Annotated in this window: 102 protein-coding genes and 1 pseudogene (2 of these 103 cut by a window edge); 52 read left to right on the top strand and 51 right to left on the bottom strand. The window is 67.6% G+C overall.

Annotation, left to right across the window (positions count from 1 at the left end; genetic code table 11):
* On the bottom strand, positions 1-371 hold the 5' end (the start) of the coding sequence (locus BO996_RS11790) for a LysR family transcriptional regulator (protein WP_071954826.1). It extends 598 nt beyond the left edge of the window; only the first 371 of its 969 coding nucleotides appear in the window; it begins with the start codon at positions 369-371; the stop codon falls past the left edge of the window.
* Between the two features lie 126 nt (positions 372-497).
* Between BO996_RS11790 and BO996_RS11785 the strand changes: the two genes are divergently transcribed.
* Both BO996_RS11785 and BO996_RS11780 read left to right on the top strand, forming a co-directional pair.
* Positions 498-1,253, top strand: coding sequence for a sulfite exporter TauE/SafE family protein (locus tag BO996_RS11785; protein WP_232240517.1), 756 nt, complete (start codon positions 498-500; stop codon positions 1,251-1,253).
* A 123-nt stretch (positions 1,254-1,376) separates the two neighbouring features.
* Complete coding sequence (locus BO996_RS11780; protein ID WP_071954824.1) at positions 1,377-2,711, top strand: DUF2325 domain-containing protein; 1,335 nt, start codon at positions 1,377-1,379, stop codon at positions 2,709-2,711.
* A gap of 60 nt (positions 2,712-2,771) precedes the next feature.
* Here the strand turns inward: BO996_RS11780 and BO996_RS11775 are convergent, their stop codons facing one another.
* Positions 2,772-4,952, bottom strand: a complete 2,181-nt coding sequence (locus tag BO996_RS11775) for a c-type cytochrome (protein WP_071954823.1) — start codon at positions 4,950-4,952, stop codon at positions 2,772-2,774.
* Positions 4,953-5,275: 323 nt separating this feature from the next.
* The gene (gene mdeB / locus BO996_RS11770) at positions 5,276-7,906 is read right to left on the bottom strand and encodes an alpha-ketoglutarate dehydrogenase (RefSeq protein ID WP_071957080.1); all 2,631 of its coding nucleotides are present in this window, start codon (positions 7,904-7,906) and stop codon (positions 5,276-5,278) included.
* A gap of 104 nt (positions 7,907-8,010) precedes the next feature.
* On the opposite strand from mdeB, the gene BO996_RS11765 reads away from it, so the two are divergent.
* The gene (locus BO996_RS11765; protein WP_012204416.1) at positions 8,011-8,481 is read left to right on the top strand and encodes an Lrp/AsnC family transcriptional regulator; all 471 of its coding nucleotides are present in this window, start codon (positions 8,011-8,013) and stop codon (positions 8,479-8,481) included.
* A gap of 18 nt (positions 8,482-8,499) precedes the next feature.
* On the opposite strand, the gene BO996_RS11760 is transcribed toward BO996_RS11765, so the two are convergent.
* The 7 genes from BO996_RS11760 to BO996_RS11730 all read right to left on the bottom strand — a co-directional run bounded on the left by BO996_RS11760 (position 8,500) and on the right by BO996_RS11730 (position 13,623).
* Positions 8,500-9,420, bottom strand: coding sequence for a DUF3014 domain-containing protein (locus tag BO996_RS11760; protein WP_071954822.1), 921 nt, complete (start codon positions 9,418-9,420; stop codon positions 8,500-8,502).
* A gap of 191 nt (positions 9,421-9,611) precedes the next feature.
* Positions 9,612-10,277: an alpha/beta hydrolase gene (locus BO996_RS11755; RefSeq protein WP_013803384.1), complete on the bottom strand. Its 666-nt coding sequence runs from the start codon at positions 10,275-10,277 to the stop codon at positions 9,612-9,614.
* Positions 10,278-10,372: 95 nt separating this feature from the next.
* Positions 10,373-11,311 carry a DODA-type extradiol aromatic ring-opening family dioxygenase gene (locus BO996_RS11750; protein ID WP_071954821.1) on the bottom strand — a complete coding sequence of 313 codons (939 nt, stop codon included), beginning with the start codon at positions 11,309-11,311 and terminating at the stop codon, positions 10,373-10,375.
* A gap of 82 nt (positions 11,312-11,393) precedes the next feature.
* Positions 11,394-11,804 carry an alternative ribosome rescue aminoacyl-tRNA hydrolase ArfB gene (gene arfB / locus BO996_RS11745; protein WP_017405644.1) on the bottom strand — a complete coding sequence of 137 codons (411 nt, stop codon included), beginning with the start codon at positions 11,802-11,804 and terminating at the stop codon, positions 11,394-11,396.
* Positions 11,797-12,681 carry an alpha/beta fold hydrolase gene (locus BO996_RS11740; RefSeq protein WP_071957079.1) on the bottom strand — a complete coding sequence of 295 codons (885 nt, stop codon included), beginning with the start codon at positions 12,679-12,681 and terminating at the stop codon, positions 11,797-11,799. Before BO996_RS11740 ends, arfB begins: the two co-directional genes overlap by 8 nt.
* Entirely contained in the window at positions 12,678-13,121 is a 444-nt protein-coding gene (aroQ, locus tag BO996_RS11735; protein ID WP_012204410.1) for a type II 3-dehydroquinate dehydratase, read from the bottom strand. Before aroQ ends, BO996_RS11740 begins: the two co-directional genes overlap by 4 nt.
* Before the next feature lie 130 nt (positions 13,122-13,251).
* The gene (locus BO996_RS11730) at positions 13,252-13,623 is read right to left on the bottom strand and encodes a hypothetical protein (RefSeq protein ID WP_071954820.1); all 372 of its coding nucleotides are present in this window, start codon (positions 13,621-13,623) and stop codon (positions 13,252-13,254) included.
* A 230-nt stretch (positions 13,624-13,853) separates the two neighbouring features.
* Between BO996_RS11730 and BO996_RS11725 the strand changes: the two genes are divergently transcribed.
* The 5 genes from BO996_RS11725 (at position 13,854) to BO996_RS11705 (ending at position 20,353) form a co-directional block, all read left to right on the top strand.
* A complete protein-coding gene (locus BO996_RS11725) occupies positions 13,854-15,662 on the top strand; it encodes a glutamine--tRNA ligase/YqeY domain fusion protein (RefSeq protein ID WP_043823783.1) in 1,809 nt (602 codons plus the stop codon).
* Positions 15,663-15,791: 129 nt separating this feature from the next.
* Positions 15,792-16,508, top strand: coding sequence for a class I SAM-dependent methyltransferase (locus tag BO996_RS11720; RefSeq protein ID WP_071954819.1), 717 nt, complete (start codon positions 15,792-15,794; stop codon positions 16,506-16,508).
* A gap of 75 nt (positions 16,509-16,583) precedes the next feature.
* Positions 16,584-16,901: a DUF2322 family protein gene (locus tag BO996_RS11715; RefSeq protein ID WP_013803391.1), complete on the top strand. Its 318-nt coding sequence runs from the start codon at positions 16,584-16,586 to the stop codon at positions 16,899-16,901.
* A gap of 183 nt (positions 16,902-17,084) precedes the next feature.
* Complete coding sequence (locus BO996_RS11710; RefSeq protein WP_071954818.1) at positions 17,085-19,367, top strand: DUF3300 domain-containing protein; 2,283 nt, start codon at positions 17,085-17,087, stop codon at positions 19,365-19,367.
* A gap of 113 nt (positions 19,368-19,480) precedes the next feature.
* Positions 19,481-20,353: a peptidoglycan DD-metalloendopeptidase family protein gene (locus tag BO996_RS11705; protein ID WP_071954817.1), complete on the top strand. Its 873-nt coding sequence runs from the start codon at positions 19,481-19,483 to the stop codon at positions 20,351-20,353.
* Between the two features lie 22 nt (positions 20,354-20,375).
* Here the strand turns inward: BO996_RS11705 and BO996_RS11700 are convergent, their stop codons facing one another.
* Positions 20,376-20,954, bottom strand: coding sequence for a DUF2242 domain-containing protein (locus BO996_RS11700; protein ID WP_071954816.1), 579 nt, complete (start codon positions 20,952-20,954; stop codon positions 20,376-20,378).
* Between the two features lie 332 nt (positions 20,955-21,286).
* On the opposite strand from BO996_RS11700, the gene BO996_RS11695 reads away from it, so the two are divergent.
* Positions 21,287-22,129 (top strand): META and DUF4377 domain-containing protein, encoded by an 843-nt coding sequence (locus tag BO996_RS11695; protein ID WP_071954815.1) that lies wholly within the window; start codon positions 21,287-21,289, stop codon positions 22,127-22,129.
* Positions 22,130-22,190: 61 nt separating this feature from the next.
* On the opposite strand, the gene cls is transcribed toward BO996_RS11695, so the two are convergent.
* Both cls and BO996_RS11685 read right to left on the bottom strand, forming a co-directional pair.
* Positions 22,191-23,639 (bottom strand): cardiolipin synthase, encoded by a 1,449-nt coding sequence (gene cls, locus BO996_RS11690; protein ID WP_071954814.1) that lies wholly within the window; start codon positions 23,637-23,639, stop codon positions 22,191-22,193.
* Positions 23,640-24,005: 366 nt separating this feature from the next.
* A complete protein-coding gene (locus tag BO996_RS11685) occupies positions 24,006-24,353 on the bottom strand; it encodes a MoaF-related domain-containing protein (protein WP_012204400.1) in 348 nt (115 codons plus the stop codon).
* A 90-nt stretch (positions 24,354-24,443) separates the two neighbouring features.
* On the opposite strand from BO996_RS11685, the gene BO996_RS11680 reads away from it, so the two are divergent.
* Complete coding sequence (locus tag BO996_RS11680; protein ID WP_013803397.1) at positions 24,444-25,817, top strand: MFS transporter; 1,374 nt, start codon at positions 24,444-24,446, stop codon at positions 25,815-25,817.
* Here BO996_RS11680 and BO996_RS11675 read toward each other — a convergent pair.
* Entirely contained in the window at positions 25,814-26,812 is a 999-nt protein-coding gene (locus BO996_RS11675; protein WP_071954813.1) for a diaminopimelate dehydrogenase, read from the bottom strand. The genes BO996_RS11680 and BO996_RS11675 overlap by 4 nt on opposite strands.
* Before the next feature lie 194 nt (positions 26,813-27,006).
* Between BO996_RS11675 and BO996_RS11670 the strand changes: the two genes are divergently transcribed.
* A complete protein-coding gene (locus BO996_RS11670; RefSeq protein WP_071954812.1) occupies positions 27,007-27,876 on the top strand; it encodes a pseudouridine synthase in 870 nt (289 codons plus the stop codon).
* Here BO996_RS11670 and BO996_RS11665 read toward each other — a convergent pair.
* Positions 27,816-28,808 carry a DHH family phosphoesterase gene (locus BO996_RS11665; RefSeq protein ID WP_071954811.1) on the bottom strand — a complete coding sequence of 331 codons (993 nt, stop codon included), beginning with the start codon at positions 28,806-28,808 and terminating at the stop codon, positions 27,816-27,818. The genes BO996_RS11670 and BO996_RS11665 overlap by 61 nt on opposite strands.
* A gap of 244 nt (positions 28,809-29,052) precedes the next feature.
* On the opposite strand from BO996_RS11665, the gene BO996_RS11660 reads away from it, so the two are divergent.
* The gene (locus BO996_RS11660; RefSeq protein WP_071954810.1) at positions 29,053-30,249 is read left to right on the top strand and encodes a M20 aminoacylase family protein; all 1,197 of its coding nucleotides are present in this window, start codon (positions 29,053-29,055) and stop codon (positions 30,247-30,249) included.
* 84 nt (positions 30,250-30,333) lie between these two features.
* Here the strand turns inward: BO996_RS11660 and BO996_RS11655 are convergent, their stop codons facing one another.
* Positions 30,334-32,625, bottom strand: a complete 2,292-nt coding sequence (locus BO996_RS11655; protein WP_071954809.1) for a putative bifunctional diguanylate cyclase/phosphodiesterase — start codon at positions 32,623-32,625, stop codon at positions 30,334-30,336.
* 136 nt (positions 32,626-32,761) lie between these two features.
* On the bottom strand, positions 32,762-33,715 hold the full coding sequence (ylqF, locus tag BO996_RS11650; protein ID WP_012204393.1) for a ribosome biogenesis GTPase YlqF: 954 nt from the start codon (positions 33,713-33,715) through the stop codon (positions 32,762-32,764).
* 167 nt (positions 33,716-33,882) lie between these two features.
* Here ylqF and BO996_RS11645 point away from each other — a divergent pair, with 167 nt between their 5' ends.
* Positions 33,883-34,125 carry a hypothetical protein gene (locus tag BO996_RS11645; protein ID WP_043823769.1) on the top strand — a complete coding sequence of 81 codons (243 nt, stop codon included), beginning with the start codon at positions 33,883-33,885 and terminating at the stop codon, positions 34,123-34,125.
* Positions 34,126-34,127: 2 nt separating this feature from the next.
* The gene (locus BO996_RS11640) at positions 34,128-34,340 is read left to right on the top strand and encodes an oxidoreductase-like domain-containing protein (RefSeq protein WP_012204391.1); all 213 of its coding nucleotides are present in this window, start codon (positions 34,128-34,130) and stop codon (positions 34,338-34,340) included.
* A 7-nt stretch (positions 34,341-34,347) separates the two neighbouring features.
* Here the strand turns inward: BO996_RS11640 and gshA are convergent, their stop codons facing one another.
* The 3 genes from gshA to BO996_RS11625 form a co-directional block, all read right to left on the bottom strand.
* Entirely contained in the window at positions 34,348-35,877 is a 1,530-nt protein-coding gene (gene gshA, locus BO996_RS11635) for a glutamate--cysteine ligase (RefSeq protein WP_071954808.1), read from the bottom strand.
* A 270-nt stretch (positions 35,878-36,147) separates the two neighbouring features.
* Positions 36,148-37,056 (bottom strand): SDR family NAD(P)-dependent oxidoreductase, encoded by a 909-nt coding sequence (locus BO996_RS11630; RefSeq protein ID WP_013803405.1) that lies wholly within the window; start codon positions 37,054-37,056, stop codon positions 36,148-36,150.
* 575 nt (positions 37,057-37,631) lie between these two features.
* Entirely contained in the window at positions 37,632-38,057 is a 426-nt protein-coding gene (locus BO996_RS11625; RefSeq protein ID WP_043823767.1) for a hypothetical protein, read from the bottom strand.
* 152 nt (positions 38,058-38,209) lie between these two features.
* Here BO996_RS11625 and BO996_RS11620 point away from each other — a divergent pair, with 152 nt between their 5' ends.
* The 11 genes from BO996_RS11620 to prfH all read left to right on the top strand — a co-directional run bounded on the left by BO996_RS11620 (position 38,210) and on the right by prfH (position 47,139).
* Positions 38,210-38,524 carry a 2Fe-2S iron-sulfur cluster-binding protein gene (locus tag BO996_RS11620; protein WP_016450460.1) on the top strand — a complete coding sequence of 105 codons (315 nt, stop codon included), beginning with the start codon at positions 38,210-38,212 and terminating at the stop codon, positions 38,522-38,524.
* A gap of 212 nt (positions 38,525-38,736) precedes the next feature.
* Positions 38,737-39,858 (top strand): bifunctional 3,4-dihydroxy-2-butanone-4-phosphate synthase/GTP cyclohydrolase II, encoded by a 1,122-nt coding sequence (ribBA, locus tag BO996_RS11615; RefSeq protein ID WP_013803408.1) that lies wholly within the window; start codon positions 38,737-38,739, stop codon positions 39,856-39,858.
* 3 nt (positions 39,859-39,861) lie between these two features.
* Positions 39,862-40,332 carry a 6,7-dimethyl-8-ribityllumazine synthase gene (gene ribH / locus BO996_RS11610; RefSeq protein ID WP_012204386.1) on the top strand — a complete coding sequence of 157 codons (471 nt, stop codon included), beginning with the start codon at positions 39,862-39,864 and terminating at the stop codon, positions 40,330-40,332.
* Positions 40,329-40,967, top strand: coding sequence for a transcription antitermination factor NusB (nusB, locus tag BO996_RS11605; RefSeq protein WP_071954807.1), 639 nt, complete (start codon positions 40,329-40,331; stop codon positions 40,965-40,967). The genes ribH and nusB overlap by 4 nt, the downstream gene beginning before the upstream one ends.
* Before the next feature lie 104 nt (positions 40,968-41,071).
* Positions 41,072-42,256 carry a pyridoxal phosphate-dependent aminotransferase gene (locus BO996_RS11600; RefSeq protein ID WP_071954806.1) on the top strand — a complete coding sequence of 395 codons (1,185 nt, stop codon included), beginning with the start codon at positions 41,072-41,074 and terminating at the stop codon, positions 42,254-42,256.
* A gap of 12 nt (positions 42,257-42,268) precedes the next feature.
* Positions 42,269-42,685 (top strand): tol-pal system-associated acyl-CoA thioesterase, encoded by a 417-nt coding sequence (ybgC, locus tag BO996_RS11595; protein ID WP_016450455.1) that lies wholly within the window; start codon positions 42,269-42,271, stop codon positions 42,683-42,685.
* Positions 42,682-43,386 (top strand): protein TolQ, encoded by a 705-nt coding sequence (gene tolQ, locus BO996_RS11590; protein ID WP_071954805.1) that lies wholly within the window; start codon positions 42,682-42,684, stop codon positions 43,384-43,386. Before ybgC ends, tolQ begins: the two co-directional genes overlap by 4 nt.
* A gap of 30 nt (positions 43,387-43,416) precedes the next feature.
* Entirely contained in the window at positions 43,417-43,842 is a 426-nt protein-coding gene (locus BO996_RS11585) for an ExbD/TolR family protein (protein ID WP_012204381.1), read from the top strand.
* A gap of 24 nt (positions 43,843-43,866) precedes the next feature.
* Positions 43,867-44,994 (top strand): cell envelope integrity protein TolA, encoded by a 1,128-nt coding sequence (gene tolA, locus BO996_RS11580; protein WP_071954804.1) that lies wholly within the window; start codon positions 43,867-43,869, stop codon positions 44,992-44,994.
* Positions 44,995-45,394: 400 nt separating this feature from the next.
* Positions 45,395-46,549, top strand: coding sequence for an RNA ligase RtcB family protein (locus tag BO996_RS11575; protein WP_043825919.1), 1,155 nt, complete (start codon positions 45,395-45,397; stop codon positions 46,547-46,549).
* A complete protein-coding gene (gene prfH, locus BO996_RS11570) occupies positions 46,540-47,139 on the top strand; it encodes a peptide chain release factor H (protein WP_012204378.1) in 600 nt (199 codons plus the stop codon). Before BO996_RS11575 ends, prfH begins: the two co-directional genes overlap by 10 nt.
* 10 nt (positions 47,140-47,149) lie before the next feature.
* On the opposite strand, the gene BO996_RS11565 is transcribed toward prfH, so the two are convergent.
* On the bottom strand, positions 47,150-47,920 hold the full coding sequence (locus BO996_RS11565; protein WP_071957078.1) for a sulfite exporter TauE/SafE family protein: 771 nt from the start codon (positions 47,918-47,920) through the stop codon (positions 47,150-47,152).
* A 144-nt stretch (positions 47,921-48,064) separates the two neighbouring features.
* Here BO996_RS11565 and BO996_RS11560 point away from each other — a divergent pair, with 144 nt between their 5' ends.
* Complete coding sequence (locus tag BO996_RS11560) at positions 48,065-48,970, top strand: LysR family transcriptional regulator (protein WP_071954803.1); 906 nt, start codon at positions 48,065-48,067, stop codon at positions 48,968-48,970.
* A gap of 48 nt (positions 48,971-49,018) precedes the next feature.
* Here the strand turns inward: BO996_RS11560 and BO996_RS28965 are convergent, their stop codons facing one another.
* Positions 49,019-49,702, bottom strand: coding sequence for a hypothetical protein (locus BO996_RS28965; RefSeq protein ID WP_232240516.1), 684 nt, complete (start codon positions 49,700-49,702; stop codon positions 49,019-49,021).
* A 184-nt stretch (positions 49,703-49,886) separates the two neighbouring features.
* On the opposite strand from BO996_RS28965, the gene trhP reads away from it, so the two are divergent.
* From trhP to BO996_RS11540, 4 genes are all read left to right on the top strand, one after another.
* Positions 49,887-51,275, top strand: a complete 1,389-nt coding sequence (trhP, locus tag BO996_RS11555; protein ID WP_071954802.1) for a prephenate-dependent tRNA uridine(34) hydroxylase TrhP — start codon at positions 49,887-49,889, stop codon at positions 51,273-51,275.
* Positions 51,276-51,397: 122 nt separating this feature from the next.
* The gene (locus tag BO996_RS11550) at positions 51,398-52,267 is read left to right on the top strand and encodes a plasmid replication/partition related protein (RefSeq protein WP_071954801.1); all 870 of its coding nucleotides are present in this window, start codon (positions 51,398-51,400) and stop codon (positions 52,265-52,267) included.
* Positions 52,268-52,299: 32 nt separating this feature from the next.
* Positions 52,300-53,745, top strand: a complete 1,446-nt coding sequence (locus BO996_RS11545; RefSeq protein WP_071954800.1) for an aminotransferase-like domain-containing protein — start codon at positions 52,300-52,302, stop codon at positions 53,743-53,745.
* 249 nt (positions 53,746-53,994) lie between these two features.
* The gene (locus tag BO996_RS11540) at positions 53,995-56,157 is read left to right on the top strand and encodes a TonB-dependent receptor family protein (protein ID WP_012204372.1); all 2,163 of its coding nucleotides are present in this window, start codon (positions 53,995-53,997) and stop codon (positions 56,155-56,157) included.
* 382 nt (positions 56,158-56,539) lie between these two features.
* Here BO996_RS11540 and BO996_RS11535 read toward each other — a convergent pair whose 3' ends face one another.
* The 4 genes from BO996_RS11535 to BO996_RS11520 all read right to left on the bottom strand — a co-directional run bounded on the left by BO996_RS11535 (position 56,540) and on the right by BO996_RS11520 (position 61,852).
* Positions 56,540-57,532: a Bug family tripartite tricarboxylate transporter substrate binding protein gene (locus tag BO996_RS11535; protein ID WP_012204371.1), complete on the bottom strand. Its 993-nt coding sequence runs from the start codon at positions 57,530-57,532 to the stop codon at positions 56,540-56,542.
* An 81-nt stretch (positions 57,533-57,613) separates the two neighbouring features.
* On the bottom strand, positions 57,614-59,467 hold the full coding sequence (locus BO996_RS11530) for a dihydroxy-acid dehydratase (RefSeq protein ID WP_198041280.1): 1,854 nt from the start codon (positions 59,465-59,467) through the stop codon (positions 57,614-57,616).
* 245 nt (positions 59,468-59,712) lie between these two features.
* A complete protein-coding gene (gene ccoG / locus BO996_RS11525; RefSeq protein ID WP_051940588.1) occupies positions 59,713-61,182 on the bottom strand; it encodes a cytochrome c oxidase accessory protein CcoG in 1,470 nt (489 codons plus the stop codon).
* A 136-nt stretch (positions 61,183-61,318) separates the two neighbouring features.
* Positions 61,319-61,852: a hypothetical protein gene (locus tag BO996_RS11520; RefSeq protein WP_071954799.1), complete on the bottom strand. Its 534-nt coding sequence runs from the start codon at positions 61,850-61,852 to the stop codon at positions 61,319-61,321.
* Positions 61,853-62,105: 253 nt separating this feature from the next.
* Here BO996_RS11520 and BO996_RS11515 point away from each other — a divergent pair, with 253 nt between their 5' ends.
* Entirely contained in the window at positions 62,106-63,077 is a 972-nt protein-coding gene (locus BO996_RS11515) for a DUF2157 domain-containing protein (protein WP_071954798.1), read from the top strand.
* Positions 63,074-64,729: a GDYXXLXY domain-containing protein gene (locus BO996_RS11510; RefSeq protein ID WP_071954797.1), complete on the top strand. Its 1,656-nt coding sequence runs from the start codon at positions 63,074-63,076 to the stop codon at positions 64,727-64,729. Before BO996_RS11515 ends, BO996_RS11510 begins: the two co-directional genes overlap by 4 nt.
* Positions 64,730-64,743: 14 nt before the next feature.
* On the opposite strand, the gene BO996_RS11505 is transcribed toward BO996_RS11510, so the two are convergent.
* From BO996_RS11505 to BO996_RS11495, 3 genes are all read right to left on the bottom strand, one after another.
* Positions 64,744-65,859 (bottom strand): CaiB/BaiF CoA transferase family protein, encoded by a 1,116-nt coding sequence (locus BO996_RS11505; protein ID WP_071954796.1) that lies wholly within the window; start codon positions 65,857-65,859, stop codon positions 64,744-64,746.
* Positions 65,860-66,017: 158 nt separating this feature from the next.
* Positions 66,018-67,022 carry a Bug family tripartite tricarboxylate transporter substrate binding protein gene (locus tag BO996_RS11500; RefSeq protein ID WP_071954795.1) on the bottom strand — a complete coding sequence of 335 codons (1,005 nt, stop codon included), beginning with the start codon at positions 67,020-67,022 and terminating at the stop codon, positions 66,018-66,020.
* Between the two features lie 75 nt (positions 67,023-67,097).
* Positions 67,098-68,801: an acyl-CoA dehydrogenase family protein gene (locus tag BO996_RS11495; protein ID WP_071954794.1), complete on the bottom strand. Its 1,704-nt coding sequence runs from the start codon at positions 68,799-68,801 to the stop codon at positions 67,098-67,100.
* Between the two features lie 136 nt (positions 68,802-68,937).
* Here BO996_RS11495 and BO996_RS11490 point away from each other — a divergent pair, with 136 nt between their 5' ends.
* Positions 68,938-69,837 carry a LysR family transcriptional regulator gene (locus BO996_RS11490; protein ID WP_071954793.1) on the top strand — a complete coding sequence of 300 codons (900 nt, stop codon included), beginning with the start codon at positions 68,938-68,940 and terminating at the stop codon, positions 69,835-69,837.
* A 142-nt stretch (positions 69,838-69,979) separates the two neighbouring features.
* Here BO996_RS11490 and BO996_RS11485 read toward each other — a convergent pair.
* Both BO996_RS11485 and BO996_RS11480 read right to left on the bottom strand, forming a co-directional pair.
* A pseudogene (locus BO996_RS11485) lies at positions 69,980-72,855 on the bottom strand (aconitate hydratase).
* Between the two features lie 176 nt (positions 72,856-73,031).
* The gene (locus BO996_RS11480) at positions 73,032-73,451 is read right to left on the bottom strand and encodes a hypothetical protein (protein ID WP_071954792.1); all 420 of its coding nucleotides are present in this window, start codon (positions 73,449-73,451) and stop codon (positions 73,032-73,034) included.
* 454 nt (positions 73,452-73,905) lie between these two features.
* Between BO996_RS11480 and BO996_RS11475 the strand changes: the two genes are divergently transcribed.
* Both BO996_RS11475 and BO996_RS11470 read left to right on the top strand, forming a co-directional pair.
* Positions 73,906-74,178, top strand: a complete 273-nt coding sequence (locus BO996_RS11475) for a hypothetical protein (protein ID WP_043822610.1) — start codon at positions 73,906-73,908, stop codon at positions 74,176-74,178.
* A gap of 474 nt (positions 74,179-74,652) precedes the next feature.
* Entirely contained in the window at positions 74,653-74,943 is a 291-nt protein-coding gene (locus BO996_RS11470) for a hypothetical protein (protein ID WP_071954791.1), read from the top strand.
* Between the two features lie 343 nt (positions 74,944-75,286).
* On the opposite strand, the gene BO996_RS11465 is transcribed toward BO996_RS11470, so the two are convergent.
* Complete coding sequence (locus BO996_RS11465; RefSeq protein WP_071957076.1) at positions 75,287-75,709, bottom strand: hypothetical protein; 423 nt, start codon at positions 75,707-75,709, stop codon at positions 75,287-75,289.
* Between the two features lie 131 nt (positions 75,710-75,840).
* Here BO996_RS11465 and BO996_RS11460 point away from each other — a divergent pair, with 131 nt between their 5' ends.
* Entirely contained in the window at positions 75,841-76,659 is an 819-nt protein-coding gene (locus tag BO996_RS11460; RefSeq protein WP_047218608.1) for a helix-turn-helix domain-containing protein, read from the top strand.
* A gap of 76 nt (positions 76,660-76,735) precedes the next feature.
* Here the strand turns inward: BO996_RS11460 and acnB are convergent, their stop codons facing one another.
* The 5 genes from acnB to BO996_RS11435 all read right to left on the bottom strand — a co-directional run bounded on the left by acnB (position 76,736) and on the right by BO996_RS11435 (position 82,833).
* The gene (gene acnB / locus BO996_RS11455) at positions 76,736-79,327 is read right to left on the bottom strand and encodes a bifunctional aconitate hydratase 2/2-methylisocitrate dehydratase (protein ID WP_012204353.1); all 2,592 of its coding nucleotides are present in this window, start codon (positions 79,325-79,327) and stop codon (positions 76,736-76,738) included.
* 63 nt (positions 79,328-79,390) lie between these two features.
* Positions 79,391-79,978 carry a hypothetical protein gene (locus tag BO996_RS11450; RefSeq protein WP_013803433.1) on the bottom strand — a complete coding sequence of 196 codons (588 nt, stop codon included), beginning with the start codon at positions 79,976-79,978 and terminating at the stop codon, positions 79,391-79,393.
* 31 nt (positions 79,979-80,009) lie between these two features.
* A complete protein-coding gene (locus tag BO996_RS11445; RefSeq protein ID WP_012204351.1) occupies positions 80,010-81,029 on the bottom strand; it encodes an HpcH/HpaI aldolase/citrate lyase family protein in 1,020 nt (339 codons plus the stop codon).
* Positions 81,026-81,832 carry a trans-aconitate 2-methyltransferase gene (gene tam / locus BO996_RS11440; RefSeq protein ID WP_013803434.1) on the bottom strand — a complete coding sequence of 269 codons (807 nt, stop codon included), beginning with the start codon at positions 81,830-81,832 and terminating at the stop codon, positions 81,026-81,028. Before tam ends, BO996_RS11445 begins: the two co-directional genes overlap by 4 nt.
* A gap of 14 nt (positions 81,833-81,846) precedes the next feature.
* Positions 81,847-82,833, bottom strand: a complete 987-nt coding sequence (locus BO996_RS11435; protein ID WP_013803435.1) for a malate dehydrogenase — start codon at positions 82,831-82,833, stop codon at positions 81,847-81,849.
* Positions 82,834-83,051: 218 nt separating this feature from the next.
* Here BO996_RS11435 and BO996_RS11430 point away from each other — a divergent pair, with 218 nt between their 5' ends.
* The 10 genes from BO996_RS11430 to BO996_RS11385 all read left to right on the top strand — a co-directional run bounded on the left by BO996_RS11430 (position 83,052) and on the right by BO996_RS11385 (position 91,977).
* The gene (locus tag BO996_RS11430; protein WP_012204348.1) at positions 83,052-83,840 is read left to right on the top strand and encodes a GntR family transcriptional regulator; all 789 of its coding nucleotides are present in this window, start codon (positions 83,052-83,054) and stop codon (positions 83,838-83,840) included.
* Positions 83,841-83,974: 134 nt separating this feature from the next.
* The gene (gene sdhC / locus BO996_RS11425) at positions 83,975-84,397 is read left to right on the top strand and encodes a succinate dehydrogenase, cytochrome b556 subunit (protein ID WP_012204347.1); all 423 of its coding nucleotides are present in this window, start codon (positions 83,975-83,977) and stop codon (positions 84,395-84,397) included.
* Positions 84,398-84,433: 36 nt separating this feature from the next.
* A complete protein-coding gene (sdhD, locus tag BO996_RS11420; protein ID WP_012204346.1) occupies positions 84,434-84,799 on the top strand; it encodes a succinate dehydrogenase, hydrophobic membrane anchor protein in 366 nt (121 codons plus the stop codon).
* A 33-nt stretch (positions 84,800-84,832) separates the two neighbouring features.
* Positions 84,833-86,638, top strand: coding sequence for a succinate dehydrogenase flavoprotein subunit (gene sdhA / locus BO996_RS11415; RefSeq protein WP_012204345.1), 1,806 nt, complete (start codon positions 84,833-84,835; stop codon positions 86,636-86,638).
* Between the two features lie 27 nt (positions 86,639-86,665).
* Positions 86,666-87,370 (top strand): succinate dehydrogenase iron-sulfur subunit, encoded by a 705-nt coding sequence (locus BO996_RS11410; protein WP_012204344.1) that lies wholly within the window; start codon positions 86,666-86,668, stop codon positions 87,368-87,370.
* On the top strand, positions 87,370-87,669 hold the full coding sequence (locus tag BO996_RS11405) for an FAD assembly factor SdhE (RefSeq protein ID WP_012204343.1): 300 nt from the start codon (positions 87,370-87,372) through the stop codon (positions 87,667-87,669). The genes BO996_RS11410 and BO996_RS11405 overlap by 1 nt, the downstream gene beginning before the upstream one ends.
* A gap of 25 nt (positions 87,670-87,694) precedes the next feature.
* Positions 87,695-89,005 (top strand): citrate synthase, encoded by a 1,311-nt coding sequence (locus tag BO996_RS11400; RefSeq protein ID WP_012204342.1) that lies wholly within the window; start codon positions 87,695-87,697, stop codon positions 89,003-89,005.
* A 240-nt stretch (positions 89,006-89,245) separates the two neighbouring features.
* Positions 89,246-89,899, top strand: a complete 654-nt coding sequence (locus tag BO996_RS11395; RefSeq protein ID WP_232240515.1) for a peptidoglycan recognition protein family protein — start codon at positions 89,246-89,248, stop codon at positions 89,897-89,899.
* A complete protein-coding gene (locus BO996_RS11390; RefSeq protein WP_071954789.1) occupies positions 89,896-90,405 on the top strand; it encodes a hypothetical protein in 510 nt (169 codons plus the stop codon). Before BO996_RS11395 ends, BO996_RS11390 begins: the two co-directional genes overlap by 4 nt.
* 255 nt (positions 90,406-90,660) lie before the next feature.
* Entirely contained in the window at positions 90,661-91,977 is a 1,317-nt protein-coding gene (locus tag BO996_RS11385; RefSeq protein WP_071954788.1) for a DEAD/DEAH box helicase, read from the top strand.
* A gap of 11 nt (positions 91,978-91,988) precedes the next feature.
* On the opposite strand, the gene BO996_RS11380 is transcribed toward BO996_RS11385, so the two are convergent.
* Entirely contained in the window at positions 91,989-93,026 is a 1,038-nt protein-coding gene (locus BO996_RS11380) for a GlxA family transcriptional regulator (RefSeq protein ID WP_016450194.1), read from the bottom strand.
* 238 nt (positions 93,027-93,264) lie between these two features.
* On the opposite strand from BO996_RS11380, the gene BO996_RS11375 reads away from it, so the two are divergent.
* A complete protein-coding gene (locus BO996_RS11375) occupies positions 93,265-94,374 on the top strand; it encodes an S-(hydroxymethyl)glutathione dehydrogenase/class III alcohol dehydrogenase (protein ID WP_012204334.1) in 1,110 nt (369 codons plus the stop codon).
* Positions 94,375-94,516: 142 nt separating this feature from the next.
* The gene (gene fghA, locus BO996_RS11370) at positions 94,517-95,389 is read left to right on the top strand and encodes an S-formylglutathione hydrolase (protein WP_071957075.1); all 873 of its coding nucleotides are present in this window, start codon (positions 94,517-94,519) and stop codon (positions 95,387-95,389) included.
* Between the two features lie 127 nt (positions 95,390-95,516).
* Here the strand turns inward: fghA and phnX are convergent, their stop codons facing one another.
* From phnX to phnD, 5 genes are read right to left on the bottom strand one after another with little or no spacing between them, the layout of a single operon-like run.
* A complete protein-coding gene (gene phnX / locus BO996_RS11365; protein ID WP_071954787.1) occupies positions 95,517-96,362 on the bottom strand; it encodes a phosphonoacetaldehyde hydrolase in 846 nt (281 codons plus the stop codon).
* 54 nt (positions 96,363-96,416) lie between these two features.
* A complete protein-coding gene (gene psrA / locus BO996_RS11360; protein ID WP_071954786.1) occupies positions 96,417-97,505 on the bottom strand; it encodes an iron-containing alcohol dehydrogenase PsrA in 1,089 nt (362 codons plus the stop codon).
* Positions 97,506-97,552: 47 nt separating this feature from the next.
* Positions 97,553-98,398 carry a phosphonate ABC transporter, permease protein PhnE gene (phnE, locus tag BO996_RS11355; RefSeq protein ID WP_013803443.1) on the bottom strand — a complete coding sequence of 282 codons (846 nt, stop codon included), beginning with the start codon at positions 98,396-98,398 and terminating at the stop codon, positions 97,553-97,555.
* The gene (gene phnC, locus BO996_RS11350) at positions 98,398-99,288 is read right to left on the bottom strand and encodes a phosphonate ABC transporter ATP-binding protein (RefSeq protein WP_071954785.1); all 891 of its coding nucleotides are present in this window, start codon (positions 99,286-99,288) and stop codon (positions 98,398-98,400) included. The genes phnE and phnC overlap by 1 nt, the downstream gene beginning before the upstream one ends.
* The gene (gene phnD / locus BO996_RS11345) at positions 99,285-100,172 is read right to left on the bottom strand and encodes a phosphonate ABC transporter substrate-binding protein (RefSeq protein ID WP_071954784.1); all 888 of its coding nucleotides are present in this window, start codon (positions 100,170-100,172) and stop codon (positions 99,285-99,287) included. Before phnD ends, phnC begins: the two co-directional genes overlap by 4 nt.
* 181 nt (positions 100,173-100,353) lie before the next feature.
* Here phnD and BO996_RS11340 point away from each other — a divergent pair, with 181 nt between their 5' ends.
* Positions 100,354-101,205: a LysR substrate-binding domain-containing protein gene (locus tag BO996_RS11340; protein WP_013803446.1), complete on the top strand. Its 852-nt coding sequence runs from the start codon at positions 100,354-100,356 to the stop codon at positions 101,203-101,205.
* Between the two features lie 31 nt (positions 101,206-101,236).
* Here the strand turns inward: BO996_RS11340 and BO996_RS11335 are convergent, their stop codons facing one another.
* Positions 101,237-102,211, bottom strand: coding sequence for a Bug family tripartite tricarboxylate transporter substrate binding protein (locus tag BO996_RS11335; RefSeq protein WP_071954783.1), 975 nt, complete (start codon positions 102,209-102,211; stop codon positions 101,237-101,239).
* A gap of 35 nt (positions 102,212-102,246) precedes the next feature.
* A complete protein-coding gene (locus tag BO996_RS11330) occupies positions 102,247-103,371 on the bottom strand; it encodes a mandelate racemase/muconate lactonizing enzyme family protein (RefSeq protein ID WP_071954782.1) in 1,125 nt (374 codons plus the stop codon).
* A 106-nt stretch (positions 103,372-103,477) separates the two neighbouring features.
* On the opposite strand from BO996_RS11330, the gene BO996_RS11325 reads away from it, so the two are divergent.
* Positions 103,478-104,344: a LysR family transcriptional regulator gene (locus BO996_RS11325; protein WP_043823858.1), complete on the top strand. Its 867-nt coding sequence runs from the start codon at positions 103,478-103,480 to the stop codon at positions 104,342-104,344.
* 37 nt (positions 104,345-104,381) lie between these two features.
* On the opposite strand, the gene BO996_RS11320 is transcribed toward BO996_RS11325, so the two are convergent.
* Positions 104,382-105,524 (bottom strand): PA0069 family radical SAM protein, encoded by a 1,143-nt coding sequence (locus BO996_RS11320; protein ID WP_071954781.1) that lies wholly within the window; start codon positions 105,522-105,524, stop codon positions 104,382-104,384.
* 294 nt (positions 105,525-105,818) lie between these two features.
* On the opposite strand from BO996_RS11320, the gene rnk reads away from it, so the two are divergent.
* Positions 105,819-106,223 (top strand): nucleoside diphosphate kinase regulator, encoded by a 405-nt coding sequence (gene rnk / locus BO996_RS11315; protein WP_012204322.1) that lies wholly within the window; start codon positions 105,819-105,821, stop codon positions 106,221-106,223.
* 73 nt (positions 106,224-106,296) lie between these two features.
* On the opposite strand, the gene BO996_RS11310 is transcribed toward rnk, so the two are convergent.
* The gene (locus tag BO996_RS11310) at positions 106,297-107,454 is read right to left on the bottom strand and encodes an acyltransferase family protein (protein WP_071954780.1); all 1,158 of its coding nucleotides are present in this window, start codon (positions 107,452-107,454) and stop codon (positions 106,297-106,299) included.
* Between the two features lie 168 nt (positions 107,455-107,622).
* On the opposite strand from BO996_RS11310, the gene BO996_RS11305 reads away from it, so the two are divergent.
* Positions 107,623-108,219 (top strand): GbsR/MarR family transcriptional regulator, encoded by a 597-nt coding sequence (locus tag BO996_RS11305; protein ID WP_012204320.1) that lies wholly within the window; start codon positions 107,623-107,625, stop codon positions 108,217-108,219.
* Between the two features lie 199 nt (positions 108,220-108,418).
* Here BO996_RS11305 and cydX read toward each other — a convergent pair whose 3' ends face one another.
* The 4 genes in view from cydX to BO996_RS11285 are tightly spaced (at most 49 nt apart) and all read right to left on the bottom strand, a layout consistent with a single transcriptional unit that may run on beyond the window.
* Positions 108,419-108,544, bottom strand: a complete 126-nt coding sequence (cydX, locus tag BO996_RS11300) for a cytochrome bd-I oxidase subunit CydX (RefSeq protein ID WP_012204319.1) — start codon at positions 108,542-108,544, stop codon at positions 108,419-108,421.
* 49 nt (positions 108,545-108,593) lie between these two features.
* Positions 108,594-109,745 (bottom strand): cytochrome d ubiquinol oxidase subunit II, encoded by a 1,152-nt coding sequence (gene cydB / locus BO996_RS11295; protein WP_071954779.1) that lies wholly within the window; start codon positions 109,743-109,745, stop codon positions 108,594-108,596.
* A gap of 18 nt (positions 109,746-109,763) precedes the next feature.
* A complete protein-coding gene (locus tag BO996_RS11290) occupies positions 109,764-111,350 on the bottom strand; it encodes a cytochrome ubiquinol oxidase subunit I (protein ID WP_071954778.1) in 1,587 nt (528 codons plus the stop codon).
* Positions 111,351-111,392: 42 nt separating this feature from the next.
* Positions 111,393-112,863, bottom strand: partial view of an amino acid ABC transporter ATP-binding/permease protein gene (locus tag BO996_RS11285; RefSeq protein WP_071954777.1) — the 3' portion only. 215 nt of this gene lie beyond the right edge of the window; 1,471 of the gene's 1,686 nt are visible here — the last part of the coding sequence; its start codon lies beyond the right edge, outside the window; it ends in the stop codon at positions 111,393-111,395.

Raw genomic sequence — 112,863 nt, 5'->3', positions numbered from 1 at the left:
CGCGCCGGCAGGAAGGGGATGACACCCACCTGCAGGTGCGCCGCACGCTGCTGCCCCACGGCCTCGATGTCGTGGGCCCAATGGTCCAGATCGGCCAGCATGCCCCGGGCGCGCGCCAGCACCAGCGCACCCAGCTCCGTAGGCTCCATGCCGCGCGCAGAACGCAGGAACAGCGGCGCGCCGAACAATGACTCCAGCTCGGCCAGGGCCTGGGTCACGGCGGGCTGGCTGGTGGCCATGCGCTCGGCCACGCGGGTCAGCGTGCCCAGCTCGCTGATGGAGCGCAGCAGCAGCAAATGCTTCATCTTCAAACGCGTGGCCATGCGGTGGGCCAGTTGGGCAGTGGTCGATGCAGTGCGGTTTTGCGGCATGGGTTCAGGCGTGGCGCGTCATAAGCAAAACCATATTGAACAATAAAAACAAACGAATTTCTGCTTATGCATGCGTTCCAGAATTCCTGCGTCTTGCACACCCAAAACGAAAGGACCAGGCAGACCATGGATGGCATGTTTTTCATCATCGCGCTGGGCGCGGCGGCGGCCGGATTCGTGCAGGGCCTGTCGGGCTTTGCCTTCGGCATGGTGGCCATGTCGTTCTGGGCCTGGGTGCTGGAGCCGCGTGATGCGGCCGTGCTCACCGTCTTCGGCTCGCTGCTGGGCCAGGTGCTGTCGGCCATCACCGTGCGGCGCGGGTTTGCGCTGGCAAAGCTGCTGCCCTTCATCCTGGGCGGGCTTGCCGGCATTCCGCTGGGCGTCTTGCTGCTGCCGCACCTGGACATGGCCTGGTTCAAGGCCCTGCTGGGCGGCATGCTGGTGCTGTGGTGCCCGGTGATGCTGTTGTCGGCCCGGCTGCCCAGGCTGGCGCGCGGCGGCCGGGTGGCAGACGGCGCCGTGGGCCTGGCGGGCGGCGTGATGGGCGGACTGGGCGGCTTCACGGGCACGCTGCCCACGCTGTGGTGCACGCTGCGCGGCTACCCCAAGGATGAGCAGCGCTCGGTCATCCAGAACTTCAACCTGTCCATGCTGGCCGTGACCATGGCCACCTACCTGGGCACCGGCATGGTCACGCGCAGCATGCTGCCGCTGTTCGCCATCGTGGCGCCGGCCATGCTCATTCCATCGCTGCTGGGCTCCAGGCTCTATATCGGTATCAGCGAGGCTCGGTTCCGGCAGATCGTGCTGGGCCTGCTGTGCCTGTCCGGCGTGGCCCTGCTGGCGTCTTCCGTGCCCGTACTTTTGCAGCGCGCGGCCTGAGCGCGCCGCGCGCCGACACTCCATCGGCTAACGGCAGTCAACTATGTGAACCTCTGGCACACGCCGCGCTATGCTTAATCGTATATTACGAACTGCACCAGCCCATCCATGAGAGGCCTTCCGATGTTGACGGCCCCCTTCAAACTCAGCGCAGGCGGCATGGCCGCCCTGGGCGCCGCCGTGTCGGCAGGCGCGTTGCAGTCCGGGGACGGCCAGTGCTGCGGGCACGACCATGTCCGCGAAGAGCATGGCGGCGCAGCGCCCGCCCAGGCGCGCACCCGGCTCTATCAGCTGGACACGCATCTGCACTGCTCGGTGATAGGTACCTGCCTGAGCCCGGCCGAGCTGCGCAAGCTGATGGGCCGGCACATGGATATCAAGGGCAAGACCGACCTGGAACTGCACCACCAGGCCGTGGGCCTGGCGCATGAGAACGGCGACCTGTCCAAGGCCATCCACAAGGCGCTGGACCAGCGCCATGCCGCCGTGATCAAGGGCTTTGCCGCCGCCCAGGACGAGGCTGCACTGGAGGCCGCGTGGAAGCAGGCCTGGCAGCAGGGCGAGATTCCGGGAGCGTACTGGGCCTTGCTCACGCACAAGTGCACCAGCTTTGCGCTGCGGCAAATGGCCTTTGGCGAGGTGCACATGCTGTCGCACCTGATGGGATCGGCCAACCGGCATGAACTCAAGCGCTTCGTGGCACTGGAAAAGGAAAACCTGGAACTGCAGGACAAGCTGGAACGCGAACGCCAGCGCCACCACCAATCCCAGCTCGAACGTGATGCGCTAGCCGGCCAGTTGCGCCAGCAGTCCCTGGACTTCGAAGCCCGCCTGTCGCAACTCAGGACAGGGACAGCCCCTGGCGGCGAGACCCGCCCCGCCGATGCCGGCGCCCTGGTGGGCATGCACACCGAACGGCGCGAGCGTGCAGAACGCGCTGCCGAACAGGCCTGGGCCGAGGCTGGCCGCCTGCAGCAGATGGCCGAGCAATTGCAGCAGCGCGTGCAATGGCTGGCCGAGGAACTGGCCGCCGCCGAAAAGGAACTGCATCGCGCCGCCACCCAGCCCCAGGCCCCTGATGCCGCGCAGCAGCAGGCGCTGCAGGGCCGCAAGCTGCTCTACGTGGGCGGTCGCCCCAGCTCCACCCCTGCCATACGCGACCATGTGCAACGCCATGGCGGCGAGTTCCTGCACCACGACGGCGGACTGGAGACGCGCAAGGGCCTGCTGGCCGCGCAGCTGCCGCGCGTCGACCTGGTGGTGTTCCCCGTGGACTGCGTGGACCATGATTCCGTGGTCAACCTCAAGCGCCTCAGCGAGCGGCACGGCGTGCGCTTCATCGCCCTGCGCACGGCCAGCCTAGCCAGCTTCGCGGCCACCGTGGCGCGCGAGTTGGCACCGCCCGACGCGGGAACCCGCACCACCAGCGCATCACACTTTTGCCTGCGCCACGGTTGATGGTGCCGCGTGGCGCGGGCCCAGCGCCGGGCCTTGTGTTTTCAGGATTCAATCAGCACCTCAGTACCGCGCATCGGCCGGCTTCTTGTCCTTGGGCCAGTCCTTGTGCTTGTTGGCAAAGTCCGGGCGCGGCTGGTGGCTGAAGTACTCGGCCACATCCACGGCCTCCTGGTCGCTGAGGCCGCCCTGGCCCAGCGGGAAGTTGCCATGGAAGGCGATGGGCATGTTGCGCTTGACGAAGGCCGCTGCCGTGTAGGTGCGCGCCATGCCCGCGCCGATGTTGAAGGACTCGTCACCCCACAGCGGCGGATAGACCCACTGGCCCTTGGCATTCTTCACGCCCTCGCCCTCGCCGCCATGGCAGACCGCGCACTGGGCCGCATAGACCTTCTTGCCGTTGTCCACGTTGGGCACGATGGACTGGCTGATCTTGCCCACGCCCCGGCCTTCGACCTTGTCTTCGGGTTTGGTTTCGCGGCGCATCCAGTCGAAGTAGGCGACCATGGCCTTGATCTCGTCGGACTCCAGCGGCAGAGGCTTGCCGTTCATGGAGCGCAGGAAGCAGCCATTGATGCGGTCCTCCAGCGTGATGACGCGGCCCGCGCGCGGCGCATAGCCGGGGAAGAAGGCCGAGACACCGATATAGGGCGAACCATCGGCCACCGTGCCCGCGTTCAGGTGGCAGCTGGCGCAGTTCAGCGCATTGCCCACATTCCTGGGCAGCAGGTCACGCGTTTCTATGTTCAGGCGGGCGCCGTAGACCAGTTGCTTCGCGTTGGATTCGTCCAGCATGGCGGCCAGGCGCGGCGTCTCGAAGGGGCGCGCGCTTTCGCCCTTGGCGTCGAGCTGCTTGCGCATGGATTGCACCTCCCTGGCATGGATCTCGCGCGCATCGGCACGGCCCCAGCTCTTGCGGGCGAAGTTGAGGATGTCGGCGATCTCCGCATCCTTGAGCTGTGCGAAGGCCGGCATGGTCAGCGGCCGCGCATGGCTTTGCGTGACGGGCGCCTTCCAGCCCACCAGCATCAGATGGATCAGCGTGGACGGGTCCTGCGACTGCAGCGAGAAATTGCCGGCCAGTGGCGGGAACACGTCCTTCACGCCACCGCCATCGGCACGGTGGCAGTCGGCGCAAAACTGCAGATAGCCCAGGCCGCCCCGGCTGGCGTAGAGATCGGCAGGCACGTCGGAAGTCACTGCCGAGGCGGGGGACGGCGCATGCCCGGAAGCCTGCGGCGCCGGATGCGGGGCGATGACCGGCCCCGGCCCCTGGGCCACCTGCATGGGCAGGTCGTTCTTGCCTGCGGGCAGCGACTTCAGATAAGTGCCAATGGCCAGCAGGTCCGCATCGCTCATGTACTGCGTGCTGTGCTGCACCACGTCAACCATGTTGCCGGAGACCGTGCCGTGGCTGTTGCGCCCGGTCTTGAGCAACTGGGCGGTTTCCTCGGGTGTCCACAGATTGCGCAGGCTCAGCGCGCGCCAGTTCTCCACGGTCTCGCCGGCCAGGAAATACTCGCCCTTGCTGCCCTCACCGGTCATGGTCTTTTCCTGGAAGCCCACGCCGCGCGGCGTATGGCAGGCGCCGCAGTGGCCCAGGCCTTGCACCAGGTAGGCACCCCGGTTCCACTGGGCAGTTTGCTGCGGTTGGGGCTGGAAGGGCGTGTCATCCAGAAACACCCAGTTCCACAGCGCCAGGCCCCAACGCTGGTCGAAGGGAAAGCCCAGGTCGGACTCCTTGTTGGCCGCCTTCACGGGCGCCACGCCCTGCAGCAGATAGGCGTACAGGGCCTGCATGTCCTCGGCCGTCATCTTGGCGTAGGAGGGATAGGGCATGGCCGGGTACATGTTGCGGCCATCGGCCGCCACGCCCTTGCGCATGGCGCGGTCGAACTGCTCGAAGCTGTATTTGCCCATGCCCGTATCGGCGTCGGGCGAGATATTGGTGGAATAGATCTTGCCGAATGGCGTCTCCAGCGCCAGCCCACCACCCATGGGCTGGGATTTATTGCCTGTATGGCAGGCAACGCAATCGCCCAGGCGTGCGATATATCGCCCGCGATCGACCAGGGTTCTTTGCTCCGCCGTCAGGTCCGCTGCGTAATCGGCAGGCAGGTCATCAATGATTTGTGGCATTTGCGCATGGTCCACTCCGGGCGCCGGCGCCGAAATGGCCAGTTGCCAAGCGGCGGCCGAGAGCGCGGCCACGCAAAGCAGGCCTTGCTTGAGCGAGAGTTTCATCGTCTTCGATCCACTGAAATGAATTATTATTGAAAGAGGCAAAAACGGATATTGACGAGATACTCAACCCAACGCCTGCAGCCATTGCAGCAAATGATCATCTCTTTGCGCAATATCTTCTTATATATACGAATTCTAGTGGTATCCCCCTATTTTTTCCATGCAAGCCGACGAAAACGATAAGCCAATATCGCATTTAACGCGGGCTTAATCAATGCAAGGAGAAAGCGCGCGCAGCCGCCTAGGGCGCGCACGAAAAAGCGGCCCGCAAGGGGCCGCTGATTTCACCGTCAGTGTATGGGGTGGCGGCTCGCCCGCCGGGCTCAGGCCGCCTGGCTGCAGCGGCGCGCCGCCTGCGCCACGCTGTGCGCGTCCACGCCAAAGTGGCCGCGCAACGCGGCACGCGTGTCACTTCGGCCAAAGCCGTCCGTGCCCAGGGTGAGGAATCGCCTGCCTGCGGGCAGGAAGGCGCGCACGGTCTCGGGCACGGCGCGCACATAGTCGGTGGCGGCAATCACGGGGCCCTGCGTGCCGTCCAGCAGTTGGGCGATCCAGGGCTGGCCCGGTGCCTCACCTGCCAGCATGCGCTGCTCGCAGGCTACGCCATCGCGCGCCAGTTCGCTCCAGCTGGTCACGCTGACCACGGTGGCGGCCATGCCCTCGCTGGCCAATTGCTCGGCGGCCTTGAGCACTTCGGTGAGGATGGCGCCCGATCCCAGCAAGGTGACATGCTGCGTGGCACGGTCCGCATCGCCAAAGCGGCTGAACACATAGCCGCCGCGCAGCACGCCTTCGGCCGCGCCCGGTGGCAGGTCGGGCTGGGCGTAGTTCTCGTTCATCAGGGTGATGTAGTAGAAAACGTCGCGCTGCTCCACCAGCATCTCGCGCATGCCGGCGTCCAGTATCACGGCCAGCTCGCCCGCATGCGCGGGGTCCCAGGCCTTGCAGTTGGGAATGGTGGCCGCCACCAGATGGCTGGAGCCGTCCTGGTGCTGCAGGCCTTCTCCGCCCAGCGTGGTGCGGCCCGAGGTGGCACCCAGCAGAAAGCCGCGCGCCCGCTGGTCGGCCGCCGCCCAGATGGCGTCGCCCACGCGCTGGAAGCCGAACATGGAGTAGTAGATGTAGAACGGCAGCATGGCCAGGCCGTGCACGCTGTAGCTGGTGGCCGCCGCCGTCCAGCTGGCGATGGCGCCGGCCTCGCTGATGCCCTCCTCCAGAATCTGGCCGTCCAGCGCCTCGCGGTAGGACAGCACCGAGCCGATGTCCTCGGGCGCGTAGCGCTGCCCCAGGCTGCTGTAGATGCCCACCTGCTTGAACAGGTTGGCCATGCCGAAGGTGCGCGCCTCGTCGGCCACGATGGGCACGATGCGCGGACCCAGCTGCACATCCTTGAGCAGGCCGCCCAGCATGCGCACGAAGGCCATGGTGGTGCTCATCTCCTTGCCGGCAGGCGCCAGCGCAAACTGCGCGTACTGCTCAAGGGCGGGCACGGGCACGCGGTCACACACGGTTTCGCGGCGCGGCAGTGCGCCGCCCAGGGCCGTGCGGCGATCGCGCAGGTAGTGCATCTCGGGGCTGTCATCGGCGGGCCGGTGGAAGGCCAGGCCCTTGGCCTGCTCGTCACTGAGCGGCAGGTTGAAGCGGTTGCGGAACTCGATCAGGTCGGACTCGTCCAGCTTCTTCTGGCTGTGCGTGGTCATCTTGCCCTGCCCGGCCGATCCCATGCCGTAGCCCTTCTTGGTATGGGCAAGGATCACCGTGGGCTGGCCGCGATGGGCGGCAGCCGCTGCATAGGCGGCATGGATCTTCACCAGGTCATGGCCGCCGCGCTTCAAGCGGTCGATCTGCTCGTCCGTCAGGCCCTGGGCCAGCGCCGCGAGCTCGGGGTTCTGTCCGAAGAAATGCTCGCGGTTGTAGCGTCCGTCCTTGGCGGCGAAGGTCTGCATCTGCCCGTCCACCGTGCCGCCCAGCGTGCGCGCCAGGGTGCCGGTGAGGTCGCGCGCAAACAACCCGTCCCAGTCGCTGCCCCACAGCAGCTTGACCACGTTCCAGCCCGCGCCGGCAAACAGCCGTTCCAGCTCATCGACGATGCGGCCGTTGCCGCGCACCGGGCCGTCCAGACGCTGCAGATTGCAGTTGACCACCCAGACCAGGTTGTCCAGCCCCTCGCGCGCGGCCAGCGTGAGGGCACTCATGCTTTCGGGCTCGTCCATCTCGCCGTCGCCAAACACGCCCCAGACCTTGCGTTCCTGGCAGTCCAGCAGACGGCGGTGCGTGAGATAGCGCATGAAGCGCGCGTGGTAGATGCTGCTGATGGGGCCAATGCCCATGGAGCCCGTCGGGAACTGCCAAAAGTCGGGCATCAGCCAGGGATGGGGATAGCTGGACAGGCCCTGTGCGCCTGCAGCCGGCGCGCTGATCTCCTGGCGGTAGTGCTGCAGGTCCTGCTCGGTCAGCCGCCCTTCCAGGAAGGCCCGCGCATACACGCCGGGCGCGCTGTGCGGCTGGAAGAACACCAGGTCGCCCCGGTGCTGGCCCGGCGCAAGTCCCTCCCGGGCATGGAAGAAATGGTTGAACCCGGTCTCGAACAGGTCGGCCGCGCTGGCATAGCTGGCAATATGGCCGCCCAGCTCGCCATAGGCCTGGTTGGCGCGCACCACCATGGCCAGCGCGTTCCAGCGCATGATGGACGCCAGCCGCTCCTCGATGGCCAGGTCGCCCGGAAACACCGGCTGCTGCTGCGCCGCCACGGTGTTCACATAGGGCGTGTTCAGGTCAGGCTGCCAGCCCAGGCGCTGCTCCCGCGCCATGCGCGCCAGCTCTTCCAGCACGAAGCGCGCTCGCTGCGGACCTTCTGTGGCGACCAGGGCCAGAAAGGCCTCGCGCCATTCGGCGGTTTCCTGGGGGTCGGTATCGATATCGGCCAGCGCGGCCAGTGGCGTGGGTGCGTTCATGTCCGCCACTTTAGGACTGGCAGGCCGGCATGAGCAGCCGTTCATGGATAAGGAAAACGCCATATTCCAGCATTTCATGCCGGTATTTACATAAAATCCGGCACATGAAACTGGACACCATCGACTTGCGCATTCTGGCCGAGTTGCAAACGGACGGCTCGCTGTCCAACGTGGAACTGGCGCGGCGCGTGCATCTGTCGCCCTCGCCATGCCTGGCGCGCGTCAAGGCACTGGAGAAGGCCGGCGTGATCGCGCGCTATGTGGCGCTGGCCAATGCGTCGGCGCTGGGGCTGGGGCTGAATGTGTTCATCAACATCAGCCTCAAGTCGCAGGCCAAGGAATCGCTGGCCGACTTCGAGCGCCGCATTGCCGAACACGACGAGGTCATGGAGTGCTACCTGATGAGCGGCGACGCCGACTACCTGATCCGCGTGGCGCTGGCCGACATCGGCGCGCTGGAGCGCTTCATCGTGGAGCAGCTCACCCCGATTCCGGGCATAGAGAAGATCCGCTCCAGCTTCACGCTCAAGCAGGTGCGGTACAAGACCGCCCTGCCCCTGCCGGCCGCAGGCTGAGGTGGCAGGAGGCTGGCCTCAGCCCGCAGGCTTGGCCATCTCGCCGGTGGCGATGCGGCGGCGCAGCTCGCCCAGCACGGCCTTGAGGCGGCGCTCGTTGTCCAGGCCCACGCGCACCAGCATCTTCTGTCCGCTGGACAGGGCCTGCAGCTCAGGGTCAGCGTATTCGTAGCGCACCCAGGGCTGGATGGAGGGCACCTCGCCCTCCACCTTGGTCAGCCGTACCTGCACCGGACCTGCGGGCTCGGGCGCGGCGCGCAGGTGGTCTATGACGGCAATGAGGCGATCGTTGAAATAGCGGCTGGGATAGCCCAGGTCTTCATAGGCAGTCTGGAACAGGGGGTACAGCCGGGCATAGAGCTTGACGGCCCCGTCCATGGGAATGGACTCGGCAAAGGCCACGAAGGCCTTGTAGCGTGCGGCGTTGGCGGGGGCGATGGCCTGCGCCTCACCCGCCTCCGCCGCGCCCTCCACCGTGAAACGCTGAGGCGCCGGGTGCACGGGCCAAAGCCGCGCAGGGGCCTGGGAGCGGGTCAGGTTGTCCACGGTGGCCACGGCGCGGCGCACAAAGCCGTCCATCTGCAGAAAGCTGCCTGCCTTGTCACGGCCCAGCAGGCCGTTGAGGGCCTGGGTGACATGGGCGTCGGAGTCCTGCAGCGCGGGCAGGCCGGAGGCGGGTTGCTCCAGCGCATCGACAGGGTTCTGGGGCTCGGTCAGCTCGGGCGCGGGGACGGGTTCAGGTTCGGAGGGCTGGGTGGACTGGGCGGGCGCCTGCGCCACTTCCGGCGGCGCCTCGGGCACGGCGGCGGGACGCCACCAGTACCACCAGGCCGCGCCCCCCAGGGCGGCAGCTGCCAGCACCGCTGCGGCGATGCCGAAAGCCGATGGGCCGGAGGATCTGGCGCGGGGGCGGAAGTCTTGGGGATCGCGTTCTGGCATGGATGGGTCCTTTGGCTTGGGCAGGGGGCTGGCAGCTCAGTTGCCGCAGGACGTGCGACAGCAAAGCACAACCAGGGTTCCCCGGCTTTGCTGACACCGGCCCCTGCCTTGTGTTTATAAGCCGCCGCGCTCTCTGCGCAGGCCATCGTGCGCGCCCGGCAACAACGCGTTACCCGGCTTACGCGGCCGTCTCAGCCCTGCGTGCCCAGATCCTGGAGCCAGGCCATGGCGGCCTGCAGCTCGTCGGGGCGGATCTCATGCATGCTGGGGTACTCGTGGTAGCTCAGCTGCAGCGGCAGGCGCTGCACGTGGCTGCGAATGGCGTGGGCGCTGGTCAGCGGAATGACGTTGTCGTAGGTGCCGTGGCTGACCCAGAGCGACTTGCCGTCAAAGGCCGCATCAGGGGCCTGGTGCGGCAAGGCCTCGGGCAGCAGGCGGCTGTGCCAGCACATGGCGGCGCGCAGCAGCGCGGGCTGGGTCAGCAGCAGGCTGAGCGCCATGATGCCGCCCTGGCTGAAGCCGCCCGCCACGGTTCGCTGGGCGGGGATGTCCAGCCGCGCTCCGGCCTGCTGCACGGTCTGGGCCACCAGGGCGCGGCTGTGCTCTTCCTGCGATGCGTGGATGTGGCGCGTGCCGTTGGCATCCACCGTGAACTGGAACCAGGCATGGGCTGAGGGACCCATGGAAAACGGAGCGCGCAGGCTGAGCACGTGGAACTGCGGCGGCACGAACGATGCGAGGCCGAACAGATCCTGCTCATTGCTGCCAACGCCATGCATGAGCACCAGCAGCCAGGGCTGCTGCCCCGGTGCGGGTTGTGCGGGGCGCTCCAGCGCCACCAGAGGCAGGTCGATCATCACGGACTCCTTGGTTTTTTAGCGATTTCCAGGACCGGGGTGGTCCCGGGCAACGCGCCATTGTGGCGCCTCGCCAAGTCCGCGGCAGCAGGAGGTTATGCCGCCTGCGCGTCCTCGAAGGCCATCGCATCCATGGCCAGGATGGAATACATGACTTCGCGGCTCAGATACCGTGGCCGCGCCATGGCGCCAGCCGCGCCCAGCGCGAAGTACAGCGGCATGAAGTGCTCCTCGCTGGGATGGGCGCGCCGGGCCGAAGGCGCGCGGGCGCGGTAGTCCAGCAGCGCAGGCAGGTCCTGCGCCTGCAGGCGCGATTCGATCCAGCGGCTGAAATCCTGCACGTAGGGCGAGGAGGCGCTGGAGCCGCCGACGGCATGGTCGTCCTGCAGGCCATCCTGGCTGCGCAGGGCCTGCACGGCGTCGTCCACCCGCACCGTGGCCTCGCCCGTGCCGCCCCGGAATTCGCCCAGGTTGTGCGTCATGCTGCCGGAGCCGACGATGAGCACGCCCTCATCGCGCAAGCCCGCCAGGGCTGCGCCCAGCGCATGGGTTTCGGCCGGCCCGGCCGAGGCGGGCAGGGACAGCTGCACTACGGGCAGGTCGGCATCCGGCAGCAAATGCATCAGCGGCACCCAGGCGCCGTGGTCGAAGGGCCGCTGCGCGTTGCCGGTGGAGGCAATGCCTGCGGCCTGCAGGCGGTCCATGACTTCCTGCGCCAGCTGCGGCGCGCCGGGGGCCGGGTACTGCAGTTCGTAGAGCGCGGGCGGAAAGCCGCCGAAGTCATGCCAGGTGGAGGGCGTGGCGCCGGTCATGACTTCCACGCCGTGCGACATCCAGTGCGGCGACATGACGACCACGCCGCGCAGCCGGCCGTGGGCCTGGCGCAGCGCCCTGCCCCATTGCGCGAGCACGGGGCCGGTTTCACCCGGCTCCAGCGCGAACATGGGCGAGCCGTGGGAGATATAGAGCACGGGCAGCCGGGCACCGGCAGCGGAGGAAACCCGGGGAGAGTGGGGAGCGTGGGAGTCTTGCATTCCCCTAATGTAGGGACGCCCGGGCGCCGCGCCAAGCCGCCAGCGGCAGCACACATTGTTGCGCTGGCCGGGCCAATCCGAATCAATCGTCGCGCGGGCGCCCGCGCAGGGCCTTGGTGGCGCCGTGCCGGCTCTTGCTTTCCAGGCGGCGCCGCTGCGACCCCAGCGTAGGCCGGGTGGCGCGGCGCAGGATGGGCTCGGGATAGGCGGCGGCCACCAGCACGTTGAGCCGCTGCAGCGCGGCGCGCAGGTTCTGCTCCTGCGTGCGGTGTTGCTGTGCCTTGATGACGACCACGCCCTCGTTGGTGATGCGGCCGTCGCGCAGGGCCAGCAGGCGCTGCTGCACGGCCTCGGGCAGGCGCGAGGCGCGCACGTCAAAGCGCAGGTGCACGGCGCTGGAGACCTTGTTCACGTTCTGGCCGCCTGCGCCCTGGGCGCGCATGGCGGTCCACTGCACCTCGTGCAGCTCGATGGGCCGCATGCGCTCAGGCATCCAGCGCAGCGGTCAATGCCGCCACAAAGGCATCGGGACGCTCATGCATGACCCAGTGGCCCGCGCCGGGCACCAGCGCCAGGCCGCGGAAGTCGCGCGCATGGCGTGCAAAGGCCTGGGCCAGCTCCTGCATCATCGGGCCCGGGTAGAGCGCGTCGTGCTCGCCATAGATGGCCCATACGGGGCCGTCCACGGCCTGCAGGGCGCGGGCCAGCACATCGGTGTGCGAGAGGCGGCGGCGCGGAAGGCGGTCACGCTCCACGTTGAGCACATGCAGGGCCAGCGTGTCCTCGTCGATGAGGCCGGCGTCATGCAGCATCAGCGCCTGCAGGTTGTAGCGGTGGGCCACGGCCTGCGCCTCGGGCGTGGCCAGGTGGCGCCAGCCCTTGAGCCGCACGGCCAGGCCCTTGCCCACGCCCATGCCGGGCGCCCCGGCCAGCACCAGGCGCCGGGCCAGCGTGCCGTCGGCGGCGGCCAGCATGCCGGCCGTCATGCCGCCAAAAGAGAAGCCGACCAGATCACACAGCGGGGCGGCGGGCGCGCCGCCATCGGCCAGCAGTTGCCGCAGGCCCTGGCGCAGCGGCTCGACCAGGGTGTCGGCATCCTGGCCGCCCGGCACGCCGTCGGAATCGCCGAAGCCGGGCAGGTCGGGTATCCACAGCTGGCGCCCCTGGGCCAGCAGCGCGTCCATGCAGCGCAGCCAGTGCGTCCAGCTGCCGCTGCCGCCGTGCAGCATGACGACGGGCAGCTCGCCCGCGCGTGCCTCGCCCCAGACATGCCAGACCATGTGCCCATCCTCGGGCTGCGCGGCAGACAGCGGCGTGGTCAGGCGCCGCGCCTGGGCGCGCAGGCGCTCAATGGCGGCGGGCGTATTCACCACTGGGCCACGGCGTCAATGGCCAGGCCATAGCCGGCCACGCCAAAGCCGCACATCACGGCGCGCGCGGCGGCCGACAGGTAGGAGTGGTGGCGGAAGCTCTCGCGCGCATGCACGTTGCTGATGTGCAGCTCCACCAGCGGCACGCCCGTGCCCTTGACGGCATCCAGCAAGGCCACGCTGGTGTGGGTGTAGGCGGCGGCGTTGAAGATCAGGCCGGCCAGGCGGCCTTCGGCGTGCACGCGGCCGGCTTCGTGGACCCAGTCCACCAGTTCGCCTTCATGGTTGCTCTGGCGAAATTCCAGCCCCAGCCCGTAGCGCGCGCAGGCGGCTTCGCACAGCGCACGCACATCGGCCAGGGTCTGGGAGCCATAGATGGCGGGTTCACGCAGGCCCAGCAGGTTCAGGTTCGGGCCATTGAGGACATAGACGGTTTTCACGGCGGGGACACTCCAGGTTTCCAACGGGCTGGATTATGCGGGCCATCCCCGGCCCGGTCTTGGCGCAGGCACCACGGAAAAAGCCGCCCCAAGGGGCGGCAAGAGTCGGTTCAGCGCGGTTCAGCTCAGATCAACGGCGCCAGTGGCCATGCCCGTGGCCATGGCCATGGCCATGGCGGTACTCGCCACGGTATCCACCCCGGTAGCCGCCGCCATAGCCGTATCCGTAGCCGGGAACGACCACGACGGGCGGAGCACGGTAGACGGCGCGCGGCGCGTAGTAGACCGGCGGCGGGGGCGCGTAGTAGATGGGCTGGGGCGGTGCCACATAGACGGGGGCAGGCGCGACATAGACGGGCGGGCCATACGTGCCCGGCGAATTCAGGCTGATGGACCATTGCACATCGCCCCGGGCCTGGGCGGCGCCCGAAGCCATGAGGGCGGCCAGGGCCAGGCCGGCTGCTGCTGCTTTTGCAACCCACGGGGAAGCTGTCGTTGTCATGGTGTCTCTCCTCGAAGTTGGACAGGCGTGGCAGGCATTGCCGCTGGTGCCGCCTTCCCGCACTTTGGCACAGGGGGACGGCATACGCCCTGCATTCTCAACGCGCGAGAGGGGTCTACGGATGGCAGGCTTTTATACAAGTTTGTTTCCAAATGCCTCAACCCTTGGCTGGCGCGGCTGTCCGAAAGCCGTCCGGAGCGGGTCTGCAGGCGGGCGCCTACAATGCTGCGATGAGCTCTGCTGACGCCTCCCCCATCTCCAAAGATCCGGTCAAACCGAGTAACTTTTTGCGCCAAATCATCGAGGCCGACCTGGCCAACGGTACCCACGCCCAGCGCCGCTGGGGTGGAAGCCCCGGTGATGGCGACCACCACAACCAGGGCCAGGTGGACGTGGCGAAGATCCGCACACGCTTCCCGCCCGAGCCCAACGGCTACCTGCACGTGGGCCATGCCAAGGCCATCTGCCTGAACTTCGGCCTGGCGCGCGACTACGAAGGTGCCTGCCACCTGCGTTTCGACGACACCAATCCCGAGAAGGAAGACCAGGAGTACGTGGACAGCATCATCGATGCCGTCCATTGGCTGGGCTTCGGCTGGAAGGAAGCCGACGGCCACGAGAACCTGTACTTCGCCAGCAACTACTTCGACTTCATGTACCGCGCAGCCGAGTACCTGATCGAGCAGGGCCTGGCCTATGTGGACGAGCAAAGCGCCGACGACATGAAGGCCAACCGCGGCGATTTCTCGCGCCCCGGCGTGGACAGCCCGTTCCGCAGCCGCACCGTGGCCGAGAACCTGGCGCGCTTTCGCGAAATGCGCGACGGCAAGCTGCCCGATGGCGCTGCCGTGCTGCGCGCAAAGATCGACATGGCATCGCCCAACATCAACCTGCGCGATCCCGCCATCTACCGCGTGCGCCATGCCGAGCACCACAACACCGGCAACCAGTGGTGCATCTACCCGATGTACACCTTCGCCCATCCCATCGAGGACGCGCTGGAGCACATCACCCACAGCATCTGCACGCTGGAGTTCGAGGACCAGCGCCCGTTCTACGACTGGCTGCTGGACCATCTGCGCGAAGGCGGCCTGATCGCCGCGCCGCAGCCGCGCCAGTACGAGTTCTCGCGCCTGCACCTGACCTATGTGATCACCAGCAAGCGCAAGCTCAAGCACCTGGTGGACAACGGCATCGTCAGCGGCTGGGACGATCCGCGCATGCCCACCATCGTCGGCCTGCGCCGCCGTGGCTACACGCCCCAGAGCATCCAGGCCTTCTGCGAGCGCATCGGCGTGACCAAGGACTACGCCTGGATCGATTACTCCACGCTGGAAGGCTGCCTGCGCGAGGACCTGGAGAACCAGGCCCATCGCGGCATGGTGGCCCTGGACCCGCTCAAGCTGGAGCTGACCAACTGGGCCGAGGTCTTCGGCAGCGCCGAGCACCTGGAAGCCTGCGAGCTGCCCGCCCTGCCCCACGCCGCCGAAGGCCAGCAGGTGCCGGTGCGCCGCTTCACGCTGGGCCGCGAGGTGTGGATCGAGCGCGAGGACTTCGCCGAAGTGCCGCCCAAGGGCTACAAGCGCCTGTTCCCCGGCAACAAGGTTCGCCTGAAGGGCGGCTACGTGATCGAATGCACGGGCTGCGAGAAGGATGCCGAGGGCAACGTCACCAAGGTGCTGGCCACCGTGGTGCCCGACACCAAGAGCGGCACGCCGGGTGCGGACAGCGTCAAGGTCAAGGCCGCCATCACCTGGGTGGGCGTGGCCGACGGCGTGCAGGCCGAGGTGCGCCTGTACGACCGCCTGTTCACCGACCCGCAGCCCGATGCGGGCGGCAAGGACTTCCTGACGCTGCTCAACCCGGACAGCCTCAAGGTGGTGACCGCCTATGTGGAGCCTTCGCTGGCCAACGCGCAGCCTGACGACAAGTTCCAGTTCGAGCGCTTCGGCTACTTCGTGGCCGACCGCAAGGACCACACACCGGGCAAGCCCGTGTTCAACCGCGCAACGGGTCTCAAGGACTCCTGGGGCAAGTAGGCGCATGGCCCGCTGACGGGCATCTGCACCGCTCCTCCCCGAAGATGGCCCACCATCCTGCTTTGCAGGGGTGGGCCATCGCACATCGGCGCTTTTGCAGGGACCGTGGCCTCAGCACAATGCCAGGCCATGAACCAAGCCTTGCCACAGGCGGCTTCCGCCGCCAAGTTCGACACCTCCCGCGCGGCCGAGTACGAAACGCAAAGCCGCATCGCACTGGCCGGCTACGACGCCTGCCACGAGCTGGCCGCCTGCCTGCTGGCCGCCAGCCTGGATGCCGGCCCGAAGTCCGTGCTGATTGGCGGCGCCGGTGGCACGGGCCAGGAAATCCTGGCCACGGCGCGGCTCAGGCCGCAGTGGAAATTCACGGCTGCCGACCCCTCGGCCCCCATGCTGGACCAGACCATGGACCGCATCGCCGCGGCGGGGCTCTCGGCCCAGGTGCAGGCAGCTCCCTGCGCCGTGCAGGACCTGCCGGCCGGCACGGTGTTCGACGCAGCCACGCTGATCGGCGTGCTGCACCACGTCCCTGACGACGCGGACAAGCTGCAGCTGCTGCAGGCCCTGTCGGCGCGGCTGGCGCCGGGGGCGCCCTTCATCCTGGCCTGCAATCGCCACCGCTATGACAGCGAGCCGCTGTTCCTTGACGCCTGGGCCATGCGCTGGCGCATGGCGGGCGTGGACGAGGCCGCTGTCCATGCGAAACTCGGCAAAATCCGGCAGGGCGCGGTTCCACCGGCCTCGGAGGAGGTGGTGGAGCAGATGCTGGCCCAGGCCGGTTTCGTGCAGCCCAAGCGCTTTTTCTCCAGCCTGTTCTGGTGTGCCTGGATTGCCTTCAAGGCCTGACCACTGAAACACCAGAACGCCCGGCGCCGGTGGACCCGTCCCTTTCTCCCTTTCCCCTTTGATTTGCCTTTCAGCATGAACTTCTCCGCACGCCTTCAGCAACTGCCCACCGTCACCCACCTCGCCGCGCTGCAGCTGGCCGATGCCCAGGGCCAGGTCGTGGCCACCATCGAGAACAAGCCCGGCCAGACCGGCTCGCTGGCCGTGTACCACGCGCTGGCCGCGCTGTACGGCGGCAGCATCACGCCAGCGGCCGCCGAGCTGGGCCTGGAGTGGTATGCCGAGCACACGCAGGACGCCATCGCCTTCCCCGGCAAGCACCCCAACATCGACCGCCTGCTGGCCTGGTCCAAGGGTGCCGAGAGCTACCAGGCCCGCCTGATCGCGGCTTGATCGCGGCCTGAGCGCAGCTTAAGCGCGGCCTGATTCAGCCTGGGTAAACACCGCGTCACAGAAGTTGCGCGCACTGGGGGCATCGGCTGACACGCCGGTGTCAACGCAGCGCGCACTTTGGCGTTCAAATGACATGTGCCTTGCCGCTTCGGCGCGCAAGGCGTTCCTGTCCAGGAGAACGCAATGCTGCAATCCGCCGTGCCCACAGCACGCACCACGGCCCGCTCAACTTCCCACGCTGGCGCCCTGCGCCTGAGCGTGCTGGGCCTGGCCGCCGCCCTGGCGCTGAGCGCCTGCAACGAATCCCAGGACAAGCCCCCGCAGGCCGCCAGCGCGCCGCTGCCGCCTGCCACCGAAAGCGCCCAGCCCGTCGCCACGCCCGTGGCCTATGTGCCGCCTTCGGCCGAGACGCTCTACCAGATGGTGGCGCCCATTGCGCTGTACCCCGACAAGCTCGTGGCCCAGGTGCTGGCCGCCTCCACCTATCCCGATCAGGTCGGCGCCGCCGAGGTGTGGATGGGGCAGAACCCCGGCCTCAAGCCCGAGGAACTGCAAAACGCCGTCAACAGCCAGGACTGGGACCCTTCGGTCAAGTCGCTGGCGCAGTTTCCCAATGTGCTGGCGCAGCTGTCATCCAACGTTCCCTGGACCACGGCCCTGGGCAAGGCCTACTACAACGATCCGGCCGATGTGATGAACGCCATCCAGGTGATGCGCCAGCGCGCCTACAAGGCCGGCACGCTCAAGGACTCCAGCCGGCTCAAGGTGGCCGTGGCCACGGCCGATGCTCCGCCCCCCGTGCCCCAGCCCGCACCGCAAGCCGTGGGCGAGCCGCTGTCGTCCATGCTGCCCGTGCCGGTGATCGACACGCCGCCGCAGTTCATCGAGATCGCACCTGCCCAGCCTGACACCGTCTATGTGCCGCAGTACGACCCGGGCGTGGTCTATGGCGAGCCCGTGCCGATGTACGGCGGATACCGCCCCATCGTGGCGCCGCAACCCGTATACGTGGGCAGTTCGGCCGCGCCCGTGGTGGCGGGGCTGATCGGCTTCGGCGCAGGCGTGATCCTGGCCGAGTCCGTGGACCGCCGTCCCTGGGGCTGGAACTCCTGGGGCATGCGCTGGGGCGAGCCCGGCTACCGCTGGCACCGCAACGAACCGCCGCCACCGCCCTCGCGCCGCCCGGCCGTGATCTACAACAACAACACCTACGTCTCGCGCTCGACCACGGTGGTGCAGAACATCCACAACACGCACATCAACAACGTTGGCAACGTCACCCACATCGCGAACAACCCGCACTTCGAGCCGCGCCGCCCTGACTTCCCGCAGCAAGGTGGTGATCCTCGCTCGGGCGACCCGCGCTCTGGTGACTCTCGTTCTGGTGAACCACGTTCAGGCGGCATGGCCGCTGCGGCCCTGGCCGGTGCCGCAGGCATGGCCGGCGCCGCCGCCGCAGCGCACTCCGGCATGCCCCAACGCCTGGGCCTGAGGCCGCCGCAGGGCGGCCCGCCCCCGTCCGCCCAAGGCATGGTGCCGCCCGGCGGCGCCCAGGGCTTTGCCCGGCACGATGGCGCCGATCGCGGACGCCCGGGCCTCAGGCCCGATGACCGGCCCCAGGCCTCGCTGCAGCCCCGTATGAACCCGGTGCCGGCCTCGCAGCCGGGCCAGTTCGGCAAGTGGCCGCAGTCCCCTCAGTCTGCGCAATCGGCCCCCTCATCACCACCGGGCGCCGCGCAGCGACCTGCGCCAGCACTGCCTGCGGCAGCCATGCAGGGTGACAGGGGCCGCGACTCCCGCGTGCCTTCCTGGTCTTCCGCAGCCACGCAGCAGGGCATGAGGCCACAGGACCGGCAGAACGGCCTGGACAGGCAGGACCGCGACCGCTCCATGGCCGATGCAGCGCGCCAGCGCCAGCAGCAACAGCAGCAAATGGAGACGCAGAGCGCCCGCCTTCGCGGCGAGGAACAGGCGCGCCAGCAACAGCAGCGCCAGGCCCAGATGCAGGCCCAGGCGCAGATGCGGGATCAGGCGCGTGACCAGGCCCAGGTTCAGGCGCAAGCCCAGGCCCGCCAACAGGCCGAGCGCGATCGCCAGGCCTTGCAGCAGCGCTCCCAGGACCAGGCGCGCCAGCAACAAATGCAGCAGCAGCAGCAACAACAGCAGGCACGCGCACAGGAGCAGATGCAGGCCAGGATGCAGGCCCAGCAACAGGCCCAGCAGCAGGCGCAAAGACAGGCCCAGATGCAGGAGCGGCAGGCGCAGCAGCAAAGACAGCAGCAGTTCGAGGCTGCACAGCAGCAACGCATGCAGGCCCAGCAAGCACAGCAGGCACAGGCACAGGCGCGTGCCCAGCAGCAGCAGGCCCGCGCGCAGCAGGAGCAACGCCAGCAACAGCAGCGCATGGCCAACGCGGCCCGCCCACAGGAGCGGCGCGGCGGGCGCGACGAGCGCCGGGACCGTTGAGCGGCGCGCAAGCGCATTTGAATGCCATGGCGTCATGGCGTTGAGGCGATGGCAAGCTGGCGCGCCGGCATGGCGGACAATGGGGCGCTCGACCACAGCCCCCCGCTTCCCTCATGCAGATACCGACGACGAATTCCCGCTCCCGCCGACTGTTTGTGCAATCCCTGTGCGCCTCGGGCGCCGGCCTGATGGTCCCGGCCTGGGCCGCTGCGGCCTCCGGGGAATCCCCCTGGCCGCATGACAGCCGCGTGCCCGGTGGCGTGGCCCGCCTGTCGCTCGGGCCAGCGGCCCAGCGGCCCCAGGTGCTGGCCGGCGACGTGCCCGTGCTGGTGGTGGGCGACATGATCGAATGGACGGCCGTGGTCGGCATTGCGCTGTCGGTGGCGCCCGGCACGCATGGCGTGACGGTGAAGGGCGAGGGCACACCGCGCACCCTGCCCTACGAAGTGCGCGACAAGAAATACACCGAGCAGCGCCTGAAGGTCTCGCCCAAGACCGTGGACCTGTCACCCGAGGACGATGCCCGCTACCAGCGTGAACGCGCCCACCAGCAGACCATCATGGCGCTGTTCACCGAGCCGCCTGCACGCCCTGGCGACCTGCGCATGCGCCAGCCCGTGCCGGGCCGCCGCAGCAGCAGCTTCGGCCTGCGCCGCGTGTTCAACGGCCAGCCGCGCAATCCGCACAGCGGCATGGACATCGCGGCAGCCACGGGCACCAACGTCGTCGCGCCGCTGCCGGGCAAGGTGGTGGATGTGGGCGACTATTTCTTCAACGGCGGCACCGTGTGGCTGGACCACGGCGGCGGCCTGCTGAGCATGTACTGCCATCTGAGCAGTGTGCAGTGCAAGCTGGGCGATCAGCTGGACACGGGAGATGCCTTCTGCAAGGTAGGCGCCACGGGCCGTGTCACCGGCCCGCACCTGCACTGGGGCGTGATGCTCAACCGCACCATGGTGGACCCGGCGCTGTTCCTGGTGGCCTGAACGGGGCCGGCGCCCGCCGGCGTCAGTGGTTGGCTGAGGGAATCGTGTTCTGCGGCGCCACTGGCGTGGGCACGGCGATGGATTCGCGGTCCTGCGCCAGGTAGCGCGACACCAGCTCGAAGAAGCTGTCGTAGAAACCGCTCTTGGCAATCGTCTCGCTGCCCACCTTGACCATGGAGTCGCTGCCCGAGGAGAACGGCAGCGACACCGACCCCAGCGCACCCACGCCCAGGCTGGCCGAGTTGGCGCTCTTCTTCAAGGTATAGCGGTCCTGCAGCGCCGTGACAAAGCCGATGCTGACCTGGCCATCTGCCGTCTCGGGCACGCAGACCACGCGGATGTTCATCTGCAGGTTCAGTTCGGGGTCGGGCTGGAAGCTCTTGCTGCCCTCTATGAGTTCGGGCGTGCGCGCCATGGCGATGTAGCCCTGGCTCAGCAGCGCGCGGCGCGCTGCCTCGCAGGTCTGGGCCGGCGAGGCATCGAACATGCGCGAGAAGGTCTCGGTGGAGCCGAAGCTCTCCTGCACCGGCACATGCTGGGGAATGGTCGAGCCGCAGCCCGCAAGCATTGCAATGATGGCCAAAGCTCCCGCGTAGCGCATGCCACGCACCCTGTTTGCTGCACTCCAACGTCGATACACGAACCTGCTCCTTGCTCCGGCGCCGCAGCCTGCGGATGGCATGGCGGCTGGCCGCCTATTCTCACCTGAGCGCAACGCATCGGCCGGCAACTTTGCAGCAATCCGTTTTTTCCGCCTGCATCAAATAGATGCAAAGGAATGTGAATAGCGCCCCGTTCTGACAGGCGCCGCCGCGCATCTGCGTTATGGTGCCCCGGTTCGGCCAGGGCCGGCGCGGCACATGCCGCGCCAGGGCTGCCACCAGCCCGCCGCGCCTGAGCCTGTCTCCGTACCCATCAACCAAGGAATTCAACATGAAGCCAAGCTGGACCTGGTGCCTGCCCGTGATCGTCACCATGGGGCTCGGCGCCTGCAGCCATATCGACAAGGGTGGCAATGCCGAAGAAGGCGCCAAGACCCAGGCGTCGGCCCCTGCCGGCCCACCCGGTGATGCCCAATCGCTGACCGCCTACCACTGGAATCTTCGCCAGGCCTTCACGCCCCAGGGCACCGAAGACCAGAGCTGGTTCCTGACCGCCGCCTCGCGCAAGCGGCCCCTGCAACTGGAATTCGCCGACCAGCGCCTGGCCGTCAAGAACCTGTGCAACGTGGTGACCACGGGCTACCGCACCGAAGGCAACCGCATCGCCACCCAACGCGCCGCCAGCACGCTGATGGCCTGCGATGACGACCAACTGATGGCGTTGGAGCAAAAGGTGGCCCGCATCCTGCCCACGGCCAAGCAATGGTCCGTGCAACTGGGCGAAGGCAAGCAGCCTGCGCGCCTGACGCTCACCTTCATCGATGGCACGCGCTGGCAGTTCGACGGCTCGCCCACGGCCCAGACCCAGTACGGCAGCGCCGGCGAGCGCATCTTCCTGGAAGTGGCACACCAGCGCACGGCCTGCAATCACCCGCTGATCAAGGACTTCCAGTGCCTGCGCGTGCGCGAGATCCGCTACGGCGACAACGGCGTGAAGACCTCCACCGGCGAGTGGGAGAACTTCTACAGCGAGATCGAGGGCTACAAGCACGAACCCGGCATCCGCAACGTGCTGCGCATCCAGCGCTACAAGCGCCAGAACGTGCCCGCCGACGCATCGGCCTACGCCTATGTGCTGGACATGGTGGTCGAGAGCGAGCGCGTGGGCCGCTGAGCGCGCCTGCCTCCCAACAGCCCTGAAGGCCTGCTTTGCGCAGGCCTTTTTCTTTGCAGGCTCACAGCACCGGGCTCAGCATTGCCAGCAGGTTGTTCCAGATGCGGCGGCCCCAGTGCCAGGCGTGGACCTGGGCGGCCGTGATGCGGTCGGACTGGCGGATGTAGTCGGCCTGGCGCTGGCGGATGGCGCGGGTCACGGCCTCGTCCTGCAGCAGCACGTTGTTCTCGAAGTTCAGGTCGAAGCTGCGCAGGTCCAGGTTGGTGGAGCCCACAAGGGCCACCTGCCCGTCCACGCACAGGGTCTTGGCATGCAGCAGGCCGGGGCGGAATTCATGGAGGATGACGCCGGCCCGCAGCAGGTAGCGGTAGGTGCTGCGGCTGGCCGCGCCCACGATCCAGGAATCGTTGCGCGCCGGCAGGATGAGCGTGACCTGCACACCGCGCCAGGCGGCGGCGCACAGGGCCTCCAACACCGTGGCATCGGGGATGAAATAGGGTGTGGAGATCACCACTTCGCGCCGCGCACTGGCCAGCAGGGTGGACACCAGCTGCGAGGTGGAGCGCGGCCGCTCGGCCGGGCCTTCGGCAATGACGACGGCGGCAAAGCCTTCGGCGGGCATGTCGGCCGGCCCCGCTTCGGGTTCGGCGGCCAGGGGCATGGACAGTCCATGGTCTGCGCTGCGCGCCTGCGCCCAGTCGCTGGCAAAGACCTGCTGCATCTGCGCCACCACCGGGCCTTGCAGGCGCAGCATGATATCGACCCAGGGCGCGTAGCGGGCCTTCACGGCGAAGGCCTCGTCCGCGCAGTTCTGGCTGCCGCAGTATGTGATGGCCCCATCGATCACGGTGATCTTGCGGTGGTTGCGCAGGTCCAGCCGGCTGGTGAACATCACCCTGAACGGGTGGCTGGCCGGCAGGGCCACGGCCAGTTGCACGCCGGCCTGGGCCATCTGCTGCCAGAGGTCGGAGCGCAGCAGCGCGCGCGAGCCCAGCCCGTCCACCATGGCGCGGCAGACCACACCACGCCGGGCCGCGCGCACCAGCGCCTGGGCCACGGCCGTTCCCGTGTCATCGGCCAGCCAGATGTAGTAGAGCACGTTGATCTCGTGACGGGCGGCCTCCATGTCGGCCAGCATGCGGGCGCGGGCCTGGGCACCATCGGCCATGAGCTGCGCGGCATGGCCCGGCTGTACGGGAAAGTGGTTGATGGACGCCGCATAGCCAAAGGCCGCCTGCCATTGCGGCGCGATGCCCGCCACCGGCACGCCGCTGCCCGTGACCGGGGCGCCGGGCGCAAAGTCCTGCACCTTGCGGTACCGGGCCCGGCCTCGGCGGCGCAGCGTCACCTCGCCAAACAGGTAGTACAGCGCGCAGCTCGCATAGGGGAGCAGCACGATGACGGTGAGCCAGCCCATGCGCACGTCGGGCCGCACATCGTCGCGCAGCAGGATGCGCAGGCCAAAGCCTGCAATGAGCAGCAGATGCAATGCAAGAAACAGCCAGGTCATGCAGCCAGCATAGCCGGGGGCCCTGCGGACGGGATTGGGCGGAAGGGATGTTTCACGGCGGCAAACCTGGATCTGCGCGCGGCTGGCCTCGCCTCAGGCAATGAACCGGAATTCCATGCACGCGTCGACCCTTGGATTCAACGATAGTGCACACCCACATTCCAGGAACTTTTCCGCTGGATGACGAAAATGACCGCCGCGTGACGGTTATGCCCAGCGACTGTGGGCCTGCCTGTGGACAAGTTTCGGGACAACCCTGCATCGCCGCGCCAGCCATGGGTTTGCCGCAGGCGCTGAAAAAACAGGCAGATCGCGCAGATGCCGCAATGTTTCACGCGGCGGGGCTGCGCCGTGCAGGCGGGCGCCTCAACGGAAGCGGAAACGGCCTTCGACGAACATGGACGAGCGGTGCCCACCCTCGCTGGCCGGGTCGGCAAACGACCAGAAGGCCTGCACCGTGCCCTGGGCCGTGTCGATGACCTGGCTGACGGTGAAGCCCGTTTTCTCGATCCAGTTGAGGAAGTGCAGGCTGTCGCTGACCTGCAGGTAGCTGAGCCGTTCGCAGCCATCGGATACATGGCCCAGGGAATCGACCACATGCCAGACCATCTGGCCTTGCGGCGTGTACCGCACATCAGCCTTGCTGTCGGGGAAGTCGATGACCGCTTCGCGCCCGATCAAGGTGCCGGCGTATTGCATGGACAACATGGACATGGTGTGTTGCTCCTCTGATGCGGGGTTCTGGCCTGACCCGTGATGGCATATTCTCGCGCCGCGCCGCGGGTGTTTGTGGGAGCAGACCGCATGCCTTCGTCGGCAGCGTGGAGCGGGCACAACGGCCAGCAAGGCGCCGGCATTTCGCAGATACTGCGCGTGCTCCTCCACGGATATCCGATCTTGCCCTCCTCCCCGCTTCCCCCCTCATCGGCCGACAGCCCCGCTGCCGGCCTGCGCAGCAGCGCCTTCGTCCCCTTCGTCATGGCGCGCATGCTGTCCATGTTCGCCCAGCAGATGCAGGCGGTGGTCGTGGCCTGGCAGGTGTATGACCTGACGCGCGACCCCATGTCCCTGGCCTACGTGGGACTGGCCCAGTTCCTGCCCATGCTGGCGCTGCTGATTCCGGCAGGCGACCTCAGCGACCGCATGAGCCGCAAGCGCCTGCTGTCGGGCAGCTGGACCGTGGCCGCCCTGTGCTCCCTGCTGCTGCTGTGGCTGTCCTGGCACGAGGGCGCGGCCGCGCACGATGTGCACTGGATCTATGCCGTGCTGGTGCTGTTCGGCTGCAGCCGCGCCTTCACGGGGCCGGCCCTGCAAAGCCTGCTGCCGCAGATCGTGCCGCGCGAGCAGCTGGCCCAGGCGCTCGCCACCAACAGCATGCTGATGCGCACGGCAGCCATCGCGGCGCCTGTGCTGGGCGGAGTGCTCTACGCCTGGGGCGGCGCCGTGCTGACCTATGCGGTCTGCGGCGTCTCCCTGGTGCTGGCCGTGCTGCTGCTGGGCACAGTGCCCGTGCGCTTTGCCGGGGCCATGGCGCCGGCGGGCGGCTCGCTGTGGCAGCGCTTTGGCGAAGGCATCCATTTCATCCGCACGCGCCCCATCATCCTGGGCACGATTTCGCTGGACCTGTTCGCCGTGCTGCTGGGCGGCGTGGTGGCCCTGCTGCCCGTGTATGCGCACGAGGTGCTCAAGGTCGGCCCCGAAGGCCTGGGCCTGCTGCGCTCGTCCATGACCGTGGGCGAGGTGGCCATGGGCCTGTGGCTGTCGGCCCGTCCCATCCAGCGCCATGTGGGCCGCGTGATGTTCGCCGCCGTGGCCATCTTCGGCGTGGCCAACCTGGTGTTTGCGCTGTCGCACTGGTTCTGGCTGTCCATGGCCGCCCTGATGCTGGCCGGCGCGGCCGACATGGTGAGCGTGTACATCCGCTCGGCCCTGGTGCAGTTTTCCACGCCCGACTCCATGCGCGGGCGCGTGAACGCGGTGAACATGCTGTTCATCGGCTCGTCCAACGAGCTGGGCGAGTTCCGCGCCGGCACCAGCGCCGCCTGGCTGGGCGCCGTGCCGGCTGCCGTGGTGGGCAGCCTGTGCACGCTGGGCGTGGTCGGCAGCTGGATGACCCTGTTCAAGCCGCTGCGCGATGTGGACCGGCTGGAAGACGCGGCCCGCGTGGGCCAGGGCTAAAGCAGCTCGGCCCGCAGCTGCTGCGCACTCCTGGGCGACAGCAGGCCGGGCGCCACGTCAAACACGGTCTTGCAGCCCGTCTGCCCAGACTGCTGCAGCCTGTGCACGGCGCGCGCATAGGCCACGAGCACGCTGGCCGTGAATTCCGGATTGCTGTCCAGCTGCAGGCGGTATTCGATGGAGTGGTGCAGCCCCTGCGAGCTGCGGCCGCTGCGGATGACGAATCCGCCATGCGGCATGGCCGCATGGTCACGGGCAAGTTCCTCGGCGCTGATGAAATGCACCGTGGTGTCGTATTCGTCAAAGTAATGCGGCATGCCGGTGATGGCCTGGCGCACGCCATCGGCATCGGCCCCCTGCTCCAGCACCACAAAGCACTCGCGCCGGTGGCGCTCGCGCGCAGACAGCTCGGGCCGCACGCCGCTGCGCACGCGCTGCACGGCCTCGTCCACGGGAATGGTGTACTGCACACCCCCGGCCACGCCGGGAATGCGGCGGATGGCGTCCGAGTGCCCCTGGCTCAGGCCCTTGCCCCAGAAGGTGTAGGTGGCGCCATCGGGCAGCAGGGCCTCGCCCATGAGGCGTTGCAGGGAGAACATGCCCGGGTCCCATCCCGCCGAGATCAGCGCCGTGGTGCCGGCTGCGCGGGCGGCGGTATCCACCCGGTCGAAATGCTCGGGAATGCGCGCATGGGTGTCGAAGCTGTCCACCAGGCTGAAATGCGCGGCCAGCGCGGGCGACTGCTGCGGCAGGTCGTCCTTGGAGCCGCCGCACAGCACCAGCACGTCGATGCCGGCGCGATGGGCCAGCAGGCTGTCCATGCCGTGCACGGGCGTGCCGGGCTGCAGCGGACACAGCCGGGCCGGATCACGGCGGGTGTAGATGCCGGCCAGCGCCATGTCGGGGTTGCGGGCAATGGCCGCCTCCACGCCACGGCCCAGGTTGCCGTGGCCGACGATGGCGATGCGGATGGGAGCGGTGCTGCGATGGTCCATGCGGTGTGGTGTGGTGCGTTTGAGAGGGGTTCAGAAACTCCGGTTCACGCGGCGGCGCAGAACCAGGCGCGATCTTGCATCGCCATCACGCCGCCAGTCGTGCAATGGCAGGCAGCACTGCGTTGCCCTGCACGGGGGTAGTGCACGGGGGCCTGCATTGGCGGTGGGCGGACAGCGCCTACACTCACGCCCTCATGTTCCAGCCTTCATCCATCCCCTCCCCGGCCCAGCCGCCAGAGCCCGACGACGCGCCGCTGCACATCCTCTGGCGCGACGAGCATCTGGTGGCGGTCTACAAGCCCGCAGGCTGGCTGGTGCACCGCACGGGACTGGATGCGCATGAGACGCGCTTTGTGCTGCAGACCCTGCGCGACCAATTGGGCTGCCATGTGTACCCCGCGCACCGCCTGGACAAGGGCACCTGCGGCGTGCTGGTCATGGCCTTGCATGCCCAGGCCGCCCAGCGGCTGGGCCAGGCCTTTGCCGGGCAGGAAGTGCGCAAGCAATACCTGGCGCTGGTGCGAGGCTGGCTGCCGGATGCGGTGGAGGTGGACCACGCGCTCAGACCCGACGATGCGCCAGAGGACGCGCCAGCCCAGCCCGCACAGACTTCGCTGCGCTGCCTGGCGCGCCTGGAATGGCCCGAGGCCTTTGACCCGCGCCACGCGGCCACGCGGGTCTCGCTGGTCGAGGCCCTGCCCGCCACGGGCCGGCGCCACCAGATACGCCGCCATCTCAAGCATGTGGCCCATCCCATCATTGGCGATGCCACGCATGGCAAGGGACCGCTGAACCGCTGGTGGGCCGAGCGGCTGGGCCTGCAGCGGCTTTGGCTGCACGCCCATGCGCTGGAGCTGGCGCACCCGATGACGGGCGAGCCGCTGCGCTTTGAGGCCGACTGGCAGCAACTGGGCCATGTGGCCGATGTGCAGCACTGGCGCGCGCTGTGCGCTCTGCCCGGCTGGCAGGCCTGTGCGGGCCTGCCGGCGACGGCCCGGCCGGATCAGACGGCTTCGGCAGGCGCGCCCGTTTCAGGCTGCTCCATCAGCGGCGCTGCCACGTAGGCGTAGTCGGCCGAGGCATCGGCCTTGAGCACGCCAGACAGCAGCTCCACCAGGCGTTCGTTGCCCATCTTGAAGCCGCAGGCCTGGGCATGGCCACCGCCGCCAAAGCTCTCGGCCAGCGGTATGCAGTTGAACTCCGAGCGCGAGCGCAGGCCGATCTTCACGCCCTTGGTGCTGGCATGCCACATCAGCGCGAAGCTGCCGCTCTGGCGCGCCAGCAGGTCGCCGACCTGGCTGTGGAACATGCCGGGGCAGTTGACCATCAGCCCTTGCATGCCGTTGAAGACCAGGGGCTGGGCCGCCTCGGAAATGTCGGCGCACAGCTTCTGGAATTTTTCGTCCATGGCGCCGCCGCGCGCCATGAAGGCGGCTTCCTGCTCGGGCGTGAAGGCCGCGATCTCGGCCCAGCGCTCGAAGCTGCGCGGCTCCATGTCCAGCGCCGCGAGAAAGCCCGCGCTCTCGGCGAATTCCCACTTCCAGATGTCGCGGTCCTCGATGAAGCGGATCAGGCCGGGCACGGGCTTGTCGGCCTGAAAGAACTCCCAGGCCAGGCGCGCGCCGGACTTGTTCATGTCGAAGTGCACGACGCCGCAGCGGCACTGGTAGCCGCTCAGCTTTTCGGCAGCGCTCTTGTGGTGGTCCAGCACCACGAGCTTGGCCACGCGCGACTCGATCTCGGCCATGAGCTCGGGCTCGAAGGCGAAGTCCAGCACGTAGACGGCGCGGCCGGCCAGCTCGCCCAGGTCGTCGGCCTTCTGGATCTCGCCATGGTCCAGGCCCCGGAATTCGGCCTGCCCGCCGTAGTACAGCCAGGCCGCCAGTGCCGCGCCGTAGCCGTCCGGGCAGCGGCGGCCGTGGTAGAGGATCAGGGGCTGGGGATCGTCATGCTCGGGGCGCACGAACAATTGCAGGGGCAGGATGGTGTTTTTCATGATGGGGGCGATTGTCGGTCCTGGCGCCATTCCCCTGCACTTGCTCCAGCGCCCGGGCACCCTGGGCAGCCGGGCATTGCGCGGGCTGCTCGCAAGGAACGTAGTGCAAAGCCTGGGCAGCACAAGGCCTATCGCCCCGGCAGGCGCCTCAGGCAAACCACAGGACCTATCATGTCCGCCTTGTCATTGAATTGCTGCGACCGCCTGCTGACCCGCCGGGCGTGCAGGCCGCCGCGGCCCCTGTATGCGATCCACACCCGACATCACCCCCCACCTCGGCTCCCTGCTGAAGTTCCGCCACGACCTGCATGCCAACCCCGAGTTGCGCTACGAGGAGCACCGCACCAGCGACAAGGTGGCGGCCTACCTGATGGCGCTGGGGCTGCAGGTGCACCGCGGGCTGGGCAGGACCGGCGTGGTGGCAAGCATCCACGGCCGGGGGCGCAGCGCCGCCAACCCGGGCCGCAGCATCGGCATACGGGCCGACATGGATGCGCTGCCGGTGACGGAGCTCAACGCCTTCGGCCACGCCAGCCAGAACCCGGGCTGCATGCATGCCTGCGGCCATGACGGCCACACGACCATGCTGCTGGGCGCGGCCACGCTGCTGGCGCAGCAGCCGGATTTCGATGGATCGGTGCACCTGATCTTCCAGCCCGCCGAGGAAGGCGGCGCAGGCGCCAAGGCCATGATGGAGGACGGCCTGTTCGACCGCTTCCCCTGCGAGGCCGTGTTCGCGCTGCACAACTGGCCTGCCCTGCCTGCCGGCGAGATGGCGGTGCGCGTGGGGCCCATCATGGCCTCCACGCTGCGCTTCGAGATCCGCGTGCACGGCAAGGGCGGCCACGCGGCCATGCCCCACACCACACTGGACCCGATTCCCGTGGCCTGCGCCATCGTCGGCCAGTTGCAGACCCTGGTGTCGCGCAGCACCGATCCGCTGGACAGCGCCGTGCTCACCGTGGGCAAGATCACCAGCGGCACGGTGGAGAACATCATTCCCGACGAGGCCAGCATCTTCGGCACGGTGCGCGCCCTCAGGACCGAGACGCAGCAGATGTTCATCGAAGGCATGCAGCGCATCAGCGAGCATGTGGCGGCTGCCCATCTGTGCCGCGCCGAGTTCATTCTCAAGCCCGGCTATCCCAACACCACCAACCATGCGCACGAGGCCCGCTTCATGGCCGAGGTGATGCGCGAGGCGGTGGGCGAGGACCGCACCCACGCCAACATCCTGCCGGCCATGACGGCCGAGGACTTCGGCTTCATGCTGGAGGCCGTGCCCGGCGCCTATGGCTGGATAGGCAACGGCCCCGCCACGGGCGAGCCCGGCGTGGGCCTGCACAACCCCGGCTACGACTTCAACGACGACAACCTGGGGCGCGGCGCACGCTTCTGGGACCTGCTGGCGCGCCGCTGGCTGGAACAGTCCAGGACCTGAACGCCGTCACACGCAGGCTCTCGGGCCTGCCCTCACACGCAGGCTCTTGCGCTGGCCCTCACACGCAGGCCCTTGCGCCGGCTTTCACACGCCGGCAGGCGCACCCAGTTGCAGATCCACCCACTCGACCGCCGGCAGGGGCCGGCCGTAGTGGTAGCCCTGGAACAGCACGTCCTGATTCCAAGCCCGCAGCGTGCCGGCCTGCTCTTCGGTCTCCACTCCTTCGGCCACCACGCGCAGGCGCAGGCGTCTGGCCAGCAGCAGGATCGCCTCCACCATGGCGGCATTGCCCGGCGAGGTATGGCAGTCCTGCACAAAGGACTTGTCGATCTTGAGTTCACGGAACGGCAGCCGCTGCAGATAGGCCAGCGATGAATAGCCGGTGCCGAAGTCGTCCAGCCCCATCTCCACGCCCAGCAGCTGCAGCTCGGCCATGCGCTCGCGCGCCTCGTCCACATCGCGCATGACCACGCTTTCGGTGACCTCCAGCGTGAGGCGGCGCGGGTCGGCCCCGGTTGCGGCCAGGGTGCGCTTGAGCTTGTCCACCACGTCGGGCTGGCGGAACTGCCGCCAGCTGACGTTGACTGACAGCCGCCAGCCCTGCTGCACGAACTCGGGCCGCACCAGCATGCGGCAGGCCTGCTCCAGCATCCAGTCGCCCAGTTGCACGATCAGGTCCGATTCCTCGGCCACGGGAATGAAATCACCGGGCTCGACCATGCCCAGGCGCGGATGGTTCCAGCGCACCAGCACCTCGGCGCCCACACAGCGCCCCATGTGGTCCACCTGAGACTGCAGATAGGGCTGCAGCTCGCCGGCAGGAATGGCGCGGCGCAAGTCCTTTTCGATGCGAAAGCGCTTGCCCACGGCCTCGGCCATGTCGGGCTGGAAGATGACGACCTGGCCCAGCCCGGCCTGCTTGGCCTGGTGCAGGGCCACGCCCGCGCGGCGCAGCACATCGTGGCCACCGCTGTCGGTGCGCGAGGCGGCAAAGCTGGCCGCGCCAATGCTGCAGCTGGCCTGCACTTCCTCGCCGGTTTCCTCCAGCCACAGCGGCCGCTCCAGCGCGTCCTGCAGCACCTGGGCCAGGGCGCGCATGTGCTGATCGACCTCGGCCGCCTCCTGGCCGGCCTTCTCCAGCAGCACGGCGAATTCATCGGCGCCCATGCGGGCCAGCAGCACGCCGTCGGGCAGGGCATCGGCCAGGCGCAGCGCCAGCGCGCCCAGCAGCGCATCGCCGCGCACCGTGCCGCGCACATCGTTGAAGGCGGTGAAGCGGTCCATGTCCAGCAGCAGCAGGCCGTGGCGCGGCTCACCGCCCTTGCCGCCCTCGCGGAATTCGCGCGCCAGCGCGCGCAGGCGCTGGGTCAGCGACAGGCGGTTGGGCAGGCCGGTGAGCGCGTCGAAATGCGCCAGTGCATGGATCTGGCGTTCTGCGCGCATGCGCTCGGACAGGTCCTGCTTGAGTTCCACATAGTTGACGATGCTGCCGTCCGAGGCGCGTATGGGCGCCACCAGCACGGCCTCGGGCAGGTCCTCGCCCTGGCGTGTGCGGTTGGTCATCTGGCCGCGCCACAGCGCGCCCCGGCCCAGCTGGTGCAAGGCCTCTTCCCAGGCCGGCGCGTCCAGGCCCATGGTGGAGTAGCGGTGCGTGGGCTGGCCCAGGACCTCGTTGCGCGCAAAGCCGGTGCGCTGCAAAAAGGCCTCGTTCACGTAGACGATGTTCTGGTGCACGTCGGTGATGACGATGCTTTCGGGGTTCTGCTCCACGGCGCGGTAGAACTTGCGCAGATCGTCCTGGTGCTGCTCCAGCGAGCCCAGCGTGTCCTGCAGTTCCTGGGCACGGCGGATCAGGCTGCGCCTTGCCATCAGCGTGACCGTGCCCGTCAGCCCCAGCATGCCCACGAAGTACAGCATGGAGAACACGGGCGAGGTTTCGCGCTGGCCTATCCAGTCAACGCCCTCGCGGCCCGCCACCCAGAACGCGGCCATGGCCAGCACGGACAGCACCAGCATGGCCAGCGTGGTGCGCACGCCCAGCACCCAGGCGCACATGACGAGCAAGGCCGGAAAGGCCAGCACCGAGCTGCTTTGCACGCCGCCCGTGGCAGCCACCACGGTCACGGCTGCCACCCAGGTGCCCCAGACCAGAAGATTGGAGGCCAGCCTCCAGTGCCGGCGCCAGCCCAGCAGCACGGCGCCGAAGCTCACGCCGGCGGCAACCAGGTTCAGCCGAACGCTGGGCCAGGGAACGGGGTCCTGCGTCAGAAGCGCCATGGCCAGGAGCACGGTGAGGCTGGTGATCCATAGGCTGCCGACCAGAACGACCCGGCGCAGGGACAAATGGATTTCCGCCTCGACTCGATGACGCCGCATGAAAAAGCCCCAACAGAGAAAGAACACTCAACATGCTAGCGGTCGGCGCCGCCTGCGGCTGTGGTGGTTGTGCCACCGCCCCGGTCGGACGCTCTCTTGCACCAAACGGGGTATGCCGGCGCAGGCCGGCGGTGCCTCAGGGCGCGCTTTTGCGCTCGCGCGGGGGGCGCTTGCGCGCCTTGCTGGCGTCCTTGCGCGCCTGGCGCTCGGCATCGCGTTCCTGGCCCACGGCCAGCCACTGCGCGTATTCGTCGGGCGTCTCCAGCGTGATGCGGCCCAGGATTGCTCCGCGGAAATCCGTGAGCACCAGCTCGGCAGCTTTTTGCAGATTGACACGTCCGCCGCTCATCATGGCGCCGCGGCGCCGGCCGATGGCGTCCAGCAGTTCGTCGTCATGCAGGGCTGCAATGCGTTCGTTGTCCAGGCCCAGCTTGTAGCGCGCCTCCAGCAGGTCCGCGTAGTTCTTCTGCAGATAGCCCAGCAGCTCCAGCGCCACCAGTTCCTCGTCATAGGCGTTGCGGCCCACGGCGCCGCTGGCGGCCAGGTTGTAGCCGCTTTGCTCGACGATGATGCGCGGCCACAGCATGCCGGGCGTGTCCCAGAGGTAGAAGTCGTCGGCCAGCACGATGCGCTGCTCCAGCTTGGTGATGCCGGCCTCGTCCCCCGTCTTGGCCTGCCGCTTGCCGCTCATGGAGTTGATCAGCGTGGACTTGCCCACGTTGGGAATGCCGCAGATCAGCACGCGCATGGGCTTGGCCATGCCGCCACGGTTGGGGGCCAGCAGCTTGCAGGCCTCGATCAGCCGGCGCGTGGGTGCGGGTTCGGAGGCGTCCAGCGCAATGGCGCGCGTGTCGCTCTGGGCGTTGTACCAGTCCAGCCACAGCGGCGTGCGCGCGGCATCGGCCAGGTCCTGCTTGTTGAGCACCTGCAGGCGCGGCTTGTGGCCCGTCAGCTCCTGCAGCAGCGGGTTGCTGCTCGACCCCGGCAGGCGCGCATCCAGCACTTCGATGACCACATCGATTTCCTTGACGCGCTCGGTGATCACCTTGCGCGTGAGATTCATGTGACCGGGGAACCACTGTATGGCCATGGGATTACTTTCTGGGAAACGGGGGAACTGGCAGGGGCGCAAGGATAATTCATGGCTTGCGCAGACAGGATGGAACAGCGCGCTGCGCCCCAGCGCAGACCGCAGGCTTCATTCTTTCTTGCGCAAGCCGCAATTGTCCCCCGCTTTTACGCCCCGCCTCACTGCCTATGTCCTTGCCCGATACCCCCTCTTCCCGCTCCGCCTCGCGCAAGGCCGACATCGAACTGTTGATCAAGGGAGTGACCTGCGCCGTGATCGGCCTGGTGATTCTGCTGGCGCCGCAGTTCATGGCACCCGGGGGCATCGTGCAGATGATGGCCCAGTCGTACCTGGTCGGCTGGTTCGCCCTGCTGCTGGGCACGGCCTTCATCGTGCTGTTTGTGGTGCGCCGCAGCAAGGCGCGGCGCTGAGCATGGTGCAGGGCCCGCTGGAGCAGGCGCTGTCGCAGATCGGGCTTTGGCAGCAGCGCGCCCAGGCTGCAGGCATTGCACTGCGCCCGGCGCCGCCCCAGCCCACCAGTTGCTGCGGCCGCGGCTGCAACGGCTGCGTCTGGGAAGGCTTCTACGACGCCGTGCTGTTCTGGTGCGAGGATGCAGGCCAGGCCCTGAGCGGCGGACCTGGCTGAGGCACGGTCAGCGCAGGTTCTCGGGCGACATGTAGCGCAGGCGCCATTCCTCGAAGGACAGCGTGTCCGCGGCCTCGATGTCGCGCTGGTCCTGCACGGACTGCGCCGACCATTGCTCGAAGCGCTGCTGCTGAGCCTGGCTCCAGGGCAGGGCCAGCAGCGAATCGCGGGCCTGCTCGGAACGGGCCAGCGTGAAGCGCGAGAAGCTGTTGCCGTACTCGCCCGTCAGCTCGCCCAGCACATGGGCCGACGGCGTGCGCTCGGGATGCTCCAGGCGTTCCAGCGCCTGGGCCAGCGCGGCACTGTAATCGTGCGTGCCATGCGTGCTGTCCAGCGCCTGGGCATAGGGGCGGCACTGGTCCAGCACTTCATGGGCCCAGTCGCGCAGCGGCACCTCGCGGCCCGCGCGCACCAGCTGTAGGCCGGGCTCGCGGCCACGCTCGGCGGTCAGGTGCTGGTTGTGCTTGAGTTCGGCGATCTCGGCCGGCGTATCGGGCGGGCTGTCGGCATTCAGGCAGTGCAGCAGGAACACGTCCAGCATGCGCATGGTAGGGGCGGCAATGCCCACATCCTCGAAAGGATCGAGGTCCATCAGGCGCACTTCCACATACTCCACGCCGCGCTCGCGCAGGGCATGCAGCGGGCGCTCGCCACGGCTGACGGTGCGCTTGGGGCGGATGGTGCCGTAGAACTCGTTCTCGATCTGCAGCAGACCCGTGCCCAGCTGGTTGTAGTCGCCGCCCGGATTGCGCACGCCCAGCATCTCGTAGGCCGGGTAGGGATGGGTCAGCGCCTCATGCAGCGAATTCGCATAGCCTTCCAGGCCGTTGTAGCTGACGTTGATGCTGGCCTGCGCATCGCTCTGGTAGCCCAGGCGGCCCATGCGCAGCGAGGTGGCATGGGGCAGGTACAGCGCCTGGCCCGTATTGCCCAGCGGCTTCAGGCCATGCTCGCGCCCCTCGACGAAACAGGGACACAGCGCGGGCGATGCGCCGTACAGGTACAGCAGCACGAAGGCATGGCGCCGGAAATTGCGGATCAGCGAGAAATACTGGTCGCTGGTCACGCCGGGCAGCGACCAGTTGTAGTGGATGCCCGAGATGGTCTGCATGCGCCGGCCATAGCGATGGCCCAGGCCCATGCGGTACACGCTCTTGGATCGACCCGAATGCGAGGAGCCATAGCGCGCCAGCGGAATCGTCTCGTCCGTGGGCAGCTGGCAGGGCATGCTGGACGACCACAGCATCTCGCCGCCCGCATCGCGCAGGCTGCGCAGCACGAACTGGTGGATCTGCACCAGCTCGTCCAGGCATTCCTGCACGCCCAGGCGCGCGCCCGTGATCAGCTCGATCTGCGATTCGCTGTAGTCGGTGGTGATGTGCGGATGCGTGAGCGCCGAGCCCAGTGCCAGGGGATGCGGCGTCAGCGCCAGGCTGCCGGAAGGCAGCACGCGCAGGCCCTCCTTTTCTATGCCACGGCGTATGCCCTTGAGCCGCTGGGGATCGGGAACCGCCATGGATGCCTGCGATGTTTTCATTCTTGTTTACCGATTCGTTGATGGGCACCGGCCCACACGGAAACCACCAGGATTCCCGGCGGACCCGACCCGGACGCCGAATGATAGAGAAACGGCAGGAAACGCGATGGCGCCTGTCCGCTTAACCACGCGTTTTGGCCTGTTGCCCCGCATGGCACCGCCGCGAGCGAAAGGAATATGTCAGAGTTTCGCCCTCCCGGCCGGCCCTGCCTTGACGCCGGGCAAGGGCTGGCCGGCCAGCGGTGAAATCACTTGCCGGCCCCCGCTTCATCAACGGGCAGCGGCCATGGCCTTGCCCACTTCCAGCGTACCCTGCGCGGCGCCGCTGGCGGGCACCTGTTCGCCGCTGCGGTCCAGCACCTGGGCCAGTTGCGCAGCCAGTTGCTCCGGCACCTGATCGCCCTGGCCCAGATACACGCCTTCGGTCAGCGTGATGAAGGCCGCCTCGAAGCCGCCCGCGCCTGCGCACAGCGTGGTACGTGTGGGCGCACTTTCGTGGGCCAGCACCAGCATGGCGGGCACCACGGCCTCGGGCTTGAGGGCGGCCAGCACGGCCTCGGGCATCAGGCCTTCGGTCATGCGGGTGGCCGCCGTGGGCGCCAGCGCATTCACATGGATGCCGTGCTTGGCGCCTTCGATGGCCAGCGTCTGCATGAGGCCGACCTGGGCCAGCTTGGCCGCGCCGTAGTTGGCCTGGCCGAAGTTGCCATACAGGCCCGTGGACGAGGTGGTCATCACGATGCGCCCGTAGTTCTGCGCCTGCATGTGCGGCCACACGGCCTTGCAGCAATGGGCGGCGCCCATCAGGTGCACTTCCACCACCAGGCGGAAATCATCCATGTCCATCTTGGCGAAGCTCTTGTCGCGCAGGATGCCGGCGTTGTTGACCAGGATGTCCACGCGGCCCCAGGCATCGACTGCCTGCTGCACCATGGCCTGCACGGCCGCGAAATCGGTGACCGATGCGCCGTTGGCCAGCGCCTGGCCGCCCGCCGCGCGGATCTCATCCACCACGGCCTGGGCCGCCGTGGCCGAGCCGCCGCTGCCATCGACCGCGCCGCCCAGATCATTGACCAGCACCTTGGCGCCGCGCGCCGCCAGCGCCAGCGCATGCAGACGCCCCAGGCCGCCGCCGGCCCCCGTCACGATGGCCACGCGGCCTTCAAACTCAATCGCCATGGAGATGCTCCCTTTGTTGCATTGGATGCCGGCTCCGCCCGCCGGATGGCAAGGCGCCGGTCACCCAGCAATGTAGACGGACGCCGCCTTCATTCCGGTTGCCCAAGCGACTGCGGCAGGGCCGCCAGCCTTGTCCCCACCATTGCGTGACAAGCCTGTGGACAACCATGTGCTGGCCCGGGACTGGTGATCCAAGCGATTGTTTTGAATGGATTTTTTTCTTTTGCCTATTTTTTAATCAAATCCACAAGTCGTCTGCCCGACTTATCCCGTCTCACCCTGAACAATCTTGTGAACAACTTTCACAGCGGGCGGGATAAGCCACACAAGTCATTGATTCAAAAGGCAAACATGCAATCCGCTTAAAAAACAGGCAGAAGACCCCGGATTTTCGGGCCGCGTCCCGCTTATCCACCGCGCAACCCGCATGTACGCATTTACCCCCATTCGTACTGGACAAGCATGTGGACAAGCCGCCAAAAATGCCAAATTCGCAACATAAGTCATTGATTTGTCAAACAAGCCTGCCAATTGCTCAAAAAACAGGCAAACCCATGCTTCACAGCCGGACGCGTTCAAACGCCTTGCGACCCGCTCCCCTCACAGGCCTCATCTCGCGCATGCGCTGCAAGCGCCCCGCAGACGGCACCGGCAACCAGGGGAAAGACATAGACGCTGAGGGATCTGGGAAACGGCGTGCCGGAGGTCGCTGCAAAGCATGCCGCCAGCGCAGCGACACCGCTCACCGCACCCAGCACGGCGCCGAACTCCCTGGTGCTCAGTACCTGGAGCAGGCCCCTGAGAGGCCAGCCGACCACATAGATCACCCCCGCCAAAGCGGCAGGAACAGCTCCTATGCCATAGCCAAACAGGACGAGCAGCCAGTTCACCGAAAGGGACGGCACACCGTCCGCACCCAGAAGCATCACGGTCAGCACGCCCACACCGGGACCGACCAGCAGGAAAACAACCACAGGCAGGAGGTAGGGCTTGATATGCATGGCGCCAAGCCTAGCGCACCGCCGACCGCTGACCGCTGTCCGGGAGACCCACCCCAACCCAGCCCCCTGGCGCCAGACATGGCCCGAGACAGGGTACAAACACCCTTCGCCCCACCGAATTGCTGATCCCCCCTGATTCCCCCTTGATAACCATGAGCCAGGACTCCCCCGCCTCCTCCCCTTTTTCCCCGCCCTTCTTCACCGCCCGCCTCACGCCCAGCGGCCTGCAGGTCGATGCCTGGGCCGACCAGCCGCTGCTGCATTCGCTGGAGCAAGGCGGCGTGGACTGGCCCAGTTCCTGCCGCAACGGCACCTGCCGCACCTGTATCGGGCAGCTGGTGTCGGGCAGCGTGCGCTACGAGATCGAATGGCCGGGCGTGACGCGCGAGGAACGGGCCGAGGGCTGCGTGCTGCCCTGCATCGCCTATCCCGAAGGCGATGTGGTGCTGCAGGACCCCGGCCCCTGAATCCGGCCAAAGCCCGCGCCGCCTGCGACCGATGGCCGCTGGAATAGAATGTGCGCTTTCGCAAGGTCATTCCGGGTCATGCCGATTGCCGACAGCGGCTGCGCCGCGCCACACGTTCTTTGGAAGCCCACTTCTGACGCCTGCCAGGCCGAGGGAGCCGGCGCGTGTGCCGCGCCCCGTCCGCACGACCCGGCTCCTCCAGAAGGCACTCCATGAACAACTCCACGTCCCCCGTGCCCATCTCGCCGGTGGAAGACATCATTGCCGACATGCGCGCGGGCCGCATGGTCATCCTCGTCGATGAGGAAGACCGCGAGAACGAAGGCGACCTGGTGCTGGCCGCCGACCATGTCACCCCCGAGGCGATCAACTTCATGGCGCGCTTCGGCCGCGGCCTGATCTGCCTGACGCTCACGCGCGAGCGCTGCGAATACCTGAAGCTGCCGCCCATGGCCGCGCGCAACGGCACCGTGTACAGCACGGCCTTCACCGTCTCCATCGAAGCGGCCGAGGGCGTGACCACCGGCATCTCCGCCGCCGACCGCGCGCGCACCGTGCAGGCCGCCGTGGCCAAGGACTCCAAGCCCACGGACCTGGTCCAGCCTGGCCACATCTTCCCGCTGCAGGCCGTCGACGGCGGCGTGCTCATGCGCGCCGGCCATACCGAGGCCGGCTGCGACTTCGCTGCCCTGGCCGGCTGCAGCCCCGCCGCCGTGATCTGCGAGATCATGAAGGACGACGGCACCATGGCCCGCCTGCCCGACCTGCAGCTGTTCGCTGCCGAGCACGGCCTGAAGATCGGCACCATCGCCGACCTGATCCAGTACCGCAGCCGCAACGAATCCCTGCTCAGCAAGGTCGGCACGCGCCCGCTGCAGACGGCGCATGGCGAGTTCATCGCCCATGCCTTCCGCGACCTGCCCAGCCAATCCGTGCACCTGGCCCTGGTCAAGGGCCAGTGGGAAGCCGACACCCCCGTGCCCGTGCGCGTGCATGAGCCGCTGTCCGTGCTGGATGCGCTGGAGACCGGCCGCACCCTGCACTCCTGGAGCCTGGACTCCAGCCTCGAATACATCGCCCGCCAGGGCCACGGCGTGGCCGTGCTGCTCAACTGCGGCGAGACCGGCGACCAGCTGATGGCCCAGTTCGACGGCAGCGCCCGTGCCGCCCAGGCCCCAGAGCGCGGCCGCATGGACCTGCGCACCTATGGCGTGGGCGCGCAGATCCTGCGCGAATGCGGCGTGCAGCGCATGCAGCTCATGGGCCAGCCGCGCCGCCTGCCCAGCATGGCCGGCTACGGCCTCGAAATCAGCGGCTACATCCCCAAGGAATAAGAAATGTTGAACGCAGAAAAGGGCCAGGCCCAGAACCTCGACGGCGCGCAGCTGCGCGTCGGCATCGTCCAGGCCCGCTTCAATGAAAGCATCACCAACAGCCTGACCCAGGCCTGCCGCGAAGAGCTGCTGGCCCTGGGCGTGCAGGCCGGAAACATCGACCACGTCACCGTGCCCGGCGCCCTGGAAGTGCCCGTGGCGCTGCAGGCGATGGCCGAGTCCGACCGCTACGACGCCCTGGTGGCGCTGGGCTGCATCATCCGTGGGGAGACATACCACTTCGAGCTGGTGGCCAACGAATCGGGCGCGGGTGTCACGCGCCTGGCCCTGGACTACCAGCTGCCGATCGCCAACGCGATCATCACCACCGAGAACACGGAGCAGGCCATCGCGCGCCAGACCGAAAAGGGACGCGACGCGGCCCGGGTCGCCGTGGAGATGGCCAACCTGCTCCAAACCATAGCCCGAACATGAGCGACGAACAATCCACACCGGCCTCGGGCCGCCCTCCCCGCCAAAGCCGCGGCGGCCTGACCAGCACCGGCGCGCGCAAGGCCGCCTCCAAGTCCAACCGCAGCCGCGCGCGTGAATTCGCGCTGCAGGCGCTGTACCAGCACCTGGTGGGCGGCAACGACGTGGAGGCCATCGACCGCTTCACGCGCGACCTGTCCGGCTTTCACAAGGCCGACTCGGTGCACTACGACGCGCTGCTGCGCGGCTGCATCAACTCCCAGGTGGACCTGGACGCGCTGATCGCTCCCAAGCTGGACCGCACCATGGCCGAGATCTCGCCCATCGAGCACGCCAGCATGTGGATCGGCGTGTATGAATTCCAGCACTGCCCCGACGTGCCCTGGCGCGTGGTGCTCAACGAGTGCATCGAGCTGGCCAAGGAATTCGGCGGCACCGACGGCCACAAATACGTGAACGCCGTGCTCAACGGCCTGGCTCCCACGCTGCGCGCGGCCGAAGTCGAGCATGACCGTGCGGGCAAGGGCTCCGCGCCCGCGCAGCCCGCCGCCGCCAAGGCAGACATGGCCACCGACGCGGCAGCAGATGCCGCCACGGACGCAGCAGCAGACGACGCTGCCGACCAGGCCGCCGGCTGACGCCGCGCCTCGGGTCTTCGGGGCACAGGCCCCGCCGCATCCGGCCATCCATGGCCCGCCCGCGCCTGCCGGGCGCGGGCGCCTCTTCCAGGATTTCACCCGTCATGAAGTTTTCGACCCGCGCCGACCGCATTGAGCCCTTTTACGTGATGGAGATCGCCAAGGCGGCGCAGGAGATGGCGCGCGGCTGCGCGGACAGCGACACGCCGATGATCTTCCTGAACATCGGCGAGCCCGACTTCACCGCGCCCCCGCTGGTGCAGGAAGCCGCAGCGCGCGCCGTGCAGGACGGCGCCACGCAGTACACGCCGGCCCTGGGCCTGCCCCAGCTGCGCGAGCGCATCAGCCACTGGTATGCGCAGCGCTTCGGCGTGGATGTGCCGGCGCGGCGCATCGTGGTCACGGCCGGCGCCTCGGCCGCGCTGCAGCTGGCCTGCCTGGCCACCATCGACGCGGGCGACGAAATCCTCATGCCCGACCCCAGCTATCCCTGCAACCGCCACTTCGTGAGCGCAGCCGAAGGCCGGGCCGTGATGGTGCCGACCACGGCGGCCGAACGCTACCAGCTGAGCGCCGACAAGGTCGAGGCCGCCTGGAACGAGCACACGCGCGGCGTGCTGCTGGCCTCGCCCTCCAATCCCACTGGCACCTCGATTGCGCCGGCCGAGCTGCGCCGCATCCTCGACGTGGTGCGCGCCCGGGGCGGGCTGACCATCATCGACGAGATCTACCTGGGCCTGTCGCATGACGACGCCTTCGGCCAGACCGCGCTGGCGCTGGGCGAGGACGTGATCAGCATCAACAGCTTCAGCAAGTACTTCAACATGACGGGCTGGCGCCTGGGCTGGATGGTGGTGCCCGAGGCCATGGTGCCCGTGGTCGAGCGCGTGGCGCAGAACCTCTTCATCTGCGCCAGCACCGTCTCGCAGCGCGCCGCCCTGGCCTGCTTCGAGCCCGAGTCCATTGCCGAGTACGAACGCCGCCGCGCCGAATTCAAGGCCCGGCGCGACTTCTTCATCCCTGCGCTCGAGGCCCTGGGCCTGCCCGTGCCTGTGCAGCCCGACGGCGCCTTCTACGCCTGGGCCGACTGCCGTGCCGCTGCCGCCAGGCTCGGCGTCCAGGGCAGCTGGGACTTTGCCTACGCCGTCATGGAGCGCGCCCACCTGGCCATCACGCCGGGCCGCGACTTCGGCACGTTCGAGACCGCCGACTTCGTGCGCTTTTCCACGGCCAACTCCATGGAACAGCTGCAGGAGGCCGTGCGCCGCATGCAGCGCCTGCTGGCCTGAGGGCCGCCGCACATGGCCTTCGAATTTCCCATCCGCGTCTACTGGGAGGACACCGATGCCGGCGGCATCGTGTTCTACGCCAACTATCTGAAGTTCTTCGAGCGTGCCCGCACCGAGTGGCTGCGCGCCCTGGGCATAGGCCAGCAGCAGTTGCGGGAACAAACGGGCGGCATGTTTGTCGTAACCCAGGCCCAGCTGCAATACCTGCGGGCGGCCCGGCTCGATGACCAACTCCTTGTTACCGCCGAGCTGCAAAGCAGCGGGCGCGCTTCGCTGACAATACGGCAGCAGGCGCTGCTGGCATCCGCCGGCGATGGCAATGCGCCGCCGCCCCTGTTGTGCGAAGGCACGATCCGCATTGGATGGGTGGATGGCTCGACCATGCGCCCCGCAAGAATTCCGAACCGCATCCTGGAGCAACTCTCATGAACTCCCATGACATGTCCATACTCAGCCTCGTGCTGCAGGCCAGCTGGGTCGTGCAGCTGGTCATGCTGATCCTCGTGGGCGCCTCGGTGGCCAGCTGGGCCACCATCTTCCGCAAGTCGCAGACCTTGAAGCGCGTGCGCTCGCTCAACGACGGCTTCGAGCAGGACTTCTGGTCGGGCACCAGCCTCAACGATCTCTATGCCTCGGCCGCGCACCATGCCAAGCAGGGCGGCCCGATGGAACGCATCTTCGCCAGCGGCATGCGCGAGTACCAGAAGCTGCGCGAGCGCCGCATCGCCGATGTGAACCAGTTGATGGACGGCACGCGCCGCGCCATGCGCGCCAGCTTCCAGCGCGAGATGGACGAGGTCGAGTCGGGCCTGTCCTTCCTGGGCACCGTGGGTTCGGTCTCTCCCTACATCGGCCTGTTCGGCACCGTCTGGGGCGTGATGCACGCCTTCACCGGCTTTGCCAACATGGAGCAGATCACGCTGGCCACCGTGGCCCCCGGCATTGCCGAGGCGCTGGTGGCCACGGCCATGGGCCTGTTCGCCGCCATCCCGGCCGTCACGGCCTACAACCGCTATGCCCACCAGATCGACCGCGTGGCCAGCCAGCAGGAAACCTTCATCGAAGAGTTCTCCAACATCCTGCAGCGCAACGTGGGTGCGACCGGCTCCAACACCCCGTCCGGCCATTGAAGTCGCTCAAAGCCAGCAAGGAGTGAGCACATGCCCGCAGTAGCCTCGCGCGGCGGCCGCAGCCGCCGCACCGTCAACGAGATCAACATGGTGCCCTTCATCGACGTGATGCTGGTGCTGCTCATCATCTTCATGGTGACGGCGCCCATGCTCACGCCGGGCTCCATCAACGTGCCCAGCGCCGGCAAGGCCGCGCGCACGCCCCCGAAACGCGCCGACGTGATGATCGACAAGGACGGCGGCATCCGCATCAAGGCCGGAAGCACCGACAAGACCGTCACGCTCAAGGAGCTGGGCGCAGCCGCCAGGAGCTGGCAGGACCAGCAAAGCGACGACAGCGCCGTGCTGATTTCGGCGGACAAGAAGCTGCCCTTCGAGACCGTGATGGCCGCCATGTCGGCCCTGCAGTCGGCCGGCGTCAAGCGCGTGGCCTTCGGCGTCAAGTCCTCCCAGTAAGCAGCGCCGCCCGCCTTCGATTCCATGCCCAACCTGCAAGACCACGACCAGTTCGCACCGCCGCGCACGCGCGGCCGCACGCGCTCGTGGGCCCTGGCCGCGGCAGCGCACGGGCTGCTTGTGGCCGCCATGCTGTGGACCGTGCGCCCCCCGAAGCAGGCCGACGAGCCCATGGTCGAGGCCGAGTTCTGGTCCACGGCCGCACCCGCTCCCGCCCTGCCCGTGCCTGCGCCACCGCCGCCACCTGCACCCGAGCCTGTTCCCCAGCCGCCACCGCCGCCGCCCGCGCCCGTGATTGCACCGCCCCCACCTCCCAAGCCGCAGGCCGTGGACGACGACCGCGAGGCCGAGATCGCGCTGGAGAAGAAGCGCAAGATCGAGCAGCAAAAGAAGGAGCGCGCCGAACAGGCCGCCCGCGAGCAGCGCGAGAAGGAACGCCAGGAGCGCCTGGACAAGGCGGCCAAGGACAAGGCCGAGCGCGAGAAGGCGGAAAGAGCCGAGAAGGACCGCCGCGACAAGCTCGAGCAGCAGAAAAAGGACAAGGCCGAGCAGGACCGCAAGGACCGCCTGGAGCAGCAAAAGAAGGACAAGGCCGAAAAGGAAAAGGCGGACAAGGAAAAAGCCGCCAAGGACAAGGCCGAGCGCGAGAAAGCCGAGAAGGCCGACAAGGAAAAGGCCGCCAAGGCCGAAGCCGAGAAGAAGGCCGCCGAGGACAAGCGCAAGAAGGAACAGGCCGCCAAGGAAGCCCGCGAGGCCAAGGAAGCCGAGGCACGCCGCCTGGAGAACATCCGCCGCATGCAGGGCCTGGCCGGCAGCGGCGGCTCGGCCGGCGAAGGCGCCGGTGGCAGCAAGAGCGGCGGCTCGGGCAGCTCGGCCGGAGGCCCCTCGGCCGGCTATGGCGCCAAGGTGGCCGCGCGCGTCAAGCCCAACATCGTCTACCCGGACGCCATCAGCGGCAACCCGCGGGCCGAGGTGCGCGTGCGCACCGCGCCCGATGGCACCATCACCGGCGCCACCATTGCCAAGTCCAGCGGCAACAAGGCCTGGGACGATGCCGTCATCCGCGCGCTGCAAAAGACCGAGACGCTGCCGCGCGACATCGATGGCCGCGTGCCTTCGGACCTGGTCATCGGATTCCGCCCGCAGGACTGAACGGGCACAGGCCCTTCATCAAAAAGCCCCGCCGGTACCTGCCTGCGGGGCTTTTTCCATCTTGCGTTGTATGCAATCCGCCACGCGCCTGCGACTTCGCTTGCGGCACCGGCCGCTTGTCCCTAGCATCCCCCGTCTTTGCCGCATTCGCGGCACCCGTCCACCATCGCAAAGGAGAGAACCCATGTCCCATTCGACACGTCCCTTTGCAGTCGTGCACGCTTGAAGCCCTAGCGCCTCCAGGCCACGCTGCAGACCTGATTCCCGGCCCCGCAAGAGGCCCGGCTTTCGGCTGCGCGTGCGCTTTTCCTGATGCCTGTCCATCGAGCTTGCGGCGACTGCCCATTGCGCATTCCGCATCTGCCGGAATGTGCCCCAAGCACTCGATCGAAAGCCATTCATGGGCAATTCCCTTTCGGACACCTACATTGAGGTGTTCGCCAACCGCGGCGTCTGGATTGAAGACGCCGCCATCCAACAACTTCAAACAACGGCCCGCAACCTGGCCGGCATGCGCGCAGCCGTGGGCCTGCCCGACCTGCACCCGGGCCGGGGCTACCCGGTAGGGGCGGCCTTCTTTTCCGTGGGCCGCTTCTACCCGGCCCTGGTCGGCGGCGACATCGGCTGCGGCATGTCGCTGTACAGCACGGAGCTGGCAGCGCACAAGACCTCGGCCCCCAAGCTGGAAAAGGCGGTGGGCAACATCGACGGCCCCCTGCCCCAGGAACTGCTGGACGCCGTTGACATGCAGCAGCTGGAGCACATCGCCCAGGCCAGCGGCGTGGCCGACCTGGCGTATCTGCAGGACAGCCTGGGCACCATTGGCGGCGGCAACCACTTTGCCGAACTGCAGGTGGTGGACACGCTGTACGAGGACGGCGCGCTCGACAGGAAACGCGTGCACCTCATGGTGCACAGCGGCTCGCGCGGGCTGGGCGGCGCCATCCTGCGCGCCCATGTGGAGGCCTTCAGCCACGACGGCCTGGCCGCCAGCAGCGATGCCGCCACGCAGTACCTGCGCCAGCACGCGGCCGCCATCGCCTTCGCCCAGCTCAACCGCGCCAGCATTGCGGCACGCCTGCTGCGCGCCCTGCGCACGCGCGGCCAGGCCCTGCTGGACATCACCCACAACCACGTGATCGCCCACCACTGGCGCGGAGAAGACGGCTTTTTGCACCGCAAGGGCGCCACGCCGGCCGACCAGGGTCTGGTGGTGATTCCGGGTTCGCGCGGCGACTACAGCTACCTTGTGCGGCCCGTGGCCGGGCGTGATGAGGCACTGCACTCGCTGGCACACGGCGCAGGCCGCAAGTGGGCACGCACCGATTGCATGGGCCGCCTGCGCCCGCGCTTCACCCTGGACGAGCTGCTGCGCACCCAATTCGGCAGCGCCGTGGTCTGCGCCGACCGCGAACTGGTCTACGAGGAGGCACCCCAGGCCTACAAGGACGTGGACTCCGTCGTCGCCAGCCTGCAGGAAGCCGGCCTGGTGCAACTGGTGGCGCGGCTGCGCCCCCTGCTGACCTACAAGAAAGGAGCCATGCAATGCTGCTGATCCAGCTGACCGCATCCCACGGCCCCGCCGAGTGCGAGCATGCCGTGCGCCTGACCCTGCGCGAGCTGCTGCGCGACTGCGCCGCCAGCGGCATCGCCGTGGACGTGCTGGAGGAAACGCCCACGCCGGCCGGCTACAAGTCCGTGCTGCTGCGCTGCGAGGGCGACACGGGCCTGCTTCACGGCACGCTGGGCGCCTGGCTGGGCACCATCCAGTGGGTCTTCGACAGTCCCCTGCGGCCCCACCACCCGCGCAGGAACTGGTTTGTTGCCGTGCAGAAGTGCGAGCCGCCCCGGCAATTGCCGGCCGATGGAGAGATCGTCTTCCAGGCCTGCAAGGCCTCGGGCAAGGGCGGCCAGCATGTCAACACCACGGACTCCGCCGTCCATGCCCTGCATGTGCCCAGCGGGATCTCGGTGAAGGTCATGAGCGAGCGCAGCCAGCACGCCAACAAGCGGCTGGCGCGCGAGCTGCTGGCCCTGAAGCTGGCGCGCCTCAACGCGCAGGGCGAGGGCCAGGCCCGGCGCACGCGCAGCCAGCAGCACTGGGAGGTGGAGCGCGGCAGCCCCGTGAAGGTGTTCCGCGCCTGAACGCCCGGGACTAACCCCTGGCGCACATGTAGATGCCCAGGGCCAGCAGGCCCAGCATCAGCACGCGCTTGAAAACCTGGGGCGACAGCGACTGGCGCAGCCGCTCGCCCCAGGCCATGCCGGCCAGGGCGGGCAGCAGCATCAGTGCGGAAACCAGGGCCGTGCCCCCCCAGCCCGTCCAGGACGAAGCGGCATGGCCCGGCCCCTGCGCCAGCGCCATGCCCGCGCCCAGCGCCAGCGTGGACACCGTGAAGCACAGGCCCATGGCCTGCATCAGCGCCTGCCGGCCCAGCGCCAGCGATTGCAAAAAGGCCACGGCCGGCACCACGAACACGCCGGTCAACGCCGTGATCCCGCCCGTCAACAGACCGCACAACAGACCCAGCCAGGCCTGATGCCTCTGCGGCAACTGCAGGCCCGGCCCCCACAGGCCCCACAGGGCATAAATAACCAGGGCCACGCCCAGCGCCGTGCGCGCCACGGCGGCCTCGCCCACCGGGCCCCACCACAGCATGCCGCCCACCGTGCCCGCGACAATGCCCAGCTGCATCCAGCCCAGGCGCCGCAGCAAAGGCCGCAGCGATGGCATGGGCCGCATCTGCACCACATTGGTCACCAGGGACGGCAGCAGCAGCCAGGCCGCCGCCTGCCCGGCCGGCATGAACAGCGCCAGCAGCGCCATGGACACCGTGGGCAGGCCCAGGCCCACCACTCCCTTGACGACACCGGCCAGCCCGAACACGGCCACCGCCGCCGCCAGCACCCACCACGCATCCCACATCACGGCCACCCTGCACTTTCACTGACCTGGCTCAGGCCTTTCCTGAACCTCATGGCGCCATGCTCGCGCACCAACAAAGGGATCACAATCGGGAATCTTCAAACCAAGGCTCAGGCATGGCCTGATCCTTCAGCACCACAGGCCATGCGATTCGACCTCACCGACCTGCAGCTGTTCGTCCATATCCTCGACTGCGGCACGCTCACGGCGGCGGCCGGGCGCGCGCACATGACCCTGGCCTCGGCCAGCGAGCGCGTGCGCGGCATGGAGGCGCAACTGGGCTGCGCCCTGCTCGCGCGCCAGGCGCGCGGCGTGCGGCCCACGGCGGCCGGCCACACGCTGGGCCAGCATGCGCGTGACGTTCTGGCCCGGATGCAACGCCTGCGCGGCGACATGGCCGAGTACGGCGCGGGCCTGGCCGGGCATGTGCGCGTATGCGGCAACACCTCGGCCGTGAGCGAGCACCTGCCGCTGGCCGTGGCCGGATTCCTGCGCGGCCATCCGCGCGTGGCGCTGGAGCTGCAGGAATGCCGCAGCGCCGAAGTGCTGGACCGGCTGCGCCAGGGCCTGTGCGACATCGGCGTGGCCAGCGATGCCCAGGACCTGCGCGGCCTGCAGGCCACGCCCTGGCGCCCCGACCCGCTGGTGGCCGTGCTGCCGCACGCCCACCGCCTGGCCCGGCGCAAGCGTCTGGCCTTGCAGGACCTGCTGACCGAAGACTGGGTAGGCCTGCCGCACGATGCCGCCCTGCAGGTGCTGGTGCGCCAGCAGGCCGCCTTGCTGGAAGGGCCGTCGGGAGGGCAGTTGCGCTGGCGCGCCCAGCTGCAGCACCTGGACAGCATCTGCCAGCTGGTGGGCCAGGGCGTGGGCGTGGCCGTCATGCCCGCCGCCGCCGCGCAGCGCCTGGCCCAGGCCAGCGGCGCCCGCGCCGTGCCCTTGAGCGATGCCTGGGCCCGGCGCCAGCTGCTGCTGTGCACGGCCCGGGAAGACCAGTTGCCCGCCCATGCAAGGCAGTTGCTGGTGCATCTGAAGGGGCTGGCGGTCAGTTAACTCTCAAGATCCATGCTCAGTCAGATGCGCGCAGGCACCTTGAATAGATCATTCCAACATCAAGAATATCTGCTCCACCTGATTTTGATCATATTGAATCGGAACAAATTGTCCGACCCAATTTCCCGAAGTCGACCCATTAGCTCCCACAATCGCACTCACCAGCGCACCGCCTACAGCGCCCGCCAGCCCAGCTTGCGCAATGGAAAAATTTTGCCCACTGTAAATAATGGCACGCGCAACAGAATCATGGACAGCCGAGGAATTCCCGCCAGCTGCCCCGCCACCGTTCAATCGATAAAGCCTGAAGCCCACACTCAATCGCTTGTTCTTCGCCAGCCAGAATCCCCCCGCCTCTCGCGTATACACATCGTCTGTTGCTGCAAAATCTCTGTCCAGGAAAACTGCCAAGCCTTCCCCTCGATAAAACACCCCCAAGTCATCTTCAGCTTCAGCCTTGTAGATTCCGGGCATCAATCCGTGATAACGCACCCCATTCTCCTCAGACCCCATAATTGCCTTGAATTTTATGGGATCTTTTATTTCCAACTTTTTCCCTGCATCCACTTCCTTTATCCACCCATTTTCTCCATAGGAAGAGCATGCAGCAAGACCAAAGGAACAGATAACAAAGGTTATCAATCTTAAAATATTCTTCATAGGAATCAGGAAATTAAAATCAAACCATCCATAAAAGGCCCAGCCCCACCTGCAAGTTACTGAATTCTCCATAAAACAAGGTTCAGAAGAGCAGGGTAAATCGGCTCCATGCCGCGTTGACAAGCTCCGCAGGACACCACTCCGAGCATCACCTGTGATACCTGCGCACCAGGCCTCCCGAGGTACTTGCGCATGCCGAGGCAGCCACGGTAGTTCAAGCAAGCGGGAGCCACACCATGCCGCAGTGAAAAGCGCGATGCGGGACAATAGCAGGATCATGACCCTCAAAGCCCCCGAACTGCTGCTGCCGGCCGGCTCGCTCGACAAGATGCGTGCGGCCTACGACTTTGGCGCCGACGCCATCTACGCCGGGCAACCCCGCTACAGCCTGCGCGCACGCAACAACGAATTCCGTCTCGAACAGATCGCCCAGGGCATCTCCGAAGCGCATGCGCGGGGCAAGAAATTCTTCGTCACCAGCAACCTGATCGCCCACAACGACAAGGTGCGCACCTATATCCGCGACATCGAGCCCGTGATCGAGTGCAAGCCCGACGCGCTGATCATGGCCGACCCTGGCCTGATCATGATGGTCAAGGAAAAGTGGCCCGAGACCGAGGTGCATCTCTCGGTGCAGGCCAACACCACCAACTGGGCCACGGTGAAGTTCTGGCAGAAGGCCGGCGTCTCGCGCATCATCCTGTCGCGCGAGCTGTCGCTGGACGAGATCGAGAAGATCCGCCAGGAATGCCCGGACATGGAGATCGAGGTCTTCGTGCACGGCGCGCTGTGCATCGCCTACTCGGGCCGCTGCCTGCTGTCGGGCTACTTCAACCGGCGCGATCCCAACCAGGGCACCTGCACCAATGCCTGCCGCTGGGACTACAAGACGCATGACGCGGCCGTGGATCCCAATACCGGCGAGGCCCTGGCCCAGACCATGGAGCAGGACTTCAGCTTCGAGAAGGCCCGCGAGGAGGCCGACAGCCAGTTCACCAGCACCTGCGGCGACGGCGCGCGCCACCCCAAGGCCGAGCAGGTCTACCTGCTGGAGGAAAAGGGCCGCCCCGGCGAGCTGATGCCCATCATGGAAGACGAGCACGGCACCTACATCATGAACTCCAAGGACCTGCGCGCCGTGGAGCATGTGGAGCGCCTGGTGAAGATCGGCGTGGACTCGCTCAAGATCGAGGGCCGCACCAAGAGCCTGTACTACGTGGCCCGCACGGCCCAGGTCTACCGCCGCGCCATCGACGATGCCGTGGCCGGCCGCCCCTTCAACCCGCACCTGATCACCGAGCTCGAAGGCCTGGCCAACCGTGGCTACACGGGCGGCCTGCTGGAGCGCCGTCCCTCGCAGGACTACCAGAACTACGAGACCGGTCACTCGGTGCTGCAGCGCAGCCACTTCGTGGGCGAGGTGCGCAGCTATGCCGACGGCATGGCCGAGGTGGAGACCAAGAACCGCTTCTCGGTGGGCGATACGCTGGAGATCATCCACCCGCAGGGCAACCGCCAGGTGCTGCTGGAGAAGATGTTCAACCTCGACGGCGAACCCGTGCAGGTCGCCCAGGGCAACCCGATCCGCGTGCGCATTCCGCTGGATGCGCCGGCCGAGGGTGCGCTGATCTCGCGCCTGCTGTGAACCCGGGGCGCAGGCCGCCCTGCTCTTCTTGCCCTTGATTTTTTCCTGGCGGCTGTCCAGGGCCATTGCTGCAATGGCCCGGAGCGGCCGCCGTTCCTTTCATTCCTCATTTCTGCACTGCCATGGACATCGTCGTCAACGAAGAACTCAAGGCCTACATCGACCCGCTGACCCCCGATGAACTCGACGCGCTGGAGCGCAGCATCGTGGCCGAAGGCTGCCGCGACGCGCTCGTGCTCTGGAACGACCTGCTCATCGACGGCCACAACCGCTACGCCATCTGCCAAAAGCACGGCCTGCCCTTCAACACCGTGCAGGCCACGCAGTTCAAGAACATGGACGACGTGCACCTGTGGATGATCGACCAGCACCTGGGCCGCCGCAGCGTGTCCGACTTCCAGCGCGGCGTGCTGGCGCTGCGCAAGCGCGAGATCATTGCCACGCGCCGCTCGGCCGCCGCCGCCGCCGTGATGGCCGCCAAGGCCGATGCGCCCCAGGCCGAGGGTGAAGCCCCCTGGGAAGGCGAGACCGACCCCGTGGTCGCCGCCGCCCTGGCCAGCGTGGCCAAGGTGCCCGACGAGGCACTGGACACGCGCGAGGCCCTGGCCCGCGTGGCCCGCCTGTCCAGCAGCCAGGTCAAGCTGATCGAGACCATCCAGCAAAAGGCCGCGCCCGAAGTGGTGGCCGCCGTGCGCTCGGGCGACATCTCGCTGAGCACCGCCGCCGTGGTCGCCAGCCTGCCCGTGGACGAGCAGCAGGCCGTGGCCGCCGCAGGCGCCGACGAACTCAAGCAGGCCGCCAAGCGCGTGCGCGATGCCAAGAAAAAGCCCAAGGCCGCCAAGCCCGAAGCCGACGCGGCCGACGGCGAAGGTGCGGCCGTGACCGCCTCGCCCGAGGAGCTGCAGCAGCGCGTGAACGAACTCGAAGCCGAGAACGAGCGCCTGCGCCAGCAGATCAAGGCGCTGCAGGAACTGCTGGCCGAGCAAGGCTGAAGCGGCGCCCGCACCCAAGCACGCACGCCGCCATGACGCGCTACCAGGAGTTGGCCGACGATATCGAGGCATCCATCACCGCAGGCGTTCTGTGCCCAGGTGACAAGCTGCCCTCGGTGCGCCAGACCAGCGAGCGGCGCGGCGTCAGCGCCTCCACCGTCTTCCAGGCCTACTACCTGCTGGAGGCGCGCGGCCTGGTGCGCGCGCGCGAGCGATCGGGCTACTTCGTGGCCCAGCGCCCGCGCAGCGCGCCGCCCGAGCCTACCGAGCCGTCTTCGCCCGAGGGCGACAGCTTTGCCGTGGTCGACGTGAGCGAGCGCGTGTTCGAGGTGCTGGAGTCGGCCATGGACCGAGATGTCGTGCCCCTGGGCTCGGCCTTTCCCTCGCCGGGCCTGTTCCCGCTGCGCCGCCTGGGCCAGTGCCTGGCGCATGCCGCGCGTGAGGCAGACCCGCGCAGCGCCATCGACGACCTCACGCCCGGAAGCCTGGCGCTGCGACGCCAGATCGCACGCCGCTACCTGGCCGACGGCCTGGCGCTGACGCCGGCCGACCTGGTCATCACCAACGGCGCGCTGGAGGCTCTGAACCTGTGCCTGGCCGCCGTCACGCGGCCCGGCGGCGCCGTGGTCATAGAGTCGCCCTGCTTCTATGGCGCGCTGCAGGCGCTGGAGCGCATGGGCCTGTCGGCCATCGAGGTGCCCACCCATCCGGGCGAGGGCATGGACCTGAACGCGCTGGAGGCAGCACTGCAGCGCCACAGGCCCCAGGCCATCTGGCTGATGACCTGCTTTCAGAACCCGCTGGGCAGCCTCATGCCCGAAGCGCGCAAACGCGCGCTGGTGGAGCTGGTCACGCGCCACCGCGTGCCGCTGATCGAAGACGACGTGTACGGCGAGCTGTACTTCGGCGAGCGCCGCCCGCCGCCGGCCAAGACCTTCGACACCGAAGGCTGGGTGCTTCACTGCAGCTCGTTCTCCAAATGGCTGGCGCCGGGCTGGCGCACGGGCTGGGCCGCCCCCGGGCGCTTCACGCGCGCCGTGGCCCGGCAAAAGCTCACCACCACGCTGGCCACGAATGCACCCACCCAGCAGGCGCTGGCCGACTACCTGGAAAGCGGCGGCGCCGACCGCCACCTGCGCCGCCTGCGCCAGAGCCTGGCCCTGCAGCGGGACCACATGGCATCGGCCATTGCCCGCCACTTTCCACAAGGCACGCGGGCCACGCGGCCCGAGGGCGGCTACTTCATGTGGATAGAGCTGCCGCCATACTGCAATGCGCTGGCCCTGCACCGCGCGGCGCTGGCGCGCGGCATCAGCGTGGCGCCGGGGCCGATCTTCTCGGCCTCGCAGGCCTTCGTCCACTGCCTGCGGCTGAACTACGGCCATGACTGGAGCGACGAGACCGGGCAGGCCCTGGCCACGCTGGGCGAGCTGGCCCGCGCAATGCAGCCCCTTCCAACAGCAAAAGCAGCAAGGTAAGCGCCCGCTGCGCTGGCAGCACCTGCTGCGCTGTAGCGCCCGGGCAACGCGGCCCGGCACAGCTGCTGTCAGCCTGGTGCCGAGCTGGATGATTCTCATTTAGACTCGCACCCCGAACCGGCATCGCCGCCATGCATGCTGACCGGTCCTTGTCTCCTGCTTCCGCCTCGCCCGCCGCCACGCGTCCTGCAGCCTGCCAGCCGACCCTTCAGCGCTGCACCATTCCCAGAGGCACAAAGGAAGTTTTCCATGGTTTCCAGCAATCACTGCGCCACGCTCACACGCTGCGCGGCCGCTGTCGCCGCCGCCCTGCTGTCGCTGCAGGCGTCGGCACAGGCGCCGTCCCCCACCACCACCGCACCCGAGGCCGGCCTGTCCGCCATCACCGTCACAGGCAACTGGCTGGACAACCCCACCGAGGAAAAGGTGCTGGACCATGCCGGCGCGCGCACCATCGTCGAACGGGCGCGCATCGAGGAAACCGGCTCCTCCAGCCTGCGCGACGTGCTGCGCCTGGTGCCCGGCGTGCAGGTGCAGGACAGCAACGGCACGGGCGGCAGCGATGTGTCCCTGAACATCGGCGTGCGCGGCCTGACGGCGCGCCTGTCGCCGCGCTCGTATGTGCTGATGGACGGCGTGCCCGTCTCCTACGCGCCCTACGGCCAGCCCCAGCTGTCGCTGGCGCCCGTGTCGCTGGGCAACCTGGAGTCGGTGGACGTGATCCGCGGCGCGGGCTCGGTGCGCTACGGCCCCCAGAACGTGGGCGGCATCATCAACTTCGTCACGCGCGCCATTCCCAAGACCTTCGCGGCCGAGGCCTCGGTGGGCACCGAGATCTACAGCCACGGCGGCAATGCCAAGACCACGCCCAGCCTGTTCGTGGGCGGCACCAACGAATCCGGCCTGGGCCTGGCCCTGCTGTACTCGGGCACGCATGGCGACGGCTGGCGCGCAGGCAATGACAAGACCGACATCGACGACATCCTGCTCAAGGGCGCCTACCGCATCTCGGCCCAGGACGACATCGCCGTCTCGCTGCACCACTTCGAGGGCTCGGGCCGCATGCCCGGCGGCCTGACGACGGCGCAGTACGCGGCCGACCCGTTCCAGTCCACGCGCTCCTACGACAGCTTCGACGGCCGCCGCACCGATGCCTCGTTCAAGTACAACCACAAGGACGGGCGCAACAACTTCGAGGTGCTGGGCTACTACGTGGACTCGTTCCGCGGCAGCTACATCGAGCAGGACAACGCCAACCAGCGCCGCCTGACGGCCGCGCCGCGCAGCTACCACTACTTCGGCATCGAGCCGCGCTACTCGCGCCTGTTCGAGACCGGCTCCGTGGTGCAGGAAGTCAGCGTGGGCTACCGCTACCTCAAGGAAAGCAGTTCCGAAGTGGCGCTGCGCACCGCCTACTACAACCCCGCCACCATGGCCAATGCCATGGCCCTGCCGATCACGCCCTACCAGACCAGCCAGGGCGGCACCACGGCCCATGCCTTCTATATCGATGACCGCATCGACATCGGCAACTGGACCATCACGCCCGGCGTGCGCTACGAACGCATCAACTCCTTCAACAACGTCAGCAACCTGGGCGCCGATGGCAGCACCGTCACCAGCCAGCTGTTCCCCAAGGCCGATGCAAGCGAGTTCCTGCCCACGCTGTCCGTGCTCTACCGCATGAATGCGCAGTGGTCGCTGTTCGCCAACGCGGGCAAGTCCTTCGGACCGCAGCAGTACGCGCAGCTGGCCCAGACCGAGCGCGGCCTGCATCCCGAATCGGCCAAGACCTATGAGGTGGGCACGCACTACAACAGCCCGGCGCTGAACGCCGAGCTGACGCTGTTCAACATCGACTTCGACAAGGAACTGCTGCTGACCCGCGTGGGCGTGGACGGCATCTGGACCGACCTGGGCGCCACGCGCCACCGCGGCATCGAGTCCTCGCTGCGCTACGACCTGGGCCAGTGGAATGCCGCGCTCAAGGGATTGACGGCGGGTGTGTCCTATACCTACACCGAGGCCGTCTCGCGCGCCGGCGATTTCGCGGGGCGCGACCTGCCGCTGTACTCGCGCCACACGGGCCAGCTGTGGGCGCGCTATGCGCTGGGGCAGTGGACGCTGAATGCGGACCTGGCCGCGCAATCGAAGCAGCGCTCTCCGGGGTCGGGCACGCAGTATGTGACGCAGGAAGATGCTGCGGGGCGGCTGGGTGATATCCCCGGGTTTGCGACCGTGGGCCTGCGTGCGGGCTATGACTTTGGCAAGTCGCTGAGCAATCTGCGGGTGGCCGTGGGGGTCAAGAATCTGTTCGATCGCAGGTACTACACGCGGTCTACGGACAACAACGGGGGCAAGTATGTGGGGATGCCTCGGACGTTGTATGTGCAGGGGACGTTGCCGTTCTGATGCTTTGGTTTACGTGGGTCTGTTTTTGACCCTGCCGGGTGGTATTTTTCTGAGGCCGGGTCTCGGCCCGGCGGCCGACCTCCTTTTCTTTGATTCGTCACCGGTACGCCGGCCGAAGAAAAGGAGGCAAAAGAAAGACGACCCGAATGTCCGCGACCCCTTGCTGCGCTGCGGGGCAACCTGCGTCGGGCCGCCTGCGGGGTTCGCCGCAGAACTCACTGCGCGCTGCGCGCTCCGTTCAGACAACTGCGGCGAGTCGGTTGACGAAGCAGTCCTGTCCTTCGGCAAGACTGCAACCCCGCAGGCGGCCCGACGCAGGCGCTGACATACGGGGAGTGGGCATGGGGCGGGCCTTCGCTTCGCTCGGCCCGTTTTATTCTTTTTAGCCTTCTGCTGTGAATCCCACGCGCTTGACGATGGGGCCCCATTTGGCGAGTTCGGATTGCAGCAGCGCGGCAAGTTCGGCGGGGGTGGAGGATTGGGCGTCCAGGCCGAAGGTGGCCAGGCTGTCCACCACGTCGGGCGTGGCCAAAGCCTTGCGCATGTGGCCGTTCAGGCGCTGCACGGTCTCGGCGGGGGTCTTGGCAGGCACGAAGAAGGCGAACCATTCGCTGTGCGCCATGTCCTTGTAGCCCTGCTCCACCAGCGTGGGCACCTGGGGTGCGAAGCGGCTGCGCTTGGCGCCGCTGACGCCCAGGATGCGCATCTTGCCGCCGGCCAGGTGCTGCAGCATGTCGCCCACGGGGCCGCAGACGGCGGAGACGTTGCCGCCCAGCATGTCCAGCAGCGCCGGCTGGGTGCCGCGGTAGCCAGCGTGCTTGAAGTCCACGCCGGCATGCTGGCCCAGCAGGGCGCCGATGAAGTGCGGCGTGGAGCCGGGCGCGGGCGAGCCGAAGTTGGCGCCTGCGGGGTTGGCCTTGGCCCAGGCGAAGAATTCGGGCACCGTGGTCACGCTGGCTGGCACGGCGGGGCCGACGGCGAAGCCGAAGTCGAAGATGCAGCCCACGGTGACCGGCGCCAGGTCGGCCACCGGGTCATAGGGCAGCTTCTTGTAGATGTGCGGGTAGATGGACAGCATGGACGTGGGCGTCTGCAGCAAGGTGGCGCCGTCTGCGGGCCGGCCCTTGACGTAGCTGATGGCGATCTGCCCGCCCGCGCCGGTGCGGTTTTCCACCACGGCGGTCTTGGCATAGCCCGACAGCTTGGTGCCCACGCGGCGGCAGATGGCGTCCGAGGTGCCTCCGGCCGCGAAGCCGGTGATGATGTTCAGGGTCTCGATGGGGCCCTGGGCCTGCGCCCAGGCCTGCTGGCCCAGGCTGGCCAGCAGCGCACCCGCTCCAGCGGTGCCCAGCCATTGGCGGCGGTCGATGTTCATGCGTATGTCTCCGGTTGAAATTGAAACTCTGAAAAAAACAGTGGGGGAACAGCGGGGGAAATGCGTGCCAGCCCGGCGGCTTCAACTGTCGTCGCGCAGCCAGACCACCTGGCCCGAATGCGTGACCGCGCCCTGGTGGGCCGGGCGCACGGCGAGCGCGTATTTTTCCAGCACGCCACCCAGCGGCGGGGCCTGGCGGCGCGCGGCGGCTGATTGTTCCAGACGTGCGGCCAGTTCGGCCTCGCCGATTTCCACCGTGATGCTGCGCGCATCGGCGCGGGCGTCGATGGCAATGAGGTCGCCGTCGCGCAGCGCGGCAATGGGGCCGTTGTCGGCGGCCTCGGGGCCTGCGTAGCCGATGCACAGGCCGCGCGTGGCGCCAGAGAAGCGCCCATCGGTCAGCAGGGCCACCTTGTCGCCCATGCCCTGGCCATACAGCAGCGCGGTGATGCCCAGCATCTCGCGCATGCCGGGGCTGCCGCGCGGGCCTTCGTTGCGGATGACGATGACATCGCCGGCCGCGTACTGCATGGCCTGCACGGCGGCCTGGGCCTGTTCCTCGGACTCGAAGACGCGCGCGGGGCCCCGGTGCACCAGGGTCTTGAGGCCGGCCGTCTTCAGCAACGCGCCATCGGGGCAGAGGTTGCCCTTGAGCACGGTCAGGCCACCGTCGCGCGTGATGGGATTGCCGGGCGTGCGCACCACCTCGCCATCGGGCGGCGCGGCATCGGCCAGTTCTTCGGCCAGGGTGCGGCCCGTGAAGGTGAGCGCATCGCCGTGGACAAAGCCCTGCTCCATCAGCGTGCGCAGGATCACGCCGGCGCCACCGATGTAGTACACGTCGCGCGCCAGGAAGCGCCCGCCGGGACGCAGGTCGGCGATCAGCGGCGTGCGCGCGAAGATCTCGGCCACGTCGTCCAGGTGGAAGCGGATGCCGGCCTCGTGCGCGATGGCCGGCAGGTGCAGGGCGGCATTGGTCGATCCGCCCGTGGCGCTGACCACGGCGCAGGCATTCTCCAGCGCCCGGCGCGTGATGATGTCGCGCGGCAGCGGGCCGCCGCCTTCGGCGCTGGCCCACACGGCCTGCATGAGCTGGCGCGCGGCGCGGCGCATCAGCGGTGCGCGCTCGCTGAACACGGCGGGCACCATGCTGGAGCCGATGGGCGCCAGGCCCAGCGCCTCGCTCACCATGCCCATGGTGTTGGCCGTGAACTGGCCTGCGCAGGCGCCGGCCGTGGGCAGGCAGGCGCGGCTCATGGCCTCCAGGTCCTGCGCCGTGGCGGTGCCGGCCAGCACCTGGCCGATGGTCTCGTAGGTATCGACCACGTTCAGGTCTCGCCCGTGCACGCCGGGCGCCTGCCCCGGCAGGGCCGAGCCGCCATGCACGAAGACGCTGGGCACATTGCAGCGCACCATGCCCATCATCAGGCCCGGCAGGTTCTTGTCGCAGGCGCCGATGGCGAAGATGCCATCCCACTGGTGGCCGCGCACCGAAGCCTCCACGCTGTCGGCGATCAGCTCGCGCGAGACCAGCGAAAACCGCATGCCCGAATGCGCCATGGTCAGCCCGTCGCTGACCGACACCACCGGGCATTCATGCGGCGTACCGCCCCCGGCATAGATGCCGGTCTTGGCATGCTGGGCCTGGTCGCGCAGGTTGAGGTTGCAGGGGCTCATCTCCCCGCCCGTGTGGAACACGCCGATGTGCGGACGCTCTATGTCTTCGTCGTCCTGGCCCAGGGCATGCAGGAAGCTGCGCGTGGTGGCACGGATGGTGCCGGAGCGGATCAGGGCGGAGCGAAAGGGCGTGGCCGCTGCCGGGCTGCCGCCGGTGGTGCTGGTTGTGGTGGTGGTGGTGGTGGAGGAGGCGGCCAGCGATGCGGAGGCGCTGGACTCGGAAAAGACGTTGTCGGGGGAGGCAGGTTTCTTGTTCATACGCGGGACGGAAAACAGCCGCCCACCATAGCGGGGTCTGCGGATTTCCCTATGAGCATTTACACCAGATCGTGTCGCCCGGGAGTCGCCGCCCTGCAAGCCGCCTCGGTGCCGGCAGGATGAAAAAAAGGCCCCGGAACAAACTTCCGGGGCCTCAAAACCGATGCCAGCCCGCGCTGCAGCGGACCAGGCATCGTGCACAACAACTGCGCCGTACTCCTGAATCAATCCATCCAACCGGCCCTTCAGCGCGGCACCAGGAACGTGCTGTGCGCCTGCTTGGAGAGCGCCGGGTCACCCACCGCCGTGGCCGTGATCTCCACGCCGTGCGAGCCAGGGCCGGCCGCGCCATAGGGCGCCTGCAGCCGCACCACGACCCAGCGGTCCTGGGCCGCGCCCACGTCCACCTCGGTCTCCGAAGCCACGCGCAGGCCCTCGATGCCCGAGGCCGACAGCACATAGCGCTGGTCCTGCTCCGTGGCATTGCCGATCTGCACGCGGTAGATGTTCTCGATCTGGCCGCCGGCCACGATGCGCGACAGCGTGCCCCGGTCGCGCACCACGTCCACCTTCAGCGGCGTGCGCAGCGCCAGGCTGGCCACCATGGCCGTGGAGATGGCCACCAGCGCCGTGCCGTAGATGAGCACGCGCGGGCGGAAGATGCGGCGCACCAGCTCGCTCTGGCGCCAGCCCCGGGCCACGCCGTTCTGCGTGGACAGGCGGATCAGCCCGCGCGGGTAATGCATGCGGTCCATGACGCTGTTGCAGGCGTCGATGCACAGGCCGCAGCCGATGCACTCGTACTGCAGGCCGTCGCGTATGTCGATGCCCACCGGGCAGACCTGCACGCACAGCGTGCAGTCGATGCAGTCGCCAAGCCCCTGGGCCCGGTAGTCCACCCCCTTGTGGCGCGGGCCGCGCGATTCGCCGCGCGCGGTGTCGTAGGTGACGACCAGGGTGTCCTTGTCGAACATGGCGCTCTGGAAGCGCGCATAGGGGCACATGTGCTTGCAGACCTGCTCGCGCAGGAAGCCCGCGTTGCCGTAGGTGGCCAGCGCATAGAACAGCACCCAGAAGATCTGCCATGCGCCGGTGAGCGCCAGCACCTCGGGCAGCAGGCTGCGGATGGGCACGAAGTAGCCGACGAAGGTCAGCCCCGTCCACAGCGAGATCAGCAGCCACAGCGCATGCTTGCCGCCGCGCCGCGCGATCTTCTCCGCGCCCCAACCGCTGCCGTCCAGCCGCAGCCGCGCGCTGCGGTCGCCCTCCAGCCGGCGCTCCACCCACATGAACAGCTCGGTGTAGACCGTCTGCGGGCAGGAAAAGCCGCACCACAGCCGCCCCGCCACCGTGGTGAACAGGAACAGCGCCAGCGCCGAGACGATGAGCAGCACCGCCAGGTAGATGAAGTCCTGCGGATACAGCAGCCAGCCGAAGACGTAGAAGCGCCGCTGCTCCAGGTCGAACAGCAGGGCCTGCCGGCCATGGATCTGCAGCCAGGGAATGCCATAGAAGAACAGCTGCGTGAGCCAGACCATGGCCCAGCGCCAATGGGTGAAGCGCCCCGTGATGGAGCGCGGCTGGATCTTCCTGCGCGATTCGAACAGCGGGGAATCCGCGCTGGCGTCGGTGATGGGAATCACCTTGCGTGGCGCGGGCCGCGGCCGGGGGGCTGCGGCGGTTTCATCGGGAAGCGGTTTCGGTCGTTCTGACATGCGGGGCCTTCGCCCCGGCCGGTGCGCCCTTGATGCGGGCTTGTCATGAATTGCCGGGGACTGCCTGGACTATGCCCAGCGCCCTGCCCCGGCGGTAGCAGCAGATGCAGCGGATTCGACCGTATCAGATGGCGGGTCAGGCCTGCGGCGAGCGCAGCGCCGCAACGGCAAGCCGCAGCCCCCACAGCACCAGGCACAGACCCAGCAGCGCCGTCAGCGTGCCGATGCGCACATCGGCCTGGAGCACGCCCCAGCGGCTGAAGATCTCCGTCCAGTCATGGTCGCCCCCGCCCACCAGCGGCAGCACCTGGGCGCGCGCGTCCTTCATGTAGTGGGCCACGTTCATGAGGCTCTCTCCCAGCCACATCAGCGCGGCAATCCAGCCCGTGCGCTGGCCCTGCCTGTGGAAATGGCGCATGAACAGGGCCGGGAACAGCAGCTGGAACAGCGTGCCGCCGTAGACCGAGAGATGCTGCGAGAACAGGGCCACCAGCGGATGCCCGGCTTCGTGCAGTGCCAGGTTGGCGTTGTCCAGCAGCATCAGCCAGCGGTCCTCGCTGAAGAAGTGGCTCCAGATGATCCAGGCGGCAAAGGCCGTCAGCGCGATGGCGGCAGGCCGGGTGACCGGCTGCCACTCGATCTGCCCGTCCAGCGCATCGCCGCGCTTCATCGCGCCTGCCCTGCAGGTTGTGGGTGCGGGTGCTGGTGCGGGAGCGTTTGCGCACCAGGGCAAGGGGCAGGCAGGAAAGGCATGTCGGCAGGATTGGGCTAGGCAGCAATGGCAAGAGGATGGCAGGACTCTGGCCGCGATCTTCCCACGGCTCCCCCGGCTCGCCGGAATGCCGTCCTGCGCCGCCATCCATGCACGCGAGGTTCTGGCACAGTCGGGCATCCGACTCTTCAAGCCAAGGAACGTCCGCACCATGAACCTGCGCCCCCTATTGCATGACCTTGTCCGCCAACATGGCCTGGACCGCAAGGCCGCCGTGCAGCTGTTTGCACTGGCGGGATTCGAGCAGGAACCGGCTGCGCTCAGAACCCGCCTGTGGCCCGTGGTGGCCTTGCTGGGCGCGGCGCTGGGCGGGCTGGGCATCGTGCTGTGGATTGCCGCCAATTGGGAGAGCATGGGCCGCATGCAGCGCTTTGCCCTGCTGCAGGGCTTCGTGCTCGTGATGTGTCTTGGCGCGGCATGGCGCGCGGCGGCGCGCGTGCCGCTGTCCGTGCTGGCGCTGCTGGGCACGGGTGCGCTGTTCGCCTTTTTCGGGCAGACCTACCAGACGGGAGCGGACCCCTGGCAGCTGTTTGCGCTGTGGGCAGCGCTGACCCTGCCGCTGGCCCTGGCGGCGCGCAGCGATGGCGTCTGGGTGCCCTGGGTGGTGGTTGCCATGACGGGCATTGCGCTGTGGGCGCAGGCCCATACGCCGCAGTTCTGGGAGGTGGAGTCGCGCGACCTGGGCGTGCATGCCGTGGCCCTGGGCGCCGCCCTTGCCGTCACCGCGGTCATGGCACCGGCCCTGCGGCGCTTCACGGGCGCGGGGCTGTGGGCCTTGCGCGGCGCGGGCGCGCTGGCGCTGGCGATGATCACCTCCACAGCCGTCAGCGGGCTGTTCCACAGCACGGTGGCGCCGCAGTACCCGCTGGGGCTGGTGCTGCTGGCAGGCGCGGCGGCGCTGGCGGGCCAGCGCAGGCATTTCGACATCTTCCTGCTCAGTGGTGCGGCGCTGGGCCTGAACGTGCTGCTGGTGTGCGGCCTGGTCTATCTGCTGCTGGAAAAACTGGGGGCGGACTTCACGGGCATGCTGCTGCTCGTCGGCCTGGGCGCTGCGTGCCTGCTGGCGGCCACGGTCAGCCTGGTGCTTCGAATGTCACGCAACGCGGAAGGAGGCCTTCAATGAGCCACGAACACGACACCCTGCTGCGCCAGGCCGTGGACCAGGGCATCCTGCCGCCTGCCGCATTGCAGGACCGCCGCCCTGCCGCCAACGACCGCCATTGGGCGGTGGTGCTGCTCACGGCGCTGGGCGCCTGGCTGGCCCTTCTGCCCTTGCTGATTCTGTTTGCGTTTGCCCTGTCCGACTGGATAGAGCGCGGCGCCGGCACCTATGTGATCGGCGCCATGATGCTGGCCGCAGCCGTGGCCGTGCTGCGCGCCGAGGAGCTGCCCGTCTTCCTGGAGCAGCTGGCCCTGCCTGCCATGCTGACCGGCGCCGGCCTGCTGGGCTTTGGCCTGGCGCGCGACCTGTCGGGGCAGGCTGCGGGCGCGATAGGCCTTGCCATTGCGCTGGCCTGCACGGCCGCCATTCCAAGGCCCTGGCTGCGCGTGCTGCTGGGCGCCGCCTGCGCGCTGCTGTTTTGCACCATGCTCTGGCCGGACAACGATCCATCCACCCTGTACGCAGGCCTGCCGACCTGGGTCATCGTGCATGCGGCGCTGCTGCTCTGGATGCTGCTGCTGGCAGCCCAGTGGCGCGCGCTGGGGCAGTCTGCGGCACAGACCCGCATGGCGGCGGCGCTGGAGCCCTTTGCCACGGGCTGGCTGCTGGCGGTGCTGGCTGGCCTGGCCTTTCTGTCCGGCAGGAGCTTCATGGTGGCCGGCGTGCTGGGCGGCGGCCTGGCAGGCGAGCTGGCGCAGGAAGCCGCCCCGAACATCTCCATGGGCGTTCTGACGCAGGCCGGCTCGGCCGTGCTGGCCCTGGCAGCCGCCTGGTTCGCCCAGCGCGCATGGCCCACGCTGCGGCAGCCGCGCGCCGCCGTGGCTGCCGTGGTGCTGGCCGTGCTGAGTGCCTTTCTGCCCTGGCTGGGCGCCTGCCTGCTGGCGCTGGCGGTGACCGGCACCAGCGGCCGCTGGCGGCAGGCCGCAGCGGCCGCCCTGGCTGCGGCCTGGATCGTGGGCAGCTTCTACTACCAGCTGGCCTGGCCACTGGCCACCAAAGCCATGGTGCTGGCCGGCTGCGGCGCCTTGCTGGGCCTGCTGGCCTGGGCAGGGCCGCGCGCCGCATCCCTGCCAGGCAGCGCGGAGACCGCCGCCGCATCAGGCGCCGCGCCCCTGCAGCGCTGGGCGCCGTGGCTGGTGGTGCTGACGGCGGCCTGCACGCTGGCGGTGGCCAATATCGGCATTGCGCAAAAGGAACGCACCATCGCCCAGGGCCGCAAGGTGTTCGTGGAACTGGCGCCGGTGGACCCGCGCTCCCTGATGCAGGGCGACTACATGCGCCTGAACTTCCGCCTGCCTTCCGAGGACAGGGACGTGGAGAAAGAGAACCTGCGCAGCGGACGCCTCTACGCCATCGGCAAGCTCGATGAGCAGGGCGTGGTGCAGTGGCTGCGCACCGGCACGGCCAGCGAGCCGCTGGCGCCCGGCGAGCAGCGCTTTGAACTCACCCCGCGCGGCGGCCGGTGGACGCTGGTGACCGATGCCTGGTACTTCCGCGAAGGCGATGGCCAGCGCTGGGAGCAGGCCCGCTACGGCGAGTTCCGCGTGGAGCCCGACGGGCGTGCGCTGCTGGTGGGCATGGCCGATGCACAACTGCGCCCCATCGTGCCCTGAGCGCACCACGCAAATCACTCGAAACTGTCGCCCTCGGCCAGCGGCGCATGCCGGTAGCTGGCCGGCGTGCGGCTGAGCTTGACGGGCGCGCCCAGGCCCCGGTAGCCGCCCGCCATCTCCACCACCATCTCGCGGTGCAGGGTATGCGGGTGGTTGAGCGCCGCGTCCACGCCCAGCACGGGCGCGGCGGGCACGCCGATGGCCATCAGCGCATCGGCCAGCGCGGGGCCGTCGCAGGCCTGCAGGGCCTGCTCCAGCAGCGGCTTGAGCGCATCGCGGTGGTGCGAGCGCTGGCCGGCCGTGGCAAAGCGCTCGTCGGCCACCAGCTGCGGGCATCCCAGGTGCTCGCACAGCAGGCGGAACTGGCGGTCGTTGCCCACGGCCAGGAAGACCGGCGTGGTGCCCGTGGCAAAGCTGTCATAGGGATAGATGTTGGGATGGGCGTTGCCCGAGCGCCCCGGCGTCCTGCCGCTCATGAACCAGTTGCCCGCATGCGGGTGCAGCAGCGAGATGCCGCTGTCGTACAGCGAGACATCGACCAGCTGGCCCAGGCCGCTGCGCTGGCGCTCCTGCAGCGCCAGCAGCACGCCGATGACGCCGTTCATGCCCGTGACCATGTCCACCACCGGCAGTCCCACGCGCAGCGGATCGCCGCCGGCCTCGCCGTTGACGCTCATCAGCCCCGTCATGGCCTGGATGGCCGCGTCATAGCCGGGCCAGGCGCCCAGCGGGCCATCGGCGCCGAAGCCGCTGACGCGGCACCAGATGAGGCGCGGAAAGCGCTCGCGCACCTGCTCCCAGCCAATGCCCCATTTCTCCATGGTGCCAATCTTGAAGTTCTCCACCACCACGTCGGCCTGCTCCATCAGCGCCAGCACGGCCTGCTGGCCTTCGGGCTGGGACAGGTCCAGGAACTGCAGCCGCTTGTTGCGGTTCAGGCCCCGGTAGTAGGAGGACACACCGTCCTGGCACGGCGGCCCCCAGGCGCGCGTGTCGTCGCCCTGCGGCGGCTCCACCTTGAGCACGTCGGCACCGTGGTCGCCCAGGATCTGGCCGCACAGCGGGCCACCAAGAATGCGGGAGAGGTCGAGGACACGGATGCCCTGAAGGGCACCATTGGCTCTGCTCATAAAGTTTCTTTCTTCATTGGCACAAGGTGCAAGACTGGCGTGCTTCAAGCCACCGGGGCGCCCAGCAAGGGCCGCCCCGCAGCGAAGGCGCCGTCCCACTCCCGCGTGCGAGAGAGGGGGAAGCGGCGTAGCCGCTCAAGGGGGTGTTCTCCATCTGTTCAGTCGAGCTTCGCGCCGGAGGCATCGACCACGGCCTTCCACTTGGTCACTTCCTGCGCGATGAAGGTCGACAGCCCCGCTGGCGACAGATCCGATGCCGGCTCCAGCCCCTGGTCGGCAAAGGTCTTGCGGATGCGCTCGCTGCTCAGGGCCTTGCGGAAGGCCGCGTTCAGCGTCTCGATGCGGTCGGCCGGCGTGCCGGCCGGTGCCACCACGCCGAAGAACACGCTCACGTCGTAGCCGGGCAGGCCCTGCTCGGCGATGGTGGGGATGTCGGGCATGGCCTGGGAGCGCTTTTCCGTGGCCACGCCAATGGCCTTGAACTTGCCGGCCTTGATGTAGGGCATGGCGGTGAGGATGTCGGTGAAGGTCATGTTCACCTGCCCCGCCAGCAGGTCGTTGAGCGCCGGTCCCGTGCCCTTGTAGGGGATGTGCTGCAGCGAGGTGCCGGCCATCTTGTTGAACAGCACGCCCGCCAGGTGCGAGGAGGCGCCGTTGCCCGAGGACGCATAGTCCAGGCTGCCCGGCTTGGCCTTGTCCTGCGCGATCAGCTCCTGCACGGTGGTGGCCTTGGTCGCCGGGTTGACCACCAGCACATTGGGCAGGTGGCCCACGCGGATGATGGGCGCGAAGCTGGTCTGCGGGTCGTAGTTGATCTTGCGGTACAGGTGCTTGTTGATGGCCAACGGCCCCGAGGTGCCGAACATGATGGTGTAGCCGTCGGGCCTGGCGCGGGCCACGAAGTCGGCGCCGATGTTGCCGCCCGCACCGGCCTTGTTCTCCACGATCACGCTCTGGCCCAGCGTCTCGGTCAGCGATATCGCCAGCGTGCGGGCCATGGCGTCCGTGGGCCCGCCGGGCGGGAAGGGAACGACGAAGCTGATGGGCCGCTCGGGAAAGCGTTCGGCCAGTGCGGTGGCCGGCAGCGCGGCGGTGGCGGCGAGCGCACAGGCCCACAGGAATCGGCGTTTCTGGAAGGACGGCTTCGGGTCAGTGCAAGGCATGGTGTTTGTCTCCGGTACTTGTGCGGTCATCCCTGTGGACGGGATGTGTGTTCTGGGTCGGTGCGGTCGATGGGCTCAGCGTGTCCAGCCTTCGGGCAGGTCGCCTGCCGCCAGCGGGTCGCGCGGCAGCACGCGGTGCAGCAGCACCAGCTGGGCCCAGCGCATGCGTTCGGCGCTGCTGGTGCAAGAGGCCTCCCAGGCCATGGCCGTGGCCGTGAAGCAGTGGTACAGGCCCGAGGCGGCAGCGCGCGCCAGGCGGTCACCGCCCTCCTCGGCCGCGCGCAGGGCCAGGGCCGCAGCCTTGTCCATGCTGGCCGACAGCGCGGCCTTGAAGTCCGTGGCCGCCTCGGTCTGGGCCAGCAGCTGGGCCGCGTGGTCGCGCAGCACGGGCAGCGAGCCTTCGCGCTTGATGGCGCGGATCACGTCCAGCGCCACGATGTTGCTGGTGCCTTCCCAGATCGATCCCAGGTGGGAGTCGCGCACCAGGCGCGGGTCGCTCCATTCCTCGATGTAGCCGCAGCCGCCGCGCACTTCCATGGCGTCGCCCGTGACCTTGCGCGCGTCGCGGCAGGCGCGGAACTTGATCATGGGCGTGAGGATGCGCAGCAGCGCGTAGGCGCCGTCTTCGCCTGCGTCCGAACGCTGCAGCGCCTGGGCCGTCTGCAGCACCATGGTGCGGGCCTGCTCGGAGTAGATGCGCAGCTTGTCGAGCTGGCGCTGCATCAGCGGCATGTCCTGCAGGGCCTTGCCGAAGGCGCGGCGCTCGCGCGCCACGTACTCGGCCTCGGCCACGGCGCGGCGCATCAGCCCGGCCGAGCGCACGCCGTTGGACAGGCGCGAGTTGTTGACCATGTCGGCCATCTGCACGAAGCCCCGGCCCTGCTCGCCCACCAGGTAGGCGACGGCGCCGTCGAGCACGATCTCGCCGCTGGCCATGGAGCGCGTGCCCAGCTTGTGCTTGAGCCGCACGATGCGGTAGTGGTTGACCGAGCCGTCATCGAGCCGGCGCGGCAGCAGGAACAGCGAGATGCCCTTCATGCCCGCCGGCGCGCCTTCCACGCGCGCCAGCACCATGGCGAAGTCGGCATCGGGGTTGGAGCAGAACCACTTGTCGCCGGACAGGCGCCAGCTGCCGTCGGCGGCCGGGCGGGCCAGCGTCTGGGTGTTGGAGATGTCCGAGCCGGCCGCCTGCTCTGTCATGAACATGGCGCCCTGGGCCTGGTCCTCGAAGCGCAGCTGCGTCATGCGCGGCCAGTACTTCTCGACCAGGGCCGGCTCGCCGTACTTGCGCAGCGTGCGCGCCAGCGAGTCCGTCATGGACAGCGGGCAGCACAGGCCGAACTCGGCCTGCACGAACAGATAGGTCAGCGCGTACTTGGCCAGCGGCGGCAGCTTGCCATCCCAGCCCAGCACGCCCGTGCGGTGCGACATGACGGCCAGGCCGAACTCGCCATAGGCAATGCGTTCCATCTCCACATAGGCCGGGTGCTTGACGATGCGCTGCGCATCGCGCCCCGTGCGGTCGCGGTGCTCCAGCTCGGGCGGGTTGCGGTCGGCGGTCAGCGCCCATTCATCGATCTCGCGGCCGGCCAGGGCGCCCATGCGCTCCAGATGGGGCTGCAGGTGCGCGTTCACCTCGGGCGGCAGGTACAGCGCCAGCAGCGGCTGCAACTGCGAATCGGTGGTGTACAGGTTGCTGCCGTGGCGGTCGGGCACGGCCTGGAAAGCCTGGGCGGGGGAAGACTGCATGGCGGCCAGCGCCTGCGGTTCGGGGTTCATGGTCTGTCTCCTGTGCGGGAACCGGGCCCGGGCGCATGGGCTCCGGGTCTTGGGGATGCCCCCATTCTTGGAAACAGTCCTATTCGAGTCAAATATCGATAACGTATTGATCAATAGTCAAACCGGATAGAACGCCATGGAGCTGAGACAACTGAGGTACTTTCTGGTGCTGGCCGAGGAGCTGCACTTCAGCCGCGCAGCCCAGCGCCTGTCCATCTCCCAGCCGCCGCTGAGCGTGGCCATCCGCCAGCTGGAGGAAGAGTTGGGCGCCCAGCTGTTCGAGCGCACCAGCAAGGAGGTGCGGCTCACGGCCGCCGGCAAGCACCTGCGCGTGCAGGCCCAGGACATCATGGAACAGGCCCAGCGCGTGCGCCAGGACATGCGCGCCATCGCCGACGGCGTGCAGGGCCGCATCCGGCTGGGCTTTGTGGGCTCGGCCATCTACCGCGGGCTGCCCGAGGCGCTGGAGAGCTTTCGCGCCCGGCACCCGCTGGTGCGCATCGACATGCTGGAGCTCAACAGCGCAGAGCAGATCGCCTCCCTGCAGCAGGAGCGGCTGGACCTGGGCCTGCTGCACGCCACGCGCCCCGCGCCCGGCCTGCAATCACACACCCTGGTGAGCGAGCCGTTCATGGCCTGCCTGCCCGCAGGCCATGCGCTGGCCGGCCAGCGCACGCTGCAGGTGCGCCAGCTGGCGGGTGAGCGCATGGTGCTGTTCTCGCGCCAGGTCTCGCCCGACTACCACCAGCAGATCTGGCAGATCTGCCAGAGCGAGGGCTTCACGCCCGACCTGCACCACGAGGTGCGGCACTGGCTGTCGGTGCTGTCCATGGTGTCGCTGGGCCAGGGCGTGTCCCTGGTTCCGTCCTGCCTGAAGCGCGTGGGCTTTCCGGGGCTGGCCTTCGTGCCCATCCAGGGCCGGCACCCGCAGTCGCAGATGCAGGCCATGTGGCACCCGGGCCATGTGCAGCCCCTGGTCGAATCGCTGCTGGCCCACCTGCGCGACAGCGTGGGCAGGCTGGGACAGCAGCCATAAACGCCACACCCTTGCTCAGTTCACCATGTCCAAAACTGGCGTGACCCAAAAGCGAGGGACACCGAGCAAGGGCCGCCCCGCCGCCAGGGTGTCGTCCCCTTTCCAGGGGGAAGCCGCATAGCGGTTCAGGGGGTTTCCAACTTCATTCAAGGAGCTGCCTGAGAACGTACGGCAGGATGCCGCCGTGCCGGTAGTAGTCCACCTCGATGGGCGTGTCGATGCGCAGCTTGACCACCACGGTCTGCTTGCTGCCATCGGCACGCGTGATCACCAGCTGGGCCTCGCTTTGCGGCGCCAGGTCGGCGGCGGGAATCACTTCCACGAACTCCTCGCCCGTCAGGCCCAGGGTCTGCCAGCTGTCCGTGCCCAGGAACTGCAGCGGCAGCACGCCCATGCCGACCAGGTTGGAACGGTGGATGCGCTCGAAGCTGCGCGCCACCACGGCCTTGATGCCCAGCAGCTGCGTGCCCTTGGCGGCCCAGTCGCGGCTCGATCCCGTGCCGTATTCCTCGCCCGCGAAGATCACGGTGGCGCGGCCCTCGGCCTGGTACTTCATGGCCGCGTCGTAGATGGGCATCTTGGTGACCTGGCCCGTGCCGTCGCGGTACAGCGTCAGGCCGCCCTCCTCGCGCGAGCCATCGGCCTGCGCCGGAATCATCAGGTTCTTGATGCGCACGTTGGCAAAGGTGCCGCGCATCATCACCTCATGGTTGCCGCGCCGCGAGCCGTAGCTGTTGAAGTCGGCCTTTTGCACGCCGTGGGCCAGCAGCCACTGGCCTGCGGGCGAGCTTTCCTTGATGGAGCCGGCCGGCGAGATGTGGTCGGTGGTGATGGAGTCGCCGAACAGCGCCATCACGCGCGCGCCGTGCACCACGTAGGGGTTGGAGCCTTCGGCGCCAGCGGCGGGCGCTTCCAGCTCAAGCCGGAAGCCGTCGAAGAACGGCGGCTCGGCAATGTAGGTGCTCTCGGGCCAGGTATAGGTGGCGCCCGTCACGCCGTGGATCTTTTCCCAGAGCTTGCCGGGCTCGGAGCGCACCTTCTCGTAGTTCTCGCGGAAGGCCTTGCCGTTCATGGCGTACTTCATCAGCGCGTGGATCTCTTCGCTGGTCGGCCAGATGTCGCCCAGGTAGATGTCACGGCCGTTCTTGCCCTGGCCCACGGGCTCGGTCATCAGGTCGCGGCGCACCGTGCCGGCAATGGCATAGGCCACGACCAGCGGCGGGCTGGCCAGGAAGTTGGCCTTGATGTTGGGGTGGATGCGCGCCTCGAAGTTGCGGTTGCCCGACAGCACGGCCGCGCAGACCAGGTCGTTGCTGGTGATGGCCTCGTTGAGCTCCGGCGTGAGGTCGCCCGCGTTGCCGATGCAGGTGGTGCAGCCGTAGCCGGCCAGCGCAAAGCCCAGCTTTTCCAGGTAGGGCAGCAGGCCGGCTTCGGTCAAATACTCGGTCACCACGCGCGAGCCCGGCGCCAGAGAGGTCTTGATGTGCGGCTGCACCGTGAGCCCGGCCTTCACCGCCTTCTTGGCCAGCAGGCCGGCGGCCAGCATCACGCTGGGGTTGGAGGTGTTGGTGCAGCTGGTGATGGCGGCAATCAGCACGTCGCCGTTGGCGATGCTCAGGCGCTTGGGCGGCGTGGGGCATCGACCGGCGCCTCGCTGTGGGCGGCCTCCAGCTTGGGCTTGTTGGCCTCCATCTCGGCCAGCGAGCGCTGCGCGCCGGGCGGATGGGCCGGCGTCTCGGGCGCCACCTCGCCCTCGCCGCCACCCCCTACGCGAAAGCTCCGGCCCAGCCGTTCGATCGGCTGGTTGAACCCGTTGTGCGCCGCAGGGGCGCTGAACAGCTCATCGAACTTGGACGACACATTGCCCAGCTCGATGCGGTCCTGCGGGCGCTTGGGTCCGGCCAGGCTGGGCGCCACCGTGCCCAGGTCCAGGCGCACCACATGCGAGTAGTCGATCTCGCCGGCGGCTGGCACGCCGAACAGTTCCTGTGCACGGAAATAGCCCTCGAAGGCCTCGATCTCGGCCTTGCTGCGGCCCGTGCCCCTGAAGTAGTCGATGGTCTTTTCATCGACGGGGAAAAAGCCCATGGTGGCGCCGTACTCGGGCGCCATGTTGCCGATGGTGGCGCGGTCGGGCAGCGCCAGGGTGCGCGTGCCTTCGCCGAAGAACTCCACGAACTTGCCCACCACCTTCTCGCGGCGCAGGATCTCGGTCACCGACAGCACCAGGTCGGTGGCCGTCACGCCCTCGCGCAGCTGGCCCGACAGCTCGAAGCCCACCACATCGGGCGTGAGGAAGTACACCGGCTGGCCCAGCATGGCCGCCTCGGCCTCGATGCCGCCCACGCCCCAGCCCACCACCCCGATGCCGTTGATCATGGTCGTGTGGCTGTCCGTGCCCACCAGGGTGTCGGGGTAGTGCACGCCGTCCTTGGTCTTGTGCACGCCGCGCGCCAGGTACTCCAGGTTCACCTGGTGCACGATGCCGAAGCCCGGCGGCACCACGCCGAAGGTGTCGAAGGCCTGCATGCCCCACTTCATGAACTGGTAGCGCTCCTTGTTGCGCTGGAACTCCAGCTTCATGTTCAGGTCCAGCGCCTTCTTGGTGCCGAAGTAGTCCACCATGATGGAGTGGTCCACCACCAGGTCCACGGGCACCAGCGGCTCGATGGACTTGGGCTTCTTGCCCAGCCTGGCGGCCGTGCTGCGCATGGCGGCCAGGTCGGCCAGCAGCGGCACGCCCGTGAAATCCTGCAGCACCACGCGCGATACCACGAAGGGGATCTCGTCCACGCGCTCGGCCTGGGGCTTCCAGTTCGCCAGCTGCTCCACATGCTCGCGCGTCACCTTGTTGCCATCGCAGTTGCGCAGCACGGACTCCAGCACGATGCGCAGCGACACGGGCAATCGCCGGACCTGTGGATATTGCCTTGCCAGTTCAGGCAGGGAGAAGAACTTGCCCTTCTTGCCCCCCGCCGCAGCAAAGGACTTGAGAGTGTTTTCATATTCGTGGCGCATCGTGAGACTCCTGGATGAAACTCTGGGAAGGCACATGCGCGCCGCCTTTTCCGGGCTGCTGGGCATGCACCAAGACTCTGATTTCCATTGTGCCCAGAAGTGCCCGCGGATGCTGTGGTCCATTGGCGATAGTCACACGCGGACAACGCTGTCCGCGCGGCAAAAGCGGCAGGCTTTCACAGGGCTGTCATCGAACCGGCCAGCGAAGCCCTGCTGCGCCACAACCCCGCGCACTGCAGATCGCCCAGCGCCACGCCGATGGCCGCCTGGCCCAGCACCCATGCCCAGCCTGCGGGCGCAGGCTCCAGCACGCCGCTGTACAGCACCACGCCGCACGCCAGGGCCCAGCCGAAGTTGCCGAACACGGCAAGCGCCACCAGCCCCCTGCTGCGCGGCATGCGGCACGCGCCCCAGCCAGCCACGCAGGCCCAGGCCAGCAAGAAGCACCCCGTGCCCAGCAGCAGCGCCTGCGGCAAGCCCGTTGAAACGGCCAAGGGCTGCGAAAAAGCCAGCTGCACCGCACCGGCCGCGGCGCAGCAGATGGCGTCGGCCCACAGGGTGCGGGACAGGAAACGGGCATGGGAAAACATCGGCATCAGCACTCCTTGTGGATCGCCGGGCATGCACCTCGCAAGCCGGCCCCACCGATGCTCCGCCGCCACCGCCCCCCGAGTCCATGACCTGCCAGGTCATGCCAGCCCCGCTGGAGCAACTCCAGTCGCTATGCCACAATCCGCACCAGCCCCCTGTCACGGGGCCGGTGCTTGAAAACACCTTTGAAGAATAGCGGAGCGGCCTCCCCGATAGCGAGGCCTTGTCACGTCTGATTTGCTTGGATCGTGGGCGCTTGCCTGCATCCGAACGGTTTGGGACGGGATGGGGCTCACCGCAAGGCTGCCCGCACGACTATTCTCGTGTTTTCAACATCCCGTCCACCATTGCTGTGCTTGAAAACCCGGCCTGGTGGTTCAGTCTCGAATAGGAGCACGGAACCATGTACATCGCATCCATCTCGATGGCCCGCCTCACCTTTGCACGGAGAGCCGAGCCATGACACCCAGACCCCCACCAAGCGCCGAGCATTTCACCCAGGTCGTGACCGAGGTGGACCGCCTGGTGCAGCAAGGCTGTGCCGAAATCTCGGCACTCTCCCGCATGGCCCTGCTGTGGCTGGAAACGCCCGAGACCAGCAACCGCCTGGACGTGCTCGCCAGCGCCCTGCGCACCATCCGCAACAGCGCCGACATGCTGGCCAGCGAAACCAGCGGCGAAGTCGTCGCCGTGGGCTGCTCCCACTACGTCAAAAGCAGCACAGCCCCCTGACCCGGGCCCAGCGCAGCAAAGGCCCGCACCAGCTCCCCGTATGCCAGCGCCTGCGTCGGGCCGCCTGCGGGGTTGCAGTCCTGCCGAAGGACAGGACTGCTTCGTCAACTGACTCGCCGCAGTTGCCAGGTCATGCCAGCCCCGCTGGAGCAACTCCAGTCGCTATGCCACAATCCGCACCAGCCCCCTGTCACGGGGCCGGTGCTTGAAAACACCTTTTCCAAGACTAGCGGTGCAGCCTCCCCGTCAGCGAGGCTTTGTCACGTCTGAATCCTGTATTCGTGGGCGCTTGCCCACGTCTGTGCGATTTCGGGCGGGATGGGGCTCACCGCAAGGCTGCCCGCACGACTAGTCTCGTGTTTTCAACATCCCGCCCACCTGCCTGCGCTTGAAAACGCAACCCGGTGGTCTCAAGCCTCGACTAGGAGCACGGAAGCATGCGCAACGTTTGCCTTTCCACGGCCTCTCTCAACCTTGCATGGAGAGCCGAGCCATGACACCCAGACCCCACCAAGCGCCGAGCATTTCACCCAGGTCGTGACCGAGGTGGACCGCCTGGTGCAGCAAGGCTGTGCCGAAATCTCGGCACTCTCCCGCATGGCCCTGCTGTGGCTGGAAACGCCCGAGACCAGCAACCGCCTGGACGTGCTCGCCAGCGCCCTGCGCACCATCCGCAACAGCGCCGACATGCTGGCCAGCGAAACCAGCGGCGAAGTCGTCGCCGTGGGCTGCTCCCACTACGTCAAAAGCAGCGCAGTCCCCTGAACCCGGCCGAGCGCAGCAAAGGCCCGCACCAGCTCCCCGTATGCCAGCGCCTGCGTCGGGCCGCCTGCGGGGTTGCAGTCCTGCCGAAGGACAGGACTGCTTCGTGATCTGACTCGCCGTGATTGTTTGAACGTAGCGCGCAGCGCGAAGTGAGTTTCACGGCGAACCCCGCAGGCGGCCCGACGCAGGTTGCCCCGCAGCGAAGCGAAGGGGTCGCGGGCATTCGGGTCGCATTCTTTGACCTGACCTTTCTTGGCGAATCAAGAAAGGGCAGTCGGCTGCCGGGCCGAGACCCGGCCTCGAAAAACAACGGCCCGGCAGGGTCAAAACAAGCCCGCTGTAGTCATGACATGGCAACACGCGCACCGCCAACCACATCCCGCGTGCGCCGCAACCCAGTCCACTGCAACTCAGCCAACACCACAACCACCACCGCCTGAGCCAACACCCACGCCACCCCCCAGGCAGACAACCCCAACCCACCAAACGCCAACAGCGCAACACAGCCCACAGCCCACCCGAAATTCCCCACAACCACCAGCCCGATCAACCGCCGCGGCACAGGCGAGCGCGCCGCCATCCACGCAGCCAGCAGCGCATAGCCCAGCAAAAACCAGCCTGTGGACTGCAGCAGCGCCAGGGGCAACCCCGTCACATCCGACAGCGGCTGCCCCGCCACCAGTTGCAAGGCGCCCGAGGCGGCGCAGGAAGCAGCATCGACCCACATCACGCGGGGCAGGAAACGGGGGGAAGCAAACATCGACATGGCGAACTCCTTGAGAGCAACAGGCATACACCGTGCATGCCATGGACTGCATGGTCCGCCGCAGGCTGCACAGGGTCGATAACCTCGCAGGTCATGGCCGCCACGCCGGCCCCGCCGCTACGATGCGGACCATGACCTCCACCGCCCATCCACCGTCCGCGCGCTCGCCCTTCGGCGACCATCTGCGCCACTGGCGCCAGCACCGCCGCCTGAGCCAGCAGGGCCTGGCGCTGGAGGCCGAGATCTCCACGCGCCACCTGAGCTATGTGGAAACCGGCCGCGCCCAGCCCAGCCGCGAGATGGTGCTGCGCCTGGTCGAGCGCCTGGGCGTGCCGCTGCGCGAGCGCAATGCCCTGCTGGTGGCCGCAGGCTACGCGCCCATGTACCAGGCCCGGCCGCTGGACCACCCGGACCTGGCCGCCGCGCGCCAGGCCGTGGACCTGGTGCTCAAAGGCCACGAACCCAATCCCGCCCTGGCCGTGGACCGGCACTGGAACCTGGTGGCCGCCAACGCCATCGTGCCGCTGCTGCTGGCCGGCGTGGCGCCCTGGCTGCTGGAGCCACCCGTCAATGTGCTGCGCCTGAGCCTGCACCCCGAAGGCCTGGGCCCGCGCCTGGCCAACGCAGCCCATTGGCGCGCGCATCTGCTGCACCGCCTGCAGCAGCAGATTGCCGCCACGTCGGATGCGCAGTTGCAGGCGCTGCACGACGAGATTGCCGCCTACCCGTTCAAGGAAGATGAAGCGGACTCGCATGGCGCAGCACCTGCCAGCCACATCGCCGTGCCCTTCGCGCTGGACACCGACCATGGCCGCCTGAACTTCATCAGCACCATCACCATCTTCGGCACACCGGTGGATGTGACGCTGCAGGAGCTGGCCGTGGAGTCGTTCTTTCCGGCGGATGCGCAGACGCAGGAGGTGCTGGGGCGGTTGAGGCAGGCTGCGTAAACCGGAAAGTACAGAGCCAGAAAGCAGCAAAGCCCGCCGAAGCGGGCTTTGCTCATGGAGCCGGATCAGGCCGGACTCAGGCGCTCACGCCCCTGGCCACGTCCGCGTACTCTTCGATCTGGTCGAAGTTCATGTAGCGGTAGACGCTGGACTTGTCGGCATCGATCACGCCCATTTCCTTGAGGTATTCCTCCTTGGTGGGCAGCTTGCCCAGGCGCGATGCGATGGCGGCCAGCTCGGCCGAGCCCAGGAACACGTTGGTGTTCTTGCCCAGGCGGTTGGGGAAGTTGCGGGTCGAGGTGGAGATCACCGTCGCGCCTTCGCGGACCTGGGCCTGGTTGCCCATGCACAGCGAGCAGCCCGGCATTTCGGTGCGAGCACCGGCCGTGCCGAAGGCTGCGTAGTGGCCTTCCTTGATCAGCTCGTTCTGATCCATCTTGGTGGGCGGAGCCACCCACAGCTTGACGGGGATGTCGCGCTGGCCGCCCAGCAGCTTGGCTGCTGCGCGGAAGTGGCCGATGTTGGTCATGCACGAACCGATGAAGGCTTCATCGATCTTGGTGCCGGCCACTTCGGACAGGAACTTGGCGTCATCGGGATCGTTGGGGCAGCAGACGATGGGTTCCTTGATGTCGGCCAGGTCGATCTCGAACACGGCAGCGTATTCGGCGTCCTTGTCGGCTTCGAGCAGGTCGGGCTTGGCCAGCCAGGCTTCGACCTTCTCGATGCGGCGCTGCAGCGTCTTGGCGTCGGCGTAGCCGTCGGCGATCATGTTCTTCATCAGAACGATGTTCGAGGTCAGGTACTCCTTGATCGGCTCGGGGTTGAGCTTGATCGTGCAGCCGGCAGCCGAGCGCTCGGCCGAGGCGTCGGACAGCTCGAAGGCCTGTTCCACCTTCAGGTCGGGCAGACCTTCGATTTCCAGGATGCGGCCCGAGAAGATGTTCTTCTTGCCAGCCTTGGCCACGGTCAGCGCGCCTGCCTTGATGGCGTACAGGGGAATGGCATGCACGAGGTCACGCAGGGTGACGCCGGGCTGCATTTCGCCCTTGAAGCGCACGAGCACGGACTCGGGCATGTCCAGGGGCATCACGCCCGTGGCGGCGCCGAAGGCCACCAGGCCGGAACCTGCGGGGAAGGAGATGCCGATGGGGAAGCGCGTGTGCGAGTCACCGCCCGTGCCCACGGTGTCGGGCAGCAGCAGGCGGTTGAGCCAGGAGTGGATCACGCCGTCACCGGGACGCAGGGCCACGCCGCCGCGGTTGCTGATGAAGGCAGGCAGCTCGCGGTGGGTCTTGACGTCCACGGGCTTGGGGTAGGCAGCCGTGTGGCAGAAGGACTGCATGACCATGTCGGCCGAGAAGCCCAGGCAGGCCAGGTCCTTGAGCTCGTCGCGGGTCATGGGGCCGGTGGTGTCCTGCGAACCCACGGTGGTCATGCGCGGCTCGCAGTAGGTACCGGGGCGCACGCCCTGGCCTTCCGGCAGGCCGACGGCGCGGCCGACCATCTTCTGGGCCAGCGTGAAGCCGGCGTTCGAAGCAGCGGGCGCCTGGGGCAGGCGGAACACGGTGGATGCAGACAGGCCGAGGAATTCGCGGGCCTTGGCGGTCAGCGAGCGGCCGATGATCAGGTTGATGCGGCCGCCGGCGCGCACTTCGTCGAACAGCACGTCGCTCTTGAGCTGGAACTCGGCGACGGTTTCGCCGTTCTTGACCAGCTTGCCGTCATAGGGCAGCACGTCGATGACGTCGCCCATCTCCAGCTTGGTGACATCGACTTCGATGGGCAGCGAGCCCGAATCTTCCTGCGTGTTGAAGAAGATGGGAGCGATCTTGCCGCCCAGGGTCACGCCGCCGAAGCGCTTGTTGGGCACGAAGGGGATGTCCTGGCCCGTGGCCCAGACGATGGAGTTGGTGGCCGACTTGCGCGAGGAGCCGGTGCCGACCACGTCGCCCACGTAGGCGACCAGGTGGCCCTTCTTCTTGAGGTCGTCGATGAACTGCATCGGGCCGCGCTTGCCGTCTTCCTCGGGCTTGAAGGCCGCGTCGGGACGGGTGTTCTTGAGCATGGCCAGGTAGTGCAGCGGGATGTCCGGACGGCTCCAGGCATCGGGCGCGGGCGACAGGTCGTCGGTGTTGGTCTCGCCGGGCACCTTGAAGACGGTGACGGTGATCTTCTTGTCCACTTCGGGGCGCGAGGTGAACCACTCGGCGTCAGCCCAGCTCTTCATGACTTCCTGGGCCTTGGCGTTGCCGGCCTTGGCCTTGGTGGCCACGTCGTTGAAGAAGTCGAACATCAGCAGCGTCTTCTTCAGCGCATCGGCGGCCACGCCGGCGACTTCGGCGTCGTCCAGCAGCTCGATCAGGGGATGCACGTTGTAGCCACCCACCATGGTGCCCAGCAGCTCGGTGGCCTTGGCCTTGGAGATGAGAGCCACCTGGATGTCACCGTGGGCCACGGCTGCCAGGAAGCTGGCCTTGACCTTGGCGGCATCGTCCACGCCCGGAGGAACGCGGTGCGTGAGCAGGTCGAGCAGGAAGGCGTCCTCGCCAGCGGGCGGGTTCTTGATCAGCTCGATCAGTTCGGCAACCTGCTTGGCTTCCAGCGGCAGCGGGGGGATACCGAGCGCGGCGCGTTCGGCCACGTGGTCACGGTAGGCTTTCAACATGATTCTCTCTCCATGGTTTTCTAAAGTGGGGCTGCTTGCGGGACGCTCAGGTCCGGGCCTGGATTACTGGCCGGCGGGCTTGGGTGCTTCCAGCAGGCTGGGAGGCGGGTTCTTCTTGATGGCCTCGGCCACCTGAAGCTGATCGGGGCTCATGCATTCGTCGGCCAGGCGCTGGCCGACCTTCTGGTTCATGAGCATCGATTTGTTGGCGATCTGCAGCCAGACGGCGCCGGCATGCTTGTCTTCCAGGCGCACGGTGCCGGTCGAGGTCTTGACGGGCGACATGTGGTACTTGAAGCCCTTGCCGTCGATGTTGAAGTAACCCGGGTTGGCCTGGTCGGCCGTCACATTGACGAAGGCGCCCAGCTCGCAGGGGATGCGGCCGGTGTGCACGCGCTCGGAAATGGCCAGGTCTTCGGCGGACAGCGGCTGTTGGGCAGCAGTTGCGACGGCGGCCGCACCGCCGACGGCGGCAGCGCCGGCAGCGGCCTTGGCCGTGGTGGCCTTCTTGGCGGGGGCCTTCTTGGCCGCAGGCTTGGCGGCGGCCTTGGCCGGCGCCTTCTTTGCGGTGGCGGGCTCGGCGGCGCTGGCACCCAGGCCCATGGCCAGCAAGGGGGCTGCGATCAGGATGGAGGCGATAGCTGTCTTCATACGTTGGGCTCCTGCAAATTCCCGGTGTGGGCTAAGCAAGTGATTCTGATGCAAACCAGGGCTGCACCTGTGGGGGCAGCGCCTGGCCGGTCTGGTGGGCACGTGTGAGCAACTGCCAGAAATAGCGGTAGCTCGCCCGGTCATGTAATACACCATCCACGCTGACGGGCGCCCAATCGGCGGCCTCGGCGGCGGTAAGTATTTGTGCGGCCTGCGCCACTTCGTCGGCCTGGGGCGCGAAGGCGGCGAGGATGGGGCGGATCTGGTCCGGGTGGATGCTCCACATGCGGGTATAGCCGAGCCGCCGTGACGCCTGTGTGGCAGCGGCCTGCAGCGCCTGTGGATTCCTGAATTCGGTGACCACGCAGTGCGAAGGCACCTTGCCGTGCGCGTGGCAGGCGGCTGCGATCTCCAGCTTGGCACGCACGACCAGCGGATGGTCGAACTGGCCGGCCGAGCCCATGGCCGAGGCAGGAATCGCGCCGCCATGGGCCGAGACGAAGTCCATCAGGCCGAAGGAAATGCTCTGCACGCGCGGGTGCGCGGCAATGTCGAAGGCACGGTGCACGGCGGCGGGCGACTCGATGAGCACATGCAGCGGCAGTTCGCGGCAGCCCAGGCGACCCAGATGCCGCTCGGCCAGCAGCACGTCGTCCACGCTTTCCACCTTGGGCAGCATGAGGTGGCACAGGCGGTCACCGGCCTCGCCGACGATGATGTCCAGGTCCTGCGCGAAGCTGGCGTGGTCCACGGCATGCACGCGCGCGGCCACGCGGGCACCGGGCGCGGCATCGCGCGCCAGCGAGGCCACCAGGCGCGCATGGGCCGCCTCCTGGCCCACGGGGGCGCCATCTTCGCAGTCCAGCGTGACGTCGAAGACGCAGGTGCCGAACTCGGCCATCATCTCGGCCTGCAGCTGCAGGCTCTTGCGCATGCGCACTTCCACGCCGCTGTAGTGGTCACAGACGGGCAGGTGCAGGGCACCGCCCTGCGCATCGAGCAGCACCTGGGCCGGGTGTGCGCGAGAGGGTGTGGACGTGGCGGCGGTCATGGCTTGCGCTGGGCGACGATGAACAGGCGGGGGAAGGCCAGCAGGCGCCGGCCGTCGGCGCGCACGCCGTAGGCGGCGTCCACGCGGTTTTCGTATTCGGTGAGGAAGTCGGCCTGCAGGGCTTCGGGCAGGCCCTCGACGAAGGGCTTGAGGCCGGTGCCGCGCAGCCACTGGACGATGGCGCCGGCCGAGTCCATCGGATGCTGGTAGACGGTGTGCCAGACATCGACGGCGCCGGCCTCGACGCCGGCCTGCTCCTGCGGACCGGCCAGCAGGTCGTAGTAGCTGCGGATGGGCAGGATGTCGGCCCGCACCTTGGCGGCATCGCCGATGTAGGCGGCAAACTTGGGCAGGCTGGCGATCTCGCGCATCACGCGGTGCGTGGCTTCCTGCCGGTTGTCGGGCATCTGTATCGCCAGCACGCCCCCTGGCGCCAGTTGGGCGAACAGGCGGGGTATCAGCGTTTCATGCTCCCCCACCCACTGGAGGGAGGCATTGGCATAAATCAGGTCGGGAGCGCTCTCGCCGGGGGCGGGCGTCCAGGAAGCAATGTCGGCCAGCGCGAAGCGGGCCTCAGGCAGATGCTGGCGCGCGGTGGCCAGCATCGCCTGGGAGTTGTCTATGCCGGTGATCGTGGCACCGGCATAGCGCTGTGCAAGCAGCTCGGTGGAATTGCCCGGCCCGCATCCCAGGTCCACCACATGGCGGGCCTGGGCCAAGGGCACACGCGCCAGCAGCTCGGCTGCGGGGCGCGTACGCTCATTGGCGAAACGCAGGTAAAGCGCGGGATTCCAGTCGAGCATGGCTTGCCGGCGGCTTACAGCAGGTGCTTGACGCCGTCCTGTTCGCCTTGCAGCTCGGCCAGGGTCTTGTCGATGCACTCTTGCGAGAAGGCGTCGATTTCCAGGCCTTCGACGATCTTGTACTCGCCGTTCTCGGTGGTGACCGGGAAGCCGAAGACGATGCCGGCGGGGATGCCGTATTCGCCATTGGAGGGCACGCCCATGGTGACCCATTCGCCGCCCGAGCCCAGGGCCCAGTCGCGCATGTGGTCGATGGCAGCGTTGGCAGCCGAGGCAGCCGAGGACAGGCCGCGGGCGGCAATGATGGCGGCGCCACGCTTGCCGACGGTGGGCAGGAACACGTCCTTGTTCCAGGCCTGGTCGTTGATCTTGGCCTTGACGCTTTCACCGTTGACGGTGGCGAAGCGGTAGTCGGCGTACATCGTGGGCGAGTGGTTGCCCCAGACGGTCAGCTTGCGGATGTCGCCCACCTTGAAGCCGGCCTTGGCAGCCAGCTGCGATGCAGCGCGGTTGTGGTCCAGGCGCAGCATGGCGGTGAAGTTCTTGGCCGGCAGGTCCGGAGCCGACTTCATGGCGATGTAGGCGTTGGTGTTGGCGGGGTTGCCGACGACCAGCACCTTCACGTTGCGCGAGGCAGCGGCGTTCAGCGCCTTGCCCTGGGCCGTGAAGATCTGTGCGTTGGCAGCCAGCAGGTCGGCACGTTCCATGCCGGGGCCGCGGGGACGCGCGCCGACCAGCAGGGCGTAGTCGGTGTCCTTGAAGGCTTGCAGGGGGTCGGAGTGGGCTTCGATGCCGGCCAGCAGGGGGAAGGCGCAGTCTTCGAGTTCCATGATCACGCCCTTGAGCGCGTTCTGGGCCTTCTCGTCGGGAATCTCCAGCAGTTGCAGAATGACGGGCTGGTCCTTACCCAGCATTTCGCCGGAGGCGATGCGGAACAGCAGGGCGTAACCAATTTGACCGGCGGCACCGGTGACGGCGACACGAACGGGCTTCTTGCTCATGATGAAACTCCAGGGATGGGGAAAAAATCAGGTGTTATCGGCGCCAGGTCGCACCAGCGTCAGAAACCAGCAGCCCGTGCTCCGCAAACAACGCGAAAGTGTACTCCCGATTTCGAAGCCCGGTCAATTTGTCTTATGTCTTATATAAGATATGATCGACGTCTGTTTCCAAGTCTTTCATCTGCGTCGCCGGGAGCCTCCCCACCCCGAACTTTTCCATGCCAGTCCTGCCTCCCCTCGCCTCAGACAACGCCGCTCCCACCATCGGCGCGGGCGCATCGACCCCGGCCTTCAGCCCTTTGTATCAGCAGATCAAGGGACTGATACTGCAAAGCCTTGAAGCAGGCGAATGGCGGCCCGGCGAACTGATTCCCAGCGAGATGGAGTTGGCGGCGCGCTTTCGCGTGAGCCAGGGCACGGTGCGCAAGGCCATCGACGAGCTGGCCGCAGAGAACCTGGTGATGCGCCGCCAGGGCAAGGGCACCTTCGTGGCCACCCACGCGGCCCAGCATGTGCAGTACCGCTTCCTCAAGCTGCAGCCCGACGGCGGCGACCAGCAGGGCGAGGGTCGTGCCGAGCGCCGCATCATCGACTGCCGGCGCCTGCGCGCATCGGCCGACGTGGCGCGCGGCCTGGCGCTGCGCAGCGGCGATGCCGTGATGCATGTGCGCCGCGTGCTGTCGTTCTCCGCAATCCCGACCATTTTGGAAGACATCTGGCTGCCGGGCCACGCCTTCAAGGGCCTGACCGCCGAGCAGATGTCCGCCTACCAGGGCCCCACCTACGCCATGTTCGAGCTGGACTACGGCGTGCGCATGGTGCGCGCCGACGAAAAGATCCGCGCCGTGCTGCCCGAGGCAGAACAGGCCCTGCTGCTGGATGTCCCCAGCACCACGCCCCTGCTGAGCGTGGAGCGCACCGCTTACACATACAACGATGTTCCCATGGAGTTACGCCGTGGCCTGTACCGCACCGACACCCATCACTACCGCAACGCGCTGAGCTGAACGATCCGTTCCCCAGAGAAGCGGGCGAAAATACGCAATTCCCAGCAAAGCTGTTTTTATTGCATTGCAATAGAATTTTGCATCGCCGCCCCTGAGCGATTACGAAGCAGTTACATCCACGAAAGTACCCTGCCATGACTGAGCAAGCCAAAAAGCGGCCAGAGTTCCGCAACATCAACTTCTTCAAGGACCTCCCCACCTACCGGTTGCCGCCGGCCGGCATCGTGTCCATCCTGCACCGCATCAGCGGCCTGCTGATGTTCATCCTGCTGCCTTTCATCCTGTGGATGATGGACATGTCGCTGACTTCGGAGATCTCCTTCGACGGCTTCACCTCGGTTTTCGCGGGTCCCTTCGGATGGTTCCTCAAGCTCGTGTGCCTGGCATTGATCTGGGCCTACCTGCACCACTTTTGCGCCGGCGTCCGCCACCTGTTCATGGATGTGAACCACCACGCCGTCAACAAGCAGTTCGGCAAGTCCTCGGCCCTGGTGGTGCTGGTCCTGAGCGTTGGCCTGACCCTGATCCTGGGTGCCAAGCTGTTCGGCCTGTACTGATTCACGATCTCTCCCTCACGATAAGGAAAAAGAACCATGTCCGTGAATTACGGCTCCAAGCGCACCGTGGTCGGTGCGCACTACGGCATCCGCGACTGGATGGTGCAGCGCGTCACCGGCGTGCTGATGGCACTGTTCACCATCGTGCTGCTGGCCAAGCTGATCTTCAGCACCGGCTCCGTCGGCTATGACCTGTGGGCCGGCATCTTTGCCCCGCAGTGGATGAAGTTCCTGACCTTCGCCGTGATCGTCTCGCTGGCCTGGCACGTCTGGGTCGGCGTGCGCGACATCTGGATGGACTACGTCAAGCCCGTGGGCCTGCGCCTGGTGCTGAACGTTTTCACCCTGGTCTGGCTCGTCGGCTGCGCCGGCTGGGGCATCCAGATCCTGTGGCGTATCTGATAGAGACGCGGTCTCCACGATTGAAGGTTAAGAATGAGCTACTCCAAAGCAAACATCACCAAGCGCAAGTTTGACGTCGTCATCGTCGGCGCTGGCGGCTCCGGCCTGCGTGCCGCGCTGGAACTGTCGCGCGCCGGCCTGTCCGTGGCCTCGCTGTCCAAGGTCTTCCCCACGCGCTCGCACACCGTGGCTGCGCAAGGCGGCGTGTCCGCTTCGCTGGGCAACATGAGCGAGGACAACTGGCACTACCACTTCTACGACACCATCAAGGGCTCCGACTGGCTCGGCGACCAGGATGCGATCGAGTTCATGTGCCGCGAAGCGCCCAACGTCGTGATCGAGCTGGAACACTTCGGCATGCCGTTCGACCGCAACCCCGACGGCACCATCTACCAGCGCCCCTTCGGCGGCCACACGGCCAACTACGGTGAAAAGCCCGTGCAGCGCGCCTGCGCCGCGGCCGACCGTACCGGCCACGCCATGCTGCACACGCTGTACCAGCAGAACGTCAAGTCCAAGACCAACTTCTTCGTGGAGTGGATGGCGCTGGACCTGATCCGTAACACCCAGGGCGACGTGGTCGGCGTGACCGCCATCGAACTGGAAACCGGCGACCTGTACGAGCTGCACGCCAAGGCCGTGCTGCTGGCCACGGGTGGCGCAGGCCGCATCTTCCAGGCATCGACCAATGCCTTCATCAACACCGGCGACGGCCTGGGCATGGCTGCACGCGCAGGCATCCCGCTGCAGGACATGGAGTTCTGGCAGTTCCACCCCACCGGCGTGGCCGGCGCGGGCGTGCTGCTGACCGAAGGCTGCCGTGGCGAAGGCGCCATCCTGCTCAACAGCGAAGGCGAACGCTTCATGGAGCGCTACGCTCCCACGCTGAAGGATCTGGCACCGCGCGACTTCGTGTCCCGCTCCATGGACCAGGAAATCAAGGAAGGCCGTGGCTGTGGTCCCAACAAGGACTACATCCTGATGAAGCTGGACCACCTGGGTGCAGACACCATCCGCAAGCGCCTGCCTTCGGTGGAAGAGATCGGCCACAACTTCGCCAACGTGGACATCACCAAGGAACCGATTCCCGTGGTGCCCACCATCCACTACCAGATGGGCGGCATTCCCACCAACATCAACGGCCAGGTCGTGGTGTGGGACGGCCAGCAGAACAATGTGGTCAATGGCCTCTATGCCGTGGGCGAATGCTCCTGCGTGTCGGTGCACGGCGCCAACCGCCTGGGCACGAACTCGCTGCTGGACCTGCTGGTCTTCGGCAAGTCGGCCGGCAAGCACATCGTGCAGTTCGTCAACGGCTTCGGCGACCACAAGGCCGTGCCGGCCGATGGCTCCGAGCGCACGCTCACGCGCCTGAACCAGCTCGACGACTCCAAGGAAGGCACCTACGCCCAGGACCTGGCTGGCGACATCCGCGCCACCATGCAGCAGCATGCCGGCGTGTTCCGCACGCAAAAGAGCATGGACGAAGGCGAAGTCAAGATCAACGCCATCCGCGAACGCGTGGGCTCCGTGACCCTCAAGGACAAGTCCAAGGTCTGGAACACCGCCCGCATGGAAGCGCTGGAAGTGGACAACCTGATCGAAGTGGCCCAGGCCACCATGATCTCGGCCGCTGCCCGCCACGAATGCCGCGGCGCCCACACCGTGTACGACTACGAGCATCCTGCCGACCACGCCGAGTTCCCGCTGGGCCGCAATGACAAGGAATGGCTCAAGCACACCCTGTGGTACAGCGCCACCAACAGCCTGGACTACAAGCCCGTGAACCTGAAGCCCCTCACGGTGGACAGCGTGCCGCCCAAGGTCCGCACGTTCTAATCCAGCAGCCCACGAGAGAACAGACAAATGAAGCGCACTTTCAAGATCTACCGCTACGACCCGGACAAGGATGCCAAGCCCTACATGCAGACCGTCGAGGTCGAGCTGGACGGCCACGAGCGCATGCTGCTGGACGCCCTGGTCAAGCTCAAGGAGATGGACCCCTCCATCTCGTTCCGCCGCTCCTGCCGCGAAGGCGTGTGCGGCTCGGACGCGATGAACATCAATGGCAAGAACGGCCTGGCCTGCCTGACGAACATGAAGACCCTGCAGGGCGACATCGTTCTCAAGCCCCTGCCCGGCCTGCCCGTGATCCGCGACCTGATCGTGGACATGACGCAGTTCTTCAAGCAGTACCACTCGATCAAGCCGTACCTGCAGAACGACAGCTTCGCGTCTCCCACCAAGGAACGCCTGCAGTCGCCTGAAGAGCGCGAAGAGCTCAACGGCCTGTACGAGTGCATTCTGTGCGCCAGCTGCTCCACCAGCTGCCCCAGCTTCTGGTGGAACCCCGACAAGTTCGTGGGCCCGGCCGGCCTGCTGCAGGCCTACCGCTTCATCGCGGACAGCCGCGACGAGGCCACGGGTGACCGCCTTGACAACCTGGAAGATCCGTACCGCCTCTTCCGTTGCCACACCATCATGAACTGCGTGGACGTGTGCCCCAAGCACCTGAACCCCACGCAGGCCATTGGCAAGATCAAGGAACTGATGGTCCGCCGGGCCATCTGATGACCATGACGAATACTCTGCTCGACGAACGCGAGCGAGACCTGCTGCGCTGGCGCTGCCGGCGTGGCCTGGTCGAGAACGACCTGTTCATCGCGCAGTTCTTCGCCACCTACGGAGACCAGCTCACGCGGAGACACGCGAGCGGTCTGTCTGCCTTGATGGACCTGGCAGACAACGACCTGATGGACCTCTTCTTGCGCCGCAAGGAGCCTGAAGGTGAACTCGATACCCAAGAAATCAGGGAAGTTCTGGAACTGGTGCGCAAGCGCAAGCCCGGTTCTCTCCCGCTAGTAGGCTAGGCAATCTAGAGAAGGAAGTTTGGAAATGAAACTCGCAGACAACAAAGCAACGCTGTCATTCAGCAACGGCGCTCCCAGCGTCGAGCTGCCCGTCTACCAGGGCAACGTCGGTCCCGACGTGGTGGACATCCGCAAGCTGTACGCGCAGACCGGCATGTTCACCTATGACCCGGGCTTCCTCTCTACCGCCTCGTGCCAGTCCGCCATCACCTACATCGATGGCGACAAGGGCGAGCTGCTGTACCGTGGCTACCCCATCGAGCAGCTGGCCAAGAACTGCGACTACCTCGAGACCTGTTACCTGCTGCTGTACGGCGAGCTGCCCAACGAGTCCGAGAAGGCCGACTTCGTCGAGCGCGTGACCAAGCACACCATGGTCAACGAGCAGATGCAGTTCTTCCTGCGTGGTTTCCGCCGTGACGCCCACCCCATGGCCGTCCTGACGGGTCTGGTCGGCGGCATGTCGGCCTTCTACCACGACAACATGGACATCAACAACGCCGAGCACCGCGACATCGCCGCGATCCGCCTGATCGCCAAGATGCCCACGCTGGTCTCCATGGCCTACAAGTACGGCATCGGTGCGCCGTACATGTACCCCAAGAACGACCTGAGCTACGCCGGCAACTTCATGCGCATGATGTTCGGCAACCCCTGCGAGGAGTTCAAGGTGAACCCCGTGGTCGAGCGCGCGCTGGACCGCATCTTCATCCTGCACGCAGACCACGAGCAAAACGCCTCCACCTCCACCGTGCGCCTGTGCGGCTCGTCGGGCACCAACCCCTTCGCCGCCATCTCGGCCGGCGTGGCCTGCCTGTGGGGTCCTGCCCACGGCGGCGCCAACGAAGCCTGCCTGAACATGCTGGAATACCTGCAGGCCAACGGCGGCGTTGCCAAGGTCGGCGAGTTCATGGAACAGGTCAAGGACAAGAACAGCGGCGTCAAGCTGATGGGCTTCGGCCACCGCGTCTACAAGAATTACGACCCCCGCGCCAAGCTCATGCAGGAAACCTGCAATGAAGTGCTGGCCGAACTGGGCCTGGAAAAGGACCCCCTGTTCGCCCTGGCCAAGGAAGTCGAGAAGATCGCCCTGGAAGACGACTACTTCGTGCAGCGCAAGCTCTACCCGAATGTGGACTTCTACTCCGGCATCGTGCAGCGCGCCATCGGCGTGCCCGTGAACCTGTTCACCGGCATCTTCGCCCTGGCCCGCACCGTGGGCTGGATCGCCCAGCTCAACGAGCAGATGGCCGACCCCGAGTACAAGATCGGCCGTCCCCGCCAGCTGTTCACGGGCTCCGTGTCCCGCGACGTCAAGCCGATCGGCCAGCGCTGATCGCAGGTCCGGGCCTCAGCGGCCCGGCACCCAAAAGCCCCATGCCTTTGCATGGGGCTTTTTTCATTTGCGAGCCCACCGCTCCAGAAGGCCGCGCCAGTCCTAGGAACACCATTTTCCCTATCGTGGCATGCCCATTGATTGAGCCTATCCACCTTAAGGTGGCCGTTGACCCTCCCTCAAACGGGATGGAGCCGCAGCGCAATGCCCGCTGCCATTCAACGCAACCCCGGGACTCACATGCCTGTCGAAATCAACAAGGACGGAATGCTCATCCATGCGCGCGTCAGGAACGCGCGCAGCCCCGCCATCGAGAGAGGAAAGCGGACCGCCGCCATCACCGGCATCGTCGTGCACCAGACCGATGCCAACACGGCCCAGTCTTCGCTCAACAGCTACAGGAACCCGAAGGCCAATGGGGCGCATTTCCTGATCGACAAGGACGGCACCATCTACCAGACTACTGCCATCTATCAGCGTGCCAACCATGTGGGCCCGCTGAAGGCGAGATGCCTGCTTGTGGGGAAATGCAAGGCCAGGGACTATGAAGGAGCGGGCGTAAAGGGAATGCACCGCATCGAGATGATGAAAGCTCCTGGCGATCGCTATCCGAGCAACATGGAAGCCATAGGCATCGAGATGGTTGGCAGGGCTGTGTTGCCGAAAGGGTTCAAGCCCCCTCAACGACGAAAGGAACTGAGTCCGGAAGGGATTCGGGGAGAATTTGGCGTCTACCCCACACCGACTGAGGCACAAAACCGTGCTCTGACATGGCTGGTTGAAGCACTGCAAGATTCCATGCAACTATCGCCCAGTGAAGTCTTCAAGCACCCTGAAGTAAGCCGGAAGAACCTGTCCGAGGCAGAAGGCGCAAACTGGGAAATGGCACCATGAGCTTCATTCTCATTCGCACTGTGACTGTGATTTCGGCAATGGCTATGGCATCGATGCTCCATGCGGCCGATGCCAGATACCCAGTCAGGCAAGTACAGAAAATCGAAATCTTCGAGCCCTCTGGTGGCTCGTCTTGGGAGGACAAAAACTGGCTTGATTGCAACGATGTGATATTGACCGAAGAGGATGTGCGATATGCGCTGCAGCACATGCGCAAAATTTCAGAGAAGCACTACTTCGGGGAATATATGGAAAGAACAGGGTGTTCAGGAGGGGCGTCCGTCAAGTTCAAGAGCGGAAAAATCATCGTCATGGGAATCGAACCCACAGGACGTATTAATCTTTTCGAGGCCAACAAGAAGCTGGACCCTATTGGAGTACCTGGAAGCTTCTACGACTGCCAACCCTGCAACAAACGCAAGATGGACCTGCTGCAGGACGCCCTGGACCGCGCAACCGAACGACGGCTCAAGGAGCTGAAGAGGCAGGGAAGACTTCCTCCATGAGCCGCCTCCATTCGATCTTCTGGGAACTCATTTCGGCGATGCCCGATCCCCGCTCAGGCACGCTCCACCGACCCGGCTGCAACGGCAGGTGGCCTGGTGAACAGCCCGCTGGCCGGCTGCGCCGCCTAGCCTGAGCGCCGGAGCCAAGCCCCCTGCTTCACGCAGCAGCGCGGTTTCGCCGACAATGCCCCCCCGGCCCTCGTGGCCGGCCCTTTCTTGCGCCGGGGTTCCGGCCCCAGCCACTCCCTGCACACCATGAACTTTGCCTCCCTCGGCCTGAGCCCGGCGCTGGTCTCCAGCCTCCAAGACCTGGGCCTGGTCGATCCCACGCCCATACAGACCCAGTCCATCGCCCCCGTGCTTGCGGGCCGCGACCTCTGGGCCTGTGCGCCCACGGGCTCGGGCAAGACGGCCGCCTACCTGCTGCCGCTGCTGCAGCGCTGGATGGATGGCGGCAAGGCCCAGGGTGCCCAGGGCGGCTTTGTGCGAACCCTGACCACGCTGATCGTGGTGCCCACGCGCGAGCTGGCCCAGCAGGTGGGCGAGACGCTGTCCGACCTGGGCCGCGCGCTCAAGCAGCCGCCGCGCATCGGCGTGGTCTATGGCGGCGTGTCCATCAACCCGCAGATGATGATGCTGCGCGGCAGTGCCGATTTCCTGGTGGCCACGCCGGGCCGCCTGCTGGACCTGGTGGAGCACAACGCCGTGCGCCTGTCCGCCGTGCGCCACCTGGTGCTGGACGAGGCCGACCGCCTGCTGGACCTGGGCTTTCAGGACGAGCTGCAGCGCGTGCTGGCCCTGCTGCCGAAGCAACGCCAGACCCTGCTGTTCTCGGCCACCTATCCCGATGCCGTGCAATCGCTGGCCACGGGCCTGCTGCACGATCCCGTGCAGGCCCGCGTCGATGCCGCCGAAGGCCAGGATGCCGCCAGCCCGCAAAGCATCACCCAGCGCGCCATTGCCGTGGACCGCGCGCGCCGCACGCAATTGCTGCGCAAGCTGGTGCAGGGCGACACCGCTGCGGGCACCGACCCTGTCACGCTCGAACGTGCCCTGGTCTTCGTGGCCACGCGGCACACGGCCGAACTGGTGGCGGAAAAGCTCTACAAGGCCGGCATCTTCGCCACGGCCTTCCATGGCGACCTGAGCCAGGGCGCACGCAAGGAAGCGCTGGCCGACTTCAAGGCCAAGCGCTGGCAGGTGATGATCACCACCGACCTGGCGGCGCGCGGCATCGACATCACCCAGCTGCCCCTGGTCGTCAACTACGACCTGCCGCGCTCGGCCACCGACTATGTGCACCGCATCGGCCGCACGGGCCGCGCGGGCGAGGACGGCACGGCCATCAGCTTCGTGACGCCGGCCGACCAGGCGCACTGGGCGCTGATCTGCAAGCGCAACCAGCTGGACCTTGAACTGGAGCAGTTGCCGGGCTTCGAGCCCACCGAGCCCGTGCCGCCGCCTCCGGTGGCGCAGGACGGCAACGGCGGCATCAAGGGCCGCCGCCCCAGCAAGAAGGACAAGCTGCGCGCCGCGGCCGCCGAAGCAGCCGAGACCGCAAAAAAGAACTGAGCGTTTCCGGTTCAGCCCGCGCCGCCTCGCCCACCAAAGCGATCCCGGTACGCCACCGGGGTAATGCCCAGGTGGCGCACGAACAGGTGGCGCAGCGCCTGCTCCGAGCCCAGGCCCACGCGCGCGGCCACGGTCTTGAGTGGCAGATGGGCCTGGCTTTCCAGCAGCTGCTTGGCCGCCTCCAGCCGCGCGCTCTCCACAAAGGCCGTGGGGCTTTGCCCGGTTTCCTGCTGGAACACGCGGCGCAGGTGCCGCTCACTCATGTGCGCCTGCTCGGCCATCTGCGCAAGGGTCAGGGGCTCGGCCAGATGGGCCATCACCCACTGCTGCACGGCCTGCACGCCGCCGTGCTGCGCGGCCTGGGCCGCCAGCGGCACGCTGAACTGCGACTGCCCGCCGGGGCGCTTGAGATACATGACCAGGTCGCGCGCCACCTCCAGCGCCAGCGCGTGGCCGAAATCCTCCTCCACCACGGCCAGGGCCAGGTCGATGCCGGCAGTCACGCCGGCCGAGGTCCACAGCTGGCGGCTGCCTTCGCCATCGCGGATTTCCTCGCGCAGGTAGATGGCATCGGCATCGACCTGCACGCGCGGATGGCGCTGGGCCAGTTGCGCCGTCACGCTCCAGTGCGTGGCCGCGCGCCGGCCGTCCAGCAAGCCCGCCTCGGCCAGGAAGAAGCTGCCCGAGCACAGCGCAATCAGCCGCTGCACGCGCGGCGCCACGCGGCCCAGCCAGGCGACCAGCTCGGCCGAGCCGCCCAGCACCTGCTCGATATGGCGCGAGCCCACGACGACCACGGTGCAGCCCATGCCTGCAGCCTCCAGCCCGGCCAGCGTATGCGTGGCCTCCAGCGACATCAGCGTGTCCGAGCGCACGGGCCCTTGCCGCTGCGAGACCACGCGCACCTCGTAGCCGTCGCTCTGGCCGCGCGCGCGCAGGTGCACGTTGGCATAGTCGAACACCGACATGGGCCCTATGGCCTCCAGCGCCTTGAAGCCGGGGTAGACGACAAGATCGATGCGGTGGGCGCTGGCGTGGCGGTGGTCCATGGGAAACGGCGGGCTCGGAGGCGGTCAGGGTGGAAAGAATGGGGCGGACTATACGAAAAGACGCAAGCACCCACGGTCAGCAGGCCCGGCCGACGCCGGCCACACCCCTCAGATTCGGACATATCACCTGGGGCTGCGGCCATGATGCGGCCGGGCCGCCCGGCCATGGCCTACATTCAAGGCTTCGCGGAGCGCGCGCACTGCCGTTCCTGAGCCACCCCGACAGAAAGACACGCCCATGAAATCCAAAGCCGCCGTCGCCTTCAAGGCTGGAGAACCCCTGCAGATCGTCGAGATCGACGTGGCCCCCCCGAAAAAGGGCGAGGTCCTGATCAAGATCACCCACACCGGCGTCTGCCACACCGACGCGTTCACGCTGTCGGGCGACGACCCTGAAGGCATCTTCCCCGCCGTGCTCGGCCATGAAGGCGCGGGCATCGTCGTCGAGGTCGGCGAAGGCGTGACCAGCGTCAAGCCCGGCGACCACGTGATCCCGCTGTACACCGCCGAATGCGGCGAATGCCTGTTCTGCAAGAGCGGCAAGACCAACCTGTGCGTTTCCGTGCGCGCCACCCAGGGCAAGGGCGTGATGCCCGACGGCACCACGCGCTTTTCGTACAACGGCGAGCCCATCTACCACTACATGGGCTGCTCCACCTTCAGCGAATACACCGTGGTCGCCGAAGTCTCGCTGGCCAAGATCCACCCCGATGCCAACCCCGAGCAGGTCTGCCTGCTGGGCTGCGGCGTGACCACGGGCCTGGGTGCCGTCAAGAACACCGCCAAGGTCCAGGAAGGCGACACCGTGGCCGTGTTCGGCCTGGGCGGCATCGGCCTGGCCGTGATCCAGGGCGCCAAGCTGGCCAAGGCCGGCCGCATCATCGCCGTGGACACCAACCCCTCCAAGTTCGACCTGGCCCGCACCTTCGGCGCCACCGACTGCGTGAATCCCAAGGATTTCGACAAGCCCATCCAGCAGGTCATCGTCGAGATGACGGGCTGGGGCGTGGACCACAGCTTCGAGTGCATCGGCAACGTCAACGTGATGCGTGCCGCCCTGGAATGCGCGCACCGCGGCTGGGGCCAGTCGGTCATCATCGGCGTGGCCGGCGCGGGCCAGGAAATCTCCACACGCCCCTTCCAGCTGGTGACGGGCCGCAAGTGGCTGGGCACGGCCTTCGGCGGCGTCAAGGGCCGCAGCGAACTGCCCGGCATGGTCGAGCAGGCCATGAGCGGCGAGATCCAGCTGGCCCCCTTCGTCACGCATACCATGGGCCTGCCGGAGATCAACGAGGCTTTTGACCTGATGCACGAAGGCAAGTCCATCCGCTCCGTCGTCGTGTACTGAAGCTCCCCCTGAGGCGCTGCGCGCCTGGGCAGCGCCAGTTTCATGGGCCGTTGACCGTGTATAGCGTATCAACTCCCATCTTTGAATGCTGCACGCACCGCTTGCCAAGGTGCCCGTAGCATTTTTCTTTTTGAGGAACACCATGTCCGCACTGCCGCCCCTGGAACTCAAGAACGCCCATGCCTGCTTCGGCGGCGCACAGCGTTTCTACGAGCATTTCTCCGCCGAGATCGGCCTGAGCATGAAGTTCTCGGTCTTCCTGCCGCCCAAGGCCGTGGCCGGCGAGAAGGTGCCCGCCGTGCTCTACCTGGCCGGGCTGACCTGCACCGAAGAGACCTTCATGACCAAGGCCGGCGCCCAGCGCCTGGCCGCCGAGCTGGGCATTGCGCTGATCGCGCCCGACACCAGCCCGCGCGGCGCAGGCCTGCCCGGCGAGGCCGATGCCTGGGACTTCGGCGTGGGCGCGGGCTTCTACCTGGACGCCACCACCAAGCCCTGGGCGCTGCACTGGCGCATGGAAAGCTATCTGCTGGGCGAGCTGCTGCCGCTGATCGCCGCACGCCTGCCTATTGACGCGCAGCGGCTGGGCATCTTCGGCCACTCCATGGGTGGCCACGGCGCGCTCACGCTGGCGCTGCGCCATCCGGGCCGCTTCAAGAGCCTGTCGGCCTTCGCACCCATCGCCAACCCCGTCAACTGCCCCTGGGGACAGAAGGCCTTCTCAGGTTATCTGAGCGATGACCGCAAGGCCTGGGAAGCGCATGACGCCAGCTGCCTGATGGCCGCCCAGACCCAGGCGCCCTACCCGGCCGGCATCCTCGTGGACCAGGGCCTGGCCGACAAGTTCCTGATCGAAAAGCAGCTGCTGCCCGAAGCCTTCGAGGCCGCCTGCGCCCAGGCCGGCCAGCCGCTGACGCTGCGCCGCCACGGCGGCTACGACCACGGCTACTACTTCATCCAGAGCTTCATTGATGACCATCTGCGCCATCATGCAGAGCAGTTGAGTACCCCCTGAGGCTCTTCGCGCCTTCCCCCTGAAAGGGGGACGACAGCCTCGCTGCGGGGCGGCCCTTGCTTGCTGTCCCTGGGTTGGAGCGCGCCAGTTTCAAAGATTGGGCACAAGACCATAGAACGGGCGCGTCTCATCCAGGCATGCGCCCCGCGCGCATGTCCTGCGCAATACGCTCCAGTACCTGCGGCAGGTCCTTCACGCTGGCGATCACGTGGTGGGCGCCGGCTGCGCGCAGCTTGGCCTCGGCGCGGGCCACGCGCTCGCGCACTTCTTCGGCGGGGGCGGCGGCCAGTTCGGCGGGGGAGTAGCCGACTTCGTTGCCGGACAGGGTCAGGCCCACGGTCCACATGCCGGCGTTAAGGCCTTCCTCGATGCCGGGCACGGTGTCGTCCACCTTCACGCAGGCACGCACATCGCCGATGCCCAGCGCCAGCACATTGGCCAGCGCCATGAAGGGGCCGGGGCGGCCGCCTGCGGCCATTTCATCGCCGGCCACCACATGGTCGGGAGCCAGGCCTTTGGCCGCTGCCTGGGGCAGCAGCTGGTTCAGGACTTCACGCGGATAGCCCGAGCACGAGCCCACCTTCAGGCCCTGCGCGCGCAGCCAGCCCAGCAGCTCAGGCGCGCCTTCGATGGGTGCCGAGAACTCGCCGACCTTGGCGATCTGCATGGGCATGAAGCGGGCGTAGATGGCGTCCACGTCGGCGTCGCCAGGCTGCTGGCCGAAGGCCTTGTGCCATTGCGCGCGGATGCCTTCGTCCTGCAGCAGCTCGTGGATGTGCTGCCACTTGGACAGTCCCATGGGGCCGCGAGCCTGGGCCAGGGTGATGGTGATGCCGAAGCTGGCAAAGGCCTCGACAAAGATCTGCGTGGGCGCCAGCGAGCCGAAATCGACCAGGGTGCCGGCCCAGTCGAAGATGACGGCCTGCAGCGGCGACAGATCGGCGGCGGCGGTGGAGACGGTGGTGTGGTTCATGGTGCTTTTTGACTAGGAAAGAGGTTCAAACAGAAGAGGGCCGCGCGCGCCTGTTCATTCCAGCGTGCGGATGAAATTGCGCCCGCGCGGGCCGGATGCGGCCGACTGCAGCAGCTGCTGCCACTCATCCCCAGGCACGCCGTAGTGGGCGGGATCGGTGGCCACGCCCAGGCCTTCGAGGAAGTTGCGCAGGCGCTGCACGGCCAGCTCGCCCGTGGCGGCATCGAAGATGGACAGCAGGGCCGCGTCGGCCTGGTCGTCGGCGCCCAGGGCCATCTCCAGCACCAGCGGCAGGCTGAACGAGCAGGCAATGCCGTGGGCCACGCCATGGCGCAGCGTGATGTCGTAGGACAGCGAATGCGCCAACGCCGTGCGGGTGTTGGAGAAGGCCAGGCCGGCCATCAGGGCAGCCTCGGCCATGCGGCTTCGCAGCGGCAGGCTGCCCAGGTCCTGCATCAGCGCGGGCAGCGTGGCCAGGGTGCGGCGCGCGGCGCCCACGGCCAAGGTGGTGGAGACGGGATTGCGGTGCCGGTTCCAGATGGACTCCAGCGCATGCGACAGCGCATCCAGCCCCGATGCCAGCGTGGCGCCGGCCGGCAGGCTTTGCATGAGCTGCGCGTCGATGATGGCGGCCTCGGGCCAGGTCCAGTGCTGGTGCAGCGAGTGCTTGCGGCCAGCGGCCTGGTCCCAGATCGTGGCCCAGGGCGTGACCTCGCTGCCCGTGCCGGCCGTGGTGGGAATGGCGATCAGCGCCTTGTGGCCTGCAGCCGGCAGGGCCAGCCCCTGCTCCAGGGCCTGCAGCAGTTCGCCGAAACGCCGCGTGGGCGTAGCGCACATCAGCGCCTTGGCCGAGTCGATGGCGCTGCCTCCACCCAGGGCCACGATGCACGGGACCTCGGCGTATTCGCGGTGCACGCGGTCATACAGCGGGGCCAGCCACTGCACATCGGGGTTGGGCGCAATGCCGTCCACCACGCCGCGCAGCTGGCTGCCCAGCCGTTGGCGCAGCTGCTGCACCAGGCCCAGGGATTCGGCCTCGGGAAACGTCACCAGCAGGCAGTCTCGCCCGGCCAGCAGCTCGGGCAGGCGGTCCAGGCGGCCGGGGCCGGCATAGATGGCAACGGGGTTGTGATAGGTCCACACAAATCGGTCCTTTGAATGAAACGGGGGCGCCGGGAAAAGCGCAGCCCTCAATGGCGGGTGCCCTGCTGGATGCGGCGGCGCAGCCAGTGGGAGACGAGATCGGCGGCGATCACCATCACGGTGATGACCACGATGCAGGTGGCCGTCTCCTGGTAGCGGAACAGCTTGAGGCTGCCGACCAGCTCGAAACCCAGCCCGCCCGCGCCCACCATGCCCAGCACCGTGGCCGAGCGCAGGTTGACCTCGAAGCGGTAGAGCACGACCGCGATCCAGGCCGTGATGGCCTGCGGTATCACGCCGAAGACGATGAGCTGCAATTGCGTGGCGCCTGCGCTGCGCAGGGCCTGCAGCGGGCCGTCGTCGATCTCTTCGATGCTCTCGGCGAAGAACTTGCCCAGCATGCCCATGCCATGCAGGGCCAGGGCCAGCACGCCGGGAAACGGCCCCAGGCCCACGGCCGAGACAAAGACCAGCGCCAGGATCAGCTCGTTGATGCTGCGCACCACGTTCAAGAACTGCCGCGTGATGCGCCGCAGCCAGTGCCAGCCATGCAGGTTGCTGGCCGCGATGAAAGACAGCGGCAGCGCCAGCACCACGGACAGCAGCGTGCCCCAGATGGCGATCTGCACCGTCTCCAGCGCAGGCGCCATCAGGCGCGGCAGCATGCTCCAGTCCGGCGGCACGGAGCGCGCCACGAAATCCGCGATCTGGGGCATGCCTGCCGCCAGTTCGCCCCAGCTCATCTGCGCGCCGCCCGCGCTCCAGTGCAGCACCCAGGCGATGGCCAGGGCCGCAGCCGCATAGCCGGTCCAGCCCAGGGCGCCGTGGGGGCGCGGCGCGGTCCATTGCCAGCGGTCGCGCGGCTCGGGGCTCCAGGAATTGGCGCTGGTCATCACAGTCCTCCTGCGGGCGCGCTGGCCCGCATCCACGAGGCAGACACCGGCGCCTGCGCATGCAGGCCGGCAGGCCCTATGGCCTGCGCGCCCGGTAGTGTGTCCGGTTCTGCGCCCTGCCCTGCTCCTTGACCTGCGCCTTGCCCTGCAGTGGGCTGCGCATGGTAGATGGCCTGCAGCGCGGCCTCGTCCAGCGCCTGCGGCGATCCGTCATAGACCATGCGGCCCTGGGCCAGGCCCAGCACACGGTCGCCGAACTCCCGCGCGTAGTCCACTTGGTGCAGGTTGCAGACCACGGCAATGCCCAGCTCGCGCGTGGCATCGCGCAGGTACTGCAGCACGCTGCGCGCGGTCTTGGGATCCAGGCTGGCCACGGGCTCGTCGGCCAGGATGACCTGGGGCTGCTGGGCCAGCGCGCGGGCAATGCCCACGCGCTGCATCTGCCCGCCCGACAGCGCCTCGGTGCGCTCCAGCGCCTTGTGGGCCAGGCCCACGCGCTCCAGGCACTGGTCGGCCAGACGGATATCGCTTTCGCGGAACAGCTGCAGCACCGAGGCCAGGGTGCCGGTCTGGCCCAGGCGCCCGGTCAGCACGTTCTTGCGCACCGACAGGCGCGGCACCAGGTTGTGGTGCTGGAAGACCATGGCCACGTGGCGAGCCAGCTCGCGCCGGCTGTGCCTGCCGCCGCCCAGCATCAGGTCCATGCCGCCCACCTCCAGCGTGCCGCTGTCGGCGCGAGCCAGGCCGTTCATGCAGCGCAGCAGCGTGGACTTGCCGGCCCCCGACAGGCCCAGCATGACGACGAACTCGCCGGGCTGCACATCCAGGTCGATGCCATGCAGCACGTGGTTGCTGCCATAGCTCTTGCGCAATTGGCGGATGCGGATCATTTCATGCTCCCGAGGTCGAGCTTCAGGGCCTTGGCCGTCTGGCGTACCACGTCGTAGGCCTTGTCATCCGTGGGCGCGAAGCCGTCGAGCACGCCCTGGTCGCCCCAGGGCAGGTCCTTGACCTCGGCCAGGGCCGCAGCCACCTTCTGCTTGGTGCCGGCGTCCAGGTTCTTGCGCCAAGTCATGGGCGACTCGGGGATGGGCTGGGAGCGCCAGACGATCTGGAAGTCCTCGCGCTTGACCAGGCCCTTGCTCACGGCCGAGTCGAAGATGCGGTCGGCCACGGCCGCCGCATCCACCTTGCCGTTGGCCACGGCCATGATGCTGGCGTCGTGCGAGCCCGAGAAGATCACGCGCGAAAAGCCCTTGTCCGCATCGAAGCCCTCGGCCATCAACCCGGCCTTGGGAAACAGGTGGCCCGACGCCGAGGTCGGGTCCACAAAGGCAAAGCTGCGGCCCTTGAGATCGGCCACGCTGGCCGGGCCCTTGTCCTTGCGGGAGATCACCATGCTGTGGTACGCGCTCTTGCCCGTCTTCTTGGTCACGGCCACGGCAAAGGCTTCGGCGCCTGCCACCTGGCTGGCCAGCACGTACGAGAACGGGCCGAGGAAGGCGATGTCGATCTTGTTGGAGCGCAGCGCCTCGATCACGCCGTTGTAGTCATTGGCCACGAAGGGCCGCACCTTCATGCCGGTACGGGTGGCCAGCTGGTCCATGACCTGCTGGCTGGCGCGGATCATGGCCTGCGCGTCCTCCGAAGGGATCAGGCCCACGCGCAGCTCGGCGCTCTGGGCAAAGGCGGCAGTGGTAGCGGTGGCGGCGGTGGCGGCCAGGGCCAGCACGGCGCCGGCATGGCGCAGCCAGGTCTTGCGGTTCATCTTCATGGGAGCGTTCCTTTGCATCAGGTCAGGCACATCGGCAGATCGGTGGATCCGTGAATCGCCGGCCAAATCGCCAGGCGGGTGGGGATGGCTGAATGCTAGGAGCGACATATTTCTGCCATGTGAAAGTTTCAGAATCGGTTTTGACAGCATCCATAGACAAAACCTTGAGATACCGACTTTCGTGAGCAACGCCCGCTACCGCGCCTTCATCGCCGTCGCCCACCACGGCAGCCTCAGCGCCGCCGCCCGCGCACTGGGCGTGAGCCAGCCCACCATCTCCACGCAGATCGCCACGCTGGAGCGCCAAAGCCAGATCGAGCTGTTCCACCGCCGCGGCTACCGCATGACGCTCACGGGCGCAGGCGCCAGACTGCTGCCCATGGCGCAGAAAATCATGGCGCTGGAGGCCGAGGCCGAGTTCTTCCTGCGCGACTCGGGGCAGTTGCACCAGGGCGAGCTCAAGATCGGCGCCGTGGGGCCCTTCCATGTGATCGAAATGGTGGCCGCCTACCGCGCACGGCACCCGGGCATGCAGCTGTCCATCCGCATGGGCAACTCGCAGCAGGTGCTGGCCGACCTGGAACGCTACGACACCGACGTGGCCGTGCTCGCCGGCCTCTACGACCGCCCGGAGCTGCTGGCTCGCGAGTACGCGCGCCACGCCATCGTGCTGTTCGCCCATGTCGCCCATCCCTTCGCGCGGCGCAGCGAAATCGCGCTGTCCGAACTGCAGGGCCAGCCTTTGCTGCTGCGCGAGCACGGCTCGACCACGCGCACCGCGCTGGAATCGGTGCTGCAGGCCGCCGGGGTGCAGCCGCGCACCGAACTGGAGATCGGCAGCCGCGAAGCCATACGCGAAGCCGTGGCCCGCGGCCTGGGACTGGGCGCCGTGTCCGAAGCCGAATTCATCCCCGACCCGCGCTTTCGCCCGCTGCGCATCGCGGGCGACCCGGCCAGCACCACCACCTATGTCTATTGCATGCGCGAGCGCAGCGACAGCCTGCTGGTGAGGTCTTTTCTGGAGGCGGTTTGAGGGCCGCGCCGGGCCCCCTCGGCACCCCGCCTCAGCCCTCCACCCTGATTCCGCGCGCCTGGATCAGCCGGGCCCACTTCGCCCGTTCATCGCGCATGAAGGCGTCAAAGCGCTGCGGCGTCCCCCCTCCATCCTCTGCGCCGAACTCTTCGAGCTTGGCCACCACATCGGGCATGGCCAGGATGCGGTTGACGTCCGCATTGATGCGGGCCACCAGATCGGCGGGCATTCTTGCGGGGCCCACCAGGCCGAACCAGATGCTCGCGTTGAACCCGGAATAGCCCTGCTCCGCCACGGTGGGAATCTCCGCGAAGGCCTTGGCGCGCTTCATTCCCGTCTGAGCCACTGCATGGACTTTTCCACCCTTGATGAAGGGCGCCGCCGTGGTCATCCCCTCGAACGCGTAGTCGATCTGGCCGCCCAGCAGATCCGTCATCACGTTCGACGCGCCCTTGTACGGGATATGGAGCGCGGACACCGCCGCAGTCTGCTCGAACAGCGCCAGCGCAAGGTGCTGGGCCGACCCCGTGCCCGAGGAGCCGAAGCTGACCTCCCCCGGCTTTTGCTTCAATGCGGCCAGCAGGCCCTGCATGGTGGCGGAAGCCTTGGGGCTGGCAATCAGGACCTGCGGGGTCTGGCCCACCAGGGCGATGGCGGAGAAATCCCGCTCCGGCGAGAAGCCGAGCCTGGGGTTGAGCGCAGGGGCAATGCCCAGGGCATTGATGTGGCCCATCATGAGCGTCTGCCCATCGGGCGCGGCCCTGGCGGCCTCGGCAGCGGCAATCAGCCCCGCCGCGCCTGGCCGGTTCTCGACGATGACGGGAGTGGCCCACAGCTGGTTGAGCCGGTTGGCGATGATCCGCGCCAGGATGTCCGTGCCGCCGCCTGCCGAGAAGCCGACGAGGATTTTGACCGGGCCCGCTGGCGGCCTGGCCTGTGCAAAGCCCGGATGGGCATGCAGGGCGGCGGCTGCGGCGGCCGAGGTCAGGAACTGTCTGCGTTGCATGGCTTGTCTCCTTGGATGATGGGCTGGCGGCGGTCTTACGCCACCGAGGTCCAGCGGCCGAACCGGGACACCTGTGCCTCGTCGAAATTGAAGCCGAGCCCCGGCGTCTGGTGCAGCACGACACGGCCTTTTTCCTGCGCCAGCTGGCGGTCCAGCAGGCGGCGGAAGTTCAGCACCTGGTCATCCCAGAAGAACTCGACATAGCGCGCATTGGGGGTCGCGGCCACCAGCGGCGCGTGCACATCGTGAAACCAGTGCGGACACATCTGCAGCCCATAGCCAGCGGCCATGGCGGCAATGCGCTTCCACTCAGTAATGCCCCCGCAGACTGCGGCGTCGGTCTGCAGGATGGATGCGGCGCCCATGTCGAGCAGATGCTTGTGGTACCAGCGGCCATAGCCGATTTCCGCGGTGGCCACGGGAATGCGGGTGAGCTTTGCCAGGCGGGCGTGGCTTTCGACATCGTCGGGGCTGAACGGCTCCTCGATGAAATAGGGGTCGTATGCCTCCATGCGGCGCAGGTACTGCATGGCCTGCACGGTGTCCACCCAGCCGTTGTTGCAGTCCAGCATGAGCTCCACGTCCGGGCCGATGGCCTCGCGCGCCGCCTTCACGCGCGACTCCTCGCCCTGGGGCGACCAGCGGCCGGTCTTCATCTTCACGGCCTGAAAGCCCAGCTCGACATAGCCGGCCATCTCCTCGCCGACATGGCCGGCGGTCTTGCCGTCCACGTAGTAGCCGCCGCTGGCATAGGCCGGCACCGTGTCCAGCTCCACCGCGCCCAGGTACTTGTGCAACGGCAGCTGGGCGGTGCGGGCATTGAGATCCCACAGCGCAATGTCGAGTGCGCTCAGTGCGCGCATCACGGTGCCCATGCGGCCTTGCAGCAGCGCCTCCTGGTACATCTCCTTCCACAGCCCTTCGACGGCCAGGGACTCGCGGCCCAGCAGCACAGGACCGAGCAGCTGCTCGACCGCGACGCGGAACAGCTCGCCCGCCGCATTGCCCACATAGCAAAAGCCGAGGCCTTCGACGCCGTCGCTGCTGCGGACCTTGACCAGCCCGTAGTGGCGGTCGACCACGGTGCGGTTCGACAGATAGGTGACCTTGTCCAGCGGCACGCGGGCAACGCAGACTTCAATGGATTCGATGAGGGGCATGAGCTCTCCTGACATGGTTTGGAAGCGGGAACGAGCGAACTTTGCGCTTCAGGAGATCTGCAACAAAGATGGTGTCCCATGGTTCAGATGACGCAAAATGCGTCGCATGGATTCGCGCTTTCTCCAGAGCTTCATTGCCGTCGTGGACTGCGGCTCGATGGCCGACGCCGCGCGCAGGCTGGACCTGCCGCCCACCACCGTGGCCCAGCAGATGCGTGCGCTGGAGGCCGACGTGGGCTGCGCACTGCTCACGCGGGTGGGCCGGACGGTACGGCCCACCGTCGTGGGCGCCCGGATCGTGGAGCATGCGCGGGAGGTGCTCAAATCCGTGGAGAACCTGAGGTCGGCCGCATCGGCCACCGAGCTTCCCGCAGGCCCATTGAGGCTGGGGGCAACGCCCACGGCGCTGATGGGCCTCGTGCCCCCGCTGCTGCGCCGGTGGATGAGCGCCCATCCGGCCGTGCGCGTCTACATCGAACCCGGCACTTCCTCACTGCTGCTGGACCAGGTGCAGGCCGGCCATCTGGATGCGGCCATCCTTGTGCACCCGGCCTTCGCCATGCCCAAGACCTGCGAATGGCGGCTGATGCGCAGCGAGGCGCTGATTCTTCTCGCGCCCCGGGACATGAAGGTGCGCGATCCGCTGCTCACGGCCGCACGCGAGCCCTTCATCCAGTACGACCGCAAGGTGGTGGCAGGAAAAATGGCGGATGAATACCTGCGGGGCCACGGCATCAAGCCGAAAGTGCGCTTCGAGCTGGACGGCATCGAGCAGATCGCACAGCTGGTTGCGGAAGGCTTCGGTGTCTCCATCCTGCCGGACTGGCCCGTGCTGGGACCGCCGGATGCCAGAACGCGCCGATGGCCGCTGCCCCCTCCGAGCCCGTCCCGCGAAGTGGGCATGGTGTGGCTGCGATCGTCGGTGCGCTCCCCGCTGGCAGCCGCCTTGTCCGAGCTGGTCGACTACCGCTAGCGGACCATGCCCTGGCCTGTGCCTGGCACGCAGGCTCTCAGAACAGGCTGCGCTGCGGCAGCAAAAGCGCCGGGTGGTAGAGGCTGCAATCGAGCCGCAGCGGCTCGCGGTTGAACCCATGCCGACGGCAGGCCAGGGCAAAGCGCTGGCGCAGCAGCTCGGCCCAGTGGCCGGTACCTTTCATGCGCTGGCCGAACTCGGCGTTGTACACGCGGCCGGCCTCGCGCTGCTCGCCCTGGATGCCGTGCAGGTCGCGCACGCGCTCCATCACGCGGCGGGCGCGGTCGGGGTAGTGCACCTGCAGCCATTGCTCGAACAGCGGCGCCACTTCCCAGGGCAGGCGCAGCACGGCATAGAAGGCGTGGCGCGCGCCTGCGTCGGCGGCCGCCTCCAGCACCTTCTCCAGGTCTTCGTTGATGAAGGGAATCTGCGGTGCCAGGCTCACGCCCACGGGCACGCCCGCCTCGGTCAGCGCGCGGATGCTGCGCAGCCGGCGGTGCGGCGCGGCGGCGCGCGGCTCCAGGTGGCGTGCCAGGTCGGCATCCAGCGTGGTCAGCGTGATGTGCACCGAGGCCAGGCCCTGGCGCGCCAGCGGGGCCAGCAGGTCCAGGTCACGCTCCACCCCGCTGCCCTTGGTGACGATGGAAAACGGGTGGCGCGCCTCGGCCAGCACTTCGATCAGGCGGCGCGTCAGCCCCAGTTCGCGCTCCACGGGCTGGTAGCAGTCGGTGACCGAGCCCAGCATCACGGGCGCGGCCACATGGCTGGCGCGCGACAGCTCGGCGCGCAGCAGCTCGGGCAGGTTCTGCTTGGCGATGAGCCGGGTCTCGAAGTCCAGCCCCGGCGACCAGCCCAGGTAGCTGTGCGTGGGCCGGGCATAGCAATAGATGCAGCCGTGCTCGCACCCCCGGTAGGGATTGAGCCCCATGTGAAACGGCAGGTCGGGCGACTGGTGGCGGCTCAGCGCCGAGCGGGCCTGCTCCCAGCGCAGTTCGGTGCGCAGGGGCGCGGCTTCCTCGTCTTCGGCCGGCGCCTCAAGGCTGCCCCAACCGTCATCGAAGGCCTCGCGCGGGTCGGTGGTGAAGCGGTGGGCCAGTTGGCTGGCTGCGCCCCGGCCCTTGATGGCGTGCAGGGGCACCCGGGCCGTGTCGTGATGAGGCGTGGGAGGACTGGGAAGCATGGAGCAACTGTATAAAAATACAGTCATACCGCCAAGCACTCCCCGCATGCCTGCAGTTGCGAAGTGGGTTTTGCCGGCTTGGCAAGTGCCCACGCCAATCCGCACCGCACCGTGCGGGTTCGCTTGGCAGAACCCACACGGGCCTGCACAATGGGCCTATCGCACCAACTTGGTGCTTTTCTCTTTTCTGAAGATGCCTTGGCCCGGACAACCGCGTTGCCCGGGCTTTTGTCCGTTTGGGCGCCGCTGCCCTTCACTGCAGCCACGGCGCAAGCACACAAGGGAGCCAACACCATGGAGCGCAAGCCCCACATCATTCTTTCGTCCCTGGACCTGGAGCGCATCGAGGCCCTGCTGGACAAGCAACCCGCCTTCCCCGGCCGCGAGGCGCTCGAGGCCGAGCTGGACCGCGCCGACGTGCTCGAACCCAAGGAAATGCCGCCCAATGTGGTGACCATGAACTCCACCGTGCGCTTCACGCTGCTGGAGTCGGGCAAGTCCAATACGCTGACCCTGGTCTATCCCAAGGAGATGGATGGCAGCTCCGACAAGGTGTCGGTCTTCGCGCCCGTGGGCATTGCCCTGCTGGGCCTGAGCGTGGGCGACCAGTCGCGCATGGCCGGTCCCTCGGGCCAGGTCACCGTGCGCGTGGATGCCATCGAGTTCCAGCCGGAAAGCGCGGGCGAGCTGCACCGTTGAACGCCGACCGGCGTGAAGCGAAAAAGGCAGCCAACCGGCTGCCTTTTTTGTTTGTGGACTGATGCACCGCGCCTCAGCGCAGGCCTGCCAGAAACGCCGCGATCAGGCCGGTGCCCACCAGGCCCGCCTGCCAGCGCAGCGCCATGTGCCAGCTGGGAACGTGGCGCTCCACGCGCTCGTACAGCAGATGGCCGGCCGCAATCGACAGCACAAAGGCCGTGCACATGCCCAGCAGGGCGGCGGGAATGGAATGTGGCCAGAAATGGCTTTCCACGGCATTGACCAGCAGGCAGACCGAGAAGTGCACTAGAAACACCGAGTACGAAATCTTGCCCAGCCGACGCAGCGGCGCCCAGCCTTGCGCCTGCGCAAACGCAGGGCTGCGCATGGCCACGACCAGGGCCAGCGCCGTGGCACCGGCCAGCGCGATGCGGTCGCGCCACTCCAGTGCCACTGCCGCTACGACCAGGGCCACGATCAGCAGGGACCAGCTCCAGGCCGTCGAGGACTTGTCCGCATGCGCGGCCCAGTAGGCCAGCATGCCCAGGCCGTAGGCGCCAAAGAAGTACGGCGCCCACACGTCCCATTGCGCATCCAGATTGAAGCCCAGCAGCGAAGCCGCCACGCCGATCACCACCAGCGCCTGCGCCACGCTCAGCGTCCAGGGCCAGCAGCGTGACAGGGCGTCGCCGCCAAAGCGGCGGCGCAGCAAGGCACCGCCCCAGCGCGTGCCGGCCAGCAGCAGCGCCGTCAGCGCAAAAAGCTGGAAGTCGATGGACACATACCAGACGCCGGCGGACAGCGACTCCTCGCCCACGATGTTCTGCAGCAGCAGCGCATGCGCCACCAATTGCCAGAGATCGGGCTCGCCCGACACCGAGGCATGGTCGAACCAGGGCCGCACGACCGCCGAGACGACGACGGCCACGACCAGGGCCACCGCATAGGGCACGACCAGACGCACGAAGCGGCGCCCGATGCGCGACCACGGATCGCTGTGCTGGCCGTGGCCTTGCGGCGCCATGCTGGCTGCCGCCAGGTAGCCGCCCAGCACCAGGAAGATCTGCACGGCCATGCGCGCATATTCATAGAGCCAGTCGATGAGTTCCGGCGCGGCCGGATGGGCGATATCGGACATGGGGCCGTAGAAGGCCAGGTGGTGCCAGACGATGGCGGCACAGGCCAGGCCCTTGGTGCAGTCGATCAGCGCACTGCGGCTAGCGTGGGACATGGGGCAATCTGCAATCTGCGAACGGGTCGGTAAGCGGGAGGCGCTGGGCCCGGGCCGCCTGGCCGCAAGCCCGCAAAGGCGCCATTGTGCGCCTTTTGACCGCGTCTTGCAGAAAGCTGACGCACCGCTTTCCAAGCCGCCCAGGACATGCCGGCACGCGAAGGCACAATGCATGCCATGACGCAATCCAAACCTCTTCCGGCGTTGAACCGGCAGTTCGTCTCGCACTTCGGCGAGATGGGCAGCCGCTGGGGCATCAACCGCACGGTAGGCCAGATCTACGCACTGCTGTTTCTTTCGCCCGAGCCGCTCAATGCCGACCAGATCGCCGAGACGCTGGAGTTCTCGCGCTCCAACGTGAGCATGGGGCTCAAGGAATTGCAGGCCTGGCGCCTGGTGCAATTGCGCCACCAGCCCGGCGACCGGCGCGAGTATTTCGAGGCGCCGCAGGATGTCTGGGAAATCTTCCGCCGCCTGGCCGAGGAACGCCGCCGCCGCGAGATCGAGCCCACCCAGTCCATGCTGCGCGCCGCCATGCTGGAGGAAGTCACCACCGAAGAGGAACGCTACGCCCAGCAGCGCATGCGCGACATGTACGAGCTGATCGACCGGCTCATGAACTGGTTCGACGACGTGCAGCGCCTGTCGCCCGAGACCGCCATGCAGCTCATGGGCATGGGCACGGCCGTGACGCGGCTGCTGGATCTGAAGGACCGCATCACGGGCGGCAAGGGCCGCGCCAAGGCGGATGACACCGACGATTGAACCTGGCAAGCCTGCGTACAAAAATGAGCTCCCGAGGGAGCTCATTGTGTTTACAGCAATGCTTCATTGGCGGTAAGCGCGTGCAAAAACTGGCGTAGCCCAAAGCGAGGGACACCGAGCAAGGGCCGCCCCCGCAGCGAGGGTGTCGTCCCCCTCCCGAAGAGAGAGGGAGAAGGCGCGAAGCGCCTCAGGGGGAGCTTTATTTCTCCCGGGCCAGGAGTTCGCGGCGCGTGGCCTCGTCGTCCATCAGTTCGTACCACATCGCGTTGAGCACCGCGAAGGCGGCCGCCAGCGGCAGGCCGAGCAACCAGGCGAAGTACCACATGGTGTTGTGTCCTTTCTTGACGTTGACTGTCGTTTCTTGATTCGGTGGATCAGTACGAGTGGCCACGGCCCTCGATGATGGCCATCGGGTCGACCTTGCCGCGCAGCACGCTGTAGACCCAGCTGGTGTAGGCCACGATGAGGGGCACGAAGATCAGCGCGCACACCAGCATGATGAACAGCGTCACATGGCTGGACGAAGAGTCCCAGACCGTGAGGCTGTGCTGCGGGTTCAGCGACGAGGGCAGGATGAACGGGAACATGGACGCCCCCACGCTGGCGATGATGCCGGCAATGCCCAGGCCGCTGGACAGCAGGGCCAGCCACTCGCGGCGCAGCCACAGGCCCAGCGCCGCCAGCAGCGGCATCAGCAGGCCGATGGCCGGCACGGCCCAGAGCACGGGCCGGGCCTGGTAGTTGGCGAACCAGGCGCCCGCCTGCAGCGCAGCCGTCTTGAACAGCGGATTGGACGGTCCGGTGGTGTTGATCTCGCTGGTGATGCGGTAGCCATTGAGCGCGGCCAGCCACACGCCGGCCACCGCGAACAGCACCGTGGTGGCGACGGCCGCCACCATGCCGAAGCGGCGCGCGCGCGCGGCCACATCGCCCTCGGTCTTGAACACCAGCCAGGACGCACCATGCATGAGCAGCATGCACAGCGAGACCAGGCCGGCCAGCAGCGCAAACGGGTTGAGCAGGCCGAAGAACGTGCCCTCGTAATAGATGCGCATGTCGGGCGCCAGGCGGAAGGGCACGCCCTGCAGCACATTGCCCAGTGCCACGCCGAAGATCAGCGCAGGCACCACGCCGGCCATGCACAGCACGGCATCCCAGCGCGCGCGCCAGGCCGGCTCCTCGCGCTTGCTGCGGAACTTGAAGGCCACGGGCCGCAGGATCAGCGCCACCAGGGCCGCGAACATGGCCAGGTAAAAGCCCGAGAACGAGACCGCGTACAGCTGCGGCCAGGCCGCAAAGATGGCACCGCCGCCCAGGATGAGCCAGACCTGGTTGCCTTCCCAGACCGGGCCCAGAGAGTTGATGACGACGCGGCGCTCCACGTCGGTCCTGGCCGCCAGCGGCAGCAGCGCGGCAGCGCCCAGGTCAAAGCCATCGGTGACGGCAAAGGCGATGAGCAGCACGCCCAGCAGGCCCCACCACAGCAGGCGCAGGATGTCGTAGCTGATTAGTTCGTGAAGAATCATGGTGACAATCTCCCTTGGTCATTGCCCGCGGGCGAGTTTTTGCATCAGAGGGAAGTAGGTGGTCAGGTGCGGTGCGCTTTCCTCCTGCGGTCCCTTGCGGATGGCCTTCACCATGAGCTTCATCTCGATGACGAAGAGCACGGAGTAGATGGCGATGAAGCCTGCAATCGTCAGCAGCAGCGTGCCCGCGCCCAGGTTGGAGACGGCCAGCGCCGTGGGCAGCACGCCTTCGATGATCCAGGGCTGGCGGCCCACCTCGGCCACGATCCAGCCGCACTCGGCCGCGATCCAGGGCAGGGGAATGGCGATCACGGCCAGCTTGAGCATCCACGGATGGGCGTCCAGCCTGCGCCGCACCGACAGCCAGAAGAAGGCGGCCGTGAGCGCGATGAAGAACATGCCCAGCCCCACCATGATGCGGAAGGCCCAGAACAGCGGCCCCACTGCCGGCACGGTGTCCCAGGCGGCCTGGGCGATCTGCGCGTCCGTGGCCTGGCGCGGGTCGTCCACGTAGCGCTTGAGCAGCAGCGCGTAGCCCAGTTGCCCGCCCTTGTCCTCGAAGATGGCCTTGGCCTCGGCCGGCACCTGGCCCGTGGGGCCGGCGGCGCGGATGGCCTCCAGTGCGCCATAGGCCTCGATGCCGTTGCGGATGTACTGCTCGGTGCGCTGGACCAGGTCGTTGATGCCGGGGATCTCGGTGGTCAGCGAGCGCGTGCCGATCAGGCCCATGACCCAGGGAATGTGCACGGCGTAGTGCGTCTCGCGTGCGGCCTTGTCGGGGAAGCCGAAGGCCGTGAAGGCGGCCGGTGCGGGCTCGGTGTCCCACATGGCCTCGATGGCGGCCAGCTTCATCTTCTGGTGCTCCGACGACAGGTAGCCGCTTTCATCGCCCAGCACCACCACCGACAGCGCGGCGGCCAGGCCGAACGAGGTGGCCACCGTCATGGAGCGGCGCGCCAGCTGGATGTGCCGGCCCTTGAGCAGATACCAGGCCGAGACGCCCAGCACGAAGATGGCCGCCGTCACGTAGCCTGCCGAGACCGTGTGCACGAACTTGGCCTGGGCCACGGGGTTGGTCAGCACGGCAAAGAAGTCGGTGACCTCCATGCGCATGGTCTGCGGGTTGAACGCCGCGCCCACGGGGTTTTGCATCCAGCCGTTGGCGATCAGGATCCATAGCGCCGAGAAGTTCGAGCCCAGGGCCACGCACCAGGTGGTCACCAGATGGCCGACCTTGCTCAGGCGGTCCCAGCCGAAGAAGAACAGGCCCACGAAGGTGGCTTCGAGGAAGAAGGCCATCAGCCCCTCGATGGCCAGCGGCGCGCCGAAGATGTCGCCCACGTAGTGGCTGTAGTAGCTCCAGTTCATGCCGAACTGGAACTCCATCACGATGCCCGTGGCCACGCCCATGGCGAAGTTGATGCCGAACAAAGTGCCCCAGAACTTCGTCATGTCGCGCCAGATGGTGCGGCCCGTCATCACGTAGACGGTCTCCATGATGGCGATGATCACGGCCAGGCCGATGGTCAGCGGCACGAACAGGAAGTGGTAGAGCGCCGTTACCGCGAACTGCAGCCGCGATAGATCGACGATGTCGAGGTCCATGGTGAGATCCTTTCTCTCGGGGGTACTTGGTGAAATCCTTGATCAGCCGTCCTGCCGCAGGCGCGCCAGGGCCGCCTCGAACGGCGGTGTGCCGCGCAGCGCCTCGGACACCACGCGGCCCTTCTCCACCCACAGCAGCCGGTCGGCCAGTTGCGCCTCCCGCAGCTTGTGGGTGGCCAGCACCAGGGTGCGGCCCCGGGCTGCACTGTCCAGCCGCACCAGCAGGTCGGCGGCCGTGCGTGCATCCAGGCCTTCGGTCACTTCGTCCAGCAGCCAGCAGCGCGCGGGGCTCAGCAGCAGCCGCGCCAGCGCCAGGCGCCGTGCCTGGCCGCCGGACAGGCCCAGCCCGCCCTCGCCCAGCCGCGTGTCCAGGCCCTGCGCCATGGCGCGCACATCGCCGGCCAGCCCGGCGACTTCCAGCGCCGCCCACAGCGTGTCCTCGGCGGCCTCGGGGCAAGCCAGCAAAAGGTTGTCGCGCAGGCTGTCCTCGAACAGTTCGGTGCGCTGCGTCATCCAGGTGCAGCGCCGGGCACGCACGGCGCCGGCCAGCGGCTGGAGCTCGCCGGCCATCAGGGACAGCAGCGTGGTCTTGCCCGCGCCGCTGGCGCCCAGCAGGGCGACACGCTCGCCTTCGGCGATACGGATGTCCTGGGCCAGCACGGCGGCACGGGGTGCCACGACCTGCTCCAGCTCAACCGCCAAGCCCTGCCTGGGCGCAGCCGGTTCGCAGGCGCCTTGCGCAGCGCCATCGCGCAGGGCAGGCGCCAGCCGGCGCGCGGCCAGCCAGCTGCGGCCGGCCTCCAGCGCGCCACGGCGCAACGCAGCAAAGGGCTCCATGGCCGTCAGCGCCAGCAACAGGGCCAGCGCAGCCACGGGGGCGCCCAGCAGGCCGGCCTCGGCCAGCCAGCCTACGCCCAGCAGCACACCGGCCAGGGCCAAGGCGCCGCACAGGCCTTGCACGAAGGAGGTTCGGGCCTCCAGGCCGTGGAGCTCGGCGTCGGCCTCGGCCACGCGGGCGTCCAGGGCGGCAATGCGTTCGCAATGCGCGGCCAGGGTGCCGGCCATGGCCAGCTCTGCCTGCCCGGCCACCAGGTCGGCCGTGCGGGCCCGCAGGGACTCCAGCGCCAGCGCGCGGCGCACGGCGGGCCGGCGCGCACTGCGCGCCAGCCACAGGGCGCTGCCCAGGCCCGTGACCAGCAGCCACGCAGCCAAGGCCATGCCCAGCCACCAGCGCATCAGGCCCAGTGCCAGGGCGGCCATCAGCGTGGCACCCGTGGCGGCCAGCAAGGGCACGAACAGGCGCAGGTACAGGCTGTCCAGCGCATCCACGTCAGCCGTCAGCCGCTGCAGCAGGCGTGCGGGCCGCAGGCGCAGGCTCAGGGCGGCAGCAGGGGTGGCCCAGCTGCGCAGCAGCCGCTCGCGCAAGGCGGCCAGCACGGCCAGGGTGGCGTCATGGGTGACCAGCCGTTCGGCATAGCGCGTGCCCGTGCGGCCCAGGGCCAGCAGGCGGATG

Source organism: Delftia sp. HK171 (assembly GCF_001886655.1).
Taxonomy (GTDB): Bacteria; Pseudomonadota; Gammaproteobacteria; order Burkholderiales; family Burkholderiaceae_C; genus Comamonas; species Comamonas acidovorans.
This window is presented reverse-complemented; position numbering and strand designations above follow the sequence as displayed.

Coding starts and splice junctions, on each gene's coding strand:
- BO996_RS11785 (WP_232240517.1), top strand. CDS start 498: ATGGATGGCATGTTTTTCATCATCGCGCTGGGCGCGGCGGCGGCCGGA.
- BO996_RS11780 (WP_071954824.1), top strand. CDS start 1,377: ATGTTGACGGCCCCCTTCAAACTCAGCGCAGGCGGCATGGCCGCCCTG.
- BO996_RS11775 (WP_071954823.1), bottom strand. CDS start 4,952: ATGAAACTCTCGCTCAAGCAAGGCCTGCTTTGCGTGGCCGCGCTCTCG.
- mdeB (WP_071957080.1), bottom strand. CDS start 7,906: ATGAACGCACCCACGCCACTGGCCGCGCTGGCCGATATCGATACCGAC.
- BO996_RS11765 (WP_012204416.1), top strand. CDS start 8,011: ATGAAACTGGACACCATCGACTTGCGCATTCTGGCCGAGTTGCAAACG.
- BO996_RS11760 (WP_071954822.1), bottom strand. CDS start 9,420: ATGCCAGAACGCGATCCCCAAGACTTCCGCCCCCGCGCCAGATCCTCC.
- BO996_RS11755 (WP_013803384.1), bottom strand. CDS start 10,277: ATGATCGACCTGCCTCTGGTGGCGCTGGAGCGCCCCGCACAACCCGCA.
- BO996_RS11750 (WP_071954821.1), bottom strand. CDS start 11,311: ATGCAAGACTCCCACGCTCCCCACTCTCCCCGGGTTTCCTCCGCTGCC.
- arfB (WP_017405644.1), bottom strand. CDS start 11,804: ATGCCTGAGCGCATGCGGCCCATCGAGCTGCACGAGGTGCAGTGGACC.
- BO996_RS11730 (WP_071954820.1), bottom strand. CDS start 13,623: ATGACAACGACAGCTTCCCCGTGGGTTGCAAAAGCAGCAGCAGCCGGC.
- BO996_RS11725 (WP_043823783.1), top strand. CDS start 13,854: ATGAGCTCTGCTGACGCCTCCCCCATCTCCAAAGATCCGGTCAAACCG.
- BO996_RS11720 (WP_071954819.1), top strand. CDS start 15,792: ATGAACCAAGCCTTGCCACAGGCGGCTTCCGCCGCCAAGTTCGACACC.
- BO996_RS11715 (WP_013803391.1), top strand. CDS start 16,584: ATGAACTTCTCCGCACGCCTTCAGCAACTGCCCACCGTCACCCACCTC.
- BO996_RS11710 (WP_071954818.1), top strand. CDS start 17,085: ATGCTGCAATCCGCCGTGCCCACAGCACGCACCACGGCCCGCTCAACT.
- BO996_RS11705 (WP_071954817.1), top strand. CDS start 19,481: ATGCAGATACCGACGACGAATTCCCGCTCCCGCCGACTGTTTGTGCAA.
- BO996_RS11700 (WP_071954816.1), bottom strand. CDS start 20,954: ATGCGCTACGCGGGAGCTTTGGCCATCATTGCAATGCTTGCGGGCTGC.
- BO996_RS11695 (WP_071954815.1), top strand. CDS start 21,287: ATGAAGCCAAGCTGGACCTGGTGCCTGCCCGTGATCGTCACCATGGGG.
- cls (WP_071954814.1), bottom strand. CDS start 23,639: ATGACCTGGCTGTTTCTTGCATTGCATCTGCTGCTCATTGCAGGCTTT.
- BO996_RS11685 (WP_012204400.1), bottom strand. CDS start 24,353: ATGTCCATGTTGTCCATGCAATACGCCGGCACCTTGATCGGGCGCGAA.
- BO996_RS11680 (WP_013803397.1), top strand. CDS start 24,444: ATGCCTTCGTCGGCAGCGTGGAGCGGGCACAACGGCCAGCAAGGCGCC.
- BO996_RS11675 (WP_071954813.1), bottom strand. CDS start 26,812: ATGGACCATCGCAGCACCGCTCCCATCCGCATCGCCATCGTCGGCCAC.
- BO996_RS11670 (WP_071954812.1), top strand. CDS start 27,007: ATGTTCCAGCCTTCATCCATCCCCTCCCCGGCCCAGCCGCCAGAGCCC.
- BO996_RS11665 (WP_071954811.1), bottom strand. CDS start 28,808: ATGAAAAACACCATCCTGCCCCTGCAATTGTTCGTGCGCCCCGAGCAT.
- BO996_RS11660 (WP_071954810.1), top strand. CDS start 29,053: ATGCGATCCACACCCGACATCACCCCCCACCTCGGCTCCCTGCTGAAG.
- BO996_RS11655 (WP_071954809.1), bottom strand. CDS start 32,625: ATGCGGCGTCATCGAGTCGAGGCGGAAATCCATTTGTCCCTGCGCCGG.
- ylqF (WP_012204393.1), bottom strand. CDS start 33,715: ATGGCCATACAGTGGTTCCCCGGTCACATGAATCTCACGCGCAAGGTG.
- BO996_RS11645 (WP_043823769.1), top strand. CDS start 33,883: ATGTCCTTGCCCGATACCCCCTCTTCCCGCTCCGCCTCGCGCAAGGCC.
- BO996_RS11640 (WP_012204391.1), top strand. CDS start 34,128: ATGGTGCAGGGCCCGCTGGAGCAGGCGCTGTCGCAGATCGGGCTTTGG.
- gshA (WP_071954808.1), bottom strand. CDS start 35,877: ATGAAAACATCGCAGGCATCCATGGCGGTTCCCGATCCCCAGCGGCTC.
- BO996_RS11630 (WP_013803405.1), bottom strand. CDS start 37,056: ATGGCGATTGAGTTTGAAGGCCGCGTGGCCATCGTGACGGGGGCCGGC.
- BO996_RS11625 (WP_043823767.1), bottom strand. CDS start 38,057: ATGCATATCAAGCCCTACCTCCTGCCTGTGGTTGTTTTCCTGCTGGTC.
- BO996_RS11620 (WP_016450460.1), top strand. CDS start 38,210: ATGAGCCAGGACTCCCCCGCCTCCTCCCCTTTTTCCCCGCCCTTCTTC.
- ribBA (WP_013803408.1), top strand. CDS start 38,737: ATGAACAACTCCACGTCCCCCGTGCCCATCTCGCCGGTGGAAGACATC.
- ribH (WP_012204386.1), top strand. CDS start 39,862: ATGTTGAACGCAGAAAAGGGCCAGGCCCAGAACCTCGACGGCGCGCAG.
- nusB (WP_071954807.1), top strand. CDS start 40,329: ATGAGCGACGAACAATCCACACCGGCCTCGGGCCGCCCTCCCCGCCAA.
- BO996_RS11600 (WP_071954806.1), top strand. CDS start 41,072: ATGAAGTTTTCGACCCGCGCCGACCGCATTGAGCCCTTTTACGTGATG.
- ybgC (WP_016450455.1), top strand. CDS start 42,269: ATGGCCTTCGAATTTCCCATCCGCGTCTACTGGGAGGACACCGATGCC.
- tolQ (WP_071954805.1), top strand. CDS start 42,682: ATGAACTCCCATGACATGTCCATACTCAGCCTCGTGCTGCAGGCCAGC.
- BO996_RS11585 (WP_012204381.1), top strand. CDS start 43,417: ATGCCCGCAGTAGCCTCGCGCGGCGGCCGCAGCCGCCGCACCGTCAAC.
- tolA (WP_071954804.1), top strand. CDS start 43,867: ATGCCCAACCTGCAAGACCACGACCAGTTCGCACCGCCGCGCACGCGC.
- BO996_RS11575 (WP_043825919.1), top strand. CDS start 45,395: ATGGGCAATTCCCTTTCGGACACCTACATTGAGGTGTTCGCCAACCGC.
- prfH (WP_012204378.1), top strand. CDS start 46,540: ATGCTGCTGATCCAGCTGACCGCATCCCACGGCCCCGCCGAGTGCGAG.
- BO996_RS11565 (WP_071957078.1), bottom strand. CDS start 47,920: ATGTGGGATGCGTGGTGGGTGCTGGCGGCGGCGGTGGCCGTGTTCGGG.
- BO996_RS11560 (WP_071954803.1), top strand. CDS start 48,065: ATGCGATTCGACCTCACCGACCTGCAGCTGTTCGTCCATATCCTCGAC.
- BO996_RS28965 (WP_232240516.1), bottom strand. CDS start 49,702: ATGGAGAATTCAGTAACTTGCAGGTGGGGCTGGGCCTTTTATGGATGG.
- trhP (WP_071954802.1), top strand. CDS start 49,887: ATGCGGGACAATAGCAGGATCATGACCCTCAAAGCCCCCGAACTGCTG.
- BO996_RS11550 (WP_071954801.1), top strand. CDS start 51,398: ATGGACATCGTCGTCAACGAAGAACTCAAGGCCTACATCGACCCGCTG.
- BO996_RS11545 (WP_071954800.1), top strand. CDS start 52,300: ATGACGCGCTACCAGGAGTTGGCCGACGATATCGAGGCATCCATCACC.
- BO996_RS11540 (WP_012204372.1), top strand. CDS start 53,995: ATGGTTTCCAGCAATCACTGCGCCACGCTCACACGCTGCGCGGCCGCT.
- BO996_RS11535 (WP_012204371.1), bottom strand. CDS start 57,532: ATGAACATCGACCGCCGCCAATGGCTGGGCACCGCTGGAGCGGGTGCG.
- BO996_RS11530 (WP_198041280.1), bottom strand. CDS start 59,467: ATGAACAAGAAACCTGCCTCCCCCGACAACGTCTTTTCCGAGTCCAGC.
- ccoG (WP_051940588.1), bottom strand. CDS start 61,182: ATGTCAGAACGACCGAAACCGCTTCCCGATGAAACCGCCGCAGCCCCC.
- BO996_RS11520 (WP_071954799.1), bottom strand. CDS start 61,852: ATGAAGCGCGGCGATGCGCTGGACGGGCAGATCGAGTGGCAGCCGGTC.
- BO996_RS11515 (WP_071954798.1), top strand. CDS start 62,106: ATGAACCTGCGCCCCCTATTGCATGACCTTGTCCGCCAACATGGCCTG.
- BO996_RS11510 (WP_071954797.1), top strand. CDS start 63,074: ATGAGCCACGAACACGACACCCTGCTGCGCCAGGCCGTGGACCAGGGC.
- BO996_RS11505 (WP_071954796.1), bottom strand. CDS start 65,859: ATGAGCAGAGCCAATGGTGCCCTTCAGGGCATCCGTGTCCTCGACCTC.
- BO996_RS11500 (WP_071954795.1), bottom strand. CDS start 67,022: ATGCCTTGCACTGACCCGAAGCCGTCCTTCCAGAAACGCCGATTCCTG.
- BO996_RS11495 (WP_071954794.1), bottom strand. CDS start 68,801: ATGAACCCCGAACCGCAGGCGCTGGCCGCCATGCAGTCTTCCCCCGCC.
- BO996_RS11490 (WP_071954793.1), top strand. CDS start 68,938: ATGGAGCTGAGACAACTGAGGTACTTTCTGGTGCTGGCCGAGGAGCTG.
- BO996_RS11480 (WP_071954792.1), bottom strand. CDS start 73,451: ATGCCGATGTTTTCCCATGCCCGTTTCCTGTCCCGCACCCTGTGGGCC.
- BO996_RS11475 (WP_043822610.1), top strand. CDS start 73,906: ATGACACCCAGACCCCCACCAAGCGCCGAGCATTTCACCCAGGTCGTG.
- BO996_RS11465 (WP_071957076.1), bottom strand. CDS start 75,709: ATGTCGATGTTTGCTTCCCCCCGTTTCCTGCCCCGCGTGATGTGGGTC.
- BO996_RS11460 (WP_047218608.1), top strand. CDS start 75,841: ATGACCTCCACCGCCCATCCACCGTCCGCGCGCTCGCCCTTCGGCGAC.
- acnB (WP_012204353.1), bottom strand. CDS start 79,327: ATGTTGAAAGCCTACCGTGACCACGTGGCCGAACGCGCCGCGCTCGGT.
- BO996_RS11450 (WP_013803433.1), bottom strand. CDS start 79,978: ATGAAGACAGCTATCGCCTCCATCCTGATCGCAGCCCCCTTGCTGGCC.
- BO996_RS11445 (WP_012204351.1), bottom strand. CDS start 81,029: ATGACCGCCGCCACGTCCACACCCTCTCGCGCACACCCGGCCCAGGTG.
- tam (WP_013803434.1), bottom strand. CDS start 81,832: ATGCTCGACTGGAATCCCGCGCTTTACCTGCGTTTCGCCAATGAGCGT.
- BO996_RS11435 (WP_013803435.1), bottom strand. CDS start 82,833: ATGAGCAAGAAGCCCGTTCGTGTCGCCGTCACCGGTGCCGCCGGTCAA.
- BO996_RS11430 (WP_012204348.1), top strand. CDS start 83,052: ATGCCAGTCCTGCCTCCCCTCGCCTCAGACAACGCCGCTCCCACCATC.
- sdhC (WP_012204347.1), top strand. CDS start 83,975: ATGACTGAGCAAGCCAAAAAGCGGCCAGAGTTCCGCAACATCAACTTC.
- sdhD (WP_012204346.1), top strand. CDS start 84,434: ATGTCCGTGAATTACGGCTCCAAGCGCACCGTGGTCGGTGCGCACTAC.
- sdhA (WP_012204345.1), top strand. CDS start 84,833: ATGAGCTACTCCAAAGCAAACATCACCAAGCGCAAGTTTGACGTCGTC.
- BO996_RS11410 (WP_012204344.1), top strand. CDS start 86,666: ATGAAGCGCACTTTCAAGATCTACCGCTACGACCCGGACAAGGATGCC.
- BO996_RS11405 (WP_012204343.1), top strand. CDS start 87,370: ATGACCATGACGAATACTCTGCTCGACGAACGCGAGCGAGACCTGCTG.
- BO996_RS11400 (WP_012204342.1), top strand. CDS start 87,695: ATGAAACTCGCAGACAACAAAGCAACGCTGTCATTCAGCAACGGCGCT.
- BO996_RS11395 (WP_232240515.1), top strand. CDS start 89,246: ATGCCTGTCGAAATCAACAAGGACGGAATGCTCATCCATGCGCGCGTC.
- BO996_RS11390 (WP_071954789.1), top strand. CDS start 89,896: ATGAGCTTCATTCTCATTCGCACTGTGACTGTGATTTCGGCAATGGCT.
- BO996_RS11385 (WP_071954788.1), top strand. CDS start 90,661: ATGAACTTTGCCTCCCTCGGCCTGAGCCCGGCGCTGGTCTCCAGCCTC.
- BO996_RS11380 (WP_016450194.1), bottom strand. CDS start 93,026: ATGGACCACCGCCACGCCAGCGCCCACCGCATCGATCTTGTCGTCTAC.
- BO996_RS11375 (WP_012204334.1), top strand. CDS start 93,265: ATGAAATCCAAAGCCGCCGTCGCCTTCAAGGCTGGAGAACCCCTGCAG.
- fghA (WP_071957075.1), top strand. CDS start 94,517: ATGTCCGCACTGCCGCCCCTGGAACTCAAGAACGCCCATGCCTGCTTC.
- phnX (WP_071954787.1), bottom strand. CDS start 96,362: ATGAACCACACCACCGTCTCCACCGCCGCCGCCGATCTGTCGCCGCTG.
- phnE (WP_013803443.1), bottom strand. CDS start 98,398: ATGACCAGCGCCAATTCCTGGAGCCCCGAGCCGCGCGACCGCTGGCAA.
- phnC (WP_071954785.1), bottom strand. CDS start 99,288: ATGATCCGCATCCGCCAATTGCGCAAGAGCTATGGCAGCAACCACGTG.
- phnD (WP_071954784.1), bottom strand. CDS start 100,172: ATGAAGATGAACCGCAAGACCTGGCTGCGCCATGCCGGCGCCGTGCTG.
- BO996_RS11335 (WP_071954783.1), bottom strand. CDS start 102,211: ATGCAACGCAGACAGTTCCTGACCTCGGCCGCCGCAGCCGCCGCCCTG.
- BO996_RS11330 (WP_071954782.1), bottom strand. CDS start 103,371: ATGCCCCTCATCGAATCCATTGAAGTCTGCGTTGCCCGCGTGCCGCTG.
- BO996_RS11325 (WP_043823858.1), top strand. CDS start 103,478: ATGGATTCGCGCTTTCTCCAGAGCTTCATTGCCGTCGTGGACTGCGGC.
- BO996_RS11320 (WP_071954781.1), bottom strand. CDS start 105,524: ATGCTTCCCAGTCCTCCCACGCCTCATCACGACACGGCCCGGGTGCCC.
- rnk (WP_012204322.1), top strand. CDS start 105,819: ATGGAGCGCAAGCCCCACATCATTCTTTCGTCCCTGGACCTGGAGCGC.
- BO996_RS11310 (WP_071954780.1), bottom strand. CDS start 107,454: ATGTCCCACGCTAGCCGCAGTGCGCTGATCGACTGCACCAAGGGCCTG.
- BO996_RS11305 (WP_012204320.1), top strand. CDS start 107,623: ATGCATGCCATGACGCAATCCAAACCTCTTCCGGCGTTGAACCGGCAG.
- cydX (WP_012204319.1), bottom strand. CDS start 108,544: ATGTGGTACTTCGCCTGGTTGCTCGGCCTGCCGCTGGCGGCCGCCTTC.
- cydB (WP_071954779.1), bottom strand. CDS start 109,745: ATGATTCTTCACGAACTAATCAGCTACGACATCCTGCGCCTGCTGTGG.
- BO996_RS11290 (WP_071954778.1), bottom strand. CDS start 111,350: ATGGACCTCGACATCGTCGATCTATCGCGGCTGCAGTTCGCGGTAACG.